Origin of the sequence: Clostridium aquiflavi, assembly GCF_031344075.1 — a bacterium.
GTDB lineage: Bacteria > Bacillota > Clostridia > Clostridiales > Clostridiaceae > Clostridium > Clostridium aquiflavi.
The window spans coordinates 1-115,343 of record NZ_JAVJAN010000001.1 but is presented as its reverse complement, the minus strand read 5'-3'; the positions used below and the strand labels follow the sequence as shown (position 1 = coordinate 115,343).

Sequence of the window (115,343 nt, the reverse complement as noted above, 5' to 3'; positions counted from 1 at the left end):
AATATTATAAGAGATATAGAAGAAAGTTTGAATGTTAAAATTCAACATGATATACAAATTGGAATTCTAATTCATATAAGCTTTCTTATAGACAAACTAAAACATGGAATGAATCAGACTAAGTTTAATGAATTAGAAGAATATAGATACAAGTATTTAAAGGAGTTTTTGATTATTAGAAAAAGTTTAGGCATTTTAGAAAATAATTATAATATTGAAATTGGTGATGATGAATTAGCTTATATAGTTAGAATGGTTGTAGAAAATATAGTGTAAATATTAGTTATAACTTAACTGTAGATTGTGATATAAGGAGTTAACTTTATATAGAGTGTAAAAATAAGAAAGTGTGTAATTGATTTTACACACTTTTTTTGAGATTTTTACAATATGAGAATAGACTATAAACATAGGAAAAACATGATTTTAAAGAAAAATTTCTTTAATATAAATTTTGGCATGGTTATTGCTTAGTATATAGGTGTAAGGTAAAAATAATAAACAAGAATGAATATGTTTTAAAACTGTAATATAAAACTGTAACATAAAACTGTAAATTTAAAGGAGGATTTTAAGTGAAAAAGATATTGTTAGTTTGTTGTGCAGGAATGTCTACTAGTTTATTAGTTTCAAAAATGCAAGCAGCAGCAAAAGAGAAGGGAATTGAATGTAGTATAGAAGCAACAGGAGAAGCACAAGTTAAAGATCATATAGATGATATTGATATTTTATTATTAGGGCCACAAGTTAGATTTTTATTAAAACAATTTCAAAAAAGCCTAGCTGATAAGAATGTGCCAGTAGAAGTTATAAACACTATTGATTATGGAACAATGAATGGAAAGAAAGTACTAGCAAGGGCTTTAGAACTTATAGATAATAAATAATCAAAAAAAGGGGAGAAACTATATGGAAGAAATAATAATGAATCTTATAGTTCATAGTGGGGAAGTTAGAAGTTATTCAATGGAAGCAATTCAATGTGCTAAAAAGGGAGATTTAAATAAAGCTAGGGAATTGATAGAAAAAGCTGATGAAGAAATGTCAAAAGCTCATAATGTTCAATCATCTTTAATACAAAAAGAAGCTGGTGGAGAAAAAATAGAGGTGTCATTGCTTATGGTACATGCTCAAGATCATTTGATGACAAGCATGACAGTAAAATCTCTTGCTATTGAATTCATAGATATGTATGAGAAATTTGATGATAAGCTAAATAAGTAATAAAGTTAATTAGATGAAGAAGTATCTCCAACAATAGGAGCTTATTATATGGAATGGGGGATGAAAGAATGATAGGACTCGGGATTTCAGTTTATCCTAATCATGCAGATATAAATGAAATTGTGAAGTATATACATTTAGCTGGCAAATATGGATTTAAAAGAATCTTTACATGCTTAATTTCTGTAGCTGATAAAAACACTGAAGATGTAATTAGTGATTTCAAAACTATGTTATGTGCAGCTAAAGAAGAAAATATGGAGGTGATTGCAGATTTAGATCCAAGTGTATTTAAAAGTTTAGGGGCATCTATATATGACCTAAAAGTGTTTAAAGATATTGGATTAGATGGAATAAGGCTAGACTTAGGCTTTAGTGGATTAGAGGAATTTATCATGAGTTTTAATGAGTATGGATTAAAAATAGAACTTAATATGAGCAATGGGACTAAGTATATAGATAATATTTTATCTTACAAATCCAATATTGATAATCTATATGGATGTCATAATTTCTATCCTCATAAATATACAGGTCTTTCACTTGAACATTTTATTAAGTGTTCAAAACAATTTAAGGAACTTGGATTAAGAACAGCCGCCTTTGTAAATTCTAAAGAAGCCAAGTATGGACCTTGGCCTGTATCAGAAGGGTTATGTACTTTAGAAATGCATAGAAACTTACCAATAGATGTACAAGCTAAACATTTTTTAGCAACAGGACTTATAGATGATGTAATAATAGCAAATTCTTTTGCATCAGAACAGGAATTAAAGATATTAAGTGAAATAAATAAAGAAAAATTAATGCTTAATATTGAATTTGATGAAACTGCAACAGAACTTGATAAAAAGATAGTTCTTGAAGAATTTCATTACAATAGAGGTGATGTATCAGAATACATGATAAGGTCTACGCAAAGTAGAGTTAAATATAAAGATAAGCGCTTTCCAGCAGTTAATACTCCAAATATAAAAAGAGGAGATTTATTAATAGATTCGGATTTATACACTAGATATGCAGGTGAACTTCAAGTTGCATTAAAGGATATGAAAAATAGTGGAAAAACAAATGTGGTTGGAAAGGTAGTTGATGAAGAAGTATTTTTATTAAATTATATAGAACCTTGGACAAGTTTTTGTTTTAGAGAAGTAAAAGGTTAAAAGTTATAAGAATAAAAAAATATACCTAAGTAAGGAGGAAAAGGTCTATGAAAAAATTTTTTGATTGGATGGAAGAGCATTTTGTACCTATCGCAGCTAAAATAGGTGCTCAAAGGCATTTAGTAGCAATACGTGATGGGTTTGCAACAATAACACCATTAATTATGGCAGGAGCATTTGCAGTATTATTTAATAATTTAGGTTTTAAATGGTATCAAAACTTTCTGGATTGGCTATTACCAGTGGGATGGAAAGCTTGGGGTGTAGCTATTTCTAATGGTTCTTTTGGTGTTATGTCAATATTAATAGTATTTACAATATCTTATCATTTGGCAAAAGGATATGATAAGGATCCATTAGCAGCAGGTATATTATCATTAGGATCTGCAATGCTTTTATATGCAACAAATGCTGAAGGTGCATTACCATTTACTTTCTTAGGAGCTCAAGGACTATTTATATCTATAATAGTAGCATTAGTTGTTACAGAAATTTTTGTTAAGTTATCAGGAAATCCTAAATTAATTATAAAGATGCCCGAGGGAGTTCCACCAGCAGTTTCTAAATCTTTTGCAGCTTTATTGCCATCAATTATAGTTTTAGCTTTAACAGCTGGAGTTAAGGAATTATTAATAGTTATAAATATACCAGATGTTCATCAGGCATTATTCTTAGCACTACAAAAACCACTACAAGGTGTTGCAGGTAGTTTAGGTGGAGTATTACTTATAATTTTTGTATCTCAATTACTATGGTTCTTTGGATTACATGGTTCTAATATACTTGCACCAATTATAAATGCGCTACTACTTCCATTGCTTGTTTTAAATACAGAAGCAATTAATTCAGGAGTAGAACCAAAATATATTGTAAGTAGTCAATTTTTAGATTCATATGTAAATATGGGTGGATCAGGAGCTACTATTGCATTAATTATAGCGATATATATTTTAGGAAAGAAATCAGGATCTCAACAAAAGATGATTGCAAATTTAAGCTTAGCACCAGGATGTTTTAATATTAATGAACCAATAATTTTTGGTATGCCAATAATATTAAATCCAATGTACTTTATTCCATTTATGTTAGCACCATTAGTATCTGCATTAACAGCATATGGTTTAACAGCAATACACTTTGTACCAAAAGTTTCAATTATGGCAGGATGGACAACACCTCCAATTTTAGGTGCAATATTCTCTACTAACTCAATTAGGGGTGGAGTTACAGCTCTTATTTGTTTAGTTATTAGTGTATTAATATATCTTCCATTTGTTTATGTAGCAGGAAGACAAGAACTAAAAAATAACCAATAAATTTATTAAAGCTTTATCCTACTAATTATATAGTAGTTTAATATCATATAAATTATCCTCTCAAAATTAGCCCATTTTATAAAACAATTTATTTACAAAAAGCACTTCAGAATGTTTTTCTGAGGTGCTAATTTTTTTATTATTTAGGAAATTATATTATTGAAAAATTTGTAGATAACTTAAATTATAATTTTATTTTAAGGATAAGGATTAAAACCTAAATAATATTATTTCTTTATTTAATAGGATATAATTAATGTATATGATGCACAAAAAAGGAGCGGTATAGATTGAATATATTGATTGCAGATGATGAAAAGCAGATGCTTAAAATACTAGAAGCTTATTTTAAAAGAGAAGGATTTAATACTTTTGTGGCAGAAGATGGTGAAATGGCATTAGAAATATTTCATTCAAATAAGATAGATATAGCAGTGTTAGATTGGATGATGCCTAAAATTAGTGGAATAGAAGCTTGCAGATATATAAAGGAAAACAGTACTGCAAAGGTACTAATATTAACTGCAAAATCTCAAAATGATGATGAAATAGAAGCATTAAATTGTGGGGCAGATGAATATGTAAAAAAACCATTTGATCCAAGAATACTTTTATTAAGAGCTAAAAAACTTGTGAATTTTAATGAAAAAATGATAGTTAATGGTATTAAATTAAATATTAATGAACAAAAAGTATATAAAAATGATGAAATTTTAAAACTAACTAAAATAGAATATGATCTTCTTTTAGTTTTTATGAAAAATAAAGGTATTATCTTATCGAGAGATAAACTTATAGATTTAGTGTGGGGAATTGATTATATTGGAGATTATAGAACAGTGGATACTCATATAAGGCGATTAAGGGCAAAAATAGGAGAAGATAATATAAAAACATATAGAGGAATAGGTTATAGTTTGGAGGTTGATGAAAATTAAGATAAGCAGAAAGCTTACTGTTAGCATAGCTTCAGTTGTGATTATAGTTTTAATAATTTCTATATTAATAAACTTATTCTTTGTGGGAAAATATTATATATTTGAAAAACGTAAAATTTTAAATAGTGTAGAAAATCAAATATTAACAGAAGACATAGATGTACTAATTGATGATATACCTAAAATAGAACAAGAAAACAGTGTTGTCATCGTATATGGAGACTTAAATGATAATTTGAATAATATAAATGAAAATTTAATTTCAAATTTTAATTTAAAGAAGGTTAAATTAAATAAATTTTGGGTTACTGAAGAAACACTAAATAATATAAATAATAGAAGCATTAATAAGATATATGATCAAGGCGTACCTAAATATAGGATGTTAACAAAATTTGTAAAGAAAGATTCATATATATTTGCAATAGGATTATCCATCCCTTATATTGATGAGACTATAAGCAGTGTAAATAAATTCAACATATACTTAAATATGTTATCTATAATTATAATTATTATATTATGCGCCATAATATCAAAAAAAATAATAAATCCATTAGAGCATCTTAAAAAATTATCTAGGGATATTTCTGAGTTGAATTTTAGAAAAGAAGAAATACATACTAATGATGAAATAGAAGAACTTGCAATAAGTATAAATAGCATGAGTGAAAGTCTAGAGAAAGCTCATAGTGAAATTAATATAAAAAATAAAAGATTGAAGGAATTAATTTCAGATATATCTCATGAATTAAAAACACCTTTAGCTTTGATTAAAGTATACAGTCAGGGATTAGAAGATGGATTAGATGACGGTACATATATAAATACAATACAAGAGCAAATTGATGAAATGGATTATTTAATAGAAAAATTATTATTTTGGGCAAAATTAGAAAATAAACTAAGGAATAATTCAACTTTTGACATAGGAAAAAATATTAAAGATATAATAAAAAAATATCAGCTTATTCTTAAAGAAAGTGATATAAAACTATATTTAAATTTTGATGAAAAGAAAGAATATATCATATATGCTGATGAAGAAGATATTGAGGTAGTATTAAATAATTTTATTACTAATGCTATAAAATATACTAGCAATAATAGTATTGAAATAAAATTATTAGAAACTTTAGGGAAAGTAGAATTTTTCATATCAAATGGTATAGAAGACAGAGAAAAATATAATTTAAATGAAATATGGCAACCTTTCTGTGTATTAGAAAAATCAAGGAATAAAAACATATCGGGAACAGGGTTAGGTTTATCAATAATAAAAAGTATATTAGAAAAATATAACTTTGATTTTGGATTTAATTTAAAAGGTGATAGTATTGAGTTTTATGTAACATTCATGTAACATTCTTAAGCTATTTTGTTTAAGAGGTGATAATAATGAAAAGAGTAATATCTTTAATACTAGCGGTATCATGCGCTACAACAGTTTTAATGGGATGCATAAACAAAGATAAAATTAATAATAAGCTTTATTCAAAGGTAGAAGATTTAGATTTTACTTTTAAAGTAGATCCAGAAACATTTAAGGTTGAAGTTGAATCAAATGGAGTGAATGAAATAGTTTCAGAACCATTAGAAAATATGAAGGTATCTGATCTGAAAAATAATGGTGATGAAGTGTCATGGAAATACGATGAGAAAAATTTAAATGTTGATGTTAAAAAACAAAATAATTACTTAGATATTTCTATAAAATCTACTAAAGATGAGGAGAATAAATTTTCTTGGCCTAATGTAAGCGGAGAAAGCTATATGCTTCCACTAAATCAGGGTAAGTATATTCCAAGCAATGATTTAGTTTGGAAAGAGTATTTAAATGAATCTGAAATGAAAGTTATAGAATCTTTTTCAATGCAGTTTTTTGCAGCAAGTAAGAAAGATTATTCGTTATTATATATAATTAAAAATCCATATAACAACAATATTACTTTTGATACTAAAGAAAATATAAAGTTTACATTTAATCATGAATACCCATCTATAAATAAAAATAAAGAATATGGTTTTAGAGTCTACTTAACTAAAAATAGTCCTGTAGATATCGCTAAAACATATAAAAATTATTTAATTGAAAATGATAACTTTAAAACATTAGAAGAGAAAGCTAAAGAAAATAAAAATATTGAAAAACTATATGGAGCACCACATGCGTATTTTTGGGACAGAAATGTTATATCAGAAGAAAATATTAAGTGGAATAGATTAAGAGAAAATATGCCTCAAAATATAAAACTTTGGATACAAAATTTATTGAATACAAAAGTTTTAGATGGGGGTGAGCTTGCAACAGCTTTTGATGAATTTCAAAAGTTAGATTATACAGATAAGTATACTAAAAATAGAATGCTTAAAGGTTTTAATGAAATATTGCAATTAAAAGAGTTCTATAATTCTGAAATTTTCACTAATTTAGATAATGAAAGCAAAGTTTTAGTAGACAAAGGTATTGATAACTTAAATTCAGTAGAACTTATAAATTTAAATAAAAGATTGTTAAAAAGTGTACTATCAGATGATTTAGTACCTATTGAAAAATGGTCTGATGCTAACACTGTTGATGTAATAGAAGATATGAAAAATTCAGGGTTAGATAATATGTGGCTTGGACTAGATGATTGGCAAGAAGGTTTTATAAAGCCTGAACTTGTGGAAAGTGCAAATAAAGCAGGATATTTAATAGGAACTTATGACTCATATCATTCAATTCACAAACCAGGGGAAGAACAATGGATAACAGCTAAATTTAATGATAAATCTCTTTTTGAGGAAGCTACTGTAGCCAAAAAGGATGGAAAGAAAATTGAAGGATTCCAAGGTGTAGGAAGAAAGTTAAATCCAACTTTAGCAATGCCTAGTGTAAAGGAAAGAGTAACATCAATTTTAAATACAGGATTACAATTTAATTCATGGTTCCTAGATACAGATGGAACTGGAGAAATTTTTGATGATTATTCATCAAATCATATTACAACTGAAGAAGAAGATATAAAAGCAAGACTTGAAAGAATGGATTATCTTCAAAAAGAGTACAACATGGTAGTTGGTACTGAAGGTGGAAATGATTTTGCAAGCAAAAATATAGCTTTTGCACAGGGAATAGAAACACCATCATTTTCTTGGATGGATAAGGATATGAATAAAAATAAAGATAGTGAATATTATGTTGGCAGATATTATTCCAATACTAATGGCGTACCAGAAATGTTCTCAAAACAAATTCCATTAAAGGACAAATATAAAAAAATATTTTTAGATACAACTTATACTATTCCATTATATAAATTAGTTTATAATGATTCAGTTATAACAACACATTGGTGGGGATGGGGAACACTAAAAATAAAAGATGAGATAGAAAATAGAATGTTATATGAAGTCCTTTATAATGTACCACCATTATATCATTTAGATAAAAATGAATGGGTAGAGCACAAAGAAATAATAATTAAACATAGCAAAGTTTGGTCAGATTTTAGTAAAAAAGTAATAAATAAAGAAATGACTGATTACAAAATATTATCAGATGATAAATTGGTTCAAATGACTCAATATGAAGATGGTATAAAAGTAGTGTGTAATTTCTCAAATAATGAAGTAAATGCTGAAGGAGAAAAAATACCAGCAAAATCTCTTATAATAATAGATGGTAATGATAAAGTTATATATACACCGCAAGGTGAATAATATAAAGCTCAAATATTTAATTAAGTAATATTATTATTTTAGAGGGGTTATTTATGTTTAATTTTATTAAGCATAAGTAGCTCCTTTTTACTCTATTGTTCTACAGGTATTTTTCTATTTACCTAAGAACTATAACTGCTAATAAGATCTTAAATGTATTTACATATATTATAGAGTAAAGTATTGTAGCTTAATATAGGAAAATCGTTAAAGAGGTGAATGTATTTGATACTCAAACAATTGAGTTATTCATTGGCAAAGGAATTTATATGTAATATATATCATTTACATATAAAATTTATAAGTTTATGATAATGTAATATTAATAAAAACTTTATGGAGTGATAGTAATGAATAACATTTTAATAATTGAAGATGAAAAAAGTGTATCAGAAGTTTTAAAGGCATACCTAGAAAAAGAAGGATATGGAGTGTATTCTACAGAAAATGGACTAGATGGAATTGAAATTTTTAGAAAAGAAAAAATTGATCTTGTTATTTTAGATTTAATGCTACCAGATATAGATGGAGAGGAAGTTTGTAAAATACTTAGAAGAATATCAGATGTATATATTTTTATGTTAACTGCTAAGAGTACATTAAGTGATAAAATTGAGGGGTTAAATATTGGTGCAGATGAGTATTTAACAAAACCATTGAGTCCAAGAGAACTTACTGCACGTGTAAATGCTTTGTTTAGAAGAATTGGTGAAAGTAATGATAATATTCTTTTTCTTGATGATGGTAAATTAACAATAGATAATGAAAAAAGAGTAGTTAAATTAAATATGCAAGAAGTAAGTTTAACTCCAAATGAGTTTGATATATTATATGTTTTAGCTTCAAACAAAGGAAAAGTATTTTCAAGAGAAGCTATAATAGAAAGAGTATTCGGTATTGATTTTGATGGCTCAGATAGAATTATTGATGTACACATTAAGAATCTACGTAAAAAGATTGAAGAAGACAGTAAATCTCCAAGATACATAATTACTGTTACCAAAATTGGTTATAAGTTTGGTGATGAAATATGAAACAAAATGTTAGAGAACGCTTAAGTTTTATTTTAATTTTTTGTTCCATAGTTTCAGTACTTTTATCAGCTTTAATTATAAATATGACAATAACAAACACTTTTAATAAATACATGAAGGATATACAAACTAAAAGAAACACAAGATTGGTAGAATATTTTCAACAAGTTTATAGAAGTGATGGTAATTGGAATAAAACTTCAGGGGAAGAAATGATGCACGAAGCATATATGAGTAATTATTGTTTAACTCTTTTAGATGAAAATAAAAAAGTTGTTTGGCAGATGAATCATGAGGATATACAATATAAAAATCATATGACAATAAACGGTAAAGAAGAAACAGGAATTTATACTTCTAACACTTTTGATATAAATGTTAATGAAAAAACAGTGGGATATATTATAGTTGGTCAATACTCACCTGTTTTACTTTCTCAAGAAGATCTAAGTTTTAAGGGACAGATTAATAAGGGGATTGTATTTAGTGGTATATTAACTTTAGTAATAGTAGCAGTTATAAGTTTAATTTTATCAAAGCAATTTTCTGAACCTATAAAATCAGTTGCAAAAACTTCTGTAAGTTTATCAAAAGGAAATTATAACTCAAAATCAAATATAAAAAGTAGCATTGAAGAAATTAGAAACTTAACTGAGAGCATAAATTCTTTAGGTGATAAGTTAAATAGTCAAGATTTACTAAGAAAGAGGCTTATTGCAGATATATCTCATGAAATAAGAACTCCTTTAAATGTACTTCAGAATAATTTAGAAGCAATGATAGATGGCATTATACCTATAACTATTGATAAGCTCATTAACTTAAATGATGAAGTAGTGAGATTTGGTAAGCTTTTAAATAACTTAAATGAACTAAAACAAATTGAATCTGATGAAATAGCACTCAATTTAGGTTTAGTTAATATAGAGCAACTACTTTTAACAGTAATAGACGACTTTTCAATTGCAGCAACAAAAAAAAATATAGAATTACTTATAAATGAAGATGAAAGCAAAAATCTTATAGTATTAGGTGATTATGATAAATTAAAACAAGTATTTATAAATCTTATTTCTAATGCAATTAAATTTAATTATGTAAATGGAACTGTATGGGTTAATGTTAATAGTGATATAAATTTTGTTAGAATTGAAATTAAGGACAATGGTATTGGTATTAAAAAAGAAGACTTGCCATATGTTTTTGAAAGGATGTATCGTGGAGATAAGAGTAGACACAAAATTGAAGGTAACGGAGTTGGTCTTACGATTGTAAAGAAAATACTAACATTGCATGCTGCAACTATTGATGTAGAAAGTAAAGAAAATATAGGAACTAAATTTATAGTATGTATAAAGAAAAATAATGAAATCACATAGTAAATTATAAAATAGTATAATATCAGTAGAAAAATATAAATTTTATTTTAGTAGTTATCAAAAATAGCACAGAAAAAATCTGTGCTATTTTTAATATAAACATAAAATCTTCATAACTTTTTATTATAATTCATTTCATAAGATGGAATTTTAATTAAAACATATTGGTGAAATAAAAATTATATAAGAGGTGAGATAGTATGACTATTAAAAGAGAAATAATTAAAGTTTATAATATGACATGTACTTCATGTGAAAGTAGAATAGAAAAAGCATTAAAGAAGGTTGATGGCGTTGTAAATGTAATGGCTAGTTATAGTTCTCAGCAAGTAATTGTTGAATATGATAACGTACTTTGTACTAAAGAACAATTAAATGAAGCTATTAATAAAGCAGGGTATAGTACTAAAAATTCAAGCACTATTAAAATTACAGGTTTTTTAGTTGTAGCTGCAGCTGTTTTACTCCTTGGTAATTCAACAACCGGCTTTGATATGAGTGCTAAGCTAAACAATGCATCTTATGTAGTATTATTTATTGTCGGCATGCTTACTTCTATCCATTGTGTTGGTATGTGCGGGGGTATAATGCTTACACAAAGCTTATCTAAAAATAGTATTGTAAATGAAAAGCAGAATAAATTTAAAATTTTAATGCCTTCAATTCTATATAATGCGGGAAGAGTAACATCATATACCATCATAGGTGGTATTGTAGGGGCTTTAGGTTCTGTATTATCCTTATCACTTAATGTAAAAGCTGGACTTCAAATATTTGCAGGATTATTTATGGTAATAATGGGATTAAATATGACTGGTTTCTCTTTATTTAGAAAATTTAATATTAAATTGCCATGGTCTTCATGCAATATAAAAAATAAATCTAAATCATCATTTTTAGTTGGTATGTTAAATGGATTAATGCCTTGTGGACCACTTCAAACAATGCAGCTTTATGCATTAGGTACTGGCAGTGCTATAACTGGAGCTATATCAATGTTTTTGTTTTCTTTAGGAACAGTTCCTTTGATGCTAGCATTTGGAGCTATATCAGGTTTCTTAAGTAAGGGTTATACAAAACAACTTTTAAAGTTTAGTGGAATTTTAGTGGTAATACTTGGATTAATAATGGGGAACAGAGGGTTAGCACTTGCAGGTGTTGGAATGCCTAATGTTAACACATTAGCACAAAATTTTTCAGGAACTGAAGTTAGAGCATCACAATCTAATATAGGCAAAGCAACCATTGAAAATGGAGTTCAAGTAATTAGGATGACAGCTGATAATAGTGGTTATACTCCTAATGCCTTTTATGTTCAAAGAGGTATACCTGTTAAATGGATTATTACAGGAAGTCAAATAAATTCTTGTAATAATGCAATAGTAGTTCCATCTTTAAATATACAAAAAACTTTAAAGTCTGGTGAAAATATAATAGAATTTACTCCAAATGATGGTGACATAAACTTTAGCTGCTGGATGGGAATGATTAGAGGGGTAATAAAAGTAACAGATAATCTTGATTCTGTAGACACTTCTAAGAAAGATTCATCAGTTCCAGCTCCAAGTAGTGGAATGAGTTGCTGTACTGGTGGAACAACAGAGTCTACAGCTCAACAAAAAACAAGTATATATGGTGATGATTTAAGCAAAGTTTCTACTGATAGATTAATTAAAAAAGCTAATATTTCAGGAGATATACAAAGTCTAAATATTAAGGGAACAGGTTATGACTTTGAACCACTTGCAATAGTATTACAAAATGGAATAAAAACAAAACTATCTATAGATCTTAACTCATTTGATAATCCCAATGGTAATTTTATAATATTAAATGTAGATAGTGGTGAGCAGGTAACTTCATTTATAGGCAAAAAAGATATTGTAAATGTTGAATTTAAGATAGACAAAATAGGAACTTATGTTATTTTCAAAGATAATATAGCAGAAGTTGCAATTGAAGTAACTGATTCATTAGAAAATGTTAATTTAAAAGAAGTTCGTGGTAAATATATAAACGAATAAGTTAATTGGTGATAATAATAATCCTACTCATATATAAGTGTTGAGTGTACTGTAAAAAGATATATAAAGAAATCTATACATTAAAACGTAATTACTATTTAAATGAATTTTTAATATAAATTAAATAAATTGATTAAATAAATAATATTATCAAAGAATTACAATTAAGCTAATGATATTAAAGTGTCATTGGCTTTGAGCTACTATTTTTTTTCATATGTCTTATGTTATAATTTTTAGTGGAAATAATATCTTTATGGTATGTATTAAATAAACTAAAGAATAAAATGAGGAAGGGGATACAAATTAAGTATGACTAAAACTGAAAAAAGTAATATAAGCAAAAATAATTGGATAATCCTTGCCATAGTAGTTATGTCACCATTTATGGCATGTCTTGATAGTAGCATAATAAATGTAGCACTACCTGTTATGGCAAAGGATCTTTCAACATCTATGGCTGGTATACAGCAAGTGGTTACAACATATCTTATAGTGATTTCTGCAACTATACTTATATTTGGAAGATTAGGGGATATAAAAGGAAAAACAAGTGTATTTAAATATGGATTTATAATATTTGTTTTAGGTTCTTTATTATGCGGAATATCAACTACGCTTAATTTTTTAACATTTTCAAGAATTGTTCAAGGAATAGGTGCAGCTATGACTATGTCCACAAGTCAAGGAATTATAACACATACGTTTCCAAAGAATGAAAGAGGAAGAGCACTTGGAATCTCTGGAACCTTTGTAGCACTTGGAACTTTACTTGGACCACCTTTAGGAGGATTAATAATATCGATAGTAAGCTGGGAGTACATATTTTTAATAAATGTTCCAATAGGAACATTAGCTTTTATAGCAGCAATGAAATATTTACCTAAGGATAAAATAAACATAAATACAAAGCAAACTTTAGATTATAAGGGAGCCTTACTTTTTCTTATATGCATAGTTTCATTATTTGAGGGACTACTTACAGGACAAAAGATTGGCTATAATCATATAACAGTAATTCTATCATTTATAATAGCTTTAGTTAGTTTTATTATATTTATTATATTAGAATTAAGAATAGAAGATCCACTTGTAGATTTATCAATATTTAAAAATAGAGTTTTTTCTATCAATGTATTTTGTGCTTTTTTATCATTTGTAGGAATTAGTTGTATAAATATAATACAACCTTTTTACCTTCAAGATGTATTGGAATTATCGCCAGGCACAACAGGGTTTATTATGATGGGTTATCCTATTGTTTTAACTGTTATAGCTCCATTAAGTGGATATTTAGCAGATAAAATAGGAAGTAAGATACTTACTTTAAGTGGTCTTATTATAAGTTCTATAGGTTTATTTGCTATGACAACTTTAAACGAGCAATCATCATTTCTAATAATTATTAGTGTTATATCTATAGTAGCTTTAGGTAATGGAATTTTCCAATCTCCTAATAATACTTTAGTAATGTCTTCAGTTGAAAAAAGTAAACTGGGAATAGCTGGTGGAATAAATGCTCTTATTAGAAATTTAGGATTTGTTTTCGGAGTTTCATTTTCAACTACTGTATTGTATAACAGAATGAGTTATAAAATAGGATATAGAGTATTGGGTTATGTTGAAGGCAGAGGAGATGTATTTATATATGGCATGAGGTGGGTATATTTTCTTGCAGCAATAGGATGCATTATTGGATTTATAATATCTTTAATTGATAAATTGCAGATAAGGAATATTCAAAAAAGTAATGAATCTAAAATTACTGAACAGTCTATATAGGTATCATCAAATGATTATGTAATTGGTTGACGAAGATTATATCTCATAAAAACTCCTTCTTGTAATGATTTGTTATCATAATTATTACCAAGAAGGAGTTCATTTTTTGAGTTTACACAAAATTATTTACAGAGCTATCTACCCTTATAGATATATCAACATTCTACAAAAACAGAGCCAAGTCTTAAAGTAATTTATAATTTTTGTATATTTGTTGCCATGGGACCTTTTTCACCATCTTGTATATCAAAAGTTACACTTTCACCCTCATGTAGGTCTTTTTCAGGACCATTTTCTTTAATTTGTGAGTGATGTGCAAAAACGTCATCTCCCTCATCACATGAAATAAAACCATATCCTTTTTCAGCATTGAACCATTTAACTGTGCCTGTTCTACTAGCCATAAACTATCTCTCCTTCTTAAATAAAGTTTTCAATATTAGTATTTGCTTAAAATTTATTTTTATTATTTTATATATAGAAATAGTTTGTCCATTTGGAAAGTATCAAGAATTTGCTAAATATCAGTTACTTCGTTATTTTGAGCAATTGTTATGCCTGAATGTCTTAATAAAATTATAGCTATTAAAGTAGTTACAGCTTCAACACTTGGAAATACAAGCCATACACCAGTTAAGCCCAAAAATGATGATAGTATAAGCACTAGTGGAATAATAGCAATAAAGCCTCTTATTAAGGAGATAATAAATGCTACTTTAGAACTTTCAATAGAATTTAAAAATGAAATTATAACAATATTAATTCCAACAAAGATAAATCCAATAAAATATAGTGAAAGTCCTGTTGTTGCATAAGTCTTTAATAGAGAGTTATTTTCACTATTAAAAAGTGAAATTAATTCATTTGAAAATAGATTGATTGTAAAATAAATTATCACTGAAATTATAAGTGATAAAGTAATTGAATATTTTAATAGTTGTTTTAGCTGTAGAAAATTTTTGTTACCATAGCTATTACTAATAAGAGGTTGCACTCCTTGAGCTATTCCAGTAAATATACCTATTGCTACAAGAGCTAAATTGGCTATAATTCCATAAGCTGCAACACCTATATTACCTGCAATATTTAAAATGACAATATTAAATGTTATAAGCACAATTCCAGAGGATATCTCTGTTACAAATGAAGAAAGTCCAAGATTAATGATATTTTTAAATATTGTTAAATCAAATTTACATTTTTTAATGGAAAAATTATTTTTATTTTTAACAAAATGTAATGATAATAATACTATACTAATTATTGGAGCAAGTCCTGTTGCAAAGGCTGCTCCGAACATTCCTAAGTTTAGTGGGAATATAAAAATATAATCAAGAATAATATTAGAAAGGCTTCCAAGGATCATTCCTCCCATTGCAAGTTTTGGGGAATTATCATTACGTATAAAAGCAATTAAAACATTATTCAAAATAAAACATGGTGAAAACAAAAATATAGTTTTCAGGTAAGTGTTTGTCATAGCAAATGTTTCTTTATTTGCACCTAGAAATTTACTTAAGGATTCAGAACCTAAGATCCCAGTAAGGGCAAAAATAATTCCAATAACAATACCTAAGATTATACAATGAGTAAAAACTTCATTTGCTTTGCTATGTTCACTTTGAGTCTTTAGTATTGTAAATTTTGTAGCACCACCAATACCTATCATTAGTCCAGTAGCGTGAATAAAGCTGTATACAGAAATAGCAAGATTAAGGGCTGCTAGTCCATTTGTACCAAGTCCATTTGAAATAAAATAGGTATCAGCAAGTATATAGCAAGAAAGACCGATCATTCCAATAACATTTAAAGTTATAAATTTCATAAATTTTAAATATAAAAAATTTTTTTTCATAAATTAACCCCTCCAAATAAAAAAACATTCGAATTTTCATACCTTCAATGGCCTAATGGTATGAAATACGAATGTTTGTAAAAGCATTTTTACCCGGCGGCAAAAATCAAACAATATAATTAATTGTTTTTAGTATAGTACAGGTTGGGATATTTTTCAATAGATCAGGATTAATTTTATTTTTATATCTTTATAAATAGAAAAGATATATATTAGATGGATTTAGGAGGATTTTAAGTTTATCATGCAAATTTAGAAAAGAGATTTTTCACAGGATATTAAATTATCCTATGAAAAATCTTAAACTTATAAATATATCTCTAGATATCAAACGAAAAGCCAGTAAAATTAGTGATTAAAAATTTGTATAAAATTTATTTGTAAGTTGTACGAGGGGAGGGTTCATTATCACCATAAGGACTTTCTTCATGACTTTTATTATCTACATTTTTAGCATATTTAGATGATGCAGGATCAGAATTAGCAATGTTGTTGTTTGAGTAAAGAGTTTTCTTTTTCATATAAATCCTCCTTCTATAATTTGCTCATAATATTTTATAGAAAAATGTTACGATATTAGCTTATCCATAATTATTAAAATTATACGTTTTATAAGTGTTAATATGGACTAATTTGAGTTAAAAGACTTAAGAAGAGTAAAGTAAAAAAAGCTCAAATATAAAATATTGTGTAACATATGTTACTTAATTTATATAGACTTTATTATATAATTATTTACATAGAATAAGTAATTTAAATGCTACGAAGTAAAATATAGAATATTTAAAAATGTATTGTATTTTAAATTAAGAGTATTAGATATTAATGTATTGCAAAATATAAATAAGAATATACGAATTAAAAATAAAAACAAATCACATAAATTTAATATGAAGAGGAGAAAAATTATGATAACTAAAGATATGACAATAGGAGAAATAATAAGAATAAAAGAAAATGCACCAGAAATTTTAATGAGTTTTGGAATGGGATGTATTGGATGTCCATCAGCACAATCAGAAAGCCTTGAAGATGCAGCTAATGTTCATGGATTAAATCTTGAAGATTTGCTAAAAGCACTTAATTAATATTAAATATATCATTATACCTATTATGTTTATAGGAATATGTTTTAAAGATATAGTGTAGCAAATAATATAACTAAATTAGATATGGGAAAGTAAGGAGTGAGAGTATGGATTATGGGAACCTTCAAAAAATAAGAAATGGAAAGAGAACATACAGTATAACTCCACATATACCAGGTGGATTTGTAACTATAGAAACTATGCAAAAAATAATAGATGTAGCTAAAAAATATAGAGGTGTATTAAAAATAACATCAGGACAAAGAATATTAATAACAAATTTAGAAAAAGAAGATTTACCTAAGATATGGGAAGAACTTGGCATGGAACCTGCTGTAAAAAGCGCTAATTCTGTTAAAAATGTTGAGATGTGTCCTGCTGGTTTTTGTAAAAGAGAAAAATATAATACTATTGGAATAGGAATGAAACTTTCTAAAAAGTATACTTGGATGGAAATGCCTTGTAGAACTAAAATTGGAGTTGCAGGATGTAGGAATGCTTGTGGAAGTGTGTATAGCAAAGATGTTGGGGTAATTGCAGACAAAACTGGATTTATAGTATGTGCAGGTGGATCAGCAGGGTATAATCCAAGAATTGCAGATGTTATTGTAAAAGATGTGAGTGAAGAAGAAGCATTAAAAATAGTAGATAACATATTTGATTATTATAAGGAAAATGCAGAAGCAGGAGAAAAGCTGGGATTCTTTATAGAAAGAATAGGACTAGAAAAGTTTAAAGAAGAAGTTAATATTTAAATTTAATTTATTATTCAAAGATATGCAATTTTTATAATTGTATATCTTTTTTTGATGCAAAAATTTTAGGCCACATAGTTCAAGGTAATAAGGAAGATTTATAGTACATTATGCAAATAATATTGAATATTTATCTTAATTGTTAATTGATGTTAAAAATTACTACAAATAAAAACTATTAAAAAGTTAATGATAATATATAGTGAATTTTATAATTAATAAAATTAATTTACAAAAAATATTATAAATAAATTGTTTTATGATTTAATTTAATACACTAAATATAACAAGGAGGAAAAGAAATTGAAAAATAAGTGGAAGTATTTTTTGCTCATTGCTATAAACATACTTCTTATCATTTCTATATTTGAACAAAATTTTAGAAGTATTTCTACAGGAGCTAACATAGATAGTACTAATGTTAATTCAAATGAAGAAACCAATAATTATAAGAAGAAAATAATATATCTTACTTTTGATGATGGGCCTAGTTATAAAGTAACAGAAAGAGTCTTAAATGTGTTAAAAGAAAAAGATGTTAAAGCAACTTTTTTTCTAATTGGTAATCAAATTGAAGGCAAAGAAGATATTGTAAAAAGGATTAATGATGAAGGTCATGGTATAGGTCTTCACACATATAGTCATAAGTATAAATGTATTTATTGCAACGAGGACAATTTTATAAAAGAAATGATTGAATGTCGTAATGAAATAAATAAAGTGGTTGGAGTTTCACCTAACATAATTAGATTTCCAGGCGGAAGTTATAAACATTTAAGCAAAAGTTATTTGAAAAAATTACATGATAATAATTTTAAAATATATGATTGGAATTTAGATACTGAAGATGGTCTAAATCCAAAACTTCCACCATGCAAATTATATAGAAAAGCTATAAACGAAAGTGAAAATTTATCAACTATAATACTGCTTATGCACTGTACAGATCTACAAAAGAATACTTGTACAGCTTTACCAGAAATAATAGATTATTATAAATCAAAAGGGTATGAATTTAGAACTATAGAAGAGGATACACCAGAAATATATTTTAAAATAAGAAAAAATAATTAATTAAAATGCCGTACTATAAAATAAATAGTACGGCATTTTTTAATATAATTTTTCATTTACATAAGATTATCTAGAGTTTTTCAATTTTATATTTTAAATTTGTTTACATTGTTAATCATTTCAGTACTCATATTATTTAATAATTCAACAGAATTTGATAATTCATCAGTAGATTTATTCATTTCTTCAGTTGATGCCGATATTTCTTCAGCTGAAGCAGAAACTTCTTCAGCAATTGAAGATGATGTTTCTATTTTAATTAAAATACTTTCTTTATTTTCATTTAAATCATTAACAGAATTATTAGCTAATTCAATTTTAGGGGTAATCTCATCAACTGCAACTGTAATTGTTTCAAAAGATTTTATTGCAGTATATATATTATTTTCTTGAATTTTAAGCTCATCTTTCATAGTATCAGTAGTATTAATCATAAGATTTGTATCTATAGAAATTTCTGATATTAAGCTAGAAATACTTAATGAAGATTCTTTACTTTGTTCAGCAAGTTTTCTTATTTCATCTGCTACAACAGAAAAACCTCTACCAGATTCACCAGCTCTTGCTGCTTCAATAGCTGCGTTTAATGCAAGAAGATTAGTCTGTTCAGATATGCTATTTATTAAATTAGTTATTTCGTTTATTTTTGTAACATTAGAACCAACACTTTGTATCTTTATAATTAAATCATTAAATGCTTTATTAACATTATTTACAGATTGAATAACAGTTTCCATATCTGTATTGCTAGAATAAGACTTAGATTTTATATTACTTGTATTTGAATCTATATCACTTATTATTTTAACCATATCATCTAATTTAGCACTGAAATTTTGTAATATAGTAGTAATATCTATTAAATCTTGAGCTTGACCTACTGTTCCTTTAGCAACATCATTAGTAGCAATTGAAATGTTTTTACTTGAGGCTGACATTTCATTTGATAACACTAATAAAGTATCACTTTGAGTGTCTATATTAGAGGAACTTAATTTTATATTATTAATCATACTAATCATAGAAACTTTCATAGTGTCTATAGATTTTGCCATTTCTCCAAGTTCATCAGTTCTATCTAAAAGTTTTTCTGAAATATTTAATGTCAAATCACCTTCAGATATAGATTTTAATTGTTGCATTGATAATTTTATAGGTTTTGTAATTGATGATGAAAGAAGTAGCACCATAAAACTACCTAATAAAACAAAGATAATTAATGTTATGCCAATAACTAGTTTTAAAGTAGTTAGTTGACTTAAAATTTCATCTTTTTCAACTACTATAGCTACAGACCAACCTGTACTTTTAATAGGAGAATAGCCAACATATTTATTTTTATCTTTATAAGAATATTCTCCAGAGCCTAGTTCACCTTCAACCATTTTTTTTTCTATTTTAACTATAGATTCTAATAAAGGGTCACTTTTTACATTTTCAAAGTCATTATCTTTATTGATTACTAGTTCTTTATTATTATGTGCAATTATAGTTCCTTCTTTATTAATCATATATGCAGTGCCTGTTTTTCCAAATTTAATATTATCAGTATAGCCGCTTAATTCATTACCATCTCTAATAGCAGTTAAAACTCCAACTATAGTATCATTATTTTTTATAGGTACACTGTATACAACAATAAGAGTATTATCAGCTTTACTTATTATTGGATCAGATACAGTGCTTATGCCTGAAAGAGATTTTTTAAAGTAGTCCCTATCAGATATATTTAATGGTTGATTATCAGTATTAAATCCATTTCCATTAATATCTACAAAAGTCATCTTTAAATAGCCATTTTGTTTTGAAATCTCTGAAAGCAGTGCTAATTTTTCCTCTATTGGTGTAGTTTCATTTTTTATCTTTTCATTAGTAGCTAAAGTTTCTAAAATTTTAGTTTGAGTATTAATTGCATTTTCTACAGAAGAACTTGCTTGTTTAGCAACTTCAGGTAAGGTGATATTAACAGTTGAAATTACAGATTTTTTTGATATGTACATAGAAATTAAGGCTATGCCTGTACACATAATTACAATTAGAGATATAAAACATAGTAATAATTGCTGTTTTATACTTTTAAACTTTAGTTTTTTCATTTTAAATTTTCCTCCTAATATAGTTATTTAATAAAATAGTACATTTATCTATCGTAACATTTAATAAAATCTTAAACCAACATTTACCTAATAAAATATTAAATTTTAAACTATAAATTAAGAAGAATTAAAGAATCTAATAAAAATATTAGAGAAATTAGAGAAAATAGAAGAATTCATCATCTACTTGAAATTAGAATTATTAAAGTTAAAGTAAGAGTATATGTTAAATTGTTTAAAGAATTGTAATACAAATAAGAAAAAGACATGCTCAAAATAAAATGAACATGCCTTTTTCAGTTAAAATCTTATTGATTTATCCATTCAACAACGCCTGGTGTTAAAGAAGCAACATTATCTTTAGTTACTTCTGTAACAAAAAGCATGTCTTTATCTTGAAGAAATTCTTTAAGCTTTGTTGAAATTTCATCTGCAGTTAATTCACATTTAACTAGAAAACTAGTAGGCATTAAATGTGCCCAAGCTCCTAAAGCTTTAATGTTTCCAGTTATTTCGTAATCATCACGATGATGATGGTGATGATGTTCTTCGTGATGATCTTCACAACCACATGAATGTGTGTCTTCTTTTAAATAATAAGTTATTGCATAAACGTTCATATATGTACCACCTTAAATTTATATTAATATGTTTTTATATATAAATTATACAACAAATGAAAAATATTTTCAAATAGAAATAAATATCAGAATAGGAAGCATAAATTTGGGTAAAATAAAAAAATAAAAAAAATTTAAAAAACTATTGATTAACGTTTACAGATGGTTTATACTATGGTTAATCGGTTCAGTGAAACGGTTAACTAATATTTAATTAGGTGATGGAGGAATTTATATGAATAAGATATGTGTACTTGGAAGTATGAATATGGACTTAGTTATGAAAATAAAAGATATGCCTAAGCCAGGAGAAACAATACTATCTAAATCATATGAGAAAATACCAGGTGGTAAAGGTGCTAATCAAGCAGTAGCAGCAAAAAGAAGTGGTGCACATGTTTCCATGATAGCTAAAATTGGAAAAGATGATTATGGTAGGACATTAAGAGAAGAGTTAAGAAATGATAACATAAATATAGATTACGTTTTTGAAGATAATTCTAATGCAACAGGAACTGCAATGATAATGGTAGCAGATACTGGCAATAATTCAATCATTGTTAATCCAGGTTCAAATATGAGTATTAGTGAAATAGAGATAAATTCTACATTGGATAGAATAAAAGAAAGTGATATTTTAATTGCACAGTTTGAAACACCAGAAGAAATATCTTTAATAGCATTTAAAAATGCAAAAGAAAATGAAAAAATAACAATATTAAATCCTGCACCAGCAAAGAAAATAAAAGATGAACTTTTAGCAGTTACAGATATTATAGTTCCAAATGAAACTGAAGCAGAAGTTCTAACTGGTGTAAAAGTTAAAAATTTAGAAGACGCAAAAAAAGCTGCAAAAGTTTTTATGGATAAAGGAGTTAAGTCTGTAATAATAACAATGGGTTCAAAAGGTGCAGCAGTAATAGGAAAAGACTTTTGTGAATTAGTACCTGCATATAAAGTAAATGCAATAGATACTACAGCAGCAGGAGATAGCTTTATAGGTGGATTAAGTACAAAATTAAATCCAAATGAAATAACTAAAGAAAACTTACTTAAGGCAGTTAAATTTGGCAATAGGGTATCTTCAATAGCAGTACAAAAAGAAGGTGCTCAACCATCAATACCACACAAAGAAGAAGTAATTAAAGTTTACGGAGAGGAATAAAACAAATGAGAAAAACAGAATTATTAAACAGTAATTTAAGTTCAGTAATTTCAAAAATGGGTCATACAGATATGATTGCAATAGGAGATTGTGGTTTACCAATACCTGATGAAAGTGAAAGAATAGACTTAGCATTAATAAAAGGTATCCCAACATTTATTCAAACTTTAAAAGCAACATTACTAGAACTACAAATAGAAGAGGTGATTTTAGCTAAAGAAACAGAGGACATTAGTCCAGAACTTTACAATGAAATAAAAGAAGTAATAGGTGATGCTAAAATAACATTTATTTCTCATGAAGAATTAAAATTTAAGTTAAAGGAATGTAAAGCAGTGGTAAGAACTGGAGAACAAACTCCTTATGCAAATATAATTTTAAAATCAGGAGTTGTTTTTTAAAGAAGGGGGAATTCTAATGGAAACAAAGAAACCTAAATTAAAGATGGAGAATATATCAAAAATGTTCCCTGGAGTAAAAGCGCTTGATAATGTTAATGTTACAGCATATGGTGGAGAAGTAACAGCTCTAATGGGAGAAAATGGAGCAGGAAAATCTACTTTGATGAAAATCTTAAGTGGAGTTTATACTAAAGATGAGGGAAAAATATTTATTGAAGGAGAAGAAGTAAATATTAAGGGAATAAGGGAAGCTGAAAAATTGGGAGTTGCTATAATACATCAAGAGTTAAGTGTTATTCCTAATTTAACAGTAGCAGAAAATATTTTTTTAGGGAATGAAAAATTTTCTCAATATACAAGAAAGATAAATAAAAAGGTTTTAATAGAAAGAAGTAAATTATTCTTAGACCAAATAGGATGTAATGTGGACCCAGAAGCGTTAGTAAGAGATATCAATGTAGGGGAAAAACAAATGATAGAAATTGCAAAAGCTTTAACTAAAAATTCAAGTATAATTATAATGGATGAACCAACAACTGCACTTACGGACGTAGAAACTAAGAAATTATTTGATGTAATTGATAATCTTAAGAAAAAAAATATAGCTATAATATATATATCTCATAGAATGGAAGAAATATTTGCAATGTGTGATAGAGTAGCAGTACTTAGAGATGGTAAGTATGCTGGTGAGGCTAAGGTTGCTGATATTGATAATAATAAATTAATAGCAATGATGGTAGGAAGAACTATAGAGGATCAATTTCCATATAAGAAAGTTGAAAAAGGTGAAACAATATTAAATGTAAAAAATTTAAATTACGAAAAAAAAGTTAAAAATGTTTCTTTTGAAGTTAATGCTGGTGAAATACTTGGAGTAGCAGGTTTAATGGGTGCAGGGAGAACAGAACTTGCAAAAACAATATTTGGAGATTTTAAAAGTCAAAGTGGAGAAATATTTATAGATGGTCAAAAGGTAAAGATAACATGTCCAAAAGATGCTATAAATAAAGGAATATGCTACTTACCAGAAGATAGAAAGAAAGAAGGATTAATTTTAGGAATGTCTGTAGCTGAAAACATGACACTAGGAAATCTACAGATGTATGAAAATAATTTAAAGCGTGTTAATAAATCTTTAGAAGAAAAAGATGTTGAAGAGTATATTACAAAACTAAGAATAAGAACTCCAAATGCGGAACAACTAATAAAAAATTTAAGTGGAGGTAATCAACAAAAGGTTATTTTAGCAAAATGGTTATTATTATCACCTAAAGTTTTAATTATTGATGAACCTACAAGAGGTATTGATGTAGGTGCTAAGAAAGAAATATATGAATTATTAAATAAGTTGAAAGCTATGGGTAAAGCTATAATAATGATTTCTTCAGATTTACCAGAAGTATTAGGTATAAGTGATAGGATTATGGTAATGAGAGAAGGTGCAGTTTCAGGAGAACTTTCAAGAGATGAAGCCAATCAAGAAGCAGTAATGAAGCTTGCTGTAGGTATAAAGTAAAAAAAAGGTGGGATAATTATGCAAAGTATTAAAAATAAAAATTTATCAAAATATAAATCATTAATAGGGCTTTTCATATTATGTATAGCTATTTCTATATTAACTCCAAGATTTTTATCTGTATCAAATATAACGAATGTATTAACTCAGGTTTCTGTGAATGCAATAATTGCCATAGGTATGACATTTGTAATATTAACAGGAGGAATAGACTTATCAGTAGGATCAACATTAGCTATTAGTGGTGCTTTAGCCGCATCAATTATTAACTCCGGTGGAAACGTATTCCTAGCAATTATAGTTGCAGTAGTAGTAGGTATTGTAGTAGGAATTATCAACGGAATGCTTATTTCAAAAGGAAAGATTCAAGCATTTATAGTTACACTTGCTTCCATGACTATATTTAGGGGTGTAACTTATGTGTTCACAAATGGAAATCCTATATCAGGATTAACAGGAAGTTTTAATGCTATAGGAAATTTTAAATTAGGAATATTACCACTACCAGTAATAATTACAGCCATAATGGTAGCAATAGCATATTACGTATTAACTCAAACAAGATTTGGTAGATATTTATATGCTTTAGGTGGAAATGAGGATTCAGCAAGACTTTCAGGTATAAATACAGATAAAATAAAGACTTTAGTATATGTAGTTTCAGGAATAGCAGCTGCAGTAAGTGGTGTTATTATAACTAGTAGAATTGGGTCAGCATCTCCAAATGCAGGTTCAGGATTTGAATTAGATGCAATTGCTGCAGTAGTAATAGGTGGTACCAGCCTTGCAGGTGGAGAAGGAAGTGTAATGGGTACTATAATAGGTGCATTAATTATAGGAGTTTTAAATAATGGATTAAACCTTCTTAATGTATCACCATTCTACCAATTAATAATAAAAGGAATAGTTATATTAGTAGCTGTCTTATTAGACAAAAAGGGAAGAAAATAAATAAGATATTTAAAAAATATAAACAATTATATAAAAATATAAACAATTATAAGAGAAAGAGGAGGAAATTAAAGATGAAAAGAAGAAGTTTAAAATTATTATCACTTACTATGGCTGGAGCATTAATGGTGGGAAGCTTTATTGGGTGTTCACCACAAAAGAGTAATGATAAGAAATTAGGTATGGTTCTTTCAACATTAAACAATCCGTTTTTCGTTTCAATGAAAGAAGGAGCAGAAAAGAAAGCTAAGGAAATGGGATATGAACTAGTAGTTTTAGATTCACAAAATGATTCTACTAAAGAAAGATCAAATGTTGAAGATTTAGTGCAACAAGGTGTAACTGCATTAATGATAAATCCAACAGATAGTGATGCAGTTAAAAATTCAATACAAGTTGCTAATGATAGTAAGATACCAGTAATAACTTTAGATAGAGAATCAAATGGTGGTGAAGTTGTGTGTCATATATCTTCTGATAACGTAAAGGGAGGAAACATGGCAGCTGAATATATGTTAGAAACTTTAAAAGATAAAGAAACTATTAAAGTAGTAGAACTTCAAGGTGTACCAGGTGCATCAGCTACAAGAGACAGAGGTAAAGGTTTCAATGATGGAATAGCAGGTAAAAATAATGTAAAAGTAGTAGCAAGTCAATCAGCTGAATTTGATAGACAAAAAGGACTATCAGTAATGGAAAACATAATTCAAGCAACCCCAGATTTTGATGTGGTATTTGCTCATAATGATGAAATGGCTTTAGGTGCTGTAAAAGCTTTAAAAGCAGCTAACAAAAATGTTATAGTTATTGGCTTTGATGGAAATGTAGATGCAGAGACAGCTGTAAATGCTGGAGAAATGACTGCCACTATAGCTCAACAACCATCATTAATGGGAGAACTTGCAGTAGAGCAAGCAGGTAAAATTTTAAATGGTGAAACTGTAGAAAAACAAGTTCCAGCAGATTTAAAAGTATTAAAAAAATAAATATAACTACTAAAAAGATCTCTACATTTAGTAGGGATCTTTTATTGTTAATATTTTAGGTTAGAAAAATTATAGCTGTATGCTATAATAATAAAAATAAAACTTAATTAATAGGGGGCTTAATTAATTAAAACTGATATTTATGGAGGGGATATTTTGAAAAAAGTTACTATAATGGATATAGCTAAGCAAGTAAATGTTTCAAAGACGACTGTGTCCATGGTCTTAAATAATAAGAAAATAAATGTTTTAGAAGAAACTAGAGATAAAATTTTAAAAGCTGCTAAAGATCTTAATTATATTCCAAATTCATTAGCAAGAACGTTAAGTACAAATAGAAGTTATACTATTGGATGCATTGTTCCAGATATAGAAAATCCTTTTTTTTCAGAAATTGCTAAAGCTATAGAAACTGAAGCAGAAGATTGTGGATTTAGCATGATATTATGCAATACATTAAATAGAGAAGAAAAGGAAGAACATTATATAAAATTACTAATAAGTAAATTAGTTGATGGAGTTATAATAGTTCCAAGCAAATATGGAACTAATTCATTGGACTTATTAATAAGAAATAACGTTCCATTTGTTGTTGTGGATAGAAAAGTTAAATATAAGGAAAAGTACAATGTAGTACATTGTAATAATAAACAAGGAATAAAACTTGGAATTGAGTATTTAATTGGTAAATCAAAGAAAAATCTAGCATTTGTAGGTGGAATAAGACATGGAGTAGATACACGTCTTGATTATTTTAAAGAATTTGCATCTAAATTAGAAATTTTAAATGAAGATATAATTGAAGAAGAGAACTTTTCCATGAATGGAGGAATAAGAGCTACTGAAAAGATAATCAAGAAGAATAAGAATGTTGATTGCATTTTTTATAGTAGTGATGTAATGGCAATAGGTGGAATTAAGTATTTAATTAGAAATGGATATAATGTTCCAGAGGATATAAGTATATTGGGTTATGATAATATACGTATATGTTCATTCATAGAACCAGAGCTTACAACTATTGCTCAACCAATATATAAAATGGGAGAAGAATCATTTAAATTATTGCTTAAAGCAATAAATAGTGATGAGGAAACAAAAGAGAACATAAGTTTATCACCTTATTTAGTAGAAAGAGAAACAGTAAAATAAATAAAAGTCACTCATTTTATGAGTGACTTTTATTTGTATTTATCATATAATTTTTCCAATCGCCATCTGGAATATGTATAGATTTTTCACTAAATATTGAATCTATATCTTTATTATAAAAATAAACATAACAATTTTCTTTAGTTTTAGTGTTTAAATGTTCTACCTCTAAAAGAATTTTATTATATTCATTATTAGGATTATCTGAACTTATAAAGCCTTCCATATCATCAATAGCTTTAAGTGTACTATTATAATCTTTAATGCTTATTATTTCACCAAGTACTTTTCCATCACCTGGTAGTATAGCAGGATAACCTTTATAAGGCATATGATATAAATGCATTCCTTTAAGTAGAGCAGGCTTAGCTTCAATTACTTTACCATCTAAATACTTATTATAATTAAAAAAGCCTTCTCTTAAACTACCGTAAACGAAGATATTAATATTGCTCATTAGCAAATTTCTCCTTGGGCAGTTTTTATATCTTCATTATTTTCAACTGCTGCTTTAATACTTAATTCTAATCCTTTAGAAATATCTTCAATTGACATAGAAGGCATATTTGGTTTATTAACTACTTGAGATGGTATATATGGAACATGTATAAAGCCACCCTTTATATTAGGATATTTTTTATTTATCATATATAATACTCCATACATAACATGGTTACATACAAAAGTTCCAGCACTGTTTGAAACTGAACTAGGAATGCCAGCTTCTTGCATTTCTTTAACCATAGCTTTTATTGGAAGAGTAGCAAAATATGCATTTTCTCCATCTTCAAATACTTTTAAATCTATTGGTTGATTTTTTTCGTTATCTTCGATTCTAGCATCATCAATGTTTATTGCAACTCTTTCTGGTGTAATTCCGAAACGACCTCCAGCTTGCCCTATTGAGATTACTATATCAGGTTTATGAGCTAATATATTCTCTTCTATTTTTTCTAATGATTTTTTAAAAACAGTAGGAATTTCTAATTTTATTATTTCAGCATTGCTTATTGTATTTGGAAGCTTTTTTACAGCCTCTAATGCTGGGTTTATACTTTCTCCACCAAATGGATCAAATCCAGTTATTAAAACTTTCATTTAAATTCACGTCCTTTTTAATATAATGTTAATTTGTAGCTAGGTTCTAGTAATGCCTTGATATATGCAATATCAATCTACTATATTGTGTTTTAAGACTATATTTAATAAGCAAAGCCCCAATTACTTAGTCCAGATTTGCTTATGAATATATCAGTACTATGTAAAAAATAGTCATTATTTAAAATCCTAATGTATACATAAGAACTATATGTACTAATAATAAAATTAAAGATAATGGTGCTTGAGCTTTTATTACTGCATTTGTATCTTTTATTTCTAATAATGCAGCTGGTAACATATTGAAGTTAGCAGCCATTGGAGTTAATAATGTTCCACAGAATCCTGCTGTTAAAGCAAGTGCTGAACATATTACAGGATCTCCACCTTGAGCAAATACAAAAGGAACACCAATTCCAACAGTTATAACTGAAAATGCTGCAAATCCATTTCCCATTATTGCTGTAAATATAGCCATACCTAAGCAATAAGCAATAACTCCAGCTAAAGGATTACTTTGAGGTATAACTCCAGAAATAATGTTAGATATTATATCACCAACTCCAGCAACAGTAAATAAAGCACCTAAAGAAGCTAAAAGTTGAGGTAATATTGCAAACACACCTACTGATTGGAACATTCTATTACTATCTTCAACAAATTCCATAGGTTTAGCTTTAGTAAGAATAAATGTAATAAGTAAAGCAGAAGTAGCTGATATACCTATAGCAACTGTTCCTGATAAAGGAGTAAATGAAGCAATAATCATTGCAATTATAGCAATTGTTAATGATGGTACAAATATTTTTAATCCTAATTGTTCTGCTTTTAAATTAGTAAAGGTACTATCCAATTGCTTTAATGTACCAATATTAATTTGCTTGAATGCTGATAATAAAGCAATTACTACAATAAGAATACCAGTAACAATAGATGGTATTATTTTACCAAATATAAAAATTATAGATATTATTCCCCAGAATAGAGCAGTACCAATTCTAGTTTTATGAGTTTTGTCTTTTAAAGTAAATATCATCGTAATGGCCATATATAGACCTAATATGATATAAAATATTTCTAGTAATATATTAGAAATTTGTTTAATATCCATTTAGCATGTCCTCCATAATTATTGATTTTTAGAACTATATTTTCTCTTTAGGCTTCTATCTAAAAGATAGTTTTGTACTATACACAAAATAAATGCAACTATTGCAACTGGTATAGATGCTTTAGCGATTTGAAGTGTATCAACATTTAAACCTAGAGTTTCCAAAGTACTAGCTATTAAAAGTACTCCAGAATTAGCCATGAATACATTTTGTCCAAAGAAATTCCCAATATTATCAGAAGCTGCTGAGTAAGCTTTGATTTTATCTAAATCTTTTTCATCTAAATCTTTATATTTAGCAATTGAAGCACCTTCTGCCATTGGACTAATAAGTGGTCTAACAAATTGAGGATGCCCACCAAGTGTAACTCCCATTGCAATTGTTGCTTCTCTTATAAAAGTATATCCACTTAAAAGAATTCCAGTTGATAGTCCTTTTGCCTTTTGAATAAGCATTATAGCTTTTGCTTTCAATCCATATCTTTCACATAAACCTATTACAGGTATAGTAAGCATAAATAGACAAGTTGTTCTATTGTTTATAAATGCATCACCTAAAGTAGTAAGTATTTCTGTAATACTCATTCCAGAAACTAATCCAGTTATAATACCAGATGAAACTACTACAGCGATTGTGTCTAACTTTAGTGCAAAACCTACTATAATTATTAAAATTCCTATTAATTCCATAAAAATTTTGTCCTTTCGAATTGTATTTTTTACTATTATACAGAATTTCTTCATAAAAATCCATTAAAAAAATTAAAGGAATTAAAAAACAATCAACAAAATAGAGCGTTTAAGTAAAAAAGCTGTCAAAAACGAGCATAAAATATCAAAAAACACGATAATATTTATTCATAAGGAATTATCTTCTTATTAAGTAAGATTTAAGTTGATTTTCATAGTTTTATATGATGAATTACAAGAAATAATAACAAGTGCCTTAAAATAAAAAATATTTTAAAGGCACTTGTTTTATATATTATGAACTGTACATTATTTAAATGAATATTATATATTGTGACCCCTGGGGTCCAAAAATTTACATTTAGTAGGAAAGCAGGGATTTTTCATGCAAAAAAAAGTACTAGTTACTGGAGCTGATGGGTTTATTGGGAGTCATTTGTGTGAGATTTTATTAGATGAAGGTTATGATGTTAGAGCCTTTGTTTATTATAATTCTTTTAATTCATGGGGATGGCTTGACTCATTAGATAATAATAAAAAAAGTAAAATTGATATATTTTCAGGTGATATAAGAGATCCAAATGGTGTTAGAGAAGCAATGAATGGAATAGATGAAGTTTTTCATTTAGCTGCTTTAATAGCCATTCCGTTTAGTTATCACTCACCTGATTCATATGTAGATACAAATATAAAGGGAACTTTAAATGTTCTTCAAGCATCTAGAGAGTTAAATACAAAGAGAATATTAATTACTTCAACCTCTGAAGTTTATGGTACTGCTAAATACGTACCAATAGATGAAAATCATCCTTTTCAAGGACAATCTCCTTATTCAGCAACAAAGATAGGCGCTGATAGAATTGCAGAATCTTTTTATAGGAGTTTTAATTTACCTTTAACTATAGTGAGGCCATTTAACACATATGGTCCAAGGCAATCAGCAAGAGCTGTAATCCCTACAATAATAACGCAATTATTATGTGGTGAAAAACAAATTAAATTAGGATCATTAACACCAACTAGGGATTTTAATTATGTAAAAGATACAGCAAATGGTTTTCTTGAAATTTCTAAGTCTGAAAAAACTATAGGAGAAGAAATAAATATTGCAACTTCTAAGGAAATTTCAATAAAAGATCTTGCAAGTGAGATTATACGGCAGATAAACAAAGACGCTACAATTATATGTGATGAGGAAAGATTAAGACCAGAAAAAAGTGAAGTTAACAGATTATTGGGTTCTAATGAGAAAATCAAAAAATTAACTAATTGGGAACCTAAATTTACTTTTGCAGAAGGAATAAAAGAAACTATAGATTGGTTTAGAGTGCCAGAAAATTTAGTTAGATATAAATCTGATATATATAATCTTTAGAGTTTTATATTGTTTGAATTTTTAATTTAAATACTAGGTTGTAAAAATAAAGAGTTTTATTAAAAGGAGATAACTTTATGAAAAAATTTATACCTTTATCAGTTCCTAATTTAAAGGGAAATGAAAAAAAATATGTTTTAGATGCTATAGATGAAGAATGGGTTTCAACTGGCGGTAAATATATAAATAAGTTTGAAGAAGAAATAGCTAAGTACTTAAATGTTAACAGTGCTGTAGCTTGTCAAAGTGGTACAGCAGGATTACATTTATCACTTATTCTTAGTGGAGTATGTGAAGGTGATGAAGTTATTGTGCCAACACTTACCTTCATTGCAGCCGTAAATCCAGTTAAATATATTGGTGCAAATCCTATATTCATGGATTGTGATGACAGTTTAACTATTGATGTAGAAAAGCTTGAAAGATTTTGCAAAGAAGAATGCAAACTAGTTAATGGAAATTTAATTAATAATAAATCTAAAAGACACATTAAAGCTATTTTGGTAGTTCATGTTTTTGGAAATATTGCTGATATGCATAAGATAGTGTACATTGCAAATAAGTATAATTTAAAAGTTGTTGAAGATGCTACAGAAGCTTTGGGATCTAAATTTACAAGTGGATTATACCAAGGAAAATATGCAGGTACAATAGGAGATTTTGGAGTATATTCATTCAATGGAAATAAGATTATAACAACTGGTGGTGGTGGGATGATTGTAGCAAAGGATGATAAGTTATTAGCTAAAGCTAAATATCTATCGACTCAAGCAAAGGATGATACTTTGTATTATATCCATAATGAAATAGGATATAACTATAGAATGACTAATTTACAAGGGGCTTTAGGAATTGGTCAACTTGAGCAATTAGACAAGTTCATAAGTGTAAAGAAGGAAAATTATGAGTATTATAAAAGTAATATAGAAAAAATAAAAGGATTATCATTACTAAAATTTAGTGATGATATTGAACCTAATTATTGGTTTTATTCTTTAGTTATAGGAGATGAATATCCACTTAAAAGAGATGATTTAATTAAATATTTATTATCAAAAGGTATTCAAAGTAGACCAATTTGGGACCTTATACAAGACCAAAAACCTTATACAAAATATGAAGCTTATGATGTTAAAAAAGCTAAATATTATATAGATAAAATAATAAATATTCCATGTAGTACTAACTTAAAAAAAGATGATATAGATACTGTTGTACAAGCATTGAAAAAATGAGTTGAATATTTAAAAGAAGGAGAATTTATGAAAACGGAGATATTAGCTATTATTCCAGCTAGAGGTGGGTCAAAGGGACTACCTAAAAAAAATATATTAAATTTAAATGGAAAACCATTAATAGCTCACACGATTTTAGCAAGTAAAAATAGTAAATTTGTTACAAGAGTTGTTGTAAGTACTGATGACAAGGAAATTGCAGACATCGCTGAAAAATATGGATCAGAAGTGCCATATTTAAGACCTAGCAGTTTAGCAAAGGACAAGTCGTTAACAATAGATAGTGTATTTCATATGCTTGATTATCTTGAAAAATATGAAGGTTATTTTCCAGAGTATGTTTTATTGCTTCAATGTACATCTCCACTTAGAAATGAACAGCATATTGATGAGGCAATAGAAAAACTAGTTAAAAGTAAGTTTCACGGGATTATATCAATTTGTAAGTCAGAAGTTAATCCTTACTGGACAAATATTTTTAAAAATGAAAGTCTTAAGTATTTTCTTGAGGAAGGTAAAAATATTACAAGGAGGCAGGACTTACCCAATATTTATAGATATAATGGTGCAATTTATTTAGCTAAAACAGAAGCATTAAAAAGAGAAAAAACCTTTGAAGTAGAGAATTTAACTGGATATGTAATGGATAGAGAATCTTCTATTGATATAGATACTGAAATTGATTTTAAAATAGCTGAAATAATAATGAAAAATAAGGATGTATCACATGATTAGAAATTTAAAATATCCAATTGGTGGGGAATTTTGGTTTGAAGATAAATTTCAAGATAAAAATATTTTTAATGATATTGAAAGCCAAGGACTACTTTTAAGTGGAGGGGATAGTGCAATAAGGTTTATTTTAAATGAAATTTCTTTTAAATATGGTGAAGTAATTGCACTTCCTTCTTACTTATGTCCAACAATTGTGAAATTAATAGAAAAACTAAATATTAAATATAAATTTTATAATATAAATAGAGATTTATCAATTAATATGGAATCTATAGAAAACTTAATAAGTAAATATAATATAAAAGCAGTATTTTTTATTGATTATTTTGGATTTTATCATAGTGAAAGTACAAGGAAGTTTTTAAAAAATTTACAATCAAAAAAGATTTTAATAATTGAAGATGCTGTACAAAAGTTTTGGATTAAGTGGCAAGATAAGTTTATTGGAGATTATGTATTTAATAGTTATAGAAAATTTCTTCCTATAGATGGATCATTAGTTTTATTTAATAAAGATAGAATTTTAAATAATATTAAGGCATTAAATAAAAGTGATAAATTAGTAGAATTCAAAAAAATAAATGATTCATTAAAATATAGAGAAGCAAATGATGACTATTTTAAATTAATGGAAAATGCAAGAGATATAAAAACAAAGTTTATATTAGAAGGCATAGGAAATGAAAATGATTATTTACATTTATTCGACATGGCTCATAAAGTATACTATGAAAGAAAAGATATATTTAAAATTAATTCAAAACACAAAGAATATTTAAATTATTTTCCAGTAAATAAATTGATTGATAAAAGAAGTGAAAATTATAAATATATTTTTAAAAATCTTAAAAATATAAAAGAAATTACTTTTTTAAATCATTCAGAAAATTTATATGATAACACACCTTTAGTTTTTCCAATTTTAATAGAAAACCGAGATTATATAAAAAAACAACTTATGAAACGTAATATATATATACCAGTTCATTGGAAGTTATCAAAGGAACCATGGATAAATGAATTTAAAGAGTCTTTAAGTATTTCTAAAAGAATTTTAAGTCTACAAATTGACTGGAGATATGAAACTCAAGATATGGATGTTTTAGTTAATTCTTTAAAAGATATTTTAAAATAAGTAGTAATTTGAGACGATATAAAAAATTTTCTTTATTATTATGAGAGATAAAAATGAAATTTAAAGTAAGTATAATTCAATGTTAGCCTGTTCTTTATAAAAAAATGAGATGAGTAGTAAATGCGAGAATACTTATTAAATATTCTCAAAATTTAATTGAATTTGATGATACATATAAAAGGAGGTGATGTAATGATTAAAATTTTAGATAGTTCATCTCAGAAATGGGATAACTATATTAATAAATTACCTTTATCTTTTAGAGATATATATTTCAAAAGTGAATATTATAATCTCTATGAAAATGGTAAGGATAAATTAGCAAAACTATTTGTTTATGAAGAAAAAGATAATCTAGCAATATATCCATTTATAATGAGTAAAATTAAAGGATATAACTTAAAAAATGAATATTATGATATAGAAACTGCTTATGGATATGGTGGACCATTAGCAAATACTAATGGTTCAGAATTTCTTAGTGATTTTGAAGACGCATTTAGAAATTTTTGCAAAAAAAATAATGTTATAGCAGAGTTCATTAGGTTTCATCCGTTGATAGATAATCATACTATATTTATAGATGATATTAAAGTATGTCATAACAGGACAACAACTTATATTAATTTAAATAAATCCATTGATGACATATGGAGCCAAGATATTATATCAAAAAATAGAAACGTTATAAGAAAGGCTAAAAAATCAGGACTTGTTACGGAATTTAGTTTTGATTTAAATGAGTTTAAAAAGGTTTATATAGAAACTATGGATAGATTAAATGCAGGAAAAAATTATTATTTCAATGATAAATATTTTGATGATTTAAATAAATTAGAGCATGTATGCATTAATGTTAAATTAAATGACATTACAGTAGCTAGTGGGATCTTTTTACAAGGTGATGAAATTTTCCATTATCACTTATCTGGTAGCTTAAAGGAGTATTTAAAATATTGTCCTAATAATTTATTGTTATGGACAGCTATCGAATATGCTAAAAATAGTGGTTTCTCTAAATTCCATTTTGGTGGAGGATTAACTAATAGCCAAGGTGACAGTTTATATAAATTTAAAAAAAGTTTTTGTAAAGATATTAGTGATTTTTACATTGGTAAAAGAATTCATAACAAAGAAGTATATGATTATTTAATGAATAAATGGCAATCTAAAAATAAGAAAAATGCAGAGCTTTTTCTTCAATATAAGGAGTAAAAGGTCTGATTATATAAAAATATATTTTATAAAAAGATAATAAAAATAGTTTACTTTATATCTCTTAAGTGTATTACAGATATTACTAAATTTTAAGAATTATTATATTAGGGGATGATAAAAATGTGCGCCGTTGTAAGGGAAATATTATGTGGAAAAAAACTTATGCATTGCAACAGAGTAAATATAGACTCTACTTTTCCTAAAAATGATTATATATTAATTACTGGAAAAGTTATAAGTCCTTACAAAGTTCCCTTGCCTTATGCTGCAATAAAGGTTTTTTCAATTGACACAAGATATTCACCAACTAAAAAAAAGTATGTGGGAGTAACTTTTAGTGATGAACAGGGGATTTATGGAATATCAGTGCCTAGATATTTAGAAATTTCTTATGAACTTAAAGCATATGGAGCCATATATGAATAAAATATTTAAGTGTATAATCACTTATAAAAAAGTAAAGCATATAATATATTAGATCAAATATATTAAGATTAGGCTGCTATGACTAATAGATTATAGTAACTTATTAAAATATATATTATAAATTAAATAATCACAAAAGAATAGCGTTCGGGGAGGAATTTTATATGTCAACTTATAAACCATTGGGAACCGTTATAAGTGCTGCTACTATTACTAGATATAATGGAAATAAATTAGCACAAGCAGTTGGAACTACTGCTTGGAATTTAGTATTAATCAATGGACTAGCTACAGGTAAAAGTATGCATATATCAGGTGAAGTAGTGGTTTCAGCTCCAATTGTTTTAAAGAGTGGTACAGTTTTAGGTTGGTATGGAACTACAGCAGGTTCAATAGGTAATGCTGATATACAAACATTTACAGATAGTACTGGTAAATATGGTGTAACTGTCAATACTGGAACAGCATTAACTCTTAAATTCTATGCACATGGCTAAAAATAATTTAATATAAAGAATTAATAATTAATTAATGTAAATAAAAAGTCAGAGATACAGTATTTTTATACTGTATCTTTCTGTGAATTTAGGGGGAAATAAATGAAAAAAATTAAATCTTTAGATGGATATTATCTATATAAAATTGAAAAAAGTGATTCTAAATATTATTTAGCAGATAATATAAATTATAAAAAAGATATTGATAAATTAATTGATAATTTAGATGATCTTAAATTTGATTCATTTATAATCCTTTTTGGATTAGATACTGGAGAATATTTGAAGAAATTAGAAAAAATATTATGTAGTAATAATAAAGTACTAATATTTGAACCTAATGAAGATATATTTAATGAAAATAAAGATATTGCTTTAAATGATAATATAAGTATAGTTTTATTTGATGAAGAAACTATAACACCTATACTTGCATCTATAATTGGCGGAAATAACTTTGATAATCTATATATTTATGCGTTTGGAAATTATAAAGATATATATAAGGATGAATATAAAAAATTAATAGATGCTATAGATGCTAAATATTTTTCTGTAAGTGGAAATATAATTTTGGCTTATAGATGTAAGGAATCTTTTATGAGAAATTCACTTCAAAATCTTAGTGTTATTAAAGAGTCAAGTCCGTTAAATTCCTATATAGGAATTAATAAAGATATTCCAGGAATAATAGTATCTGCTGGACCATCATTAGATAAAAATATAGAAGATATGGTTGCAAATAAGGAAAAGGTAAAAAAGTGTTTTGTTATTGCAAGCAATAGAACATTTACAACTCTTATAAAAAATGGAATAAAGCCGGATTTAGTTGTATCTATAGATCCATCAGATGCTATGTATGAGATGATGAAGGATAGCCTTAATGAAGATGTACCACTTTTATATTATGAATATAGTAATAGATATTTAATGAAAAATTACAAAGGTGAAAAGATATATATGTCTAATATTTTTTCAAAAGTAATTGAAGAAATTAATAAATTTGAAGGCTTATCTCAAGGGGGATCTGTTGCACACACTTGTTTAGCTATGGCTAATATATTAGGATGCAATCCTATAATACTCGTAGGACAAGATTTAGCATATACTTATGACAAGCATCATTCAGAGAAAGCTACTTTTAATATTGTAGACAATATTATTACTGAGAGTTGGGCAAATCAATTTGTAGATGATGTTTTTGGAAATAAGGTTAAAACAACAACAACCCTTCAAGTATTTAAAAATAGCATGGAATATCATATTAAACAATATAAGACTAGTAGAGATGTAGAATTTATAAATGCATCTTATGGTGCTGATATAAAAGGCGCGCCTCATAAAGAGCTATGTGATATATTTGAGGAAAATATTTTTAATAACAAAAAGCAATCATTGAAACCTGATAAGTGTATTGATTTAAAACCTGATAAAGTAATAAAGACCATAATTAATTTTGTTGATACTTTCATTGAAAAATCAGTACAAGGTATGGAACAGTGCACCATATTAGCAGATATTAAAGAAGAAAAATCACTTGTGGATATTAATCCAGAAGATATAGATTTTCAAAGATTTTTATTTATATTAGATATAGTACAAACATTTGAATCTTCTTTAGAAAGTTTTTATTTAGGTGGGTATTTTAATAAATTCCTATACACTATAAAAAGAGAGAGCTTTTTAATGCTTGCAAAGGATTATGATAAATTAACTTCCAATATGAAATATCAAGGCAAGGCATTTTTAAATTATTTTAAGAGAATGAATGAAATGCTTTTGGAGGCAAAGAAAATTATAGAAGATGAAGTTTCAAAATTTAAATAAATTCATATTATAGTAAGGAGAACTATTTATCATTAAGGAGGAAACAGTAAATGTCAGAAATAATTATAAATGGACAAGTCTACAAGGAAAAGAAAATTAAAAATTTAGTGGTTAATGGGACACCACAAAGTAGTATAATATTATCAGCTGATCAACTTAAAGGACAAGATAAACTACACGTAAATATAGAAACTGAACCTACTGTGGAGACTCCTAAAGTACAATCTAAGGAAAATCCAGAATAATAATTACAGAAATGGAAAACAACAATAAAAAAGAACCAATAGTTTTATATGGTTCCAGATTAAAGTGTAGTAAAATGCATGAAGTTAATATAGTTATAAAAAAGAAAAAATCAACAATTATAAAAGGAAATGTATATAATGAACAACATGAGCCATCAATTTGGGCTGCTGTTGAAGTAAAGGAAATTAATTGCTTAACTGAGTGCTGTAAGATATTAGGATATTGTTTTACTGATTATAAAGGAGAATATTTATTTTTATTACAACCAGCTTGTGGAAGACGTTATGAAATTTCTATATACTCTCCTTTAGTATAATATTAGAGGGTGAACAAAGTGGGGTGGCATAAAGAGATATTAATAAGTCCTAAAGAATTAAATAGATGTTCTATATTAAAGAAGAAAATTATTATAAAAAAGTCAATAGATGTATTAATAACAGGTAAAATATTAGACAAAGATAATAATCCAATACCTAAAGCTATAATATATATTAAACAAGTAAATAATAGCTATTATTCACCAGGAACCAAAGAGTATGGTTATTTAACTACAAATGAACAAGGAGAGTATGCAGTATTATTACCTTGTAGTTGTAAATTGGATTATGTGTTAGATGTATATGAGCCTATTATTAAATGCTAATTACTGAAATAAAATATATTTTCACAGTGAGGTTATTATGAGAAATATTAATTGTGATTACAACTCTGTATTGTTTAAGGGATATTTATATTATGAGGATAGAACACCTGTCAAAAATGCAATAGTATTATTGGAAATAGTATTATCAGATAAAGAAAAAGCATATACAGAAAAAGACAGTAGCCTTTATTGTGCATATAGTGTAACAAATGATTTAGGAGAATTTTGTTTTAAAATAAGTGATAAAAATCACTATTATAAGATAAAGATTTGCGAAAATCATAATATAAAATGTTTAGATAATGAAACAATTTTTGTAGATATGTAAAAGGAACTGTTTATCAGTTTCTTTTTTTATTCTTTAGAAAATTATTTTTAAAATAAAAATATTAGTAAACAAAGGAGATTTCTTATGGATATAAGTAGTCTTTTAGTAAGTAAAGATATATCAATAAAAAAAGGAATTAATATATTAGATAAAGCAGGCAAAAAAATTATAATTGTTGTTGAAGATAAAAAACTTAAGGGTGTAGTAACAGATGGTGATATCAGAAGATGGATATTAAAAAATGGTAATATATCAGAATCAATATATAATATAATGAACAAATCACCAAAGTATTTATTGGAGAAGGAAAGAAATAATGTTAAAAAAATAATGAAACAATTTAAAATAGAGGCTGTACCAATAGTGAATGAAGAAATTGAAGTTGTTGATATTGTATTTTGGAATGATGTTTATCAAAGTCAATGTAATTACTTTGAAACAAGTAAGATTCCAATTGTTATTATGGCAGGAGGAAAAGGTACTAGATTGCAACCATATACTAAAATTATTCCAAAGATGTTAATCCCAATAGGGAATATTCCTATTATTGAAAGGATAATAAATAATTTTAAAAATTTCAATTTTAATGATTTTTATGTAACAATAAATTATAAAAAAGATATTATTAAAGCATATTTCAATAAAGAAGCTCCCTACAATATATCTTTTGTTGAAGAGGATATTCCATTAGGCACAGCAGGAAGTTTGATTTTATTAAAAGATAATATAAAGGGTACTTTTTTTGTAAGTAACTGCGATATATTAGTTAATGCAAATTATTCAGATATATTGAAATTCCATAAAAAGTACCAAAATAAAATAACTATAGTTACTGCCCTAAAAAATTATATTATACCCTATGGAGTTTTTAATTTAAATGATGATGGGAGTATTAAATCTTTAGATGAAAAACCTAGTTATGAGTTCTTAGTGAATACAGGAATGTATATATTAGAACGCGAGGTTTTAGATTATATAGAAGAAAATAAATATTCAGATATGACTGATATTATATATAAACTTCTAGAAAATAAAGAAAGAGTTGGAATGTATCCTGTAACTCAAGGTGCATGGCTTGATATGGGAGAATTTGAATCTATGAAAAATATGATTGATAAACTAGTGTGAAATTTTAGAATCTAAATGTATTATGAATAAAAAATAAATAGGACAGAAACTTGAATGCTATCAGAAAAGGAAATAGTTGCACAAGTTTAAGTCCTATTTATATATATCTTTATTTTGGTTAAATAGAATTATTTTTTTGTGTATTTTTTATTTTGTATACATATTTTTTCATAGTTTTATAGATATTTAAATTTTCTAAGTAAATTTCTTTTCTTTCATCAGTTTCAACGTAGCCATTTTTTAATACATTTTTTATAGAACCTATATTATCTTCTAATATCCATCCATCTACTTCATCAATAAAGGTTAATTCACTTCTACTATAATCTATAGCAAATTTTATTATTTCAGTACCTAGTCCTTTACCTTTATATTTTGAATTTACTCCATGACCAGTTTCTATAATATTATTATTATTGCCAACTATATCTAAATACAGATATCCAACAGGTTCATCTGCTTCATCACTTCGAACTATAAATAAAAGCCTATCATCTCTTTTTAATTGATTTAAATACCAGTTTTTAAGATTAGGTTTATTAGGTTTTTCATCATGGCCTGTCCAATATATATTTTCATAATCGCTTCTTAAAATAAAGAAGTCTTCAAAATCTTCTTCCGCACATCTTTTAAAAAGAAGTTTCATGTAATAATTCCTCCAATCATAACTTAATAATAATACATATATTCTCATTAGAATTTTATATTTATCATCAGAATATAATATGAAAGATAAGATTTTCTGTGAGGTATAGAGATCCTAAGCATTTTAAAAAATATAAAGCCCAAAAAGGTGGTAATTTTATTGAAAAAGATATTGGCCATTACAGGAATAAGATCTGATTACGATTTAATGAGCAACTTATTTAAAAAAATAGATTCTGATGATTACTTTGAATTAAAACTTTTAGTCTGTGGTGCACATTTATCAAAAACTTATGGAAATACAGTGGATTTAATTGAAAAGGATAACTTAGATATATTAATAAAGATAGAAAGCTTAATTGATTCTGATACTAAAAGTTCTAGACTCAAAACAACATCTATAATATTGCAAAATTCAATTGATATAGTAAATCAATATTCTCCAGATTTGATAATTTACGCAGGTGATAGGGAAGAAGTATTAATTGGTGGGATGCTTGGAGCTTTTTTAGGTATTCCAAGTGCACATTTTTTTGGTGGAGATTATACAAAAAGTGGATTAGTTGATAATGAGCTTAGAAGTGCTGCATCTAAATTATCATCTATTCACTTTGTGTCTACTTATGAGCATAAAAAAAGAGTTATGAATATAGGAGAGCCTGAGTATAGAATTTTTCAAATAGGAAGTCCTGCGCTAGATAAATTTAAAACAGAGCCTATTGTAAATATAAATAAAATATATAAGAGATTAAATATGGAACCATTTAATAATTTTGTATTGGTTATTTATCATCCATTAGATGAAAAATCCTATGTAACATTTAATAATATATTAAAATGTCTTAAAGAACGAAAAATAAAAGCGTTTATAAGTTATCCTAATACTGATTCTGGAAATAAGGAAATTATAAACGCAATAGAAAAATATAAAAATGATAAGGATTTTTACTTTTATAAAAATCTAGATAGAAATACTTTTATAAATATATATAGAAATGCATCTTTTCAAATAGGCAATTCTAGTGCAGGCATAGTGGAAGCTGCTTGTGTTGGCATTCCTGTTATTAACATAGGAGTAAGGCAAGAAGGGCGTGCTGCAAATGAAAATGTGATTTTCGTTGGTGATGAATATAGTGAAGTAAAAAATGGAATAGAAAAAGCTTTAGATAAAGATTTTATAAATAAGTGCAAAAATATAAAAAATATTTATGGAGATTCAAACAGTTCAGAAAAAGCATATGAAATTCTTAAGAAATTAGAGTATAAAGATTATTTATTGAAATTGGAGGATCCAAATGAAATGTAAAAATGTATTAGTTATATCAGTACATCCAGATGATGAAACAATAGGGTGTGGAGGAACAATTCTTAAGCATAAAGATAACGGAGATAAAATTACCTGGCTCATATTAACAAGTGCTGAAACTAGATATGGTTATTCATATCAGCAAGTTATGGAGGAAAAAAAACAAGTTGAGAATATAGGGAAAGCTTATGGATTTGATAAAATATATAACTTAAAATTTGGACCAGCAAAGATAAATTATGATATCTTTTCAAATCTTATAAATAAGATAAGTGAAGTTATGTATAAGGTTAAACCAGAAATTGTTTATATGATTAATAGAAGTGATGTTCATACTGATCATCAAATAGGGGCTAAAGCTATATTAAGTTGCACTAAAAGTTTTAGGTATCCTTTTATTAAAAGAGTGCTTATGTATGAATGTTTATCTGAAACAGAAATTGCACCACAATTTCAAGAAAATATCTTTGTCCCAAATGTATTCTCTAATATTACAAAATATATTGAAAAGAAGTTAGATATATTAAAGTTATATAAAACAGAATTGCAAGATATACCTCAGCCAAGAAACGAAGAAAGTGTTAAAGCATTAGCAAGATATAGAGGATGTACCGCATGCACCAAATATGCTGAAGCATTTATGTTAGTTAGAGATGTTTTTTAAGGGGGAATTACTTTGTTAGAAGTGAGAGATTATAAGAAAAATGATGAAAAAGAGATTATGGGTTTATTCAAAAAGTCATTTAACCGAGATATGCATTATACAGAGTGGAAATGGAATTATAATGATAATATATGCAGTGATAAATTTATAAAAATTATGTGGGACGATGATGTTTTAGCAGGACACTATTCAGTATTACCAAGCAAAATGAATGTTTATGATAAAACTTACACATCAGGTTTATCTATGACAACTATGACGTCTCCAGAGTATAAAAAACAAGGTATTTTTGTTAAATTAGCGAATGCACTATATGAAGAAAATTATAATAAGTTACCAATTATATATGGTTTTCCTAACAACAATTCTTTACATGGCTTTATAAAGCATTTAGGATGGAATCATATTTTAGATATAGAAATGTATAGTTGTTATACGTATAAATCAGAATTAAAATCTTTGGATAAAAATATAAAGAATGTTGAATTTTTAGATAATAGGGTTGATGTTTTATTTAATATCTTTTCAAAGGAGTTTAAAGAGTACAAGTTAATGATTAAAAGAAATAGGGAATATATTCACTGGAGGTATGATTTAAATCCATACAATAAGTATTATTACTTAGTTTACGAAAAAGATAACGAATATTTAGGTTATTGCATTTATAAGATATTTGAAGAAGGAGGTAAAAAAGTTTGCGATTTAGTTGATATAATTGCAGTAAACAATGGAATTTATGAAAAACTTTTAAAAAGTTTAATTGATTTAATGGCTTGCAACAAGATTAGAAAAATAAATTCATGGTTTATAAATAAAGATAAATTAGATATTGGTAAAAATTTAGGATTTAATAGAACTAATTTAATTACTCATTTTGGATTTAAGTTAAATTGTGATTTTATAAAATTAGATGATATGGATGTTGATAAATGGTATATAACTATGGGTGATTCTGATGTGTTTTAGTTAAGATTAGTTAAATACAAAAGTAATGAGAAAAAGATAGAAAAATCATGTTTTAATTTTCAGTTTTAAAAGGATAATGAGATAAATTAGCTTCTATTAAAAATATTTAATAATAAGCTAATTTAGTAAAAAGGGAGGAGGATTTTAAATGGGGGTATTTATAATAGCTGAGGCTGGAGTAAATCATAATGGAGATATTAATTTAGCTAAAAAATTAGTGGATATGGCAAAACAATGTGGAGCAGATGCTGTAAAATTTCAAACATTTAAAGCAGAAGAAAGCACGGGTTCTTTTGCAGAAAAAGCAAAGTATCAAAAAGAAAATGACAAAACAGAAGAATCTCAACTGGAAATGATAAAGAAATTAGAATTGCCTTTTGAAAAGTTTAAAGAGATAAAAGAGTATTGTGATAAAAAAGGGATTATATTTGTATCTACACCAGATGGCATAGAGAGTTTAAATTATTTAGTAAGCCTTAATGTTGAGTTTATAAAAGTAGGATCAAGTGAAGTAACTAATATAGAATTTTTAAGAGAAATAGGAAATATAGGAAAGCCTATAATTCTATCTACAGGTATGAGTACATTAGGAGAAGTAGAGAAGGCTATAGATGCTATTTATTCTACAGGAAATAGAGATGTAAGGTTAATGCATTGCACTTCAGATTATCCAACTAAAGTGGAGGATGTTAATTTAAGAGCTATGGTTACATTACGAGAGGCTTTTAAGGTTCCAGTTGGATTATCTGATCATACATTGGGATTTGAGAGTGCAGTATCAGCTACTACTTTGGGAGCAGAATTTATAGAGAAGCACATAACATTAGACAAAAAAATGAAAGGACCAGATCATAAAGCTTCCATGATGTTAGATGAATTTAAAGAGTATATTATTCATGTTAAAAATACAGAAAAATTATTAGGCGATGGAATAAAAAAACCAACAGAAAAAGAGAAAGTTATAATGAATGATGCAAGAAGAAGCATATTAGCTTCTAGAGATTTAAAAAAGGGGACAATCATAGAAAAAGATATGATTGTATTTAAAAGACCAGGCTATGGCATAAGACCTGAATTATCGTATATATTGATTGGTAGAAAGCTAAAAAGAGATATATTAAAAGATGAAGTAATAATGTGGGAAGATGTTTAAAACAAGCCTTTAGAAATTTTCTAAAGGCTTTAATTTGTATCACTTTCTTTTACGTTCCTATCACTAAAATCTAGATGCATATTATAAGCTAAACCTGCAACTACTATTAATCCGCCTATTATTTTGCTAAGAGGAAACTGCCTAGAAATTAACCAATCTAATGCTATTCCAGTAAAAAGTTGAGCTACAAATATAAGTAATGTAACATAAAAAGCTGACATCTTTGGGGTTACTACACTGTTAAGGACAACAATAGCTACACCTAAAAGACCTCCTAAATAAGCATAAAATGGAACAGTATTTAATGATGTAAATACAAATTTTTCTCTCATAATAAAAAAGAATAATATTGAAGTTATTGAGCCTGTAAAATAATTAAAATAACTTGATTCTATAAGACCTATTTCTTTAGAAAGTTTTGTATTTAGAATTCTAGAAACTACTATAATTACACCTGCTAATATAGACATTAATATATATATCATAAATGGTCCTCCTTTTAATTTAGAAAAAAGTCATAATACAGACACCAATTGTTATTATTGTAATGCCAATTATTTTTTTCTTATTAAATTTAATTTTTTGCATTCCTAGTAGTCCATATTGATCAAATATCATTGAAGTTAATGTTTGACCTAAAAGTCCTAGTGCCACTGGTAATGCTACTCCAATAACAGAAAAAGTTATATTGTTAAATAATATTGTGAAAATTCCAAGAGCACCAGCACTATAAAGATATAATGGCAAATGCATTTTAAATGGTATTTTTATTTTTTTATAAAGCATTATTATAACTAAAGCTAAATAACCTAAAATATGAATCACCATTAAAGAAGAATAATTTCCAATACCAGAAGATAATTCTCCATTACAAACAATCATAACTGCAATAAGTACACCAATTAATAAAGATAATAAATTATACATAGTATCTCCTTATAAAAATATAATTCTTGATTTATAAACTTAGTTTAAGCTATTATAAAGGAAATAGTGTAGGACATATGTCATATTGTAATGAAAATTATTAATTGTCACTAAAAAGGAGAGAAGTTTTTGGTTAAAGTAAACGATTTTAAAAGAATGGAAAAGTATATAGAAAAATACAAAATAAATGATATGTTTAGCATAGATATGAGAGAATATATGTCTTTATATATGTTTGGTAAGAATGAACATATATGTAAAGAAGAAGAGGTTTTAAATAAAATGTTTTTTGTGGTTGATGGTAAAGCCAAGGTATATAAAAATTTAGCAAATGGTAAATCATTGTTATTATCATTTTATAATCCATTTACTGTAGTTGGAGATATTGAATTTTTAGAAAATGATAGTGCGGATTGTAGTGTTCAAGCTATAAAAGATACGTATTGTATTGTTATTGAATTTTCAATAATTAAAGATAAATTAATGGATGACTGTAAGTTTTTAAGAAATAGATGTAAATATTTAGGGGAAAAGCTAAGATGTAATAGTAAGAATAGCTCAATAAATTTGCTTTATCCTCTTGAAAACAGATTAGCAAGCTATATTTTGGCATTTGTAAATGGAGATAATAATCTACGTTTTATATTTGAAGGTGGGTATAATGAAACAGCAGAACTACTAGGGACTAGTTATAGACATTTAAATAGAACATTAAATAAATTCTGCAGTGAAGGAATTATAAAAAAAGATGATAGGTCTTACATAGTAAATAATATTGATAAACTTAAATATTTATCAGGTGATTTATACAGATAATTAAAATAAATACATAATATTTTTTACAAACTTAATTTTATTTTCAATATTTGATAAACTTAAATAAATTTTATACGAAAATTAAATAGAGACAATGGAATTTAATGATATTAAAAATAAATTATGTTAGTTTCAATATTAGTTTAAAAAAAGGGGATGACAATATGAAGAGTAATATATTATTAGAATCAGGTACAGGAGAGTTAGAAATTATTGATTTTGTTGTTAATGGAACTCATTATGCAATAAATGTAGTAAAAGTTAAAGAAATAATTAAAATGCCAAACGAAAGTTTAACTAAATTACCTGATCCTAAACCTGAAGTAGCTGGACTTATATTATGTAGAGATGAAATTCTTACTTTAATTGATTTAAAATATACATTAAATAAACAAAGAGATCATGAATTAGGATCTAAAGTTATAATTTGTGAATTCAATAAAATTAAAGTTGCATTTAATATTGATGATGTAGTAGGTGTGCATCGCATTAAATGGGGAGATATAAGAAAGCCAGATGATTTATCTGAAAATTCATTATCTGTCGGAAACATACTTTTAAATGATAAAGTTTTAATTATGTTAGACTTTGAAAAGATAGTAACAGATCTTTGCCCAAGCGTGGGAATAAGTGAAGATAGACTTGTGAAGGTAAACTATAAAGATAGATCAGATATAAAATTAATCTTAGCTGATGATTCAGCACTAATTAGAAAACTTTTAAAAGAAACACTTACAAAGGCAGGATTTACTAATTTAAGATTATTTAATGATGGAAAGCAAGCTCTGGATTTCTTAAAAGGTATATCAGAAAAAAAAGGTGAGAATTTTAAAGAAGAAGTTGACCTTCTTATTACTGATATAGAAATGCCACAAATGGATGGTCTTACACTTACAAGAAGAGTGAAAGAAGATGAAATATTATATAAATTGCCAGTAATAATATTCTCATCATTAATTACTGACGAATTAAGACACAAAGGTAAATCTGTTAAAGCAGATGCTCAATTGAGTAAACCAGAGATAGAAGAACTAGTACGTGTTATAGACAAGTTATTAAATAAGTAATTTTAATAACTCAAGGTAGAAAGGAGATTAAAATCTTTTCTACCTTTTTTATTTAATGTTAACTTGTATAAGGATTACTTTTATAATAAAATTATAAATGCATTATTTATATAGTGTTATTGGAATAATATTATTAATTGTATATAGTTTAAAGTTAAAATAAATGATAAGGTGTGTAACAATATGGAAGAATTTAAAAAAGTTATTGATGAAATTTTACAAGAAGAGATTATAAAAGTAGTTGTTAGTAATAAAATGAATAAAGATGTTAAATACAATAAAATAACGTTTATTCTTAAAGAAAATGAAAAGAATAAGTATTATCAAATAGAAAAGTTTACAGATAAACAAATTTTTCATGAAAATGTACATATAGATGAGTTCAATGACAAGATTATTAAATATGTTGAAAACAATTATAAACAGCTTTCAGCATGGTCAGATACAAGTACCTTTGATTTAAAGATATCTAAAAAAGGTAAAATATTTTTAGGCAAGAAAAGATCTGATAATAAGAATCTTGCAAATAAATCTCATAATAAAGAAAAAAATTATATTTTAAAAGAGGGAATGATAATAGAGCCACTTATAGATTTAGGGGTATTTACTAAAGAAGGAAAAGTAGTTAACTCTAAATATGATAAGTATAAGCAAATAAATAGATTTGTGGAGATTATTGATGATGAAATCAAAAATAATGATTATAAAGAACTCACAATTCTAGATTTTGGATGCGGAAAATCGTATTTAACATTTGTACTTTACTATTATTTTGTAAAAATTAAAAACATAAATGTAAAAATGATAGGTTTAGATCTTAAAGAAGATGTTATTAAAAAATGTAATGATATTGCTAAAAGATACAAATATGATAATTTGCATTTTGAACTTGGAGATATAAACGGATTTAAATATAATAATAAAGTTGATATGGTTATAACACTGCATGCTTGTGATACAGCAACTGATTATGCTCTATATAATGCAATAAAATGGAATAGTAAAATGATTTTTTCAGTTCCATGCTGTCAACATGAATTCAATAGTCAAATAAAAACAGATTCTTTATCTATATTAACTAAGTATGGAATAATTAAAGAACGAGTTTCAGCACTTATGACTGATTCAGTTAGGGCTAATCTTTTAGAATGTATGGGTTATAAAACTCAATTATTGGAGTTTATTGATATAGCACATTCACCTAAAAATATATTAATTAGAGCATCAAAAGCTAAAATATCAAATAATAAAAAAGAAAAATCTTTATTAGAAGTTAAGAATTTAATGGAACAATTTAATGTTAAACCAACATTATTTAACTTATTAGAAAATGATAAATTAATATGCACACAAATAAGAGAAGATTAATATAATAAATTAGAATGATTTAATGATATAATATTAATACTCATTAAGATATAATTATTAAAAATAGAAAGTAGGCTTTTAGAAGTTTACTTTCTATTTTTGTTGTTTGTTTATTAGAAAAAATGTTATGATTTATAAAAAAGGCAAATAAGAATTAGTTAGACAATTTTATAGGATGTGGGGAATAATGAATTCAGTTAATCATTTTAGAACAATAACAAATCATAAATTATTAGTTATGAAATATTGCTTTAAAGTCGGGTTATATAAGCAAGGTTTACTACATGATTTATCTAAGTATTCTTGGGTGGAATTTTCAGCAGGAATAAGATATTATAGAGGTGATGTTAGTCCTAATGGAATACAAAAAATAGAAGAAGGATATTCTAAAGCATGGCTTCATCATAAAGGGCGAAATAAGCATCATTTAGAATATTGGATAGATTATGGTGTAAATATAAAAGAAGGACTTGTAGGAATGAAAATGCCAACAAAGTATGTAGTTGAGATGTTTATTGATAGAATGTGTGCTTCGATGAATTATCAAAAGGAGAAGTATAGTGATAGAAGTGCATTAGAATATTACAATATAGGTAAAAATCATTATATTTTGCATAAAGAAACGAGAGAAGTATTAGAATTTTTACTTAATAAACTTGCAAATGAAGGGGAAAAAGCAACTTTTTATTATATTAAGAATAATTTATTAAAGAAATAAGACTACGTTTTAGTAGAATATTAATATATGTAAAAACAAAGCTTATAGCGGAGTAATTAAATTTAGGAATACTAATTAATGATCCTCAAAGTATAATTACAATGCCAAATTATCTATTAGATATATATCAAAACATATTTAAAAATAAATAATTATTATACTTATATGAATGTTAATTGTGATAAAGTTAGTGCTAAATTAAAAAAAATTAGCACTAACTTAAAAAAACTATTAATTAAAAATAGTTTTAAATATAGGTTTAGATACTTTAAAAATGAGTATCTATTTCTTTTCTTCTAATTTTTTTTAAGTCTTTTAGCCTTAAATTAGTTTTTTCCATGATTGTATCAAAAGAATCCCCTGCAATCATCATTTGTTTAGCTTTTTCACGAGCTGACATTTTATCATTACCCATATTTTAAATTCCCTCCTGTAATACTTTAATCAGTATTTATCTTTTCCTTAGAAAAATAATATATACATTACATTAAATGGAACTTAATGGGAGGCATATCTATTTCAAAAAAAGTTCTCTTGGTGATTTATTAAATAATTTTTTAAAAGAGCGTAGAAAACTAGAGTAATCATTAAATCCACACTTTGTAGATACTTTTAAAACAGCTTCACCATTTTCTATAAGGTCTTTTGCTATTAATAATCTTTTTTGCAATATATAATTATGAAGAGTATAACCGGTTTCTTTTTTAAATTTATGCATTAAATAATACTTACTTATAAAAAATTTCTTTGCTAGAAATTCAATAGAAAGATCTTCTGATATATTAGTATTTATATATTTTAATATTTCTTCAATTTGTTTATCATATTTAAGAGATGACTTATCATTAATAAACATATCTTCAAGGTATATCCTATTTAAATAAATTAAGAATTGGATAAATAATGCATTATTTAAAAGTTTACTTCCAAAATCATTTGAATTTAATGAAGACTCTAATGAGCTAATAATGCCTTTTAATGAATTCTGTAATTTGATATCAAGTCTAATAAGATTAAAGCTTTTTTTATTAGCTAATTTAAAACAAGTCATCAAATCACAATTATTATAATTGTGAGATTCTATAAAATTTGAATTAACCCAAATTACTATTCTTTCATAAGCTTCAGACGAATCTATTAATGGTTTGTGCACATCATGATTATTTACAAGAAGTATATCCCAAGGTTTTAGATAATAAGCTTTTCCTTCTATTAGATAAGTTACTTTTCCAGATAAAAATATAATTATCTTATTGAACTCATGGTAGTGGAATTCAAATTCTTGATTTTTCTTATCTTTTATATGAAATAATTTAAAATCACTATGCAAGTAGCCAGCTTTATTTCCATAATCAATTGTATTCATTTAAATGACAACCTTTCAAATAATATATATAAATCATAGAGCACTTTTTACAATATTTCAAGCAATATATGCACTATTTATAGTTAAAATTCTGTATATAATAAAATTAACAAAGATATATTTTATATAAAAAATTAAAGGAATTATATTTTATCAAGAAGAGTAAAAAATAAAAATTCAATTAAGGAGGAATACGCTTTGAAGTTTATAAAAAACTATAAATATTCAATAATTTTATTACTATCAATTTTATTTGGTGGTACTATAGGACTTATAATGGGGGAAGATGCAAAAATATTTGAACCATTAGGAAAATTATTTTTAAATATGATATTTACAGCATTAATACCAATAGTATTTTTTAGTATATCATCATCAATAGCTAATATGGAGAGCTCTAAGAAGTTAGGCAAATTATTGGGAACAACTGTTATAGTATTTGGAGCAACTGCTCTTATTTCAGGAATATTAGGAGTGGCTAGTTTTAAATTATTTGATCCTACAAAAGGATTAAATTTATCTACATTTGAAAACTTAATTAATTCTAATCAAAATGAAACTATGAATTCAGTTGGAATATTAGAAAAGATTGTATCTAGCATCAGTGTTGGTGATTTTTCAGAACTTTTAACAAGAAGTAACTTACTTGCATTAATTTTATTTTCAATAATAGTAGGATTTGCGACAATGCTTTGTAAAGAAGAAGGTAAAATATTTGCAAAATTTTTAAATAGTGGTGCAGCAGTAACAATGAAAATTATAAGTATAATCATGTATTATGCACCAATAGGCCTTGGAGCTTATTTTGCAAGTATAATAGGAGAATTAGGAGGACAAATATTAACAGGATACTTGAAAGTATTTGTACTATATACTGTTCTGTCAATATTATATTTCGGTATATTCTTTACAATATATGCATATATTGCTGGTGGCAAAAGGGGAATTAAAAGTTTTTGGGAAAATTCTGTTGAACCAGCAGTAACAGCAGTAGCAACATGTTCAAGTGCAGCTTGCATACCTGTAAATATAAAAGCAGCTAAAAAGATGGGGGTACCAGATAGTATAGCTAAAATAATAATGCCAATAGGAGTTAATATTCATAAAGATGGATCAGTTATAGGTGGTGTATACAAAATTATGTTCTTGTTTGGAATATTTGGACGTGACACGGATAGTATTGGCTCATTAATAACTATATTAATTTTAGGATTATTAATAGGAGCTGTTGTAGGAGCTGTTCCAGGAGGTGGAGCAATAGGGGAAATGCTTATATTAAGTATGTTTAACTTTCCACAAGAAGCTCTTGCAATAATGCTTGTAATAGCCACAATAATTGATATACCAGCTACATTATTAAATTCATCTGGTAATACTGTTTGTACAATGATGATTTCAAAATTTATGAGGAATAAAAAAAATCAAGTATAGATGAAAAAGCTGATTTCTGTGTAATACATAATTCAGCTTTTTAAATATCTCTATTTATATTATGAGAAAATTAGTGTAGTATTAAATTATAAGAAAATTTTTTGGATAAGGGGAGTGTATTTATGAAAAAGGAATTTAATATAGATGAATTTTTATTAGAGTATCCACAGATTGACAAAACAATAGAGAAATATAATATTAATATGGAAAACATGAAAGCAATATATAATGATTATATTGAGTATAAAGATTCCTATGAAAATCAAGCAGGATTTATAGCTAATATATTACGTTCTCAAGAGGTTATACATTCAGTAAAATCAAGAATTAAAGAACCTATTAGGCTTATAGAAAAAATTATAAGAAAAACTGAAGATAGAAAAGAAAAATATGGCGATGATTTTGAATTTACAGTAGATAATTATAAACAAGAAATAAATGATTTAATTGGAATAAGGGTTATACATATATTTAAGGAGCAATGGAGAGAAATACATGAGTACATAATAAACACATGGAAAGTAGTAGAAATAACCGCTAATGTTAGAGATGGAGACAATATTGAGGTCTTCGAGGAATTAGATATAAAAGTGAGATCAAGAGCTTCAGGATATCGTTCAGTACATTACTTAGTTGAGTTTTGTCCAACAAACGAAAAAGTAGTTGCAGAAATTCAAGTTAGAACAATATTTGAAGAAGGATATGGAGAAATAGATCATATTTTAAGATATTCACACAATGAAATTCCAGAAATTCTAAAATCAAATTTATTATTATTTAACAGAATAGTTGGTAGTGCAGATGAAATGGCATCATTAGTTAATAATTTAAGTAAAGAATGGTGCGAAAAAGAGAAAAATTATATAAAAATGATAGAAGAACAAGACTCAGAAATAAATAGATTAAAAAATAAAATGACATGGATAGATGTAGAATAAAATTAAAAAAATATAGAGATTCAAAATAAAAGGTTTTAAATAAATGTAAAATATAAAAAATTATATTTTAAGAATATATTGAGGAAAATACTATGGCTACATAAATGTACCAATAGTATTTTTCTTTTTTACTCTTTAGTATTTTGTCTGATAATTATTAGTAAAAATTATGTTAAATTTTGCTTTAAAATGATAAAATATTAAAGTAAGAAGAAAAGTAAACTGGTTTAGGAGTGATTTAATTGATATTTGTACCTTATTATGAATTGAAAGCTGGAATGAAATTAGCTAGTAATATACATCTAGATAACAATAAAAAATCAAAAGCTTTTTTATTAAAGAAAGGTATGATATTAACAAATGCAAACATACAGAAACTAATAAATTTCAATGTTTTAGGTGCATATATTGATGATGGCAGAAAAAATCTAATATTAGATGATAACTTAAGAAAAAAATCTGTAACAACAATTAAGAATATTTTTGAAATGTGCAAAAGTAAGCATAAAATTTTGGAAGAGAATGTTATAAAAGAGATAGAATCAATATCTGTAAAGCTTGTCAATAATATGTGTAAAAATAAAAAAACATCTATAGGAATAACAGATTTACAATCATATGATGTTAACACATATCTTCACTCTTTGAGTGTAACAGTAATATCAATTGCAATAGGAAGTGCATTAAATTTAAGTAAGAAAGAGTTATGTGATTTAGGTGTTTGTGGATTATTACATGATATTGGAAAAGTAGCAATACCAATAGAAATAATAGGAAAACCATCAAAGCTTACTGAAGAGGAATTTAATATTGTTAAAACTCATGCAGAGTTAGGTGGAAACTATATTGTAGAAAATAAATATATGGATAATGATATATATTTAGGAGTTATAAGTCATCATGAAAAATTTGATGGGACAGGCTATCCGAATAAACTAAAAAGGGAAGATATCCCTTTGTTTGGGAGGATAATAACTGTAGCAGATGTATATGATGCTTTGACAGGAAATAGACCATATAGAAATCCAATAAAGCCTTTAGAAGCCATAGAATATATTATGGCAGGGGTTGGTAGCAGCTTTGATTATAATGTTGTAAAGGCATTTTTGAAAAAAATAGAACCATATCCTATTGGATCTTGTGTAAAATTAAGTGATAAAAGGCGTGCTACAGTTATTGGAGATAATATTAATAATCCATTAAGACCAATTATTAAAATACTACAAAAAAATGGGGATGAAGCAGAAATAATAGATCTTCAAAATGACTTAAATGCAAGAAATATTATAATTTTAGATATAGAGTATAAATATCTTATTAAGAAATAGGCATGATTTAGGAGATCTAGGTACTCAAGCTCTTATTAAATATTATGAAAATTAGGGATAGCAGATAATTATAAATAGATAGTAATTCATAGATGTTTATACATTGTATATTTTAATAATAATTTCAATATTATGCTATGTTTTAAATGTATGTTGATGCAATAGGTAAAGTTCAGTTACTTAGTTTGCTTTGCTTATTCATATTTAGACATTCTGATAAAACATAGCATAATGTTATAATCTTTTTAAACCTATTAATTCAATGTGTGATGAAATAAAGTTATCTTTAATTGGTTCACATTTCATTAAATCGGTACTTAAATATTTTTTATTATCATCAGCAAATATTGTAACTATATTTCCTTCATAATTATTTAGTTCAAGTGTTTTTATAGCACCTAAAAAATTAGCACCGGATGATATTCCAACTCCTAAACCTAAAATTCTAGATAGCTTTTGTGCCATTATAATAGCATCACCATCATTAATACTTATTACTTCATTTAATGATTTTAAATCAAGTATAGGTGGAATAAATTCATCAACAATTCCTTGAATTCGGTGTTCACTTACTTGAAAGCCAGTAGAAAGTGTAGGGGAATTTGATGGTTCCAATGGATATATTTTTATATTAGAATTTTTATCTTTTAGATATTTACCTATACCCATAATTGTTCCACCAGTTCCAACTCCAGCAACAAAAGCAGTAGGAATAATACCTAGATTACTTAAAGTATTCCATATTTCAGGTCCTGTAGATAGATAGTGAGCTTCTGCATTATCCTTATTAGAAAATTGACATGGAAGAAATACAGTATCAGAATTTAATCTTCTTTTTTCAGTAAGTTCTAAACATTTTAAAAAACCACCTTCTTTTTTAGAAACTAATATTAAATTAGCATTAAAGCTTGATAAAAGTTTTTTTCTTTCATCACTCATCCAATCAGGCATATAAATATCAATAGAATTTCCGAGATAAGTGCCTATAGCTGAGAATGATATACCAGTGTTTCCGCTAGTGGTTTCAACTATAGTGTAGTTTTGTTTTATAGAATTATTTAAATAAGCTTTTTTCAAAATATATAAAGCCATTCTATCTTTTATACTTCCAGTGTAATTATAATATTCAAGTTTTGAATATACTTTCAGTTCTTTCCCTTTATATTTAAATAATATTTCTACTAGGGGAGTATTACCAATAAGTTTTTCTAAATTATTTATTTTATTAAGTATATTATTCATAAGAAAACTCCTATTCTCAAATTTAATATTATAGTATAGACTATGTAATTTAAAAATATTGTTCTTAATATTAATAATATTTAAATGGATTAATAATTATTAGTGATTATTATAAAAAATAAATTTAATATATGATAAAACTTAAATTTAGTAAATAATATAGCAAAGTATATTGTAATAACAATAATTACTTTAAATAGAGGCTGATTTTACTAGTATATAGAGTTATTATAATAAGAATATTTGTGATATAATCATTAGGATAATGTATATATTAAAAGTGTATATATACATTATATACATAATATATAATTTTTAATTTTTCTTAATATAAAGAGGGGACAAAAAAGATGAGAAAACGAAGGCACAAACCTACCAAAAATATTACAAATGTTAAAGCTATTATAGTATGTGTTGCTATTTTACTTGCTATTTATTTGGGGGGATCAGCATATTTTGCAAAACATTTTTATTTTGGATCACAAATTAATGGTATAAATGTTGGAGGTGTAACTGTTGAAGAAGCAGAGAAATTATTAGCTTCTAAAATTCCACAGTATAAACTTGAACTTGAATTAAGGGATGATAAAAAGGAAGAAATTAAAGGTGATAGCATAGAATTAACTTATGATCCTAAAGATAAAATAGAAAATTTAAAGAGTGGTCAAAAAGCATTTTCTTGGCCAAAATCTATATTTAGTAAAAGTCATTCTACATTAAATGATATAGTAACTTTTAATGAAGATTTATTAGATAAACAATTAGATAATCTTTCTTGTATTAATGAAAATGTAACAGACCCTAAAAATCCTGATTTTGAATATACAAGTAATGGTTACAAAATATTGCCTGAAGTAAAAGGTAATAAAATAAAAAAAGAAGTATTTTCTGATGTAGTAAAAAACGCTGTTATTAATGGAGAAACAAAAATAAATTTAGAAGAAATAGACTGTTATGAAAATCCAAAATTTAATTTAGAGTCAAAAGAAGTTAATGAAGCAAAAGATCTACTTGATAAATATTCAAATTTAAAAATAACATATGATTTTGAAGATAGTAAAGAGGTATTAGATGGTTCTACAATACATAATTGGCTTTATGTTAATAATGATATGGAAGTAATGATTAGTGAAAAAAATGTTAGTCAATATATTTATTCTTTAGCAAGTAAATATAATACTTTTTCTAAAACAAGAGAATTTAAAACATCATTAGGAGAAACAGTAAATGTTGATGGTGGAAATTATGGATGGATTATAGACAAGCAGGCTGAAGTAAATGGACTAATTGAAACAATAAAAAAAGGTGAAGATACTACTAGACAACCTATTTATTCTCAAACAGCTATATCACGAAATAAGAATGATATTGGTAATACATATTTAGAAATTAATTTTTCTAAGCAACATATATGGTATTATAAAGAGGGTCAGTTAATTGCAGATGGTGATGTTGTTACTGGTAATGTAAGTAATAATTGGGGAACTCCTGTAGGAACATATAGATTAAACTATATAGAAAAAAATGCTACATTAAAGGGAGAAAACTATAGTTCACCAGTTAATTATTGGATGCCATTTAATGGAAATATAGGACTTCATGATGCAACTTGGAGAACAGAATTTGGTGGACAGATTTATTTGGCCAGTGGTTCACATGGATGTATTAATGCTCCGTATGAATTGGCTCAAAAAATATTTGAAAATATAAAGGCTGGAACTCCTGTAGTTTGTTATTAAAGAGTTTTAAATAATATATAAAATTTGTAGAAATATAATGGTGAATGTTTAAACGCTAAACGTAATAATGCCCCACAGGAAAAATCCTGTGGGGCATTTAAGTTTAAAAATAATATTAATTAAAGATAATTTTTAACATTAAATATTTCACCATTTTTCATATAAACTCTAGGTATTCTATATTTAAGCATACAAAGAATTTCATAATTTATTGTTCCCATAGATTTGGCAAGATCGTCAGCATTTAATTTTAAATCACTATCTTCACCAAGAATTATTACTTCATCTCCAACATTAACATCACTTATATCGGTAACATCAATCATACATTGGTCCATACATATTCGACCAACAACGGGAGCAAACTGCCCATTTAGTATAACTTTAGCACCAGGAGCAAGCAATCTAGAATATCCATCAGCATACCCTATAGGTAAAGTTGCTATAATACTTTTTCTTTTAGTTTTAAATGTTCTACCATAGCTTATATAGCTATTTTCATCTAATTCTTGTATACGTGTTAAACTGGCTTTTAAAGTTAGAGCAGGTTTTAAATTAATATTTTCTTTATTTATTTCATCAGATGGATAATATCCATAAAGTATGATACCAGCTCTTATGCTATCTAAATAAGTTTTTGGCATATCTATAATAGCACCGCTATTAGATACATGTTTTATTGGGATTTCAACGCCAACCATTGAAAGCTTATCTACAAAAGATGTGAATTTATTAAATTGTTCATTAGTATATTCTTTATCAGTTTCATCAGAAGTTGAGAAATGAGTAAATATACCAATTACATCTAGACCTTTTAAATTATATATTTCTTTAACATCCTCAATTGCTTTTTTATTTGGAATAAATCCAATTCTCCCCATACCTGTATCAATAGCAATATGCACTTTAGCTTTTTTATTAAATTTTATAGCTACATGTGATAGTTTTTTTGCATATTCTAAATCATAAACTGTTTGTTCTATATCATAATTAACTACTTCCTCAAATAAATATTCAGGAGTGTATCCTAAAATCATAATTGGCGCAATTACATTGTTATTTCTAAGCTCAATCGCTTCAGTTAAAACAGCAACAGCAAGCCTAGAAGCACCATTTTCAAGGAGAATGGGAACTACATCTAGAGCTCCATGCCCATAACAATCAGCTTTTACAACTGCTATCACATTTTTATCTTGTGCTAAGCTTTTTATATTTTTCATATTATAAGCTATTGCATCTAAATCTATTTCTGCCCATACAGGTCGCATTATTTTTTCCATTACTATCGTCCTCACTAGTATTATTTAATATTAATAATGGAACTATAATAATTATAGTTCACTTATTCTAATATTATTTTATTAAAGTAACCATAATAAAGAAAGAACCACTAAGTTTTTAATTTGTATAAATAGTGGTTTATCTTATAAGTTAGATTTACTTGATAATAGTTTTATATTATCTCCTATAATTTTAATACCTTTTTTAATATCTTTGTCACTCACTCTACCAAAGCCAATTCTAAAAGTATTTTTATCACCATTGCCTTCATAAAAAATATCTCCAGGCATAAACATAACACCCTCTTTATAACACAAATCTAATAGCTCTCTAGAATTTATATTATCTTTTAATTTAATAAAAACATGAAGACCACCTTCACCCGTTATATATTCATAAGGAATATACTTATTTATCATTTCAATAATAAGGTTATATTTATCTTTATAATATTTTCTAACATTCTTCAAGTATTTATTAAAAGAACCACTTTTTAAATAATAATAAAAAGTACTTTGATCTAAAAAAGAAGAGTGAATGTTTTTACCACGCTTTACACTTTCTAAAATATCAATAAGCTTTTGATCAGCAAATATCCAACCTATCCTAAGACCAGGAAATAAAATTTTTGAAAGGCTACCTATATATATAATACCATTACCTTCTCCAGCTAATGATGCTATAGGTTCAATTGGGGAACTAGAGTAGAGAAGCTCTTCATTAAATCCATCTTCTATTATTGGAACAGAATATTTTCTAAAAAGATTATATATTTCTTTTCTTCTTTCACTCTTAGTTACAATACCAGTTGGATTATTATAAGAAGGTATTATGTATCCAAACTTAGGATTGCATTTACTTAAACTTTTTTCTAGTTCAAGTAAATTTAAACCATCCTTATCCATTTCAATTTGTACAACCTTTAAACCGTAGGATTTCATTATTTTTATTGCAGTATTATGGGTTGGTTTTTCACAAATAATGGTATCACCCTTGGTAGTTAAAGAAGATATTATTATATCGAAAGCTTCTGTGAAACCATTTGTTATTAAAATATCTTTATTATTTGTATTAACTCTTTTTTTTATCATATAATCAAAAAAATAATCTATTAGAGGCTTGTATCCTTTAGCATATCCATAATTTAAAAGATTAGTATTTTCGTATGACCATGCATCTAATAAAGCTCTTTTAAAATCATCAAGATTGAAAAGAGTACTTTCAGGTGCTATGGATTTAAAAGATATTAATCCTTTTTTATAAGGCAATTCATTTTTTACAATATCCAAATTTCTAAGATTATTAGAATAATCATTTGTCATAGAATCGTAATTTATATTATATGGATAGCATTCGGTCTCACTTTCTATTGCAATAAAAGTACCAATACCTCTCTTAGTAATTATTATTCCAATGCTTTCTAATTCTTCATAAGCAGAAATAACAGAATTTCTACTTATATTTAAAAATTTACTTACTTCTCTTGTGGAGGGAAGTTTACTATCTTTTTTTAACTCGCCTTTTTTAATTCCATTAATAATATGTTGTTTTATTTGTAAATAAATAGGTTTATCTTTATCAATATTAAGAGTAGAAAATATCAAATTTAATCACCTCATGTTTAAAGACATTTTTATTTTCTATATATTTTAAGTTATTTATTGTTAATTAGTATTATATCAATTTATTTAAACTCAGTACAATTAAAGTCATTTATAAATATAAAAATACTTTAAAAATAGAATAAATAATTTATCAATTTAATATAATGAAAAGAATTCAATTTAGAATAAGTACTATTACATTATACTATTTTAAGAAAGGAAAGGAAGTAATTATTGTGGATAAGCAATATAAAGAAAAGTACTTAAAGAATACAGGTATTATTCTTTTTATTTTTATTACTATATATCTTAGTTTATCTTTTTATTTTTTAAGTCATTTTTATTTTGGAACTATAGTAAATGGAGTTAATATTTCATGCAAAAATTTAGAGGATGCTAACAAAAAACTTTCAAATGAGCTAGAATCATATAAATTAGAATTAAAAGAACGTGATGGAACTAATGAAGAAATTTTAAATGATAGTATTAAATTGAAATATGATCCACAAGATAAGCTAAAAGATTTAAAAAATACTCAGAAACCATTTCAGTGGATTTTTAGATTTTTTAAAACAAGTAACTATAACAGTGTGAATTTAGTTTCATATGATGAAGATTTATTAAATGAATGTTTAAATAAGTTATCATGCTTTGATGAAAATAAAGTAGTAGAACCTCAAAATCCTACTTTTAAATATGTAGATCATGGATATGCTATTGTAGATGAAGTCTATGGAAATAAAATAAAACGAGATATTTTATATGAAAATGTAGTTAAATCAATAATTAATGGGGTAAATATTTTAAATTTAGATGAGATTGATTGCTACGAAAATCCTAAATATACATCTGATTCTCCAAAAGTTATAGCTATTAATAATAAACTTAACAAATATATATTAACAAAAATAACTTATGATTTTAGTGATAGAAAAGAAGTGGCAGATGATTCGATAATAAATGAATGGATTAAAGTAGATGATGATTTAAATATTGTATTTGATGAGAAAAAAATAAGACACTATGTTAATGAAATAGCAAATTCTTATAATACTGTGGCAAGAACTAGGGAGTTTTTAACCTCTATGGGAACGAAAGCTAAAGTTACAGGAGGAAATTATGGATGGATTATCAATACAGAAGAGGAAGTTAAGGCTTTAATAAATCTAGTTGAAAATGGACAAACTATTACAAGAGAGCCAATATATCGCCAAAAGGCAGTGAGTCGTGATGTTAATGATATTGGAAGAACTTATGTGGAAATTAATTTTACAAAACAATATTTATGGTTTTATAAAGATGGAACAATGGTTACACAAGGTGATGTAGTAACTGGAAATGTAAGCTTAGGACATGCAACTCCTGTAGGAGTATATATGTTAAATTATAAGCAAAAAAATGCAACTTTAAAAGGAGAAAACTACGCTACTGATGTTAATTATTGGATGCCATTTAATGGTGGAATTGGTATACATGATGCAATATGGAGGAGTCAATTTGGTGGAAATATATACAAAACAAATGGATCACATGGATGTGTCAATGCACCATCTTATTTAGCTCAAAAGATATTTGAAAATATTGAACCAGGAATTCCAATAGTATGTTATTATGAATAAAAAGTGAAAGATAATTATGAAAAAATATTAAGTAAAAGCGGATGATAATTTAGATCATTCGCTTTTTCATTTATATTGTAGTATAAAGATTTTAAACATAATATAAAAGGATCTTTCTAAGTGAATATTGTTATAATAAATATAAATGTTGACTTAAAATAGACTTTAAAATATATTTAATAAGTAATACTGTGAAATCTATTAAGAAAGGTTTTGAGCTAAAATTATGAAAATTTTAATACTAAAAATTACGTTAAGAGCTTCGTGGGTATTATCATTAAAAGAAAAGAGAATGATTGTAAAAAGTTTAATACAAAGGTTAAAAAATAAATTTAATGTATCAGTATCTGAAATAGATAAGCAAGATATTCATAAAACTATAGTTATTGGTATGGTTGGAATATGTGCAAATTCAGCACAAGCAGATTCAACATCAGAAAATATAATAGAATTTATAGATAGTAATACAGATGCAGAAATCATTCATATAGAAAAAGATGAAGACATATTATAGGATAATAGGAAAGGAAACAAATGAAAAAGTATTTTCAGTCAAAAACAGTTAAGGCAGCATTATCAGCAACAATAGCAATTTTTATATCTAATTATATGGGCTTAGAATTTTCAGTAACATCAGGAATAATAGCAATTTTGAGTATTCAAGATACTAAAAAAGAAGCTTTACTTATTTCAATTAGAAGAATCTTGGCATCAATGATAGCAATATCATTATCGTTTATATTGTATTTAGTATTGGGAAATAATCCTATGATATTTGGACTTTTTTTGCTTATTTTTATACCAATAACTAAATATTCGAAAATAACGGAAGGAATGATAGTTGGGGCTGTATTGTCAACACATCTTCTAAGCAGTGATAATATAAATTTTTATTGGATTTTTAACGAAGTAACTTTAACTATAGTTGGTATTGGAGTTGCAATGATATTTAACTTGTACACAATGTCATTAGAGGAAGAATTTGATAAGAATAAGGATAAAATAGAAGAATATTATAGAATAATATTATCTGATATGGCATTAAGTTTAATTACTCAATCAGTACCAATATACGAACAAAGGATCTTAAGAGATGCGGAGGAGTTAATAAAGAAAACCAAGGTAATAGCTCATAAAATAGATAATAACTATATTTTTAAAAGTGATGATTATTATATAAGATATGTAGATATGAGGATAGCACAATTAAAAACTATAAAAAGGATGAAGAATCATTTTTCAAAATTTTATATGACATACGAGCAAACAAAACTATTATCAGATTTTACGAAGGATGTTTCAATAAATATTTATGAATACAATGATTGTATTAAGTTAATAGATAAGTTAAATTTGTTAAGAGATGAATATAAATTAATGGAATTACCTATAAATAGAGATGAATTTGAAAATAGAGCATTGTTATTTCAATTTTTAAATGATTTAGAGGAGTTCTTAATTATAAAGAAAGAATTTAAATCAAATTTTTAAAAGAATAATTTAATCACAATACTCCTATTTATGGAGATTAATATCTAGTAGGTGATTTTGTTATTAGGAACATGAAAATAAATAACAAGTCCAAAATTGCAATTGATATTTTTCATTAGGCAAGGAGACGAATTGCCCTCATAGCGAGTCTATTAGGTCAATTTGCCGACGTAGCATGATGGAAAATAAGCTAGCAAATGGACTTGTTATTTTTTCATTGTGCCTTATTAAATTATCTTTTTATTTTGTAGGATGTAGCTTTATAGATGTTGACTTTATAGGAAGATAATGTTTGTTTGATACAATTGGAAATTCATTATCTTTATATATAGTTTCTTGAATTAAGTAAAACTTATCCTCAGATGCAATTGGATGTTGTTTTGCTGCAAAATTTCCAGAAGTTGAATATTTTAATTCAATTAATATATCATTAGCTATTTCATAAAGTTCTTTTTCTAAAAACTCCATAACTTGTTTTTTATTGTTTAAGTCTATATTAAGTGATGATATAGTTTCAATTGGTATTAAAGTAAATGTATAAGCAATAGCTTTTCCTTGATACTTATACCATCTATCAACAAGAACAACAGCAGCTGTACTTTTAATTAAAACTTTATTAAAATAATCTGTAGAGGGTTCTATACGCAAAATGATTTCAACATCATCAATTGGTTCATCTAAAGATTTATAAACGGGATGTCCTATCTTTTCAAGACCAACGTCTTTGTTTGTCTCAGATTTTATTATAAAATTACCTTTACCTCTAATGTTTTTTATTAAACCATCATCTTGAAGTAAAGCTAAAGCCTGCCTTAATGTTGTTCTACTTACACCAATAAATTTTGCTAATTCAGGTTCTGAAGGAAGTCTACTACCTTCTTTAAATATACCTTCATTTATCATTTTAAAAAGTTGATTATATACAGTAACATATCTTAATTCTTTAGGTTTTACACTTAAGTTAATATCATTCATAAAATTCACCTTTCATTAATAACTAGCATAGGCTATGTATTACGCCAATTAAATTGTAATATTTTTCTATAAACTAAATAATAATGTATTGCTACAATTTTTTAACGCATAAACATAATATAAATTTTATAGAGTGTTTCTGATTTGAGATAACGATTTCTATTTTGTCAATAATATATAATGAGTGAATTAACTAGAGAATGTTATCTTAGAAAAACTCTATTTAGATTTTTAAATTTAACTGTGTTTAAATAATTCCATAATAAATAATTAAAAAAATAAATTAGACAAGTTTAATACAAGTAGATAAATAAAAGTCTAAATAAAAACATATTATAATAATCTATACTTTATTATAACATTAAAACATTAAATTTGAACATAAGTTAATCGTTGAGATTTAGTTGGGATTTACAGGTATAAAACTAATTATTATTAACAATATAACCAATATATCAATATTTTAACATAATTACTATACCTTTATAAAAAACTTGACATGTAAATAATAGACATGATATTATTTAAGAACAGACAACAATACAACAAAGTAGACAAGTAGAATGTGTGTCTAAAGTAATGTTTTGTGGCAAACATGTAATCGTCTTCCGGGTATATTACAAAATAAATCGGGAATACTAATAAAAACTAAAAAATACATAATAAAAAAATGGAGGGATTAAAGTGAAATATTCACAAGGATCAGGTAAACAATATCATATAGACGTTGCAAAGGGAGAAGTGGGAAAATATGTAATTCTTCCAGGAGACCCTAAGAGATGTGCAAAGATTGCTGCATATTTTGATAATGCAGAGTTAGTTGCAGATAAGAGAGAATATGTTACTTATACAGGATACTTAGATGGTGTTAAAGTAAGCGTTACCTCAACAGGAATTGGTGGTCCATCAGCTGCTATAGCTTTAGAAGAATTAGTAAAGTGTGGAGCAGATACTTTCATTAGAGTGGGTACATGTGGCGGAATGGATATTGATGTTAAAGGTGGAGATATGGTTATTGCCACTGGAGCAATCAGAATGGAAGGAACTAGTAAGGAATATGCACCAATAGAATTCCCAGCAGTTGCTAATATTAATGTAGTAAACTCATTAGTACAAGCATCTAAGACTTTAAATCAAGAATATCATGTTGGAGTTGTACAATGTAAAGATTCATTCTACGGTCAACATTCACCAGAAACTAAGCCAGTAAGTTATGAATTAATGGATAAATGGAATGCATGGTTAAGATGTGGATGTCTTGCATCTGAAATGGAATCAGCTGCTTTATTCATAGCATCAAGCTACTTAAGAGTACGTGTGGGTTCGGTATTCTTAGCTATTGCTAACCAAGAACGTGCTAAAGCTGGATTAGAAGATCCTCAAGTTCATGATACAGATGCAGCAATTAAAGTTGCAATAGAAGGGATTAGAAATTTAATAAAAGCAGATAAAGAAAATAATAAATAGTTATTAATAGAGAAAATTTCATGGTTTACAAATTATTCAAGAAAACTTGTTGATATTAATAGCAAAAGTATTAAAAGTTTACTAATGAAATTTTCTCATACTTAACGTTATTAAATGATGTCCAAAAGGTATGAGGTTTTATGGGAATAAAGTTAATACTATAACAAAAGACAGGAGAAAGATTATGAACATAGTTATAAATTTAATAGGTATAATTTTATTATTAGGAATAATGTACATTTTATCTGCAGATAAGAGAAGCATTCCCCAAAAAACTATATTAAAAGCACTTGGTATACAGTTTGTAATTGCATTTTTATTAGTAAAATTTCCATTAGGAAGAATAATGATATTAAAAGTATCAGATGTAGTTACTCAAGTACTTGATTATGGTAAAGAGGGAATCGGTTTCTTATTTGGAACAATAGGTAATGCTGGTGCACCTACAGGAATGATATTTGCCATTCAAGTATTAGGAAATATTGTTTTTATTTCAGCATTAGTTGCAGCTTTATATTATTTAGGAATATTAGGATTTATAGTAAAAATAATAGGTAAAGCTATAGGTAAAATATTGGGAACAACACAAGTTGAAAGTTTTGTTGCAGTTGCTAATATGTTTTTAGGCCAAACAGAAAGTCCAATATTAGTTAGTAAATACTTAAATAGAATGACTGATAGTGAAATCATAGTTGTATTAGTTTCAGGAATGGGAAGTATGTCAGCAACTATAATAGGGGGATATACTGCACTTGGAATTCCTATGGAATATTTATTAATAGCTAGTGCTTTGGTACCTATGGGAAGTATAGCAATATCAAAGTTATTATTACCTGAAAAAGAGGAAACTCAATTAATTGAAAATGTTAGCATGGACAATAAGGGTGATAATGAAAATCTTATTTCTGCAATTTCAGAAGGTGCTATGAGTGGATTCCAAACAGCTGTAGCAATAGGTACTTCATTACTTGCAATTATTTCGCTAGTAGCATTAGTTAATGGTATACTTGGAATTTTTGGAGTAAGTTTACAACAAATATTCTCTTATATATTTGCACCTATTGGATTCTTTATGGGATTAAATGGATCAGATATACTTACAGCAGGTCAATTATTAGGAAGTAAGTTAGTATTAAATGAATTTGTTGCATTCCAAGACTTAGGTAACATATTTGGTTCATTAAGTTATAGAACAGGTTTAGTACTTACTATATCACTTTGTGGATTTGCTAATATTTCTAGTATGGGAGTTTGTATTTCAGGTATAGCTGCATTGTGTCCAGAAAAAAGAAATACCCTTGCTAGATTAGCCTTTAAAGCAATGATTGGTGGATTTGCAGTTAGTGTTTTAAGTGCAATGATAGTTGGTCTTCTTACATTAATATAATAGTACATATTAAAATTATAATTAATAAGATATTACATTCTCTTAAAGTTATAAAAAAATTTTATAACTTTAAGAAATTTGTATAATAAATAACTATTTTAAATAGTATTGCCCATAATAAGTAAAAATATAGTAAAATTAGTGTTAAAACATAGTCTAATTTGGAAAGGAATTAAAGGTATGAAAAAGTATAATAGAATTTTTACAATTGTAATAGACTCACTTGGAATAGGCGCTATGCCAGATTCAATAGAATATGGAGATAAAGGAGTAGATACTCTTGGGCATATTTCTGAATCAGTAGAAAAATTTAATATACCTAATTTAGAAAAACTAGGTATATCAAATCTACATCCTATAAAACATGTAAAAGCAGCAGAAAAACCTTTAGCTCATTATATGAAAATGAAAGAAGCAAGTGTTGGTAAAGATACTATGACTGGTCATTGGGAAATGATGGGTTTACACATCACAAAACCATTCCAAACATTTACAGATACAGGTTTTCCAGAAGAATTGTTAGATGAACTAACAAAAAGAACAGGACACAATATAGTAGGAAATAAGAGTGCAAGTGGTACTGAAATATTAGACGAACTTGGAGAACATCAAATGAAGACAGGAGATATGATAGTATATACTTCTGCTGACTCTGTTTTACAAATTTGTGGTCATGAAGAAACTTTTGGTTTAGATGAACTTTATCGTTGTTGTGAAATAGCAAGGGAGCTTACTCTTAAAGATGAATGGAAAGTTGGAAGAGTAATAGCTAGACCATACTTAGGAGCTAAAAAAGGCGAATTTAAACGTACAAGCAACAGACATGATTATGCATTAAAACCATATGGAGCAACAGCACTTAATGCATTAAAAGATAATGGATTTGATGTAATATCTGTTGGAAAAATAAGTGATATATTTGATGGAGAAGGAATTACTGAATCAAATAAATCAAAGAGTTCTGTTCATGGAATGGAACAAACATTAGAAATAATGGATAAAGACTTTAAAGGATTATGCTTTGTTAACTTAGTTGATTTCGATGCTTTATGGGGACATAGAAGAAACCCAGTAGGTTATGCAGAAGAAATAGAAAAATTTGATGTTAACTTAGGAAAAGTATTAGAAAAATTAAAAGAAGATGATTTATTAATAATAACAGCTGATCATGGAAACGATCCAACCTATACTGGTACTGATCATACACGTGAATTTGTTCCATTTATAGCTTATTCACCATCTATGAAAGAAAATGGATTAATGGATACAGTAGATAGTTTTGCTACAATTGGTGCAACTATAGCTGATAACTTTGAATTAAAGATGCCTGAAAATACAATTGGTAAATCAGTACTAGGAAAGCTAGTTTAATAATATTTTAAATTACGAATATAATATCTTAAAATTGCATTGATTTTTAGAATAATAAGATTCTTAGTTCCAGGTAGAATTAATTTTACCTGGAAATTAGAATTCAGCATAAATGTAAGCATATTAGATTTAACTAGGCTAAAATGTGAATGTTTAAACAAAGTTAATTAAATTATATACTACAAATTGAAAGATTGGTTGGTGAAAGGTATGAATAAAGAAAATTTAGTTTCTACATTAAAAGAAGTAAAAAAAGACATAATAGAAATGATTTATGCAGCAAAATCAGGACATCCAGGTGGTTCACTATCTTGCTCAGAAATAATAACATACTTATACAATGAAAAAATGAATGTTGATGTTAAGAATCCTAAAGATCCTAATAGAGACAGATTCGTATTAAGCAAGGGACATGCAGCTCCAGCTCTTTACTCTGTATTAGCTGAAAAAGGATATTTCCCAAAAGAAGAATTATACAATTTAAGAAAAACAGGAGCTCTTCTTCAAGGACATCCAGATTCTAAGCATGTACCAGGAGTAGATGTTTCAACCGGATCACTTGGTCAAGGAATATCAAATGCAGTGGGAATGGCTTTAGGTCTTAAGACTCAAAAGAACGATGCTAAGATATATGTTGTTTTAGGTGATGGAGAATTACAAGAAGGATTGGTTTGGGAAGCTTCAATGGCAGCAGCTCATTATAAATTAAATAATTTAGTTGCTATAATTGATAACAATGGCCTTCAAATAGATGGTAAAAATGAAGATGTAATGGGAGTTTCTCCTTTAGATAAGAAATTTGAAAGCTTTGGTTGGAATGTTGTTATTTGTGAAGATGGTAATGACTTTGACAAAATAAATGAAGCATTCTTAGAAGTTGAAAAGTGTAATGATAAGCCAAGCGTTATCATTGCTAAGACTGTAAAAGGTAAAGGTGTTAGCTTTATGGAAGATCAAGCAGGTTGGCATGGTCAAGCACCTAATGAAGAACAAAGAAATCAAGCAATAAGTGAGATTGAAAGATAGGAGGAATTTAAAATGGGTAAAGCAACAAGAGAATCATACGGAATGGCATTGGTTGAACTTGGACGTGAAAATGAGAAGGTAGTAGTTTTAGATGCGGATCTTTCTAAATCAACTAAAACTAATGGATTTAAAGAAGAATTTAAAGATAGATTTTTTAATGCAGGTATAGCAGAACAAAACTTAATGGGAATGGCTGCAGGTTTTGCTAATGTAGGAAACATACCTTTTGCAAGCACATTTGCTGTTTTTGCTACTGGAAGAGCTTTTGAAATAATAAGAAACTCTATTTGTTATCCAAAGGTTAACGTAAAAATAGCAGCAACTCATGCAGGAATTACAGTTGGTGAAGATGGTGGATCACATCAATCTGTTGAAGATATAGCACTTATGAATTCACTTCCTAATATGACAGTAATAGTTCCAGCAGATCATAGAGAAGCAATGGCTGCAACAAAAGCTGCTGCTGAATTTAATGGTCCTGTTTACTTAAGATTTGGAAGATGCAATACAGAAGATATATTCGATGATAATTATAAATTTGAAATCGGAAAAGGTGTTGAGGTAAGAGAAGGTAATGATGTAACTATCATAGCTACAGGAATGATGGTTCAAAAAGCTATAGAAGCATCAAAAGAATTAGAAACTCAAGGAATTAAAGCAAGAGTTATAAATATTTCTACTATTAAACCAATAGATAGAGAAATAATATTAAAAGCTGCTAAAGAAACTAAAGGAATAGTTACAGCTGAAGAACATTCTATTATAGGTGGACTTGGAGCAATGGTTTCTCAAGTTGTATCTAGTGAATGTCCTACTTTAATTAAAATGGTAGGAATTAAAGATACATTTGGAGAATCAGGAACACCAGATGAACTTATGAAAAAATATAATTTAACTAGTGAAGAAATAATTAAAGAAGTTAAATCAATATTAAAATAGATTTTACTTATATAAGACCCAAATTAAAAAACATAACAATTAATTAAATTATAATAAGCGGAGGTAAGACACAATGAGTATTCATATTAATGCACCAGAAGGCGCTATAGCAGAAAGCGTATTATTACCAGGAGATCCTTTAAGAGCTAAATTTATAGCAGAAAACTTTTTAGAAGATGTAGTTTGCTACAATGAAGTTAGAGGAATGTATGGATTTACAGGAACATATAAAGGTAAGAGAATATCAGTGCAAGGAACCGGAATGGGTATCCCATCAATGTCTATATATTCTACTGAATTAATAGAAAGCTACGGAGTTAAAAACCTTATAAGAGTTGGAACTTGTGGTGGTTACCATGAAAGAGTTAAAATAAGAGATCTTATAATTGCAATGTCAACTTCAACAGATTCAAATCTTAACTTAGTAAGATTCCAAGGTAGAACTTATGCGCCAACAGCAAGTTTTGATTTATTAAAACCTGCTTATGATATAGCAGTACAAAAAGGATTTGAACCTAAAGTAGGTAGTGTATATAGTTCAGATATATTCTATGGAGATGATAATGAAGATTGGAAGAAATGGGCTGATTTCGGTTGCTTAGGAGTTGAAATGGAAACAGCAGCATTATATACAATAGCAGCTAAACATAAAGTTAATGCATTAACTTTATTAACAGTAAGTGATCACTTTATAACAGGTGAAGTAACAAGTGCAGAAGAAAGACAAACAACATTCAAAGCAATGATGGAAGTTGCTCTTGATACAATAGTTTCTTTATAAAAAATTAAAGTTCTAAGTTTTAGATGGAGTAATATTTCATCTAAAACTTAGAATATTTATTTAAGTAAGTGCAAACGTTATATTTTATTCTTTAGGAATTTATATTATTAAGAAATTTGTGTATAATTTTTAGGATACTGTTTTTTAAAGGTATGATGAGTACACCTAAAGAATAAAAAATAATCATATGCCGCACCATTATTCCTGCACTGCGTTTGGAAAGGGTGCATGGCTAAAAAAATCGAGGGCTCTAAAGTCGCCTTAGCGATTTTGTTCTAAAGTAATCGTTAACTTTAAAAGTTGAAGGATTATGTATACTAATTATAGAATAAATAAAGTAAGAAAAGATTAGGAGGATTAATCGATGAAAATTTTTGTTGATACAGCCAATATTGAAGAAATAAAAAAAGCTAATGAGTTAGGAGTTATTTGTGGTGTTACTACAAATCCTTCACTTATAGCAAAAGAAGGAAGAGACTTTAAAGAAGTGATTAAGGAAATCACAAGCATTGTTGATGGTCCAATAAGTGGAGAAGTTATTTCAATGGAATGTGAAGGAATGGTTAAAGAAGCACGTGAAATAGCTAAAATTCACAAAAACATGGTGATAAAAATTCCTATGTGTGCAGAAGGATTAAAAGCAGTAAATATTCTTCATAAAGAAGGAATAAAAACAAATGTAACATTAATTTTTTCAGCAGTACAAGCATTACTTGCAGCAAGAGCTGGTGCAAGCTATGTAAGTCCATTCTTAGGAAGATTAGATGATATTGGAAGTACAGGTATTACATTAATAGAAGATATATCTGAAATATTTGCAGTTCATGGAATAGATACTGAAATTATATCTGCAAGTGTTAGAAATCCAATTCATGTATTAGACTGTGCTAAAGCAGGATCTGATATAGCAACAATTCCATACAATGTTATTATGCAAATGATCAAGCATCCGCTTACAGACGCAGGAATTGAAAAATTCTTAAAAGATTATGAAGGCATGAATAAATAAAGTATTTATTGGCTCTGTTTTATCTATTATTGATATATACATAAGCAAAGTCGGACTTAGTAATTGAACTTAGGAATACTAAAAATGAGTATAGTCCAATTTCAGCTTGTTTCCAATATAAAATTGAGACAAGCAGTAAATATGAATATCAAAAGAAACTAGACTCATATATAGTCGCTGAATAAGTTCGAGAAACAAAATATAAAATTTTGAATCTCACTTAACAATTCTCAAAGTACAATTACAATGCCGCTTTACATATTGCATATGTCAATATTGATTTAAGACAGAGCCAATTTTTTTATATTTAAGCTTACTTTCTATTTTACTTTCTAAATTTTTTCTTTAGTCACAATCTTAAAGAAATTCTGTCTATTCTTATATATACGCATCTGAAAATATCTATATTTATTTTATTGTTGTAGTCTGTTTTTATTAACCTTGGAATTATTGTCTCTTTTATAATAAATAACTAATAAATTTTTGAAAATATCCTAATAATATACTTAAGAATGTTATTTGTTATGGAAAGGAGAGCTACTTGTATAGAGTATAAGTAGCAGCATAATATGAAAAACATATTTAGTATTTATAAAAGAGATATAAGAAATATAATTACCAACTCATCTGCACTTATTGTAATAATGGCTTTATGTTTACTACCATCCTTATATGCTTGGTTTAATATAGCAGCATCGTGGGATCCATATTCACAAGAAGCTACAAGTAAAATTAAAATTGGTGTTGTAAATAAGGATAAAGGTGCATATATATTGGAAAATTATATAATCTTAGGCGATGAAGTTATTAATGGATTAAAAGAAAATAATTTATTAGGTTGGCAATTTGTTAGTGAAGAGGAAGCCGATGAAGCTATTAAAAAGGGGAAATATTATGCTACAATAACAATTCCAGAAGACTTTTCAAAAGATATGACTTCAATAATAACTAGTGATATTAAAAAAGGAACTATAATTTATACTGTTAATGAAAAAATAAATGCAGTTGCTCCTAAATTAACTGATAAGGGTGCTTCAGGAGTTCAAGAAAATGTTACAAAGAGTGTAATTGAAACAGTTAGTAATTCATTACTTACGGCATCAAGAGATGTGGGGATTGAATTAGAAGATCAAATACCTAAAATATCTAATGTATATAATATGTTAGAAGAAATTAGAAGTAGGTTTGGAGAAATAAATGAAGCAACTGATTTAGCTTATAATGGTGTAGTTAAAATTAAAGAGTTAGTTAAAGAAATACAGGAAGATATACCTTTAATTTATGAAACATTAAATAACGCTAAGAGCTTAAGTAGTGAGGTAGAAAGTTTTATTTCTGTATCTAAGAGTGGATTAAATGATATGTCACCAACAATTAAAGAAGATATTAGATTAGTTTCAGAAATAAGTAAAGATATTTCATCATATACAAATAGTATTATAGATGCTATAAACTCTGGAACAGAGAAAGCACCAGAAATGATTAATAATTTAATAAATAAGGTAAAGAGTTTAGAAAAAGTAAATGATTCAGTATTGAGGTTTCTAAAAGTACTAAATAATATTAGTTCTACTAAGCCCCTAAATGAAATTGTAAATAAGCTTGAAACGCTACAAGAAAATATTTATAAAATTCAAAATTCACTTCAAAGTATAAGAGATTCTTTAGATGCTGGAAATACTGTAGATTTAAGTTTATTAAACAATATAAAAACATTAGCAGATAATATTGCATCAACAAGTGAAGATATATATTTAAAGTTTGACACAGAAATACTTCCACAAATAAATAATATATTTGACAGTGCATTTAAAGTTGCTGAAAATACATTAACAATAATAGAAGAAGCTGAAAAAAGATTATCTAATGTTGAAGGCATATTAAACACTGCTTATAAAGGGGCAGACAAAGGAATAGAAGGAATAACTTTTGTTAAAGAAAAACTTCCAGAAGCAGAAAGAATAATAAATGAAATAACAGATAAAATGAAAAATGTAACAGACGAACAGAGTTTAAAAGAATTAATAGACTTATTAAAAGAAGATGTTCAAGAAAGAACGGATTTTTTAACTACTCCTGTAAATCTTGAAACAAGAGAACTGTATCCAATGGGCAACTATGGAAGTGCTATGACACCGTTTTATAGTGTATTATCTTTATGGGTTGGATTATTATTGTTGCTTTCAATTTTAACTGTTAATACTCATGGAGAATATAAATTTTGGGAAATATATTTTGGTAAGTTAATGCTATTTATGACTGTAGCACTAATTCAATCACTTATAGTAGTTATGGGAGACTTATATTTATTAAAAATATATTGTTTAAATCCTATGTTATTAGTCCTAGGAATGTTATTTACTAGTGCTGTATTTGTATCAATACTTTATTCGGCAGTTTCTGTTTTTGGAAATGTTGGAAAAGTTATAGGAATAGTATTATTAGTATTACAAATAGGTGGATCAGGAGGAACATTTCCAATAGAATTAACCCCAAAATTTTTTCAAATGATACATCCTTATTTACCATTTACATATGCTATATCTTTTGCAAGAGAAGCAATTGGTGGAGTAGTAGGAGAAGTATTAACAAAAGATATAATAATATTGTTAATTTATGGAGGTGCTTCTATTTTAATTGCAGTATTTTTAAAGAAGCCTATAAATAAACTATTAGAAAAGTTTACAAAAAAGTTTGAGGAAAGTGGAATTTCAGAATAAGTAATATAATTAAAAAATCAAGGTTTTGTTTGAAAAGAAATATATTTTAACTTTTACTTAAACAAGACTTGTTTTTTTAGTTTAATTAAAATTTAACAATTAAGATGTATTAATATAAAAATGAATGAGTTATAATCTTAATATAAAGTAAAATTATAGAAATGTTATTTGAAGTGAATAATGAAGAATATAAGTATAATAATATTGTGATCTAGTAGATCAGTATATAAAATAAAATTCCTTGGAATATTTATTTTATCCAAGGAATATTTTTAATACATTGTTTTTTATCCAAGAAGTTCTGTTGATTTTGTTTTTAAAAAATTTAAATCATTAATACTCATCTTGTCTATGGTTTTATAATATTTTATTGCCAAAGGAATACATGCTGCAATCCATGCTATTGGGCTAGCTAAACATATACCAGTATACACAATTATAGCAGGCAATGTAAATGCAACAATAACTCTTACTAATAATTTAAGCAACGCCAGCCATCATAGGAATAAATCTATCTCCAATTCTTGCATAGATAACACTTATATAAGCATTAGCACTATTTATAATATCTTCTGGGATATTTAACAGCCTTAATAGTGATTTAGAAAATAAAAGACTTAAAGTGGTTATTATTATAGTTATTATAAAACATAAAATTATTGATGTTGCAACGGAATTTCTTACACCTTCATCATCATTAGCACCAAATTTTTGAGAAACAATAACAGAAAATCCGCTGGCAAGTCCTACTATAAATCCTATTATTAAAAAGAAAATAGATCCTGTTGCTCCAACAGCAGCAAGAGACTGGATGCCTAAAAATCTACCGACTATAATAGTATCAACCATACTATAAAGTTGTTGAAAGATATTTCCGATTAATAATGGAATAGAAAAAATAGTATTAACTTAAATAAAAAATATATTATTGTACTGCAAATGAATAACTTAAATTTAAAGTTATATATTTAATTGTATATGTACATACTTAAAATAAGAGATGAAAGTAAATGAGGAGTGAAAATGTGGAAAACACTATAGAAACTAAAAAAGAAACTAAAAATTTAAAGAGTTACAAACCAAAGAAGGTTTCACTAAAAAATAAGGCGAAATTAAAAATAATTCCATTAGGTGGACTTGGAGAAATAGGAAAGAATATTACAGCATTTGAATATGGTGATGAAATAATTGTTATAGATTGTGGTTTAGCATTCCCGGATGAAGATCTTTATGGAATTGACATCATAATTCCTGATGTTACATATTTAATAAGAAATAAAAATAAGGTAAAAGCCTTTTTTATAACTCATGGTCATGAAGATCATATAGGTGGAATACCGTATGTATTACAACAAATTAATGTTCCAGTATATGCACCCAAATTAACATTAGCATTAATTGAAAGTAAACTAGAAGAACATCATATGTTAAATGATTGTAAATTAAATCTTGTTGAAATTGGTGAAACTATAAAATTAAAGAATTTTAATATCGAATTTATTAGAACCAATCATAGTATTCCTGATGCTTGTTCTATAGCATTGCATACACCAATGGGAATTATTGTACACAGTGGAGATTTTAAGGTTGACTTTACTCCAATAGATGGTCATGTAATAAATCTTCAAAGATATGCAGAACTAGGCAGAAAAGGTGTATTATTATTGATGGCAGATAGCACAAATGCATTGCATAAAGGATATACAATGTCAGAAAAGACAGTTGGAGAAACACTAGATAATCTTTTTAGTAAAGCAACCGGAAGAGTTATTGTATCTACATTTGCATCAAATGTTCATAGACTTCAACAAATCAGCGATTGTTCTATAAAAAATAAAAGAAAGATAGCTTTTAGTGGTAGAAGTATGGAGAAAATATCAGAGATTGCAATGAATTTAGGATATTTATCTATACCTAAAGAAATGATAGTATCATTAGATGAAATAAAGAATTGTCCAAATGACCAAATTACTATTGTGACAACAGGTAGTCAAGGTGAATCAATGGCAGCTCTTTCTAGAATAGCAGCGTCAACTCATAAATATATAGAAATACAAAAGGGAGATGTGGTTATAATTTCAGCATCTCCAATACCAGGAAACGAGAAAGCTGTATCAAATTTAATAAATGACTTGACTGAAAAAGGTGCTAATGTAATATATAAAACAATAGAAGACATACATGTCTCAGGTCATGCATGTGAACAAGAACTTAGAGTGATTCAAAGCTTGTTAAAACCTAAATTCTTTATTCCTGTACATGGTGAATATAAACATTTGATTACTCATGCTAAAATTGCTAAAAGTATGGGGCTTAAAGAAGAGAATATATTTATATTAGATACAGGTGATGTATTTGAATTATCAAAAAACAAGGGAAAAGTTATTGGAAAAGTGCCATCTGGAAGAGTTCTTATAGATGGTCTTGGAATTGGCGATGTGGGAAATATGGTCTTGCGAGATAGAAAAAATTTAGCTGAAGATGGAATTATAACTGTAGTAGTAGCAATAGATAGAAGAAATAAGGTAATATTATCAGGACCAGATATAGTGTCAAGAGGTTTTGTATATGTTAGAAATTCTGAAGATTTAATTAACAATGTAAGACGTATAGTTACAAAAGTTGTAGAAAAATGTTTAGACGATAATATAACACAATGGGCAGAAATTAAAAATAGAATAAGAAGAGAAGTAGATAGTTTTGTATATACTACAATGAAAAGAAAGCCTATGATATTACCAGTAATTGTAGAAATATAACTTATTCTAAAATATTAACAATATTATAAAATGTAAGGATCAAAAAAACTAGGCTATGCTTTGAAAATGTATATATTATAAAAACAACTTATAATATATACATTTACTTAAGGCATGGCTTATTTTTATGCTATTATAGTATTTTTTTACATCTAAAAATGTTAATAATCAAAAAACAAGATTAATAGTATATTTAACTAGTTTATTTCTTTTTTAATAATATGAAAAACTAAACTTATGATGAGAAATTAATTAGTAATTTATCTTAATAATTAAAGAAATAATAAGAAAAGATAACAGGTCTATCTAACAATTCCTCTAAAATATATGTAAAATGTAAAAACATAGAAAAATATAATGTTTCACAGTTAATTTAATGATTTTTTGTAAATAGAAATTAGATAAATTTAGTCAATTGTGGTAATATAACAGTAAATGATTATTTATGAATACATAACATGAATTAGCATAAAAGATGGAGAAAATTATGAATAAAGATAACTATATATTAGATACAATTGAAGATATAAAAAATATATTAGAACAAAATGAATACAGAAGAAATAGATACAGTAATGATGTTGAATGGTTAAAGCAACGTAAAAAACAAATAAAAAGTAATATAATAAGAATTGCTATTATGGGAATAACAAGCAGTGGGAAATCAACATTAGTAAATTCATTGCTAGGGGAAAAGCTATTACCAGTAGCTATTTTGCCAAGCTCAAGTATAATAATAACAGTGTCTAAAGGCGAAAAAAGACAGGCTACTATATACTTTAAAGATAAATCTCCAGAAGTTTATGATGATACTAATTTAAATATGGAAGTTATATCTAAGTATGCTGATGAAAATAGAAATTCTAATAATAAGTTTAATGTAGCTCAGATTGATATAAAATCACCTAACTTTTTATTAGATGACAATATTCAGTTAATAGATAGTCCAGGTCTAGATGCTTATAATTTAGAAATGCATGAAAAGTTAACTTTGGAGATTCTATTACCAACAATAGATATTTGTGTATTTTTAACTACTGTTAAAGCTAATAGCGACCAAATTAATTTAGAAAAAATAAAAATAGTAAATGATAAAAAGAAGCAAATAATATTAGTTCAAAATATGATAGATTCAATAGAGGAAAAGATAGGTAAATATGGCATTGTTGAAGAAAATAAATGTATCATATTAGACAAGCATAAAAAAAGAGCAGAAATATTATTAGAAAAAGCAACAAGCAATAAAAAGTTTGATATTATTCAAATTTCTTCTTTAAATGCTTTAAATGGAAGAATAAAAAATAACAATAATTTATATAATGAATCTAATCTTGAAGATTTTATAAAGTCTATATATAGGTGTGTTGAAAATATTACCCCAAAACTAAATATTCAAAGGCAAGGGAGTATTGTTGAAAGAATTGGCAATATAATTGATACTGATAAAGAAATCATAGATGGAAGCAATTTAGAAGATACAAGTTATATAAAAGAAATACTTAATGATATTGATGATCTTAATTATGATTTTAGAGTATCTAGAGATAAAATAACATCTAAAATTAATCTTATAGATAAGGTAACACTTAATACAATAGAAGAAATAAACGAGTCGGATTCAAAAGAAATAAGTAGCTATTCAGATATAGTAGAAAATATAAATAATAAGAGTAAAAAGATAGAAAATCAAATTTTAGGCATTGTAAGAGAGTGCGAAGAAAAGAAAAAGGAAATATACGAAAAACTGAATATTGATATTAGATTCTCATATTCATTACCTAGTATGGAAAGTGAAGATATATATGTTAAGCACAAATACGAAGAGAAAGTAAAACTTATAAAAAAAGATGGTTTCTTTAATGTAGGAAAGAGAATCTTATCAGATATATTTGAAACTGACTGGGGATATGAAAAGCAAGAATATGATGAAAAAGTAGTAGATAAAGAGGCTACTATACTTATGGTTAAAAAAGTATGCAATGAAAGTAGTAGAAAATATATGAGTATACTTTATGATTGGAGCGAACAGTATAGTAATTCATTAAGCCTCTTCTATAGTGAGATAAGTAAGATAGAAGAAGAGTTTAAAAAGAAGAAAGAGCAAAATATAGAACTTTATGATATAGATAATGTTATAAAGGACTTAAAGATTATAAGAAATAAGCTGAAAAATAAATATAATAATGTAGAAGAAGCAGCTTTAACATTAGATGAAGAAATAGAAAATAAAAATGAAGATAAAAATCTGAATATAGAGGAAATAGAATTAACCAATGTTTCTTACAATCTTTATAAATTAAGTAATGAAATATTTAAGAAAAGCTATTCAATGATAAGTAATTACATAGAAGAAAAAGTTTTATCTATATCTAAAAAAGAAACTCATCAAATATTTTGGACTTGGGATTTAGAGGCTGCATCTAAATTTATTTCTAGAATGTATGATTTGTATTTAAATGATGAAGAACTTGAAATTATAAAGAAACAAGGAATATACACTTTAAATAATATAACTATAATATATGAATTATCTCAAAATAAAGTAGAAACAAATAAAATACTAAATATTAACTCTTCAAAAGAATACAATATGTACTTACTTTTCAATGGAATTCAAATAGGTAGTTCAGAAAAGCAAATACTTGAAAATATTAATCTTAAAAATATAGTTTTAAAGAATAATATTATGATAAATTTAGTTATAGATTCTAGTAGAGAATTTATAAATGCTAATAATATAAAAGAAATACTTACAGCCACTTATTCGTTTAAGAAAAAAATTAAAAATAGAATAAATAATTCTAAGATTGGCTATGTATTAGTTAATTCTAAAAATCCTATTTACAATTTAGCATTAATAGAGGGGCAAGAAAATGATGGATTTTTATTAAGTCAATATAAAGATATAAAAACTAAGTTGTTTGGAAATATATTATCTCGCGGTAATGAAGAAAAACAAACATTAGAAGAAATATTGAGCTATTTTTTAAAGTAATATTATAAAAACTAAGGAGCAAAGAAATGGACAAAAAATCTTTACTAATACAATGTGATGAAGTTACAAAAAATATGATGGATGAATTGCAACAAGACATGATAGAGTCTTTATCAAGGATATCTAAAAATATAAATGATGAACTTAAAGAAAACTTAAAACCTCTTGAAAAGAAAATCAATATATTAAAAGATGAACTTGGAGAAGGTAATGAAGATATAGAAGAAAAAATAGAAGAAATAAGTGGTAATATATCAAAAATTTCAAAATGTGTAGAAGAAATTGCTGAAGAACATAATAAGCTTTTAAATGGTGGTTTAAACAGAATTGCTATAACTCTAGAAAAGTTAAAAGATCGTGTTGAAGATTCAGATAAGCAGTTAGAAGTTAAATTATCAGAGGGTGTTGGCACAATAGAAAAGAAAATAAATGATTTAAATATAGAATCGTTAGAAGATAAATTAGCTATTTTAGGAGTTAAAATGGTTAAGAATTCTGGAAATAATAAAGAAGAAATAATAAATAAGATAGAAGAAATTAATATTGATGAAGTTGGAACAAAAGTAAGCTTATTAGAAGAGGCTATTAAGATTAATATAAATAATAGCTGTGAAGCTATAGAAAAATTAGATACAGTACATGAAAAAATGTTAGAAAAATATGAAGTAATGAATCTTATAAATGATATGGAAATTAAATTAAATAAGAAAATGAGCAATATACAAGAAGAAGTTGAATGGGGAAATAGATCATTCTTTGCAAGGATTTTTGGAAAGAGGAGATAATATTTAATGAAATATGTAGATTTAATAAATGATTCTAGATTTAATTTTTTATTAGAGAAATATCTTAATAAAGATAATGCTGTAAATTATATAGATTATTTTAATCATTTTATTGACAACTTAAATGAAAAAGAAATAATAATACCTGTATTAGGTATTCAAGGTGCTGGAAAAAGTAGTTTTCTTAATTCTATTTTAATGGAAGAGAATATATTGCCAACAGATGTTGATGAAACAACTTGTGTACCTGTTGAAGTAAGATATGGAGAAGATACTGAAAAAGCTATAGTACATTTTTTAGATAAAGAATGTAAAGAAATAAAATTATGTGATTTAGAGAAATATGTTCATAATGATTATAATATGGCAAATGAGCTTAAGGTATCTAAGATAATCTTATATAATAAAAACGATGTATTAAACAATAATGTAGTACTTGTTGATCTTCCAGGTGTGGGCAGTTTAACACCTGAAAATCAAAGAACTACATTAGACTATGTAAATAAATTGGTTTCTGGAATATTTATGTTGAGGACAAACCCTCCAATTACAAGAACTGAAAGAAATTTTATAAATGCCTTATGGCCTAAATTGTCAAATACAATTTTTGTTCAAAATAAGTGGAATGATGAAAGTGATGAAGACGCACTTGATGCAAAAGAGCATAATGAATATGTTTTAAATAGTATTTGTGCGGAACATAACGAAAGCAAAGAAATTAATGTAAATGTGGTTAATGTTTATGAAGCGGTAAAAGGTAAATTTACTAGAGATAACACACTTTATGAAGACTCAGGTATATTAAATGTTATAGAAAATATAGAAAATGTATCTAAAGAATATAATATAGGTTTAGAAAAGTCTTTAAATTCAAAAATAGTAGGAGCATTAGAAAATATTAATGATAAAATAGAAGAATATAAGACATTATGTTTAAATGAAAAAAAACAAAATGATTTAAATAAAGAAGAAAAGATTAAAGAAATAAAAGCTATACTTTTAGATAATAAAAAGAATTTTAGAAGAATTAGAGCTTATGCATATGAAGAAATGGAAAAGATTATCGATTATGCTTCAAGTATTATAAAAGAAAAAATAACAAATTTAAGAGCTAATTTAAAAGCCATAATAAATAGAGGGATTGTAGATGGAGAAAGACTAAGTTTAATATATAAAGAATCATCGGATAAAGCTATAAATGATATTATGGATGAAGTATTAGATAAAACAAGTGAATTAATAAAAAACCTTAACAAAGAATTAAATGGTATAACAATAAAGGGCTTTTATGGTCAATATGAAAACATATCATTTTTTAATAAAGAAAGTGAATTTAAATTTGAAAAATCGCTACCATCATTGTTAGGGGTATCTGGCGGACTAATAGGGACACTTGGAACTGTAGGAACATTAGGAGGTCCTCTTGGAATACTTGTTGGAATGGGAATTGGAATGGCATTTTCTTTGATAGGTGATTTTGTTCGTAAGGAAATAGTAGAAAATAGAGCAAATTATACATTAAGGGATTTAGAGCCTATGGTTGAAGATTTAGAAAACTATTTAAAAGAAGAAATACTTGATGATTTAAGAGCAAAACAACAAGATATGGATGATTCAATAAAAGAGCTAAGAAAGAATTTAGAAAATAGCTTTAAAGATGATATTCAAAGTATAGAGAAACAATATGACTATGCCTATAGTGAAAATAATATATTAGAATTTGAAGATGATTTAAAAATATTAAATGAAGTCAAAGAAGATGTAGGATTAATTTAAAGCAGTTAGTATGTTTTAGAGCAGATATGTTTATATATTCATAAGTAAAGTGGGCGGAGTAATTAAACTTAGGAATACTAAAATAACTATAGTCCCTTTTTAGCTTGTTCCCAATATAAAATTGAGACAAGCAGTAAAATGGACAATACTTATTAAGTATTCTCAAAATCTAATTACAATGCCATTTTACATATTGAATATATAAACATATATTTTAAAATATAGTCAAATTATTTAAAGCAAGGGGATGAATATATGAATAATTTTGAAAGATGTATAAGTAGACAAAAGAGTATTGATTCAATTGTTAAAACTTTAGGAAATGATGATATTACTGAAAAGAATTTTTTAGTTAAAGATAAAATAATGAATCCTTCACATTATGTTGTTATGCTAGGAGAGACAAGCTCAGGAAAAAGTACATTAATAAATGGATTATTTAAAGATAAAATTTTATTAGAAAGTGTTAAGCCAACAACTGGAGTTGTTACTGAAGTTGTTATATCTGATGAAGATGAAGAAAAATTAATAGCTGTAAATAAGGATTCGAGTACACAAGTTATAGATAAAGATATCTTTGATAAGTTACTAGTAAATTATAATAAGGATTTACATAAGCTTAAATATGTTGGAAAAGCTAATAATTCTAAATATAATGGAATGAGAATTTTTGATACTCCAGGTTATGGTTCACTTGTAGAATATCATGAGGAATCATTAAAAAGCTTTATTCCACAAAGTGATTTTATTATATATGTAGTATCTTATAAAGTTGGAATTGGTGATGATGATTTTCAATTTTTAAAATATGTTGGAGAAATAATAAGTGAAGATGTAGAAGTTATTTTAGCAATTAATATGTGTCCAAAAGATATGTCAGAAGATAATAAGAGAATATTGGAAATCAAAAAAAGTGTTAATAAATGTATTAAAAAAGATGCAAAGACATTCTTTATAGAAAGTAATAAAGAAAAACATCCTGATACATCTATGCTTTGGGAATATGTATATGAAAGAGTTAATGATGATGATAAAAAAGAGGAACTTGCTAATAGTTTGAAAAATTATCAAGATTATATATTAAATGAATGTAATATAAAGATTAACTCTAAGGTTGCTAATATAGAATCTAAAAAAGAAGGTATAGAAGAACGATTAAATATACTAGGAGAATTTTTAGATAAAAAGCATGAAATATTAACTACTATAGATAGGGGATTTACAAAAATAAAAGTAAGTTCAGTTAAACTTATAGATAAATCTGCAATAGATGTAAAAAATAAAATTACTGAATATGTTCATGATGAAAGCAAATGGACTAAAAAAGAAGAGACATATACATTAATGCAAAATTATTATGTTCCAAATTTAATAAATGAAGAAACAGAAACTTTAATGAGAGATATTGAAAGTGAAATAATACTTTTAGATAAAAATATTGAAGATATATTAAAAGAAGCCATATCTAAATTAGAAGAAAAGATAAAAGTAAGTATTCCATCTTACACAGAAGTTATGGAAGGTGTATTAAAGCAACACATAGGAGATGAGATACAACAAGCAACTGGAGAAATGTTTAGAAAAGCAACTGCAAAAGAAGACAAAGATAGTATAAGCAATCCAGAAGATATAAATTTAAATAAATTAGGTAATATAGTAGATACTAAATCATATAAACATACACATGAAAATTTGAAACATTTATTAAAAGCAATAAAAGCCTCATCAATAAAGGCTATTACTAAGTATCTAACTGTTTTTACTGAATCTGTATTTTACTTATATGATTCATTGACATGGCAAAAGAAGATAAATGAGATTTCATTAAAAGCTATAGATAATTGGGCGGAAGACGTAGAAATATCTATAAGAAGATATTTAGATTCTTTACGAGAAACTAATAAAGAAGAGATAATGTCTTTATTTGATGCATTAAATGAAGAATTTAAAGAAGATGAAAAGAAGTTAGAAGATATTAGCGGAGAAGAACTAATAAGACTAAAAAAAGAAATAGAGTTCTTATTGCATAGATGCCTCTATATATCAATGAATAAGTAAATTTATGTTTGAAGAGTGTTAATATATGCATAAGCATATTGGACTAAGTAATTGAATTTAGGAATACTAAAATGAATATAGTCCCATTTTAGCTTGCTCTCAATGTAAAATTGAGACAAGCAGTAAATGTGACAATACTCATAAAGGATTCTCAAAATCCAATTACAATGCCAATTTGCTCATTGCATATATTAACACTCATTTAAAACACAACTTATTTAAAAAAACGTTAGTATATAATATTATAATTACAAAGAATTTAAATCTAATTAAATATTACTATTGACTCATACCTTAGGTAGGAGTTTATAATAAATATTGAAGTAGGAAATACTTAGTATAGGATGTTAAATTATTAATAAAAAATTACTAGAGATAAATTTGTTTAGGAATGATAAAAATAAAAAGTAGTATCATTAATTAAAAAAAGCAGATTTTAATTAAGAAATTACTCTTATACTAATAGATAGATATTTAAAAAATTTTCATATTAAGAGAGGAATGAATTTTAATGACTAAAATAAAGAATATACCTTTTTCACCACCAGATATAACTGAAGAAGAAATTGAGGCAGTTTGTGATGTTTTAAGATCAGGATGGATAACATCAGGACCTCAACTTGCTAAATTTGAAGAAGGAATACAAGAATATTGTAAGGTTAATAAGGCTTTAGCATTAAATAGTGCAACAGCTGCTATGGAATTAGTTCTTAAGGTTTTTGATATAAAAGAAGGAGATGAAGTTATAACTACTCCTTATACTTATACTGCTACTTCAAGTGTTTCTGTACATAGAGGAATTAAGCCAGTATATGTTGATGTAAAAAAAGATACATTTGAAATGGATATAGATAAAGTAGCAGAAAAGATAACTGAGAAAACAAAGGTAATTATGCCAGTTGATATTGCCGGAGTACCTTTTGATTATGATGAACTTAAAAAAGTTTTAAAAGAAAAAAATAGAGAAGATATAATAATACTTTGTGATTCAGCACATTCATTTGGAGCTAAATACAAGGGCGAAAGAGTTGGATCTCAATGTAACTTCCATTCTTTCTCATTCCATGCAGTTAAGAATTTAACTACAGCAGAAGGTGGAGCAGTTACTTTCAATGATAATAACTTTGAAAATCATGAAGATTTACAAAAATACATGAGATTTACAGCTATGCATGGTCAATCAAAAGATGCATTAACAAAGCTTAAAGCTGGAGCATGGGAATATGACATCATTAATGATGGATTAAAATGTAATATGACAGATATAAGTGCTGCAATAGGTTTAGTTCAACTTAAGAGATACGAAAAGCTATTAGAAAAGAGAAGAGCTATCTTTAAGGTATATAATAATATATTATCAAAAGAAGATTTTTCAATAATACCATTTACTAAAGATGATAATGGTACAGAAACTTCTTATCATTTATATCTTTATAGAGTTAAAGGATTTAATGAAGCCAAGAGAAATGAAGCAATAAGCAGATTAGCAGAAAAGGGAATAGCAACAAACGTTCATTATAAGCCACTTCCAATGCTAACACTTTATAAAAACCTTGGATATGATATAAAAGATTATCCAAATGCTTATGCACAATATGAAAATGAAATTTCTCTTCCTGTATACACAAAATTATCTTTAGAAGATGCAGAATATGTAGCAAGAGAAGTTGTAAAAGTTATTAAAGAATTAATATAGTAATTTAAAATTTAAATTGCAATATAAAGTTTTTAGTATAAGCTTTATATAAAAAATAATTTTGATATATTTAGTTTATGCTAAAATATTAATAACATATAAATAATTGAAAGTAGCATATTTAGTGAAAACTATTATATGCTACTTTTTATAGTTAGTACAATTTAAGATACACAATTTTTGAGATTTTATACACATTTGTTTTAGAGTTATGTTTATATATACAATAGGTAAAGTGGCATTGTAATTGAGCTTTGAGAATTCTTAATGAGTATTGTCACATTTACTGCTTGTCTCAATTTTATATTGGGAGCAAGCAAAAATGGGACTATAGTCATTTTAGTATTCCTAAGTTCAATTACTCAGTCCACTTTTCTTATGTATATATAAACATTTTAGCAAAACATGTTTATATAATTTCATTAATGAATTGGAGGGGTAATTTTGAAAATAGGGGAGTTTGCTAAAAGGTCTGGAGTCACTGTAAAAACACTTTTGCATTACGATAAAATAGGACTTCTTAAACCATCTGAAAAAACAGAAGTTGGTTACAGAATTTATTGTGAAGATGATTTTTTAAGGCTTCAACAAATAACTACTCTAAAGTTTATTGGAATATCATTAAGTGAGATAGCCCATATATTAAATGAAAGCGGAGAAAATTTAGAGAGCATGGTAAAAATCCAAAAAAGGGCTTTAGAAGAAAAGAAAAGACATATAGATTCTGTTATAGAAATATTTAATAATGCTGAAAACACTGCAAAACAAAAAGGTTTTTTAGATGTCAATAACTTAGTAAACATTATAAAAATAACAAATATGCAAAATAGTATAAAGGAGCAGTATAATAGCGATAAAAATTTGAATTTGAGAACCACTCTTCATAGTTATAATACAAATAAGATTGATTGGGATAAATGGTGTTTTCAAAAAATGAACTTGACTGAAGGTTCAAAAATATTGGAATTAGGGTGTGGAGTAGGAAAGCTATGGATAAAAAATCAGGATTTTATAGATAAAAATTCTGAAATTATTTTATCTGATTTTTCTCCCAATATGTTAAAGTGCGCTAAAAATAATTTGGAAAATTTAGATTATAAGTTCAAGTATAAAAAGATAAATGCAGAAGATATTCCTTATGATGATGAAAGTTTTGACGTTGTTATTGCAGAACATATGCTTTATTTTGTTACTGATATAGAAAAGGCATTAAGTGAAATAAAAAGAGTTTTAAAACCAAATGGTATTTTTTACGTAACCACTAATTCATGTAATTCTATGATTGAATTAAATAAATTAGCTGAAAAATTTGATCCTAATTTAGATATTAATAATAATGGTCTTTCCTCTAGATTTGATTTAGAAAACGGAGAAAAAATGCTAAAGAAATATTTTAATAATATTGAATCAGAGATATTAGAAGGAAAGATAATAGTAGATAAAGCAGAGCCCGTTGTATCATATAAAGCATCAACAATTCAAGGAAATTCAATACTTATAGGAAAAAAAAGAGAAGAATTTACAAAGTATTTAGAAAAATATATTGAAGAAAATAAAAATATAGAAATTACAACAAAGGCAGGCATATTTAAGGTTTCAAAGTGATTTGGAATTTTTTGGACCCCAGAGGTATAGTAAATTAAAGGGGGATTGTATATGGATGGAAATATTATTCTGAAAATTATTTTGGGGACTTTTATTAATTGTATAGTTTTAGTATTAATTTCTTTAGGAATATATCATATTTATGGTTTTACATTAAAAGATACTTTGTTTGTTATAAGCTTAGCTGTGCTAGTTATAGAAGTTTTCTTAAATATATCAGGAAATTCACTTGGGATATCAATTCAATCACTTGGACAAATGAATTCACAATATGTATCAAATATTGATTTAGAAGCGCAAGAACATGAAAATATAAATAATAAACCTACTTTTCATGTTAAGGACATAATAAATTTCACATTGATTATTTCTAGTTTAGTAATTTTTATTATATCATTTATGATTTTTTAAGTATAAAATATTAATTGAATTTAATAAAATTTTTTTAAAAAAGGGCAATAAAAAGCAATTTTAAATTTGTTTTTTAGTGCCTTTTTCTAATATTTATAAATAAAAAATAGATAAATTTAAAAAAAATACAAAAAATACTAAATTTTCTTAGATAGTTTAAATATAACGTTGACAATTAATAAATCATCAAAAAAATATATAAAAAATTATTCAATTTTAGAAAAAAATTTAAAAAAATTACAAAAAAATACTGGAAATTAAATATAAAATAGGGATTAAATTTAAAGTTATGGTAAAATAAACCGAAAAAGAAAATGTGATTTCATTTAAGTATGAAAAGTAGCATAAAATAATTTTTGGAGGAAATAGATTATGGATGTTATTCAACAAACGAATAGAACGATATTATTTGAGGAAATAAACCCCGAAAGATTAGATTTGATTTCAGTAATTGGAGACACTAAAGGATTAAGCAGCTTAAATGATGATAAGATAAAAGAAATTAATGAAAATTTTTTAGTAAGTAGTTTTGATGAATTTTTAGATAAATTCTCACCTGTTGTATATTCATTTTATAATGCAACAAACCAGAAGGTTATGTATACATTGAAGAAACCTGAAAATCTTCCAGATAACTTTGTAACAGAAATCCCTATAAATCAATCAAATGATTTTCTAAAAATGTTATTCACTTTAATAGATACTAAAAGTGCTCAGGGAATAGCAAATGTAGATTTTAAATTTGAAAATTTATTAGATATGATTTCACCTAAAAAAGTAATGGATGATATAAGACAATCTAGAAAAGAAATACAATATTTATATAGTAAATATGACGAACTAGATGATGAAGATCCAAGTAAGTTAGATTTAGGAGATAAATTAAATAATTTATTTGAGAATGCTGGTGAAAATTACAATAACATAATGGCAATGCTTCCATTAGCTATTGAAGATATAAAAACGAGATTACTTTTAGGACAAGATGATAGCCAAAATGGCGGAGAAGCATTAAAAATAGGTGTGTTAAGTATGGGACAAGATGGAGAACTTAAGGTTCTTGAAGCACCTAAGAGTGAAGAAAAATCATTAATTGCAATAGATGACAAAGCAAATGTAGGATTAATTGAAGCCTTTGAAGATGACTATGATGAAGTGAATGAAACAAAATCTGATTATGTAAAAAGTTTAGTTGTTAGAACTTTTTGCCCGCTTGCATCTACAATGGAAAGTGAAATAGATGTAGAACATGAAGTTGAAAATTATAATACATACCTTGAGTTCTACAAAAATTCTAAAGATGATTTTATAAAAACTGTTAAACCATTAATAGAAAAAATTGTTGGTGTAAAGATGTTCTTTGACCAATATAAAACAAAAAACAAAGGTATGAAGCCAACATTACTTGTTGCAAATAATAAGCTTGACAGATTGGTAAATTCAGCTAACTTGCCAAGACTTGAAGCATATTTAAGTACTGTAAATGATAAAAATGATTTTGATAATACAATTTGGTTTGGAATAGTTCCATCAATTGAATTAGAAGGTCAAAACAAAAGTGGAGCTAAGAGAGAAAGATTTAAGGGAAACAAAAAAGTTGAAAAAATAGAATGTAATACTATGGAAAACCTATCTTTACTTCTTAATACAGTTCAAAAATATAGAATCCAAATTTTCTTTAGCTTTGAAGCAAGAGAAGATACTACATTTAATCATGTAGCTACAGCAGGAATAGATAAATTTATGGACAGATGTGCCCCTCTTATGAGACAAACATACAGCGAATTTGCAATTCCATGTGTTCCAAACTTTACAATAATTCCAAAAGAAAAATCAGGTGTGATACTTGATAGTAAAATGCTTATGACAGATGAGGGAAGTGCAGAATTGTCAAAAGCAAAAGAAGATTTATTTAAGTTATGGATTGAAGGAGTATATATTGGAAGTTCATATATTGCAGCAGGAATAGTTGCAGCATATCAATGTCCAGAATACTTAAGAGAATATTATGGCAATGTATTTTTTGATTATCCAGGAGTAAGATTTGATATTGAATCTGGAGATAATTCGCTAAGAATTACTTCAACTTTAGCAAAAGAAATATCAGGATTTACTAATGAAATCAAAAATTTAATAAATAGAAAGAACTTTGGATTTGTATTCTCATCAGAAAATGCTAAATACCAAGGTAAAGATATAAAACAAATTACAGTTTACAAGGCAAGAAGCCTTCAAGCAACTGAAAATGATTTTGAATCAATGTATAAGACCTTAGTTACAACTTATATAGAAAGAATGCTAAGATTCTATACTAATGATTTTAAAGAAGATAATATAGTTAAATTCTTTAGTAATAATCCTAATAGCGTTAAGAGTAAATGGATGTCAAATAAAGAATTCATTAATGCAATAATACAAGATGGAGATGACATTAACTTTGTTATAAATGATAAGAGTGGAACATGTAATATTGATCTTGTATTTAATGGAAATATTAAAAATCTTGAAGTTGAAATTACTAGAAGTGAAGCTAGCTAATTCTGATAGATATTAATTAAATATCTATTTTAATTATAAATAAATTATGAAAAGGGAGATGACAAAATGGGATTTAAAGTAAAAGTTGAAGGTGCAGAAACTATTGATTTAAGCATTGAAAGTGTTGAAACAGTAGAATTTAAGACTGATACACCTGATGATTCAAATGCCCGTTCAACAGACCAAGGTACAACATTAGTTATAACAGGAAAGATATTAACTCCAGTAGGAGGGGAAGCTGCTGATAGCACTATAAAATTAGCACAATGGTCTCTTGTACCAGCAGAAAAAGCTGATTGTTACAGAAGCGTAAAAGTAGATGTTATTTCGGCATCACAAATAGTAAGACAAATGACATTACCTAATGCATTTGTTGTAGACTACGAAGAAGACTTCGGAGATGCTGAAGGTATTGGTACTTTCAAGATATGTGTAAAACAAAAGAAAGATAAAACAGCTTTTGTAAAATTTGAAGGTGGATTTGGACAAGAATAGGAGGAATTAAAAAATGGGATTTAGAGTAAAAATTGAAGGCGCAGAAACAATTGATTTAAGTATTGAAAGTGTTGAAAAAGTAAGATTTACAACAGACACTCCAAAGGATGCTAATGCACGTTCAAAAGACGTAGGAAGCACAATGACTATAAGCGGAAAAATATTAACAGCTGTAGATGGCGATCCATTTGATAGCACAAGACAAATGGGACTTTGGTCATTAGTACCAGCAGAAAAAGCTGATTGTTATAGAAAAATAACAGTAGAAGTTATTTCAGCTGATCAAATTATAAGAAAAATTACTTATCCTAATGCTTTCGTTGTAGATTACAAAGAAAACTTTGGTGACACTGAAGGTATTGGTACATTTACACTTGTAGTTAGACAAAAGAAAGATAAGCTAACTCAAGTTACAATTGAAGGCGGATATAGCGCTTAATTATACCTAAAAGTAATAAAATAGCAATATATCTAATTTTACTATAGTTGCAGAGGATTTAAATTTGACTCACTAATAATTTAAATCCTCACATGCAACTTTTTTAAAATAAATATGAGTATTTTAGTTTTTATATACCTTCAGCATCACTAACTATAGTATACTAAAATATTTCAGTATTAGTCTATAGAAATTAAATATAGTATGAAAATAAAATCTTAATTTAAGTCTATGTTTTATTAGATTGTTATATATGCATAAGTAAGGGTGTATGGAGTAATGATGACACTTTGTTTATTGCTATATCAAAATATATTTAAAACATACTCTAATTTAAATAAAAAGTGAGTGATAAAGTGAAAAATTATTATAAGATACTTGGAGTTTCAGAAAGTGCTAATAAAGATGAAATAAAAAAAGCTTTTAGAAACTTAGCTAAAAAGTATCATCCAGATAAAAACAAAGATAATAAAGATGCAATAGAAATGTTTCAACAAATTAATGAAGCATATGAAATTTTAAGTAATGAATCATCTAGAGAAGAATATGATAAAAAGTTAAATCAAAATAATTCTAATAGACAAAAAAATGAAAGCAAAAATAATAGTAAAAAATCACAAGAAAAAACCAAAGAAAACTTTAACAAAGGTGATGCTTTAAATGATTTAAATCAATATTTCGAAAGTTTTTTTGGCTTTAAAGCAAGTAGTAATGATGTTGATGGAAGCAAAATAAAAAAAGATAGTAAAAATCCTATTGATACAAGTAATATATTTAATAATTTTTTTAATGTAAAGAAATAAGGATTTATATAGAGTAAAAAGTATTAAGAAAGTAATGGAGTGGTTACTTTGAAAAATAATCAAAATAATAAGTTGATATTTAGTATTCAATTAATAAATGTTTTTATAGGCATAACAATAACATTAATATTTGGAATAACTTATATGACTATAGAATCAAGGGAACTTAAAGGTGTACTTTTAGGTTTATTAATTGTATTTGGAATTATAACATTTATAACTTTATATAGAAAAATACATAATGAAAGTTATATAGAAGAAAGCAATAGTATAAATACCATTGAGCTAGTAAATGAAGATAATGAAATCATAAAACAATGGGAAATACAAGATAAAATATCTTTTCTTATTGGAAAAAACAATAAGAAGAACCATGTATTTGTAGACTTAGACAAATCTATTTATTCAACCTTAGTTGAAGAGAATCATGCAGTATTAAATTATGCTGCTGGAACATGGTATATAGAAGATCTATCTCTAGATAGTGGAGTTTGTATACAAAAAATAGATGATGGTAAAAAGTATAGGATTGTGAAAAATACTCCTTGTAGCTTAAAAAAAGGAGATATTATATTTATTTCAAAAGTGAAATTATTACTTAGATGAATGGAGTGATTATATGTCATTAATTAGATGTCAAAATGGTCATATGTTTAGTGAAAGACGATATGGTCCAATATGTCCTTATTGTAATATAGATACAAGTAAAAAAGAAAATAAGAAAGAACTTGTACCAGATGCGGAAGAAGTAGAAACAAATCTTTTATATCAAGAAATAGAGCCAGTATGTGGATGGCTTGTTTGCATTGAAGGATGTAGAGTAGGAAAAGATTATAAAATAAAGAATGGGAAAAATTTCATCGGTAGAGCTGATGATATGGACATACAAATAATTGGGGATAATTACATAACAGCCAGAAATCATGCCGTTGTAGTATATGATCCTAAAAAGAAAAATTATGTATTACTTCCAGGAGATTCTTCAGGAATTGCTTATTTAAATAATGAACCAGTATATATGCCAACACAACTTACAAATTATGATGTTATAGAGCTTGGAAAGAGTAAATTCTTATTTGTACCATTTTGTGGTGAACATTTTGAATGGCAAGATAAAGAACAGGGGTAATTTAAATGTTATTTATGAGTAGATATGATCAAAAAGAAGTAGTGCTTATATTAATAATGTTATTACTTTTATTATGTGTGATAAAGCACATATTGTTTAAAATTATGAACAAAGAAAATATAAGTTTAGTTAAATATTCACATATAGGTCATGAAGAAATACAAGAAGATTACTTTAATATAAAGAAAAAAGATAATGCAGTTTTAGCAGTTATTGCTGATGGCTTAGGAAAAAATGAAGCGGGAAGAATTTCTAGTATTACTGCTGTAAAAACAATATCAAATATGTTTTTAAAGGAATATAGTAATGAAAAAGTGAGTTACTTTTTAAAAAAAGCCATTAATAAAGCAAATCATGAAATACTTAAAAGAGTAGAGAAGAATAAAGGTGGTACAAGCATTTTAATGGCAATTATTGATGAAGAAAATTTATATTATACTTCTTTAGGTAATTTGATGTTAACTATTTTTAGAAAAGGTGAACTTATAAAATTGAGTGAAGGTCATTGTATGAATGAAGTTGCAAAAGAAAAATATTATGAAGGAAAACTTGAAAAGATTGAAGCACTTCAAGTTTTAAATAACAAAAAGGTTTTATATTACCTTGGACAAGAAAATCTTAATAATGTAGAAATGAAAAACCATAGTATTAAATTAGAAAAAAATGATTTACTTTTGATTATGAGTAAAGGGATTTATGAAGAAATAAGATGGGTAGATTTTGAAAATATATTAAATAAAAATAAAAAGCATATAGATATAGTTTTGGATGAAATTATAGATGAAATAGAACATCATGAAAATACTCATAATGGAAGCATAATAATTATGAAAAAGAATATTTAAAAATAATCGCATTTTAATAAGTTAGGGTGAGACAAATGAGAAAGTTGAATTCAAAATTTAAGACAAGTTTTATATCAGAAGAAGGAACGCATCTTCAAAATAAAGATTATTTTGCCTTTGTAGAGCTTGATAAGTTTGGATGTTATGCAATTGCAGATGGTATTGATAATGACACAGAAAATGACACTGCTCAAATTGCAGTAACAACATTCATTAAATTATTTACACAAAATCCTACTATGAATAAATTTACACTAAAAAAGTATTTAAATAAAGTTAATGAAGAAATAGTAAAGACAAGTAAAAATGTACGACTTAAAGCATCTATGACAATAGCTATAACTAATTACAGTAAAGTTAGGTATATTGTAATAGGTAATTCAAGATTCTATTTTTTTAAGGATGGATATTTAAATGAAAAAAGTAGAGATCTATCATTAACTCAACAACTTAGTGATAAGGAAATGATAGCTTTAGATAAGGCAGCTAAGCATATAGAGAGAAATAATCTTTCATGTTACTTAGGAGAAAATAAATTAAGTTCACCATTCATATCTAAAAAAATAAAACTTAACGATGGTGATGTATTTACATTGCTTACAAAGGGAATATGGGAAAATTGTGATGAAAAAGAAATAGAAGATGCTCTAGAGGGGGCAACAGAGCCTGAAGAAGTTGCAGATAGAGTTGAAGATATGATCTTATCAAAGCAATTAAATAATTTAGAAAACTATACACTAGCTGTAACCTTTGTTGAAAAGGCATATATAAATCCAAAGAAAAAGGCTATGATAAAGAAAATTTTATTTGCAGCAATTCCAATAATCTTGGTTTTAGTTATAGCATTAGTAGTATTTAATGTAAAGCAAAATAAAAAAAGAGAAGCAATTGCATCTATGAATAATTATGTAAGTGAAGCAAATGGATACATAGAAAATGAACATATAGAAAAAGCAAATTCAAAATATGAAGAAGCATTAAAGATAGCTAACAAATATAAACTTAAAAATGACATAAAAGAAATAGATGGTGAATGTAAATATACAGAAATAATACTTGAAGGTGATAAAAAACTTGAAGAAAAGAAATTTAATGAAGCTTTAGATCAGTACTTATTAGCAATGCAAAAAGGTGAAGATGTTGATGATAAAGCAAGAAATTATATTTTGAAGAAAATAGATATAGCTAAAACATGTATAAGTGTTGCTGATCTTTTGGAACTTGCAGACAGTCAGTTAGAAGCAGGAAAAGTACCAGAAGCAGAAGCAAATTACTTAGAAGCAAAAAGACTTGCTTCAAATTATTATTTAAAAGATGAAAAACAAGAAGCTATAGATAAACTTAAAGGAATATATGAAAAGCAAGGCAAAGAAGCAGAAGCACAAAAGCAAGATGAGGAAAAGGCTAAAGCAGAAGAGGAAAAAGCAAAAGAAGAAGAAGAAAAAACTAAGGAAAAAGAAGAAAAAGCTAAAAAGGAAGATGATGATCTTCAAAGTAAAGCTATAGACCTTAGAAAAAATGGTGATACACAATATATAGCAGGAGATTACGTAGGAGCGAAGATGTATTATGCTTTGGCAAAAGAGGCATTTGAAAAAATAAATTCAAATAGTTTAGCAAATGAATTAGAAGAAAAAATAGTTCTTATGGATAAAAAAATAGAAGGGCAATCGCAAACAAAAGCTGAAGGTGATATATATCTAAATGAAGCTAACGAAAGATACGTTAAGGGTGATATAACATCTGCAAAAGTTTTATATACATTAGCAAAAGATGCATACACTCAAGTAGGTCTTACAGAAGAAATAAAATCAATAGATGAAAAATTAAAGGTATTAGATAAAGAAATAGCTAGTACAGGTGGTAAAAATGAATAAAATTTATGAAAAATTAAATGAAATAAATGATTTAAATGATAGAGTAATGCTAAAAAAAATACTGAACAGTGTCTTCACTTCATTAGAACAACATAGTGAAGATAGATTTAATGATTTAGAAGAAAGAGTTTTTGATGAAATACAATATTTAGAGGAAAAATATAATGTGTATTCAACAATAATTGATAGAAAACATTTAGATGTAACTAATGAATTTTTATTTCCAATGATAGAAGAAGATACAGAGGAAAAGATATATGATGTAAAAACAATTATAGATAATTTAAATGATAATGTATCTTCTGAAATGTTTAATGTATTTCTAAAATGCGACTACAGTATTTTTAAACAGTTCATATCTAATAATTCAGAAATAACAGGAATTATAGAAACAAATAAAAAGATTCATAAAGCTTATTTTAAAATAAAAGCAAATACTGAATATAAAGAAAAAATAAATACTTTATACAAGTGTTTTATAAATAACAACATTATGTGGAAAACAGTTAATATGCCTTATATTAATAAAATAGCACAAATATTTCTCACAGAGTGTGAAGATCAAATAGATGAAGAAGAAGAGATTATAAAGATAAACATAGACTTTGGTGATTATAGCAAATATATAAAATATGATATGGTGCCACTTTGGAACATTAAAGAGATTAAATTGAAATGTGCAGGATTTCCAGTACCTTGTATAGATAAAGTTAATTTTGAACATTATATTTCAATTGAAAAAGAAGGAACAAATCATGGTTACTTGGTTAATTTAGATGAAGAAAATATGGATTATGTAACAATAAAAAAGAATTATATAACAATAACATCAAAAATATCTGTTTCATCTCCATGGATAGTCTATAAGATTGTAAATTATAAAGAAGATAATACTAAAAAAGATAATTACGAAATTATGAGTAATTACAAGAATGTTAATTTTTCAAATAGATTTTTATTTAATAATAGATATGTTATAAAAACAAAAAATGAAATAGCAAAGCTTATAAATTCATTTGAAGTATCAAAACATTTGAGATTTAGAGATTTAAAAATAGAAGAACTTAAATTTGATGAAGACAAAGAAACCTACGCTGCTAATGATTTTATAATAGATGAAATAAGAGAAGATAACATAAAAAAATCTTTAGTTTTATACTTTGAACCAAAGAACAAAGAATATTATTTAAATAAAGATATTTTAAGTTTTTTAGTATCAGAAATACAAATTATTTATCCGGAATATAAATGTGAAGGAAGATTAATATGAATTACATTTATGACATCTTTATAAAAGCAATAGAAGAAAATACTCCAACAGAAGGAATTAAATTTAAACAAGCAGAGGTATATAGTCCATATATGGAACTCGCTATTCAAAACATTAATTCAAGCAAATTACCACAAAGTGAGTATATTGAAATAAATGCTTTGTATAGGTTTCAAGAGATATTTGAAGAATTGTTTGATATTAATTTTAAAGAAAACATAGAATTAAAAAATGTACTATTTGATATATTAATTCATTATTTATGTGAGTTAGATTTAAAACAAGGATTAAATAAAAATGAATTTTATAAGAAGTTTTTATTTAAAGACGTAATAAATAATGTATATGGAGAAGAGTTAGCTAAAGATATACTTTGTTTTAATAAAGAAGAAACAGATATATTTTTAAATAGCTTTATAACTTTATATAAAACAGGGACTTCGCTGCAACTTTTCAATAAAATTTTAGCAAAAATATTTAGAAATAGCACAGTGTATTTAAATAAAGAAAGTTCAAAAGATATATATGTTTATTTAAGTGAAGTTGAAGATAAAATTCTAAAAGGCAAAATAAATGCTATTATAAATACATTTTTACCTATAAATATGAATGTGTATTTATTTTGGGACAAACATTTTGGAATTTTAGGTTCTGATAATACCATGAAAATTGATGACATAGTAATGATTGAATAAAAAGTTATAAATATAATTTGTATGTTTTTTCTTTTTCATTGAAAAAATGAATTGAAAAGTATAGATGTTATTAACAATTTAAAAACAACCAAAAATCAGGAGGAAAAAATGGGATTATATACATACAAGTTGCATAAAAAACAAGAAGAAAATATTTCAAAAAGATATAAAGAAAAAGACTTAATTTTAATGACAACTTTTCAATTAAGAGAAATATGTAATAAAGAAAAGTTAGTGAAAAGTATAGTAAATCCTTTAGATAAAGAAGAGCTTATAAAACTTATTATGAAATATAGAGGAGAAAAAGATAGCCGGTTAATAAGTAATTATATAGAGGACGGAATAGAAAGAATTGAAAAGTTTTTAAAGAGAAGTGCTAAAAAAGAAATCCCAAGTGATATTGTAGATTACTCAGGGAAAATAGTAATTTACAAAGATTTATCACTTGAAATATATGATGAATATGAGTTGAAAACCAATAAAGAGTTAGACGAAGGTAATGTTCTTTTAGTTGATAATAATTTTAATGTTTCTACTGTACTTAATATAAAAAAGATAAAAAAGAATAATGAATATAAATACTTTTTAGTAAAAGGTAAAGATGTTTTTATTCAAGAAAATCAAAGTAAATTTTATAATCTAATATTTTTACCACAAAAAGAATCAGAGCTAATTTATGATATATATGAAAATAAAGTTGATTTTCAAAATTATAATTTAGAGTACTCATCTGTACCTATTTTACAACTTGAAATAAAAGAATTAGAAGAGACAACAATGCCAATTGCTATAGATTTTGGAACATCAAATACTACAGCAGGGATTTATATAGATAAAGAAGTATTTCAAGGATTAAATGATAATTTAATTAGAAATATAAATTTAGAAGATTATGAAGATGATAAAGTAAAATTAGTAAAACTTTTAGATACGACTAAAAAAGATTATAGCATAACTCCACTAATTCCAAGTGTAGTAGGCATTAAATATATAAATGAAAATGAAGATAATGTGAAATATATCTTTGGCTATGATGCATTATTTGCATCAAAAAAGAGATATGTTGATGACAGTTTAACAGTTTTTTATGACATAAAAAGGTGGATAAGTGATTTCGAGAAAAGTGAAAAAGTAATAGATATTCATGGAAAAACAACACTTATAAAGAGAAAAGATATCATAAAAGCGTATTTAGAGTATGTCATATCTTTAGCAAATCAAAGATTTAAATGTAAATTCAAAAATATATACATTTCATGTCCATCGAAACAAAAGTATAAATTTCACAAATTATTTGAAGAAGTATTAAGTGAATATAATGTTGAAAGCAAAAATATGATAGAGGAAAGTGTGGCTGTTCTTTATAACACAATAAGTAATTTTATAGATAGAGATAAGTATTCAAGTGGAGATGAATATAAGGCATTAATCATAGATTGTGGAGGGGGAACTACAGATCTTTCAGGTTGTAGTTTTAGTATAAGAGATAATAGAGTTTCGTACAAAATAGATATAGAGACATCATATGAAAATGGAGATACAGACTTTGGAGGTAACAATCTTACATTTAGAATTTTACAATTTATAAAAATATTAATGGCAAATGCATTGGCTAGGGATAATTATTTAGAAATTAAAAAAGCTATAGTGGATGAATTTAAAATAGATATATTTAGAAACATAGATAAATATGGAATTGATCAATTATATGAAGACTTAGATAGTGAATATGAAAGAGCTGAAGAGATAATTCCAACAAAGTTTAAATTATATGAAACTAGAAATAAAGAAGACTATTGCAAAGCTAGAAATAACTATTATTTCTTATTTAATTTAGCAGAAGAGATTAAGAAATTATTCTTTAGTAATCCAGAACTTATAAAGATAATATTAAGTCCAAATGAATTAAAGGAAAATTTAGAAATAATAGATAGTGCTCAAATTATGTATGACAAATGGAAATTATCCTATATGAATAATGGAAGATTGCAAATTATAAAAGAGGCACCAACATTAAATATTACAACTTATGAAATAAGCACATTAATAAAAGGTGATGTATATAACATAATAAAGAAATTCTTAGAAACTTTATATAAAAATGATGAACTTTATGAATATTCACTAATTAAACTTACTGGTCAATCATGTAATGTGGATATATTTAAAGATGCTTTAAAAGAATTTATACCAGGAAGAATAATTGAAATAAATAAAAGTAAAAAAGATACAAGTGAAGATTATGACTTAAAGTTAAGTTGCCTTAAGGGCGCATTGAAGTATCTTTATTCTAAAAACTTTGGATATGCTGATATACAAATTCAAAATAATATGCCAACACTTCCTTATACACTTACAGCATTTACACATAAGGGAGACGAAATCACATTAATTAAAAATAAAGCAATAAAAAGAGGTTTCGTTTCAAGATTTATGGACCGAGTTATATTAAAGCTTTATTTAAAAGATAGCAGCAATAATGTGAAGTATGAATATGATTATAAGTTTAATAATGAAGAATTAGAAAAAACTGATGCTGTTAGTATTATAGAAAAGTATCCCAATATAAGTCAGCATGAAACAGATAATATTGAAAATGATGAAATAAAGTTTTTTGTTTGGGCAGAAGAGGAACTTTGGGGATTTTATGTACTGGCTATATTGAGAAAAGATCATGAATTATATATCAGCAAAGAGAAGTTCTTTTATTTTGAAAATGATAAATGGGAGAAAAATTTCTTTGATGGAATGAACTAGTTTTAAGGGGAGTGTTGATATATGTATAAGTAAAGTGATCAAAGCCGAAATGAAAGGAATACATTTGCTCGGTTACTGAAAAGTTTATTGGGTGTATCTAACATTACAAGTTGTACCCAAAATGCTAGCTTCAAAGATAAACTTTGAACAAGCATATTTGGAACAACTTATAATGAAGAAACACTAACCAAAAACTTTTTTAATGTAACACTACACAAAATATACCTTTCATTTCTAATTTAACAATTAACTTAGATATGTCAACGTATATTAAAACAGATATACACGTTGCTATAAAGAAACATTGAAAGAAGGTGGTTTGGTGTTTGAAAATAGGTATCCATTATTTGAAAGTGGTAGACTTTTGAAAATAGATATGCTTAATGAGCTTAGGGATTATCCAAGAACATTTATTGACATAATGTTTAAAGAGTATTGTGATGGAATAATCTCTGGATGTTCAATAGATGTAGTAGATGATTTCTTGATAATAAGAAAAGGGATAATTAAGTATGATGAAATCATTTATATTTTGAAAGAAGATACAAAAATAAAATATGAATGTAATAATAAACTCACTATATTAAAGCTGAGATTTATGGAGCAGGTAATAGATAAAGATTTTATAGAAAATTGCACAGAAATTTATTTGGATGATGAACTTCAATTAAAGGAAAACGAGATGGAAATATGTAGATTTCAGCTTAGAGAAGGAGCACATTTAAGAGTAAATTATACTGGTTTTGAAGATTTGTCAACGGAGTATGACACTGTAAACTTAATTAATTCTTCTTATGCAACTAAAAACGAAGTAGGTTTATCACCAATTATTTTAAGGATGTTTGGAAAAGAATTAATAAAGTGCAATATTAATGAAGCATGGGACATAACTTTTGCGACTATGTGCATTCAAAATAAAGATGCAATTGAGAAAGATATAATAATAAGCTACCTATCATATAAGCTAAATATTCAAGAAAAGGATTATTCAAATGAGGAATTGTATTTATATCTTTTAGAGGTATTAAAAAAACAAAGAGAAGATTCAGGAACAATTAATAATAAAAGGGGAAGATTTAAAAAGATATTGATAGATTAAGAGGGAGTGATTAAATTATGGCAGAAGAATTTATATCATATGAAAACTTAAGAATATATCCTTATGAATTTCAACATATAAAAGACCTAAAAATAGAAAATGAAATAAATAATCATGGGATTTTAAAAGTTACAGGTATAATAGATGATTCATTAAAAGATGATTATGTATTATCTACAGATGAAGACACGCCTATTAAAGTATATTATCAAAAAGGTGATGAAAGTATTTCATTATTTAATGGTATAGTTACAAAAATTAGAGTTAATGTTATACAAGAAGTTTATGTAATGTCTATAGAAGCTAAAAGCTTTACTTATATGTTAGATATGTATAAGAAAAAACGAGATTTTCAAAATATTAATATGACTACACATGAATTAATTAGTGAAGTTATGAGTTCATATAAAGGTGCAGTTTATGACACAAACATTCCTAATGAACCAATTGGAAAATTTGTACTTCAGTACAATGAAACTGATTATGAATTTTTAAAACGAATAGTATCTAGATATCACCAAAGTATTATAAGCGACATAAAAAATGATGGTATTCATTTATATTTAGGAATTCCAGATATATCTATAGAACCAAAGAAGAAAATATTTAATTATACAATTTCTAAAAATATAAAAGAATATAATGATGTGAAAAATAATGATATGCCAGAAATATTAGAGACAGATTTTATTATGTATACTATTAAAACTTTAGAAGTATTTAATACAGGAGAATATTTTGATTTTAAAGGGCATGATTTATACATTAAAAAATCTATTTATGAAATTGATGAAGGAAATTTAAAAAATATATATGAATTATCGCCAAAGGGTGGAATTAGATCGAGACGTTTATATAACATGAATGTTATAGGAATATCAATTAATGGTAGTATCTTAGAAGTTCAAAGAGACAGAGTTAAAGTAAAATTAGAAATTAGTGAAGAAATAGATGCATCAACAGCTTATTGGTTTCCATATGCTACAGTTGCTTCTTCACCAGATGGTGGAGGATGGTATTGTATGCCAGAAGTTGGTGAGAGAATAAGATTAAATTGTCCAACTAAGGATGAAAGTAAGGCATTTGTTGTAAACTCTATAGGAACTAATAAAGGAAAAACAGGAGCAGAAGCTGAAAATGATAGAATGTCTAATCCGGATATTAAATCATTAAAAGCAGATTCAGGACAAGAAGTTAAGTTTACCCCTAATGGTGTTAATATTACGTCCTCTGGTGGACAAGCTTCTGTAAATCTTAATAATGATGGAACGGTAGAAATAACAGGTCAACAAAATGTAAATATATCATGTGCACAATCATTATCTTTAAGAGCAGAAGAAGAAATGACAATCTGTGCCAAAAAAAGTATAGATATACAATGTGAATCAGGAAGTAGCTTAGTTATGTCTGAGGGTGATGAAATATTAGCAACAGGAACAAGAGTTGCTAATAATGGATAATGTTTAAATTGAAGAAAGAGAGGAATTTATGAGTAATATAGATGAAAAAATAGCTAAATTAAAGTTACAACAAAGAATTGACAAAGAGGAAGAGGAAAGATTAAAAAATGAACCTATAGTTAATGAAAAGGAAATAACATTAGAAGAAGTTTGTGAAGGAATAAAAAATGGTGAAGTTATAATTAATGATAAAAAAATTATATTTACTAAAAAAGTTTTTTATGATGGGAAGTTTGAATTACCTGTTCCAGAATCCTTTTTTGAAGTGAAAGTTAATACAGATAAAAATTTAGTATTAGTTAATAATTTACAAGGTATAAGTTTTAATGGAAATTATATAAATCAATGTACTAAAAAACAAAACTTTAACACAATAAAATCTGCAATCCAAAAAAATTTTAAAGAAACGAAAATTTATATGGAATGGATAGAAGAAGGTAAGTTTAAACTAGGAGATTCAACAGTATTTTTTGCAACATATAAAACACCTACTGCTAAAGGACAACTATATAATCTTGTTTTTTTAAGAGATTATAAAGGTACAGTGTCAATTGGTAATTATAATTGCTTTTATAAAGATATAAAAGAATGGGAACTTTTAATTAAAGCAAGTGTTAAACTTATGAGATTTATATAAAATAATTATGAAAGGAGAAATTTCATGTCCAATAACATTATAAATGCAATTAGTTATGAGGATATAAGAGTAGATGGATATTCAATTCAATCAATTCGAACTTTATGCATAAAAAATTCTATAAATAATCATTCTACTTTAAAGATGATTGGTATTATTAATAATGAAAATATTGAAGACATTAATAATACTACTAAAAACAAAGAAATAGAAATTTATTACAATACAGAAAAAAGAGAAACTTTATTTTATGGAATTGTTACTAATATAGAAGTAGAAGTTATAGATGAGGTATATACAATTAAAATAGAAGCAAAAAGTATGACATATCTTATGGATATACAAGTAAAATCACGATCATTTCAAGATACATCATTATCAGTTCAATCTCTTATGAAGCTAGTGATGGATGGGTATAAAAACTCTTCCTACTTATTAAATATTCCAAATGAAAAAATAGGTGAACTAATTGTACAATATGAAGAAACAGACTGGCAGTTTTTAAAAAGAATAGTATCAAAATACAATCAGGGGTTATTACCAGTAGCAAATTTTAATTATATTACGTTTATTGCAGGAGCTGAAAATCAATATAAAAATTTACAACTGTCAAAGATCCAATATGATATGTATAAAGATTTAGAAGAATATGATTATATGCTTCAAAATTACTTAAATGATGCTAATGAAATAGATTATTTAACATATAAAATAATGGATTATCCTATATTAAATCTAGGAGATTACATGGACTTAGATAATAAAACATTATATGTATATGAATGTGTTTATGAGATAAAGAATGGAATATTAGAAAATACTTATAAGCTTAGAATGCAAAGTGGATTAAGACAAAGAAAAATTTATAATACAAAGATTATAGGAAGTTCAATTCAAGGAAAGATAATAGCAGTTAAGAATGATGTAGTACAAATTCACTTAGAAATCGATGATTGTAAAAGCAATGATGTATATTGGTTTGACTTTTCTACAATGTCAGCTTCAAGTGATGGAAGTGGATGGTACTGTATGCCAGAGGTTGGTGATAGTATTAGAGTGTATTTTCCAACTAAAGATGAAGATGAAGCATTTGCAGTAAGTTCTGTTAGTAATTATGAACAAGGGGCAGATGAAGCAGAAGATAGAATGGGTAATCCAGATAACAAGTATTTAAGAACAGCAAATAATAAGGAAGTTAAGCTTACTCCAGATGGAGTATTTATTTCATGTGATGGTGGACAAGCAGATTTAGCATTAAAAAGTGATGGAACATTAAATATAGTAAGCCAAAACAATATAAACATAACTGCTAAAAATAATATGAAAATAGAGGCGGAAAAGAGTTTTAAAATGACATCAGGTCAAGGAATATATATTTCTTGTGACAAAAATGGAGGAATAGACTTTGATGAAGGAGGTCAAATAAAGGAGAAAGGTATTCAAGTTAAAAACAATTAGAATGAAAGGAGGAGAATTGTGAATAGAGAAGAAGCATTAAAGGATTTTAATGAAAAAGTTGTTAATAAAATTATTAATGAATATAAATTAAGATTTGAAGAAAATTTAAAGCAATATAAAGACATACTGTGCGAGATTTTGATAGATAGCATAGTAAATTTAAATAAAAAAGTATGTAATGTTAGAGATTACAATAAAAATTACTTATTAAATGTTTTACAATATGAACTTCTAAGAACTAATGTTTTAGATGACAGCTATATAATATGGCTCCATGGATATAACAGAAGTTGGTATCTTGATGAGGATTCAGTATATGAAGAAATTAATCTAAAGTTTTTATTTGAACCTTTTATAGAATTAAAACAAGTTCTTATAAAGAAAAAGAAAGTCTACCTTGGAAAAGTAAATAATTACGATATTCAAAATATAGTTTTTAACATAGTAAAAGAATGTTATTACAGTATAGAAAATATAGCAAGAGAATATATGTATGATTTAGATGATAATGAAAAGATAAAAAACGTATTCCTCGATGAATATTATCTAATTAAATGGAGTGAATATAGAGAAGAAAGTAAAACTATATTTGCTATGGATTATAGAAAAAAGGAAACTAAAGATTTAATAGGATTTACTAAAAATCCATACATTTATCCGATTTTTACAAAAAGTACTTTAAATGAATGTGAGTTAAAGAATCAGGACCTTTTATATGCAAATTTTAAAGAAAGTAAATTAACAGAAATTAATATTATAGAGTGTAGTGTACCTAGAGGTAAATTTAATAATACTGAATTTGTAAAGTGTAATATTAAGAATTCAATAATGACAGGGAGCATTTTTAAAAACACTAGTCTAAATACAATTAATTTTATCAATAGTGATTTAAGAGCATGTAACTTTAACTATTCTGATTGCATTGAGGTTACATTTAATAATTGTAACCTTGAAGATGTTTCATTTTATAAGTCTTCATTATATAGGATAAATTTCATTAATTGTAATTTAAAAAGTGTTAATTTTATTGATGCTAAATTTCATAAGGTAAGCTTTGAAGGAAGTGATTTAAAAGAAGCATTATTTAATGAAGAAGTTATACCATTTATTCATATAACACCAGAACAACTTCAAGATATAAATATATGGGGTGAGTTAAAATAATGAATTACTTTATTTTAAAACAAGATAGAGATTTAGAAAATGCTATTGAGATAGAAGGATTTAATAATAGTAAAAAAATGATTTTATTTAAGGAAAATGAAAGTACCTTTAAAGATTCTACTAACATTCCAATAAAATGTAACGAAAACAGTGTTTATCCTGATTTTATACAAGCTCCTGTATTACTTGTTTCTGATGAAATCCATAAAGTATTTAAAATGTATGAAAATACAATAGTATATAAATTGGCATTTTTTACGAGCTTAAAAATGAAAATTCAGAAAGTTTATAGATTAGTGCTTACAGACACTGTAGATGCTTTAAGTGACAAAACAACATATTTTAAAAATGGATGGGTAGATAAAATAATTTTAGATAAAAAGAAAATAGGAGATTACAATATTTTTCAAATAAAAGCAGGGGTAGAATATTATTTCGTAGTTTCACTTGATGTAGCAGAAAGCATATTAAAAAGGAGGTTTACAGGAATAAAATTTGAAAAAGTTGAGGTGATATAAAATGAGTGAAATAGGAGATTTTTTAGGTTCAGTAGCAAAGGATGTAATCAAAGAAACAGGAGAAATAATAAATGAAACTGTAAGTTCTGCTAAAGAGCTTGGAGCAGCAGCTGTAAATTCTGCAAAGTATTTATCAGAAGATATTGGTAATGCAGTTACAGGGAAAAATGAAGAAAGTTCCAAAGGAGAAGATTCAAAATCAGAAGAAGAAAAACCGGATCCAGCATTTATACCAGATACAGATGAATGTAATGCTAGATTAAAAGAGTTAGAAAATACGTATATACTTCATACTGCTGTTATTTTGTGCAGTAAAGCAGATCATGAAAGTTATCTAGTTGTAACTAAAGGTCATGGTGAGTTTATACAAGGGATTCCTCAATTAAATGTAGGAGATTGCGTACCAAATGTAAACATAAGAAATTTTGGAATATGTAGAAGTCCTAAAAATCCTGATGTACAGGAAGCAGCAAAGGAAATATTAGATAAAGTAAAAAAAGAAAATGAAGGTGGATTTATAAATAAAGTTAAAAATTTCTTTTTTAAATCTTCAGGTGATGTATGTGATAGCGAAGAAAGTTTAGCGGCTAATTGTGCAGGAAAATGTGATCCACAAATATTTGTAGATGAATGGCCAGATGGAAAAGAGGATGTTTTAATTGATGGCAAACCAGCACTTCTTGGAAAATGCAAATTAAGTTGTGGTTATGATGGTGAAATAACTATATTTACAAGTGGACAGAGAGATTAATTAAATTAGGAGGGAGTGGACGAGATAGATGTTACTTATATACAAGGAATTTAATATAGATATCCCATATGAAGCTATAAGAGTTGAAGATATGAAAATAACAATGTCTTTAAATGACCATGGACAGTTGTATATTAAATTATTAATAGCTGAAGGAAAAGTAGCAGAATATACAAATAAAGATTTAAGTAATGAAAAGATAGCAGTATCAAATAAAAATGAAAGTGATAATTCTAAATTATTTATAGGTAAAATAAGAAATGTTCATATGGTATATGAAAATGATGTTTTAATCATGGAACTTAATTGTATTTCATTTACCAAACAGTTTGATATAAAGAAAAATAGCAGAACTTTTTGTAATTTGGATATGACTTATAATGAAGTAATAGGTAAAGTATTAGAATCTTATGATAAGAAAAATTATGTATACAATTTAGAAAACAATGATAAAATAGGAGAATTTATTCTTCAATATGAAGAAACTGATTGGGAATTCCTAAAAAGAATAGCAAGTCATTTTAATGCCTTATTAGTTCCAGAAGTAACAGAAGAGTATGGAAGATTTTATTTTGGATTACTTGAATTAGATAAGAAAAAGGAAATAATATTAGAAGATTATGAAGTTTTAAAAGATATAGATAGTTATAATAAACGAGAATATTTAGGTTTAGAAGATAATTTTATACAAGAATATACGAAATGGACAGTAGTATGTAATGAAAATTTATTATTAGGTGAAAAAGTTATATTCAATAACATTTCTTGTATAGTATCTAAAATAGATATAGAAATTTATAAAGAAGAAGTAAGAAAAATATATACATTATGTATCAAAAGAGGATTAAGAAGTATTTATAAAACTAACAAGAAAATATTTGGAATGGGTCTTCCTGCAACTGTAAAAGATGTACAAGGAAATACCATGAGTGTTCATTTTCATATAGATGAAAAAAATGAATCATATTCAAATGAAAAGTATTTTACCTATGCAATTGAAAGTAGCAGTTGGTATTGTATGCCTGAAAAAGAGAGTATAGTTCATATATATTTTCCAACGAATGATGAAAGTGAAGCTATAGCAGTTCATGCAGTGAGAAATACAGATGCTAATGGACAATATGCAAGTAAAACACAAAATCCTGATATAAAATCATTTTCACATACGGCAGGAAGTGGGATGGCTCTTTCTCCAAGTAGTATAAATTTTGCAGCAGATAATAGTAATTCAGTTGCAGTAAATATGTCACAGTCAGGTGATATATCAATATGTGGACAAAATGTTAATATTATAGCTAGTGAAGATATACAGCTGGGAATGCGCGATGGTGCTGGAGGAGAAGAAGCTTTAAAACCACAAGTAATTCAATTATCCGCTGGTAAAAAAATTGGTATTAGTAAAGGTAATACATGTGGAATAGAAATTGTAGATGAAACTTTTCTACAAGGACCATTAATAAAATATGAAGGAACCATTAAAGATGCTATAGAATTACCAGAAGCAATAGCAAATAGAAATAAAGATGATGAAGAGAGAATTAATGCTATTAATGCACAAGCAGAAAATGTAGAAAGACAAAAAGTACAAGAAGCTAAAAATAAGGCGGGTTTTGGAGTATTTGCTTGTGTAGTGGGAGCAGTAGCAATAGTTGCTGCAGGAGCTGCAATAGTTGCTACTGGTGGAGTTGGTACAGTAGCTGCAGTTGCATTAGTTTCAGGGACATTTTCAGCTATATCAGGAGCAGCTATGGCTAAAGAAGGTGTTCAAGACTATGCCAAGGCTTTAGATAGCGGAGATTTTTCACAGTCCTCTAACTTTGTGAGAGACACAGTGTTTGGAGGAAATGATACATTATATAATCTAGTAACATATGGTGCAGTATTAGTTTCAGGAGTTTGTATTACAATTCTATCAGCTGGAACTACAGCTGAATTTGAAGGTGCAATGACAAAAGAAGCAATGCAAGCAGCAACAAAAAAAGTAATTAAAGAAGCAATTAAACCAGCAATAAAGAAAGCTGCTATGGATGCTATAGGGGACATTGGTCTTAATGCCATGATGGATTATGGACAAGATGGTAGAATTGATATGAGTCCAATTGATTATATAAAATCGGCGTGTACAGTATGTGGTTCAAGTGGTATTAACAATGGTGTTATTAATAAATTAAAAAAGATGGAAAAGGCAGGCGTTAAGTGTAAAACAATAGGAAAACTTAGAGTGCTTGGAGATACAGCTATAAGTTCATTAACAGACTATGCAACAACTGGAGAATCAGATATTAGTAAAAATTTATTAAGATCTTATGTTAGTAATAAGCTTTGTTTTTCAGATCCAGTAGATGGAGCAACAGGAAGTTTATATATACCAGCAACAGATGTAGTACTTCCAGATATTAATGATGAATTTAAGATAGAAAGAAAATACGAATCTGTAAATCCTAGAGTAGGAGTCTTAGGAAAATGCTGGACAACAAATTTTGAGACTACAATGGAAATAAAAGGCGATTCTGCCTATGTACTATGCACAGATGGTCATATTGAAACATTTAATAAAATTAATGATGAATGGGTAAATGACAAAGGCGCAGCAGAAATATACACATTAAAAGCAGAAAAAAATCACTGGATATTTAAGTCATATATAGATAAAAAAATATACACATATGATTCGTCAGGAAAAATATTAAAAGTAACAGATAAAGTTGGAAATGAATTAACTTTTACTTATATTGAAAATCATATTGAAACATTAACAACATTTTCAAATTACAGATTATTCTTTACGTATAAGGATAATAAGGTAATTCAAATAAAAGATGAATTGGGTAGAGCTGTTCAATATAGATATAATGGAGATTACTTAACAGAAGTAATTCATGTTGATCAGGGAATAACAAGATATACTTATAACGATGAAGGATTTATAGACAGTATAACAGATCAGAATGGACAAACTTATACAAAAAATTTCTTTGATAAAAGAGGAAGAGTAATAAGACAAGATTTCCCTAATAATGATAGTTGTATAATAACTTATGATGATATTAATAAAGAAGTTAGTTTTTATTATGAACAAAGTAAAAGAACTGAAAAAACAAGATTTAATAAAGATGGATTGATAACTCATTTATTTTATGAAGATGGAACAACAGAAGAATTTAAGTATGATGAACATGAAAATAAAAATTATATAAAAGATAGAAATGGATTTGAAACTTTCAAAGTATTTAATGAATATGGAAGTTTACTAAAAGAAACATTATCAAATGGTTTAGTTAAAGAATATATTTATGATGAAGAACAAAATTTATTAAAAGAAAGAGATAATTTAGGAAAAGAAATACTATTTACTTATGATAGTAAAGGAAATTTATTAGAGAAGAAAACAAAGATTTCAGTTGGAGAATATAAAACTGAAAGTTACACATATGATTCTTATGGAAGAATAACAGCTAAGGTTGATGGAAATGGAAATATTTCAAACTATGAATATGATAGTGGTAGTTTTATAGAAGGTAAAAAAGGAAAAGACCCTGTAAGAGTAATTACTAACAGTGGTTATGATTATGAATATGAATATGATGAAGTAGGAAGAAATACATCAATATCAACAGATTATGGAACTATTGAATTTGGATATAATAATCTTGACTATGTTTCAAAAATAAAAGATGGAAATGGAAATGTAACATTAAAATATTATGATAAGATGGGTAATCTTATAAGTATTTATACTCCTAATGCATGTTTAAATAATAAGCAAAATGGACAAGGTTATTACTATAAATATGACCATATGGATAGACTTATATCAATAAAGAATCCACTTGGAATTATAGATAAAAGTATACGAGATAGTGAAGGAAACATAATAAAAGAAATAAATCCTAATTATTACGATGATAAAACTGAGAATGGATTAGGAATAGAGCATGTTTATGATAAAGATAATAGAAAGATAAAAACTATTTACCCAGATGGTGGAATTGAAAGATTTTATTATGATGCAAATGGAAATGTCATAAGGCATATAAGCCCAGAATACTACAATAAAGAA

The 115,343-nt window shown here is 26.4% G+C and carries 104 protein-coding genes (1 of these 104 running past the window's edge); 84 read left to right on the top strand and 20 right to left on the bottom strand.

Annotation, left to right across the window (positions count from 1 at the left end; all coding sequences use genetic code 11):
- From RGC78_RS00520 to RGC78_RS00465, 12 genes are all read left to right on the top strand, one after another.
- Positions 1–276 carry the end of a sigma-54-dependent transcriptional regulator gene (locus RGC78_RS00520; RefSeq protein ID WP_309555736.1) on the top strand. The gene continues 2,466 nt to the left of window position 1, outside the view, so the window shows 276 of its 2,742 coding nt (coding positions 2,467–2,742); its start codon lies off the left edge, out of view; the stop codon is at positions 274–276.
- 299 nt (positions 277–575) lie between these two features.
- On the top strand, positions 576–887 hold the full coding sequence (locus RGC78_RS00515) for a PTS sugar transporter subunit IIB (RefSeq protein ID WP_309555735.1): 312 nt from the start codon (positions 576–578) through the stop codon (positions 885–887).
- A 22-nt stretch (positions 888–909) separates the two neighbouring features.
- Positions 910–1,224, top strand: coding sequence for a PTS sugar transporter subunit IIA (locus RGC78_RS00510; RefSeq protein WP_252214226.1), 315 nt, complete (start codon positions 910–912; stop codon positions 1,222–1,224).
- Positions 1,225–1,292: 68 nt separating this feature from the next.
- Complete coding sequence (locus tag RGC78_RS00505; RefSeq protein ID WP_309555734.1) at positions 1,293–2,387, top strand: DUF871 domain-containing protein; 1,095 nt, start codon at positions 1,293–1,295, stop codon at positions 2,385–2,387.
- A 47-nt stretch (positions 2,388–2,434) separates the two neighbouring features.
- Positions 2,435–3,703 carry a PTS sugar transporter subunit IIC gene (locus RGC78_RS00500; protein WP_252214224.1) on the top strand — a complete coding sequence of 423 codons (1,269 nt, stop codon included), beginning with the start codon at positions 2,435–2,437 and terminating at the stop codon, positions 3,701–3,703.
- A gap of 290 nt (positions 3,704–3,993) precedes the next feature.
- Positions 3,994–4,641 carry a response regulator transcription factor gene (locus RGC78_RS00495; protein ID WP_252214222.1) on the top strand — a complete coding sequence of 216 codons (648 nt, stop codon included), beginning with the start codon at positions 3,994–3,996 and terminating at the stop codon, positions 4,639–4,641.
- Positions 4,631–6,004 carry a sensor histidine kinase gene (locus tag RGC78_RS00490; RefSeq protein WP_252214219.1) on the top strand — a complete coding sequence of 458 codons (1,374 nt, stop codon included), beginning with the start codon at positions 4,631–4,633 and terminating at the stop codon, positions 6,002–6,004. The genes RGC78_RS00495 and RGC78_RS00490 overlap by 11 nt, the downstream gene beginning before the upstream one ends.
- Before the next feature lie 35 nt (positions 6,005–6,039).
- On the top strand, positions 6,040–8,346 hold the full coding sequence (locus tag RGC78_RS00485; RefSeq protein WP_252214218.1) for a glycoside hydrolase: 2,307 nt from the start codon (positions 6,040–6,042) through the stop codon (positions 8,344–8,346).
- Between the two features lie 350 nt (positions 8,347–8,696).
- Positions 8,697–9,380 (top strand): response regulator transcription factor, encoded by a 684-nt coding sequence (locus tag RGC78_RS00480; RefSeq protein WP_252214216.1) that lies wholly within the window; start codon positions 8,697–8,699, stop codon positions 9,378–9,380.
- Entirely contained in the window at positions 9,377–10,759 is a 1,383-nt protein-coding gene (locus RGC78_RS00475; protein ID WP_252214214.1) for a sensor histidine kinase, read from the top strand. The genes RGC78_RS00480 and RGC78_RS00475 overlap by 4 nt, the downstream gene beginning before the upstream one ends.
- A gap of 200 nt (positions 10,760–10,959) precedes the next feature.
- Entirely contained in the window at positions 10,960–12,783 is a 1,824-nt protein-coding gene (locus tag RGC78_RS00470) for an urease accessory protein UreH domain-containing protein (RefSeq protein WP_252214212.1), read from the top strand.
- Between the two features lie 312 nt (positions 12,784–13,095).
- The gene (locus RGC78_RS00465; RefSeq protein WP_252214210.1) at positions 13,096–14,565 is read left to right on the top strand and encodes an MFS transporter; all 1,470 of its coding nucleotides are present in this window, start codon (positions 13,096–13,098) and stop codon (positions 14,563–14,565) included.
- Positions 14,566–14,759: 194 nt separating this feature from the next.
- Here RGC78_RS00465 and RGC78_RS00460 read toward each other — a convergent pair whose 3' ends face one another.
- From RGC78_RS00460 to RGC78_RS00450, 3 genes are all read right to left on the bottom strand, one after another.
- Positions 14,760–14,969 carry a cold-shock protein gene (locus tag RGC78_RS00460; protein ID WP_252214208.1) on the bottom strand — a complete coding sequence of 70 codons (210 nt, stop codon included), beginning with the start codon at positions 14,967–14,969 and terminating at the stop codon, positions 14,760–14,762.
- 113 nt (positions 14,970–15,082) lie between these two features.
- Positions 15,083–16,420 carry an MATE family efflux transporter gene (locus RGC78_RS00455; protein WP_252214206.1) on the bottom strand — a complete coding sequence of 446 codons (1,338 nt, stop codon included), beginning with the start codon at positions 16,418–16,420 and terminating at the stop codon, positions 15,083–15,085.
- Positions 16,421–16,794: 374 nt separating this feature from the next.
- Positions 16,795–16,941, bottom strand: coding sequence for a hypothetical protein (locus RGC78_RS00450; RefSeq protein ID WP_252214204.1), 147 nt, complete (start codon positions 16,939–16,941; stop codon positions 16,795–16,797).
- Between the two features lie 387 nt (positions 16,942–17,328).
- Between RGC78_RS00450 and RGC78_RS00445 the strand changes: the two genes are divergently transcribed.
- The 3 genes from RGC78_RS00445 to RGC78_RS00435 all read left to right on the top strand — a co-directional run bounded on the left by RGC78_RS00445 (position 17,329) and on the right by RGC78_RS00435 (position 19,337).
- Positions 17,329–17,508 (top strand): DUF1858 domain-containing protein, encoded by a 180-nt coding sequence (locus tag RGC78_RS00445; protein WP_252226491.1) that lies wholly within the window; start codon positions 17,329–17,331, stop codon positions 17,506–17,508.
- Positions 17,509–17,615: 107 nt separating this feature from the next.
- A complete protein-coding gene (locus RGC78_RS00440) occupies positions 17,616–18,263 on the top strand; it encodes a ferredoxin-like domain-containing protein (protein ID WP_252226493.1) in 648 nt (215 codons plus the stop codon).
- A gap of 303 nt (positions 18,264–18,566) precedes the next feature.
- Positions 18,567–19,337 (top strand): polysaccharide deacetylase family protein, encoded by a 771-nt coding sequence (locus tag RGC78_RS00435; protein WP_252214191.1) that lies wholly within the window; start codon positions 18,567–18,569, stop codon positions 19,335–19,337.
- Between the two features lie 86 nt (positions 19,338–19,423).
- Here the strand turns inward: RGC78_RS00435 and RGC78_RS00430 are convergent, their stop codons facing one another.
- Complete coding sequence (locus RGC78_RS00430; protein WP_309555731.1) at positions 19,424–21,433, bottom strand: methyl-accepting chemotaxis protein; 2,010 nt, start codon at positions 21,431–21,433, stop codon at positions 19,424–19,426.
- 308 nt (positions 21,434–21,741) lie between these two features.
- Entirely contained in the window at positions 21,742–22,053 is a 312-nt protein-coding gene (locus RGC78_RS00425) for a hypothetical protein (protein WP_252214187.1), read from the bottom strand.
- A gap of 235 nt (positions 22,054–22,288) precedes the next feature.
- On the opposite strand from RGC78_RS00425, the gene rbsK reads away from it, so the two are divergent.
- The 6 genes from rbsK to RGC78_RS00395 all read left to right on the top strand — a co-directional run bounded on the left by rbsK (position 22,289) and on the right by RGC78_RS00395 (position 28,227).
- Positions 22,289–23,218 carry a ribokinase gene (rbsK, locus tag RGC78_RS00420; protein WP_252214185.1) on the top strand — a complete coding sequence of 310 codons (930 nt, stop codon included), beginning with the start codon at positions 22,289–22,291 and terminating at the stop codon, positions 23,216–23,218.
- 5 nt (positions 23,219–23,223) lie between these two features.
- Positions 23,224–23,619, top strand: coding sequence for a D-ribose pyranase (rbsD, locus tag RGC78_RS00415; RefSeq protein ID WP_252214183.1), 396 nt, complete (start codon positions 23,224–23,226; stop codon positions 23,617–23,619).
- Between the two features lie 16 nt (positions 23,620–23,635).
- Complete coding sequence (locus tag RGC78_RS00410; RefSeq protein ID WP_252226500.1) at positions 23,636–25,138, top strand: sugar ABC transporter ATP-binding protein; 1,503 nt, start codon at positions 23,636–23,638, stop codon at positions 25,136–25,138.
- Positions 25,139–25,156: 18 nt separating this feature from the next.
- On the top strand, positions 25,157–26,089 hold the full coding sequence (locus tag RGC78_RS00405; protein WP_252214179.1) for an ABC transporter permease: 933 nt from the start codon (positions 25,157–25,159) through the stop codon (positions 26,087–26,089).
- Between the two features lie 74 nt (positions 26,090–26,163).
- Entirely contained in the window at positions 26,164–27,075 is a 912-nt protein-coding gene (gene rbsB, locus RGC78_RS00400; protein WP_252214178.1) for a ribose ABC transporter substrate-binding protein RbsB, read from the top strand.
- A gap of 156 nt (positions 27,076–27,231) precedes the next feature.
- Entirely contained in the window at positions 27,232–28,227 is a 996-nt protein-coding gene (locus tag RGC78_RS00395; RefSeq protein ID WP_252214176.1) for a LacI family DNA-binding transcriptional regulator, read from the top strand.
- Between the two features lie 16 nt (positions 28,228–28,243).
- Here RGC78_RS00395 and RGC78_RS00390 read toward each other — a convergent pair whose 3' ends face one another.
- The 4 genes from RGC78_RS00390 to RGC78_RS00375 all read right to left on the bottom strand — a co-directional run bounded on the left by RGC78_RS00390 (position 28,244) and on the right by RGC78_RS00375 (position 31,126).
- Positions 28,244–28,684, bottom strand: a complete 441-nt coding sequence (locus RGC78_RS00390) for a gamma-glutamylcyclotransferase family protein (RefSeq protein ID WP_252214174.1) — start codon at positions 28,682–28,684, stop codon at positions 28,244–28,246.
- A complete protein-coding gene (pcp, locus tag RGC78_RS00385; protein WP_252226503.1) occupies positions 28,684–29,325 on the bottom strand; it encodes a pyroglutamyl-peptidase I in 642 nt (213 codons plus the stop codon). Before pcp ends, RGC78_RS00390 begins: the two co-directional genes overlap by 1 nt.
- A 181-nt stretch (positions 29,326–29,506) precedes the next feature.
- Positions 29,507–30,436, bottom strand: a complete 930-nt coding sequence (locus RGC78_RS00380; RefSeq protein WP_252214170.1) for a DUF979 domain-containing protein — start codon at positions 30,434–30,436, stop codon at positions 29,507–29,509.
- A gap of 18 nt (positions 30,437–30,454) precedes the next feature.
- The gene (locus RGC78_RS00375) at positions 30,455–31,126 is read right to left on the bottom strand and encodes a DUF969 domain-containing protein (RefSeq protein ID WP_252214168.1); all 672 of its coding nucleotides are present in this window, start codon (positions 31,124–31,126) and stop codon (positions 30,455–30,457) included.
- 385 nt (positions 31,127–31,511) lie between these two features.
- Between RGC78_RS00375 and RGC78_RS00370 the strand changes: the two genes are divergently transcribed.
- The 13 genes from RGC78_RS00370 to RGC78_RS00310 all read left to right on the top strand — a co-directional run bounded on the left by RGC78_RS00370 (position 31,512) and on the right by RGC78_RS00310 (position 41,919).
- Positions 31,512–32,501 (top strand): NAD-dependent 4,6-dehydratase LegB, encoded by a 990-nt coding sequence (locus tag RGC78_RS00370; RefSeq protein ID WP_252214166.1) that lies wholly within the window; start codon positions 31,512–31,514, stop codon positions 32,499–32,501.
- 77 nt (positions 32,502–32,578) lie between these two features.
- A complete protein-coding gene (locus RGC78_RS00365; protein WP_252214164.1) occupies positions 32,579–33,736 on the top strand; it encodes a LegC family aminotransferase in 1,158 nt (385 codons plus the stop codon).
- 27 nt (positions 33,737–33,763) lie between these two features.
- Positions 33,764–34,471 (top strand): acylneuraminate cytidylyltransferase family protein, encoded by a 708-nt coding sequence (locus RGC78_RS00360; protein WP_252214162.1) that lies wholly within the window; start codon positions 33,764–33,766, stop codon positions 34,469–34,471.
- Positions 34,464–35,606, top strand: coding sequence for a DegT/DnrJ/EryC1/StrS family aminotransferase (locus RGC78_RS00355; protein ID WP_252214160.1), 1,143 nt, complete (start codon positions 34,464–34,466; stop codon positions 35,604–35,606). The genes RGC78_RS00360 and RGC78_RS00355 overlap by 8 nt, the downstream gene beginning before the upstream one ends.
- 192 nt (positions 35,607–35,798) lie before the next feature.
- Positions 35,799–36,821, top strand: coding sequence for a lipid II:glycine glycyltransferase FemX (locus RGC78_RS00350; RefSeq protein WP_252226508.1), 1,023 nt, complete (start codon positions 35,799–35,801; stop codon positions 36,819–36,821).
- 123 nt (positions 36,822–36,944) lie between these two features.
- Entirely contained in the window at positions 36,945–37,250 is a 306-nt protein-coding gene (locus RGC78_RS00345; RefSeq protein ID WP_252214156.1) for a carboxypeptidase regulatory-like domain-containing protein, read from the top strand.
- 164 nt (positions 37,251–37,414) lie between these two features.
- The gene (locus tag RGC78_RS00340; RefSeq protein ID WP_252214154.1) at positions 37,415–37,747 is read left to right on the top strand and encodes a hypothetical protein; all 333 of its coding nucleotides are present in this window, start codon (positions 37,415–37,417) and stop codon (positions 37,745–37,747) included.
- Between the two features lie 102 nt (positions 37,748–37,849).
- Positions 37,850–39,574, top strand: coding sequence for a motility associated factor glycosyltransferase family protein (locus tag RGC78_RS00335; RefSeq protein WP_252214152.1), 1,725 nt, complete (start codon positions 37,850–37,852; stop codon positions 39,572–39,574).
- A 50-nt stretch (positions 39,575–39,624) separates the two neighbouring features.
- Positions 39,625–39,819: a hypothetical protein gene (locus RGC78_RS00330; RefSeq protein ID WP_252214150.1), complete on the top strand. Its 195-nt coding sequence runs from the start codon at positions 39,625–39,627 to the stop codon at positions 39,817–39,819.
- A gap of 11 nt (positions 39,820–39,830) precedes the next feature.
- The gene (locus RGC78_RS00325; protein ID WP_252214148.1) at positions 39,831–40,136 is read left to right on the top strand and encodes a hypothetical protein; all 306 of its coding nucleotides are present in this window, start codon (positions 39,831–39,833) and stop codon (positions 40,134–40,136) included.
- Positions 40,137–40,154: 18 nt separating this feature from the next.
- The gene (locus tag RGC78_RS00320; protein WP_252214147.1) at positions 40,155–40,463 is read left to right on the top strand and encodes a peptidase associated/transthyretin-like domain-containing protein; all 309 of its coding nucleotides are present in this window, start codon (positions 40,155–40,157) and stop codon (positions 40,461–40,463) included.
- Between the two features lie 37 nt (positions 40,464–40,500).
- The gene (locus tag RGC78_RS00315) at positions 40,501–40,791 is read left to right on the top strand and encodes a hypothetical protein (protein ID WP_252214145.1); all 291 of its coding nucleotides are present in this window, start codon (positions 40,501–40,503) and stop codon (positions 40,789–40,791) included.
- An 84-nt stretch (positions 40,792–40,875) separates the two neighbouring features.
- Complete coding sequence (locus RGC78_RS00310) at positions 40,876–41,919, top strand: sugar phosphate nucleotidyltransferase (RefSeq protein ID WP_252214143.1); 1,044 nt, start codon at positions 40,876–40,878, stop codon at positions 41,917–41,919.
- 118 nt (positions 41,920–42,037) lie between these two features.
- Here RGC78_RS00310 and RGC78_RS00305 read toward each other — a convergent pair whose 3' ends face one another.
- On the bottom strand, positions 42,038–42,565 hold the full coding sequence (locus RGC78_RS00305; protein WP_252214141.1) for a GNAT family N-acetyltransferase: 528 nt from the start codon (positions 42,563–42,565) through the stop codon (positions 42,038–42,040).
- A 159-nt stretch (positions 42,566–42,724) separates the two neighbouring features.
- Here RGC78_RS00305 and neuC point away from each other — a divergent pair, with 159 nt between their 5' ends.
- The 4 genes from neuC to neuB all read left to right on the top strand — a co-directional run bounded on the left by neuC (position 42,725) and on the right by neuB (position 46,653).
- Positions 42,725–43,870, top strand: a complete 1,146-nt coding sequence (gene neuC, locus RGC78_RS00300; protein ID WP_252214139.1) for a UDP-N-acetylglucosamine 2-epimerase — start codon at positions 42,725–42,727, stop codon at positions 43,868–43,870.
- The gene (locus RGC78_RS00295; RefSeq protein ID WP_252214137.1) at positions 43,860–44,534 is read left to right on the top strand and encodes a PIG-L deacetylase family protein; all 675 of its coding nucleotides are present in this window, start codon (positions 43,860–43,862) and stop codon (positions 44,532–44,534) included. The genes neuC and RGC78_RS00295 overlap by 11 nt, the downstream gene beginning before the upstream one ends.
- Positions 44,535–44,555: 21 nt before the next feature.
- Positions 44,556–45,500 carry a GNAT family N-acetyltransferase gene (locus tag RGC78_RS00290; RefSeq protein ID WP_252214386.1) on the top strand — a complete coding sequence of 315 codons (945 nt, stop codon included), beginning with the start codon at positions 44,556–44,558 and terminating at the stop codon, positions 45,498–45,500.
- 148 nt (positions 45,501–45,648) lie between these two features.
- On the top strand, positions 45,649–46,653 hold the full coding sequence (neuB, locus tag RGC78_RS00285; RefSeq protein WP_252226513.1) for an N-acetylneuraminate synthase: 1,005 nt from the start codon (positions 45,649–45,651) through the stop codon (positions 46,651–46,653).
- A 29-nt stretch (positions 46,654–46,682) separates the two neighbouring features.
- On the opposite strand, the gene RGC78_RS00280 is transcribed toward neuB, so the two are convergent.
- Both RGC78_RS00280 and RGC78_RS00275 read right to left on the bottom strand, forming a co-directional pair.
- Positions 46,683–47,138: a DMT family transporter gene (locus RGC78_RS00280; protein ID WP_252214134.1), complete on the bottom strand. Its 456-nt coding sequence runs from the start codon at positions 47,136–47,138 to the stop codon at positions 46,683–46,685.
- A 19-nt stretch (positions 47,139–47,157) separates the two neighbouring features.
- Positions 47,158–47,580: a DMT family transporter gene (locus tag RGC78_RS00275; protein ID WP_252214132.1), complete on the bottom strand. Its 423-nt coding sequence runs from the start codon at positions 47,578–47,580 to the stop codon at positions 47,158–47,160.
- A gap of 129 nt (positions 47,581–47,709) precedes the next feature.
- Between RGC78_RS00275 and RGC78_RS00270 the strand changes: the two genes are divergently transcribed.
- The 4 genes from RGC78_RS00270 to RGC78_RS00255 all read left to right on the top strand — a co-directional run bounded on the left by RGC78_RS00270 (position 47,710) and on the right by RGC78_RS00255 (position 51,549).
- Positions 47,710–48,396, top strand: a complete 687-nt coding sequence (locus RGC78_RS00270) for a cyclic nucleotide-binding domain-containing protein (RefSeq protein ID WP_252214130.1) — start codon at positions 47,710–47,712, stop codon at positions 48,394–48,396.
- Positions 48,397–48,560: 164 nt separating this feature from the next.
- A complete protein-coding gene (locus RGC78_RS00265; protein ID WP_252214128.1) occupies positions 48,561–49,463 on the top strand; it encodes a chemotaxis protein in 903 nt (300 codons plus the stop codon).
- Positions 49,464–49,646: 183 nt separating this feature from the next.
- Positions 49,647–50,831, top strand: coding sequence for a class I SAM-dependent methyltransferase (locus RGC78_RS00260; RefSeq protein WP_252214126.1), 1,185 nt, complete (start codon positions 49,647–49,649; stop codon positions 50,829–50,831).
- A 187-nt stretch (positions 50,832–51,018) separates the two neighbouring features.
- Entirely contained in the window at positions 51,019–51,549 is a 531-nt protein-coding gene (locus RGC78_RS00255; RefSeq protein ID WP_252214124.1) for a DUF5662 family protein, read from the top strand.
- Between the two features lie 268 nt (positions 51,550–51,817).
- On the opposite strand, the gene RGC78_RS00250 is transcribed toward RGC78_RS00255, so the two are convergent.
- A complete protein-coding gene (locus RGC78_RS00250) occupies positions 51,818–51,964 on the bottom strand; it encodes a hypothetical protein (protein ID WP_252214122.1) in 147 nt (48 codons plus the stop codon).
- Between the two features lie 99 nt (positions 51,965–52,063).
- Entirely contained in the window at positions 52,064–52,915 is an 852-nt protein-coding gene (locus tag RGC78_RS00245; protein ID WP_252214120.1) for an AraC family transcriptional regulator, read from the bottom strand.
- Between the two features lie 198 nt (positions 52,916–53,113).
- Here RGC78_RS00245 and RGC78_RS00240 point away from each other — a divergent pair, with 198 nt between their 5' ends.
- The 3 genes from RGC78_RS00240 (at position 53,114) to RGC78_RS00230 (ending at position 56,612) form a co-directional block, all read left to right on the top strand.
- Positions 53,114–54,346 carry a dicarboxylate/amino acid:cation symporter gene (locus tag RGC78_RS00240; protein ID WP_252214118.1) on the top strand — a complete coding sequence of 411 codons (1,233 nt, stop codon included), beginning with the start codon at positions 53,114–53,116 and terminating at the stop codon, positions 54,344–54,346.
- Positions 54,347–54,468: 122 nt separating this feature from the next.
- Positions 54,469–55,284, top strand: a complete 816-nt coding sequence (locus tag RGC78_RS00235) for a RelA/SpoT domain-containing protein (RefSeq protein ID WP_252214116.1) — start codon at positions 54,469–54,471, stop codon at positions 55,282–55,284.
- Positions 55,285–55,526: 242 nt separating this feature from the next.
- Entirely contained in the window at positions 55,527–56,612 is a 1,086-nt protein-coding gene (locus RGC78_RS00230; protein ID WP_252214114.1) for an HD-GYP domain-containing protein, read from the top strand.
- Positions 56,613–56,846: 234 nt separating this feature from the next.
- Here RGC78_RS00230 and RGC78_RS00225 read toward each other — a convergent pair whose 3' ends face one another.
- Positions 56,847–57,854, bottom strand: a complete 1,008-nt coding sequence (locus RGC78_RS00225) for a PLP-dependent cysteine synthase family protein (protein ID WP_252214112.1) — start codon at positions 57,852–57,854, stop codon at positions 56,847–56,849.
- 350 nt (positions 57,855–58,204) lie between these two features.
- Between RGC78_RS00225 and RGC78_RS00220 the strand changes: the two genes are divergently transcribed.
- Entirely contained in the window at positions 58,205–59,593 is a 1,389-nt protein-coding gene (locus RGC78_RS00220; RefSeq protein ID WP_252214110.1) for a L,D-transpeptidase family protein, read from the top strand.
- Between the two features lie 119 nt (positions 59,594–59,712).
- On the opposite strand, the gene alr is transcribed toward RGC78_RS00220, so the two are convergent.
- Together alr and pdxR are read right to left on the bottom strand one after the other, a co-directional pair.
- The gene (gene alr / locus RGC78_RS00215) at positions 59,713–60,873 is read right to left on the bottom strand and encodes an alanine racemase (RefSeq protein WP_252214108.1); all 1,161 of its coding nucleotides are present in this window, start codon (positions 60,871–60,873) and stop codon (positions 59,713–59,715) included.
- 144 nt (positions 60,874–61,017) lie between these two features.
- Entirely contained in the window at positions 61,018–62,478 is a 1,461-nt protein-coding gene (pdxR, locus tag RGC78_RS00210) for a MocR-like pyridoxine biosynthesis transcription factor PdxR (protein ID WP_252230815.1), read from the bottom strand.
- Between the two features lie 236 nt (positions 62,479–62,714).
- Here pdxR and RGC78_RS00205 point away from each other — a divergent pair, with 236 nt between their 5' ends.
- The 3 genes from RGC78_RS00205 (at position 62,715) to RGC78_RS00195 (ending at position 65,588) form a co-directional block, all read left to right on the top strand.
- Positions 62,715–64,097 (top strand): L,D-transpeptidase family protein, encoded by a 1,383-nt coding sequence (locus tag RGC78_RS00205; protein ID WP_252214105.1) that lies wholly within the window; start codon positions 62,715–62,717, stop codon positions 64,095–64,097.
- Positions 64,098–64,323: 226 nt separating this feature from the next.
- A complete protein-coding gene (locus RGC78_RS00200) occupies positions 64,324–64,611 on the top strand; it encodes a DUF503 domain-containing protein (protein WP_252214103.1) in 288 nt (95 codons plus the stop codon).
- A 20-nt stretch (positions 64,612–64,631) separates the two neighbouring features.
- Positions 64,632–65,588, top strand: coding sequence for an aromatic acid exporter family protein (locus RGC78_RS00195; protein ID WP_252214101.1), 957 nt, complete (start codon positions 64,632–64,634; stop codon positions 65,586–65,588).
- A gap of 240 nt (positions 65,589–65,828) precedes the next feature.
- Here the strand turns inward: RGC78_RS00195 and RGC78_RS00190 are convergent, their stop codons facing one another.
- Positions 65,829–66,563, bottom strand: a complete 735-nt coding sequence (locus RGC78_RS00190) for a GntR family transcriptional regulator (RefSeq protein ID WP_252214099.1) — start codon at positions 66,561–66,563, stop codon at positions 65,829–65,831.
- A 684-nt stretch (positions 66,564–67,247) separates the two neighbouring features.
- On the opposite strand from RGC78_RS00190, the gene udp reads away from it, so the two are divergent.
- The 8 genes from udp (at position 67,248) to RGC78_RS00150 (ending at position 77,263) form a co-directional block, all read left to right on the top strand.
- On the top strand, positions 67,248–68,030 hold the full coding sequence (udp, locus tag RGC78_RS00185; protein WP_252214097.1) for a uridine phosphorylase: 783 nt from the start codon (positions 67,248–67,250) through the stop codon (positions 68,028–68,030).
- Positions 68,031–68,214: 184 nt separating this feature from the next.
- The gene (locus tag RGC78_RS00180; protein ID WP_309555727.1) at positions 68,215–69,417 is read left to right on the top strand and encodes a NupC/NupG family nucleoside CNT transporter; all 1,203 of its coding nucleotides are present in this window, start codon (positions 68,215–68,217) and stop codon (positions 69,415–69,417) included.
- A 180-nt stretch (positions 69,418–69,597) separates the two neighbouring features.
- Positions 69,598–70,788: a phosphopentomutase gene (locus RGC78_RS00175; RefSeq protein WP_309555726.1), complete on the top strand. Its 1,191-nt coding sequence runs from the start codon at positions 69,598–69,600 to the stop codon at positions 70,786–70,788.
- 210 nt (positions 70,789–70,998) lie between these two features.
- Positions 70,999–71,814 carry a transketolase gene (locus RGC78_RS00170; RefSeq protein WP_252214091.1) on the top strand — a complete coding sequence of 272 codons (816 nt, stop codon included), beginning with the start codon at positions 70,999–71,001 and terminating at the stop codon, positions 71,812–71,814.
- A 12-nt stretch (positions 71,815–71,826) separates the two neighbouring features.
- Complete coding sequence (locus tag RGC78_RS00165; RefSeq protein WP_017353617.1) at positions 71,827–72,753, top strand: transketolase family protein; 927 nt, start codon at positions 71,827–71,829, stop codon at positions 72,751–72,753.
- 73 nt (positions 72,754–72,826) lie between these two features.
- Positions 72,827–73,534: a purine-nucleoside phosphorylase gene (deoD, locus tag RGC78_RS00160; protein WP_252214089.1), complete on the top strand. Its 708-nt coding sequence runs from the start codon at positions 72,827–72,829 to the stop codon at positions 73,532–73,534.
- A gap of 364 nt (positions 73,535–73,898) precedes the next feature.
- Positions 73,899–74,543, top strand: coding sequence for a fructose-6-phosphate aldolase (fsa, locus tag RGC78_RS00155; RefSeq protein ID WP_252214088.1), 645 nt, complete (start codon positions 73,899–73,901; stop codon positions 74,541–74,543).
- Between the two features lie 569 nt (positions 74,544–75,112).
- The gene (locus RGC78_RS00150; protein WP_309555724.1) at positions 75,113–77,263 is read left to right on the top strand and encodes a YhgE/Pip domain-containing protein; all 2,151 of its coding nucleotides are present in this window, start codon (positions 75,113–75,115) and stop codon (positions 77,261–77,263) included.
- Between the two features lie 287 nt (positions 77,264–77,550).
- On the opposite strand, the gene RGC78_RS00145 is transcribed toward RGC78_RS00150, so the two are convergent.
- Both RGC78_RS00145 and RGC78_RS00140 read right to left on the bottom strand, forming a co-directional pair.
- Positions 77,551–77,751, bottom strand: a complete 201-nt coding sequence (locus tag RGC78_RS00145) for a hypothetical protein (protein WP_252225179.1) — start codon at positions 77,749–77,751, stop codon at positions 77,551–77,553.
- The gene (locus RGC78_RS00140) at positions 77,744–78,112 is read right to left on the bottom strand and encodes an MATE family efflux transporter (RefSeq protein ID WP_309555721.1); all 369 of its coding nucleotides are present in this window, start codon (positions 78,110–78,112) and stop codon (positions 77,744–77,746) included. The genes RGC78_RS00145 and RGC78_RS00140 overlap by 8 nt, the downstream gene beginning before the upstream one ends.
- Positions 78,113–78,381: 269 nt before the next feature.
- Between RGC78_RS00140 and RGC78_RS00135 the strand changes: the two genes are divergently transcribed.
- The 27 genes from RGC78_RS00135 to RGC78_RS00005 all read left to right on the top strand — a co-directional run.
- On the top strand, positions 78,382–80,022 hold the full coding sequence (locus RGC78_RS00135) for a ribonuclease J (protein WP_309555744.1): 1,641 nt from the start codon (positions 78,382–78,384) through the stop codon (positions 80,020–80,022).
- 487 nt (positions 80,023–80,509) lie between these two features.
- Positions 80,510–83,017 (top strand): dynamin family protein, encoded by a 2,508-nt coding sequence (locus RGC78_RS00130; protein ID WP_309555720.1) that lies wholly within the window; start codon positions 80,510–80,512, stop codon positions 83,015–83,017.
- A gap of 26 nt (positions 83,018–83,043) precedes the next feature.
- Positions 83,044–83,802, top strand: a complete 759-nt coding sequence (locus tag RGC78_RS00125; RefSeq protein ID WP_252214080.1) for a viral A-type inclusion protein — start codon at positions 83,044–83,046, stop codon at positions 83,800–83,802.
- Positions 83,803–83,808: 6 nt separating this feature from the next.
- Positions 83,809–85,578, top strand: a complete 1,770-nt coding sequence (locus RGC78_RS00120; protein ID WP_252214079.1) for a dynamin family protein — start codon at positions 83,809–83,811, stop codon at positions 85,576–85,578.
- Positions 85,579–85,833: 255 nt separating this feature from the next.
- On the top strand, positions 85,834–87,636 hold the full coding sequence (locus RGC78_RS00115) for a dynamin family protein (protein WP_309555718.1): 1,803 nt from the start codon (positions 85,834–85,836) through the stop codon (positions 87,634–87,636).
- A 511-nt stretch (positions 87,637–88,147) separates the two neighbouring features.
- Positions 88,148–89,332 carry a DegT/DnrJ/EryC1/StrS family aminotransferase gene (locus RGC78_RS00110; protein ID WP_252214077.1) on the top strand — a complete coding sequence of 395 codons (1,185 nt, stop codon included), beginning with the start codon at positions 88,148–88,150 and terminating at the stop codon, positions 89,330–89,332.
- A gap of 444 nt (positions 89,333–89,776) precedes the next feature.
- On the top strand, positions 89,777–90,937 hold the full coding sequence (locus tag RGC78_RS00105) for a MerR family transcriptional regulator (RefSeq protein WP_309555717.1): 1,161 nt from the start codon (positions 89,777–89,779) through the stop codon (positions 90,935–90,937).
- 51 nt (positions 90,938–90,988) lie between these two features.
- Positions 90,989–91,348, top strand: a complete 360-nt coding sequence (locus RGC78_RS00100) for a hypothetical protein (RefSeq protein ID WP_309555716.1) — start codon at positions 90,989–90,991, stop codon at positions 91,346–91,348.
- A gap of 372 nt (positions 91,349–91,720) precedes the next feature.
- The gene (locus tag RGC78_RS00095) at positions 91,721–93,886 is read left to right on the top strand and encodes a transcriptional regulator (RefSeq protein WP_252214074.1); all 2,166 of its coding nucleotides are present in this window, start codon (positions 91,721–91,723) and stop codon (positions 93,884–93,886) included.
- Positions 93,887–93,952: 66 nt separating this feature from the next.
- A complete protein-coding gene (locus RGC78_RS00090) occupies positions 93,953–94,381 on the top strand; it encodes a hypothetical protein (protein WP_003368913.1) in 429 nt (142 codons plus the stop codon).
- A gap of 13 nt (positions 94,382–94,394) precedes the next feature.
- Positions 94,395–94,820, top strand: coding sequence for a hypothetical protein (locus RGC78_RS00085; RefSeq protein WP_003370322.1), 426 nt, complete (start codon positions 94,395–94,397; stop codon positions 94,818–94,820).
- A 356-nt stretch (positions 94,821–95,176) separates the two neighbouring features.
- Positions 95,177–95,623, top strand: coding sequence for a DnaJ domain-containing protein (locus tag RGC78_RS00080; RefSeq protein ID WP_252214072.1), 447 nt, complete (start codon positions 95,177–95,179; stop codon positions 95,621–95,623).
- 48 nt (positions 95,624–95,671) lie between these two features.
- Positions 95,672–96,229, top strand: a complete 558-nt coding sequence (locus RGC78_RS00075) for an FHA domain-containing protein (protein WP_252214070.1) — start codon at positions 95,672–95,674, stop codon at positions 96,227–96,229.
- A 13-nt stretch (positions 96,230–96,242) separates the two neighbouring features.
- Positions 96,243–96,752, top strand: coding sequence for an FHA domain-containing protein (locus RGC78_RS00070; RefSeq protein ID WP_012424108.1), 510 nt, complete (start codon positions 96,243–96,245; stop codon positions 96,750–96,752).
- 5 nt (positions 96,753–96,757) lie between these two features.
- Positions 96,758–97,597 (top strand): PP2C family protein-serine/threonine phosphatase, encoded by an 840-nt coding sequence (locus RGC78_RS00065; protein ID WP_252214068.1) that lies wholly within the window; start codon positions 96,758–96,760, stop codon positions 97,595–97,597.
- A gap of 35 nt (positions 97,598–97,632) precedes the next feature.
- Positions 97,633–99,474, top strand: a complete 1,842-nt coding sequence (locus tag RGC78_RS00060) for a serine/threonine protein phosphatase (RefSeq protein WP_309555708.1) — start codon at positions 97,633–97,635, stop codon at positions 99,472–99,474.
- Entirely contained in the window at positions 99,467–100,744 is a 1,278-nt protein-coding gene (locus RGC78_RS00055) for a normocyte-binding protein (RefSeq protein WP_309555707.1), read from the top strand. Before RGC78_RS00060 ends, RGC78_RS00055 begins: the two co-directional genes overlap by 8 nt.
- On the top strand, positions 100,741–101,439 hold the full coding sequence (locus RGC78_RS00050; protein ID WP_309555705.1) for a hypothetical protein: 699 nt from the start codon (positions 100,741–100,743) through the stop codon (positions 101,437–101,439). The genes RGC78_RS00055 and RGC78_RS00050 overlap by 4 nt, the downstream gene beginning before the upstream one ends.
- 108 nt (positions 101,440–101,547) lie before the next feature.
- A complete protein-coding gene (locus tag RGC78_RS00045) occupies positions 101,548–104,196 on the top strand; it encodes an Hsp70 family protein (RefSeq protein ID WP_309555704.1) in 2,649 nt (882 codons plus the stop codon).
- Positions 104,197–104,518: 322 nt separating this feature from the next.
- Positions 104,519–105,295 carry a hypothetical protein gene (locus RGC78_RS00040; RefSeq protein WP_309555702.1) on the top strand — a complete coding sequence of 259 codons (777 nt, stop codon included), beginning with the start codon at positions 104,519–104,521 and terminating at the stop codon, positions 105,293–105,295.
- 17 nt (positions 105,296–105,312) lie between these two features.
- A complete protein-coding gene (locus RGC78_RS00035; RefSeq protein ID WP_309555700.1) occupies positions 105,313–106,755 on the top strand; it encodes a contractile injection system protein, VgrG/Pvc8 family in 1,443 nt (480 codons plus the stop codon).
- Between the two features lie 28 nt (positions 106,756–106,783).
- A complete protein-coding gene (locus RGC78_RS00030; RefSeq protein WP_309555699.1) occupies positions 106,784–107,392 on the top strand; it encodes a hypothetical protein in 609 nt (202 codons plus the stop codon).
- 24 nt (positions 107,393–107,416) lie between these two features.
- A complete protein-coding gene (locus RGC78_RS00025) occupies positions 107,417–108,850 on the top strand; it encodes a late control protein D (protein WP_309555698.1) in 1,434 nt (477 codons plus the stop codon).
- A gap of 18 nt (positions 108,851–108,868) precedes the next feature.
- The gene (locus RGC78_RS00020) at positions 108,869–110,014 is read left to right on the top strand and encodes a pentapeptide repeat-containing protein (RefSeq protein ID WP_309555697.1); all 1,146 of its coding nucleotides are present in this window, start codon (positions 108,869–108,871) and stop codon (positions 110,012–110,014) included.
- Positions 110,014–110,532 (top strand): hypothetical protein, encoded by a 519-nt coding sequence (locus RGC78_RS00015; RefSeq protein ID WP_012423478.1) that lies wholly within the window; start codon positions 110,014–110,016, stop codon positions 110,530–110,532. Before RGC78_RS00020 ends, RGC78_RS00015 begins: the two co-directional genes overlap by 1 nt.
- A 1-nt stretch (position 110,533) precedes the next feature.
- Complete coding sequence (locus RGC78_RS00010) at positions 110,534–111,283, top strand: DUF4280 domain-containing protein (RefSeq protein ID WP_309555696.1); 750 nt, start codon at positions 110,534–110,536, stop codon at positions 111,281–111,283.
- Between the two features lie 28 nt (positions 111,284–111,311).
- On the top strand, positions 111,312–115,343 hold a 4,032-nt coding region (locus tag RGC78_RS00005), incomplete at its 3' end, for a DUF6531 domain-containing protein (protein WP_309555695.1).

Excerpts from the sequence above, each read along its gene's own strand:
- rbsB (WP_252214178.1), top strand. The coding sequence starts at position 26,164 with ATGAAAAGAAGAAGTTTAAAATTATTATCACTTACTATGGCTGGAGCA.
- RGC78_RS00465 (WP_252214210.1), top strand. The coding sequence starts at position 13,096 with ATGACTAAAACTGAAAAAAGTAATATAAGCAAAAATAATTGGATAATC.
- RGC78_RS00120 (WP_252214079.1), top strand. The coding sequence starts at position 83,809 with ATGAAATATGTAGATTTAATAAATGATTCTAGATTTAATTTTTTATTA.
- RGC78_RS00260 (WP_252214126.1), top strand. The coding sequence starts at position 49,647 with ATGGAAGAATTTAAAAAAGTTATTGATGAAATTTTACAAGAAGAGATT.
- RGC78_RS00390 (WP_252214174.1), bottom strand. The coding sequence starts at position 28,684 with ATGAGCAATATTAATATCTTCGTTTACGGTAGTTTAAGAGAAGGCTTT.
- RGC78_RS00505 (WP_309555734.1), top strand. The coding sequence starts at position 1,293 with ATGATAGGACTCGGGATTTCAGTTTATCCTAATCATGCAGATATAAAT.
- RGC78_RS00090 (WP_003368913.1), top strand. The coding sequence starts at position 93,953 with ATGGGATTTAAAGTAAAAGTTGAAGGTGCAGAAACTATTGATTTAAGC.
- RGC78_RS00245 (WP_252214120.1), bottom strand. The coding sequence starts at position 52,915 with ATGAATACAATTGATTATGGAAATAAAGCTGGCTACTTGCATAGTGAT.
- RGC78_RS00180 (WP_309555727.1), top strand. The coding sequence starts at position 68,215 with ATGAACATAGTTATAAATTTAATAGGTATAATTTTATTATTAGGAATA.
- RGC78_RS00125 (WP_252214080.1), top strand. The coding sequence starts at position 83,044 with ATGGACAAAAAATCTTTACTAATACAATGTGATGAAGTTACAAAAAAT.
- RGC78_RS00370 (WP_252214166.1), top strand. The coding sequence starts at position 31,512 with ATGCAAAAAAAAGTACTAGTTACTGGAGCTGATGGGTTTATTGGGAGT.
- RGC78_RS00010 (WP_309555696.1), top strand. The coding sequence starts at position 110,534 with ATGAGTGAAATAGGAGATTTTTTAGGTTCAGTAGCAAAGGATGTAATC.
- RGC78_RS00045 (WP_309555704.1), top strand. The coding sequence starts at position 101,548 with ATGGGATTATATACATACAAGTTGCATAAAAAACAAGAAGAAAATATT.
- RGC78_RS00095 (WP_252214074.1), top strand. The coding sequence starts at position 91,721 with ATGGATGTTATTCAACAAACGAATAGAACGATATTATTTGAGGAAATA.
- RGC78_RS00265 (WP_252214128.1), top strand. The coding sequence starts at position 48,561 with ATGAAGAGTAATATATTATTAGAATCAGGTACAGGAGAGTTAGAAATT.
- RGC78_RS00490 (WP_252214219.1), top strand. The coding sequence starts at position 4,631 with ATGAAAATTAAGATAAGCAGAAAGCTTACTGTTAGCATAGCTTCAGTT.
- RGC78_RS00345 (WP_252214156.1), top strand. The coding sequence starts at position 36,945 with ATGTGCGCCGTTGTAAGGGAAATATTATGTGGAAAAAAACTTATGCAT.
- RGC78_RS00100 (WP_309555716.1), top strand. The coding sequence starts at position 90,989 with ATGGATGGAAATATTATTCTGAAAATTATTTTGGGGACTTTTATTAAT.
- RGC78_RS00200 (WP_252214103.1), top strand. The coding sequence starts at position 64,324 with ATGAAAATTTTAATACTAAAAATTACGTTAAGAGCTTCGTGGGTATTA.
- RGC78_RS00475 (WP_252214214.1), top strand. The coding sequence starts at position 9,377 with ATGAAACAAAATGTTAGAGAACGCTTAAGTTTTATTTTAATTTTTTGT.
- RGC78_RS00280 (WP_252214134.1), bottom strand. The coding sequence starts at position 47,138 with ATGATATATATATTAATGTCTATATTAGCAGGTGTAATTATAGTAGTT.
- RGC78_RS00310 (WP_252214143.1), top strand. The coding sequence starts at position 40,876 with ATGGATATAAGTAGTCTTTTAGTAAGTAAAGATATATCAATAAAAAAA.
- RGC78_RS00015 (WP_012423478.1), top strand. The coding sequence starts at position 110,014 with ATGAATTACTTTATTTTAAAACAAGATAGAGATTTAGAAAATGCTATT.
- RGC78_RS00295 (WP_252214137.1), top strand. The coding sequence starts at position 43,860 with ATGAAATGTAAAAATGTATTAGTTATATCAGTACATCCAGATGATGAA.
- RGC78_RS00330 (WP_252214150.1), top strand. The coding sequence starts at position 39,625 with ATGTCAGAAATAATTATAAATGGACAAGTCTACAAGGAAAAGAAAATT.
- RGC78_RS00195 (WP_252214101.1), top strand. The coding sequence starts at position 64,632 with ATGAAAAAGTATTTTCAGTCAAAAACAGTTAAGGCAGCATTATCAGCA.
- RGC78_RS00140 (WP_309555721.1), bottom strand. The coding sequence starts at position 78,112 with ATGGTTGATACTATTATAGTCGGTAGATTTTTAGGCATCCAGTCTCTT.
- RGC78_RS00085 (WP_003370322.1), top strand. The coding sequence starts at position 94,395 with ATGGGATTTAGAGTAAAAATTGAAGGCGCAGAAACAATTGATTTAAGT.
- RGC78_RS00025 (WP_309555698.1), top strand. The coding sequence starts at position 107,417 with ATGTCCAATAACATTATAAATGCAATTAGTTATGAGGATATAAGAGTA.
- RGC78_RS00275 (WP_252214132.1), bottom strand. The coding sequence starts at position 47,580 with ATGTATAATTTATTATCTTTATTAATTGGTGTACTTATTGCAGTTATG.
- RGC78_RS00485 (WP_252214218.1), top strand. The coding sequence starts at position 6,040 with ATGAAAAGAGTAATATCTTTAATACTAGCGGTATCATGCGCTACAACA.
- RGC78_RS00480 (WP_252214216.1), top strand. The coding sequence starts at position 8,697 with ATGAATAACATTTTAATAATTGAAGATGAAAAAAGTGTATCAGAAGTT.
- RGC78_RS00065 (WP_252214068.1), top strand. The coding sequence starts at position 96,758 with ATGTTATTTATGAGTAGATATGATCAAAAAGAAGTAGTGCTTATATTA.
- RGC78_RS00225 (WP_252214112.1), bottom strand. The coding sequence starts at position 57,854 with ATGAATAATATACTTAATAAAATAAATAATTTAGAAAAACTTATTGGT.
- RGC78_RS00050 (WP_309555705.1), top strand. The coding sequence starts at position 100,741 with ATGAATTACATTTATGACATCTTTATAAAAGCAATAGAAGAAAATACT.
- RGC78_RS00325 (WP_252214148.1), top strand. The coding sequence starts at position 39,831 with ATGGAAAACAACAATAAAAAAGAACCAATAGTTTTATATGGTTCCAGA.
- RGC78_RS00220 (WP_252214110.1), top strand. The coding sequence starts at position 58,205 with ATGAGAAAACGAAGGCACAAACCTACCAAAAATATTACAAATGTTAAA.
- RGC78_RS00460 (WP_252214208.1), bottom strand. The coding sequence starts at position 14,969 with ATGGCTAGTAGAACAGGCACAGTTAAATGGTTCAATGCTGAAAAAGGA.
- RGC78_RS00115 (WP_309555718.1), top strand. The coding sequence starts at position 85,834 with ATGAATAATTTTGAAAGATGTATAAGTAGACAAAAGAGTATTGATTCA.
- RGC78_RS00165 (WP_017353617.1), top strand. The coding sequence starts at position 71,827 with ATGGGTAAAGCAACAAGAGAATCATACGGAATGGCATTGGTTGAACTT.
- deoD (WP_252214089.1), top strand. The coding sequence starts at position 72,827 with ATGAGTATTCATATTAATGCACCAGAAGGCGCTATAGCAGAAAGCGTA.
- RGC78_RS00355 (WP_252214160.1), top strand. The coding sequence starts at position 34,464 with ATGATTAGAAATTTAAAATATCCAATTGGTGGGGAATTTTGGTTTGAA.
- RGC78_RS00110 (WP_252214077.1), top strand. The coding sequence starts at position 88,148 with ATGACTAAAATAAAGAATATACCTTTTTCACCACCAGATATAACTGAA.
- RGC78_RS00070 (WP_012424108.1), top strand. The coding sequence starts at position 96,243 with ATGTCATTAATTAGATGTCAAAATGGTCATATGTTTAGTGAAAGACGA.
- RGC78_RS00255 (WP_252214124.1), top strand. The coding sequence starts at position 51,019 with ATGAATTCAGTTAATCATTTTAGAACAATAACAAATCATAAATTATTA.
- RGC78_RS00175 (WP_309555726.1), top strand. The coding sequence starts at position 69,598 with ATGAAAAAGTATAATAGAATTTTTACAATTGTAATAGACTCACTTGGA.
- RGC78_RS00360 (WP_252214162.1), top strand. The coding sequence starts at position 33,764 with ATGAAAACGGAGATATTAGCTATTATTCCAGCTAGAGGTGGGTCAAAG.
- RGC78_RS00060 (WP_309555708.1), top strand. The coding sequence starts at position 97,633 with ATGAGAAAGTTGAATTCAAAATTTAAGACAAGTTTTATATCAGAAGAA.
- RGC78_RS00405 (WP_252214179.1), top strand. The coding sequence starts at position 25,157 with ATGCAAAGTATTAAAAATAAAAATTTATCAAAATATAAATCATTAATA.
- RGC78_RS00030 (WP_309555699.1), top strand. The coding sequence starts at position 106,784 with ATGAGTAATATAGATGAAAAAATAGCTAAATTAAAGTTACAACAAAGA.
- RGC78_RS00130 (WP_309555720.1), top strand. The coding sequence starts at position 80,510 with ATGAATAAAGATAACTATATATTAGATACAATTGAAGATATAAAAAAT.
- neuB (WP_252226513.1), top strand. The coding sequence starts at position 45,649 with ATGGGGGTATTTATAATAGCTGAGGCTGGAGTAAATCATAATGGAGAT.
- RGC78_RS00170 (WP_252214091.1), top strand. The coding sequence starts at position 70,999 with ATGAATAAAGAAAATTTAGTTTCTACATTAAAAGAAGTAAAAAAAGAC.
- RGC78_RS00425 (WP_252214187.1), bottom strand. The coding sequence starts at position 22,053 with ATGAACGTTTATGCAATAACTTATTATTTAAAAGAAGACACACATTCA.
- fsa (WP_252214088.1), top strand. The coding sequence starts at position 73,899 with ATGAAAATTTTTGTTGATACAGCCAATATTGAAGAAATAAAAAAAGCT.
- RGC78_RS00375 (WP_252214168.1), bottom strand. The coding sequence starts at position 31,126 with ATGGAATTAATAGGAATTTTAATAATTATAGTAGGTTTTGCACTAAAG.
- RGC78_RS00510 (WP_252214226.1), top strand. The coding sequence starts at position 910 with ATGGAAGAAATAATAATGAATCTTATAGTTCATAGTGGGGAAGTTAGA.
- RGC78_RS00055 (WP_309555707.1), top strand. The coding sequence starts at position 99,467 with ATGAATAAAATTTATGAAAAATTAAATGAAATAAATGATTTAAATGAT.
- RGC78_RS00450 (WP_252214204.1), bottom strand. The coding sequence starts at position 16,941 with ATGAAAAAGAAAACTCTTTACTCAAACAACAACATTGCTAATTCTGAT.
- RGC78_RS00190 (WP_252214099.1), bottom strand. The coding sequence starts at position 66,563 with ATGAATGATATTAACTTAAGTGTAAAACCTAAAGAATTAAGATATGTT.
- RGC78_RS00250 (WP_252214122.1), bottom strand. The coding sequence starts at position 51,964 with ATGGGTAATGATAAAATGTCAGCTCGTGAAAAAGCTAAACAAATGATG.
- pcp (WP_252226503.1), bottom strand. The coding sequence starts at position 29,325 with ATGAAAGTTTTAATAACTGGATTTGATCCATTTGGTGGAGAAAGTATA.
- RGC78_RS00410 (WP_252226500.1), top strand. The coding sequence starts at position 23,636 with ATGGAAACAAAGAAACCTAAATTAAAGATGGAGAATATATCAAAAATG.
- RGC78_RS00305 (WP_252214141.1), bottom strand. The coding sequence starts at position 42,565 with ATGAAACTTCTTTTTAAAAGATGTGCGGAAGAAGATTTTGAAGACTTC.
- alr (WP_252214108.1), bottom strand. The coding sequence starts at position 60,873 with ATGGAAAAAATAATGCGACCTGTATGGGCAGAAATAGATTTAGATGCA.
- RGC78_RS00235 (WP_252214116.1), top strand. The coding sequence starts at position 54,469 with ATGAAAAAGGAATTTAATATAGATGAATTTTTATTAGAGTATCCACAG.
- RGC78_RS00445 (WP_252226491.1), top strand. The coding sequence starts at position 17,329 with ATGATAACTAAAGATATGACAATAGGAGAAATAATAAGAATAAAAGAA.
- RGC78_RS00455 (WP_252214206.1), bottom strand. The coding sequence starts at position 16,420 with ATGAAAAAAAATTTTTTATATTTAAAATTTATGAAATTTATAACTTTA.
- RGC78_RS00335 (WP_252214152.1), top strand. The coding sequence starts at position 37,850 with ATGAAAAAAATTAAATCTTTAGATGGATATTATCTATATAAAATTGAA.
- RGC78_RS00035 (WP_309555700.1), top strand. The coding sequence starts at position 105,313 with ATGGCAGAAGAATTTATATCATATGAAAACTTAAGAATATATCCTTAT.
- RGC78_RS00430 (WP_309555731.1), bottom strand. The coding sequence starts at position 21,433 with ATGAAAAAACTAAAGTTTAAAAGTATAAAACAGCAATTATTACTATGT.
- RGC78_RS00470 (WP_252214212.1), top strand. The coding sequence starts at position 10,960 with ATGACTATTAAAAGAGAAATAATTAAAGTTTATAATATGACATGTACT.
- rbsD (WP_252214183.1), top strand. The coding sequence starts at position 23,224 with ATGAGAAAAACAGAATTATTAAACAGTAATTTAAGTTCAGTAATTTCA.
- RGC78_RS00365 (WP_252214164.1), top strand. The coding sequence starts at position 32,579 with ATGAAAAAATTTATACCTTTATCAGTTCCTAATTTAAAGGGAAATGAA.
- RGC78_RS00315 (WP_252214145.1), top strand. The coding sequence starts at position 40,501 with ATGAGAAATATTAATTGTGATTACAACTCTGTATTGTTTAAGGGATAT.
- RGC78_RS00500 (WP_252214224.1), top strand. The coding sequence starts at position 2,435 with ATGAAAAAATTTTTTGATTGGATGGAAGAGCATTTTGTACCTATCGCA.
- RGC78_RS00350 (WP_252226508.1), top strand. The coding sequence starts at position 35,799 with ATGATTAAAATTTTAGATAGTTCATCTCAGAAATGGGATAACTATATT.
- RGC78_RS00150 (WP_309555724.1), top strand. The coding sequence starts at position 75,113 with ATGAAAAACATATTTAGTATTTATAAAAGAGATATAAGAAATATAATT.
- rbsK (WP_252214185.1), top strand. The coding sequence starts at position 22,289 with ATGAATAAGATATGTGTACTTGGAAGTATGAATATGGACTTAGTTATG.
- RGC78_RS00380 (WP_252214170.1), bottom strand. The coding sequence starts at position 30,436 with ATGGATATTAAACAAATTTCTAATATATTACTAGAAATATTTTATATC.
- RGC78_RS00340 (WP_252214154.1), top strand. The coding sequence starts at position 37,415 with ATGTCAACTTATAAACCATTGGGAACCGTTATAAGTGCTGCTACTATT.
- RGC78_RS00440 (WP_252226493.1), top strand. The coding sequence starts at position 17,616 with ATGGATTATGGGAACCTTCAAAAAATAAGAAATGGAAAGAGAACATAC.